This is a genomic window from Falsiruegeria mediterranea M17, from assembly GCF_900302455.1.
Lineage (GTDB): Bacteria > Pseudomonadota > Alphaproteobacteria > Rhodobacterales > Rhodobacteraceae > Falsiruegeria > Falsiruegeria mediterranea.
The window spans coordinates 226,848-338,940 of record NZ_ONZG01000004.1 but is presented as its reverse complement, the minus strand read 5'-3'; the positions used below and the strand labels follow the sequence as shown (position 1 = coordinate 338,940).

General features: G+C 59.5%; 114 protein-coding genes, 1 tRNA gene and 1 pseudogene (1 of these 116 running past the window's edge). 69 read left to right on the top strand and 47 right to left on the bottom strand.

From position 1 onward, the window contains the following. Nucleotides 1–8: 8 nt before the first annotated feature. Genes TRM7615_RS10165 through TRM7615_RS10135 form a run of 7 tightly spaced genes read left to right on the top strand, consistent with a single transcriptional unit; the run spans nt 9 to nt 6,767 of the window. Nucleotides 9–701, top strand: coding sequence for a metal-dependent hydrolase (locus tag TRM7615_RS10165; protein WP_108787056.1), 693 nt, complete (start codon nt 9–11; stop codon nt 699–701). 16 nt (nt 702–717) lie between these two features. Continuing rightward, nucleotides 718–1,689 carry an adenylate/guanylate cyclase domain-containing protein gene (locus tag TRM7615_RS10160; protein ID WP_108787054.1) on the top strand — a complete coding sequence of 324 codons (972 nt, stop codon included), beginning with the start codon at nt 718–720 and terminating at the stop codon, nt 1,687–1,689. After that, nucleotides 1,686–2,663 (top strand): adenylate/guanylate cyclase domain-containing protein, encoded by a 978-nt coding sequence (locus TRM7615_RS10155; RefSeq protein WP_108787052.1) that lies wholly within the window; start codon nt 1,686–1,688, stop codon nt 2,661–2,663. Before TRM7615_RS10160 ends, TRM7615_RS10155 begins: the two co-directional genes overlap by 4 nt. After that, on the top strand, nt 2,660–3,634 hold the full coding sequence (locus TRM7615_RS10150; protein WP_108787050.1) for an adenylate/guanylate cyclase domain-containing protein: 975 nt from the start codon (nt 2,660–2,662) through the stop codon (nt 3,632–3,634). Before TRM7615_RS10155 ends, TRM7615_RS10150 begins: the two co-directional genes overlap by 4 nt. Continuing rightward, nucleotides 3,631–4,605 (top strand): adenylate/guanylate cyclase domain-containing protein, encoded by a 975-nt coding sequence (locus TRM7615_RS10145; RefSeq protein WP_108787048.1) that lies wholly within the window; start codon nt 3,631–3,633, stop codon nt 4,603–4,605. Before TRM7615_RS10150 ends, TRM7615_RS10145 begins: the two co-directional genes overlap by 4 nt. After that, nucleotides 4,602–5,579: a nuclear transport factor 2 family protein gene (locus tag TRM7615_RS10140; RefSeq protein WP_108787046.1), complete on the top strand. Its 978-nt coding sequence runs from the start codon at nt 4,602–4,604 to the stop codon at nt 5,577–5,579. The genes TRM7615_RS10145 and TRM7615_RS10140 overlap by 4 nt, the downstream gene beginning before the upstream one ends. Nucleotides 5,580–5,594: 15 nt before the next feature. Continuing rightward, a complete protein-coding gene (locus TRM7615_RS10135; protein WP_108787045.1) occupies nt 5,595–6,767 on the top strand; it encodes a M24 family metallopeptidase in 1,173 nt (390 codons plus the stop codon). Between the two features lie 99 nt (nt 6,768–6,866). Here TRM7615_RS10135 and TRM7615_RS10130 read toward each other — a convergent pair whose 3' ends face one another. Beyond that, nucleotides 6,867–7,745: a LysR family transcriptional regulator gene (locus TRM7615_RS10130; RefSeq protein WP_108787043.1), complete on the bottom strand. Its 879-nt coding sequence runs from the start codon at nt 7,743–7,745 to the stop codon at nt 6,867–6,869. 75 nt (nt 7,746–7,820) lie between these two features. Here TRM7615_RS10130 and TRM7615_RS10125 point away from each other — a divergent pair, with 75 nt between their 5' ends. After that, the gene (locus tag TRM7615_RS10125) at nt 7,821–8,738 is read left to right on the top strand and encodes a DMT family transporter (protein WP_108787041.1); all 918 of its coding nucleotides are present in this window, start codon (nt 7,821–7,823) and stop codon (nt 8,736–8,738) included. Nucleotides 8,739–8,939: 201 nt separating this feature from the next. On the opposite strand, the gene TRM7615_RS10120 is transcribed toward TRM7615_RS10125, so the two are convergent. Next, complete coding sequence (locus tag TRM7615_RS10120) at nt 8,940–9,413, bottom strand: nucleoside deaminase (protein WP_108787039.1); 474 nt, start codon at nt 9,411–9,413, stop codon at nt 8,940–8,942. 63 nt (nt 9,414–9,476) lie between these two features. Between TRM7615_RS10120 and TRM7615_RS10115 the strand changes: the two genes are divergently transcribed. From TRM7615_RS10115 to TRM7615_RS10080, 8 genes are all read left to right on the top strand, one after another. Then, nucleotides 9,477–10,433 (top strand): pseudouridine synthase, encoded by a 957-nt coding sequence (locus TRM7615_RS10115; RefSeq protein WP_181893077.1) that lies wholly within the window; start codon nt 9,477–9,479, stop codon nt 10,431–10,433. Nucleotides 10,434–10,609: 176 nt separating this feature from the next. Further along, nucleotides 10,610–11,521, top strand: coding sequence for a 5-bromo-4-chloroindolyl phosphate hydrolysis family protein (locus TRM7615_RS10110; protein ID WP_108787035.1), 912 nt, complete (start codon nt 10,610–10,612; stop codon nt 11,519–11,521). A 41-nt stretch (nt 11,522–11,562) separates the two neighbouring features. Further along, complete coding sequence (locus TRM7615_RS10105) at nt 11,563–12,753, top strand: toxic anion resistance protein (RefSeq protein ID WP_108787033.1); 1,191 nt, start codon at nt 11,563–11,565, stop codon at nt 12,751–12,753. Between the two features lie 33 nt (nt 12,754–12,786). Then, the gene (locus TRM7615_RS10100; protein WP_108787031.1) at nt 12,787–13,719 is read left to right on the top strand and encodes a DUF2927 domain-containing protein; all 933 of its coding nucleotides are present in this window, start codon (nt 12,787–12,789) and stop codon (nt 13,717–13,719) included. 303 nt (nt 13,720–14,022) lie between these two features. After that, nucleotides 14,023–15,168, top strand: coding sequence for an SPFH domain-containing protein (locus TRM7615_RS10095; RefSeq protein ID WP_108787029.1), 1,146 nt, complete (start codon nt 14,023–14,025; stop codon nt 15,166–15,168). A 3-nt stretch (nt 15,169–15,171) separates the two neighbouring features. After that, on the top strand, nt 15,172–15,699 hold the full coding sequence (locus tag TRM7615_RS10090; RefSeq protein WP_108787027.1) for a cytochrome b: 528 nt from the start codon (nt 15,172–15,174) through the stop codon (nt 15,697–15,699). Nucleotides 15,700–15,711: 12 nt separating this feature from the next. Beyond that, nucleotides 15,712–15,954 carry a hypothetical protein gene (locus TRM7615_RS10085; RefSeq protein WP_108787025.1) on the top strand — a complete coding sequence of 81 codons (243 nt, stop codon included), beginning with the start codon at nt 15,712–15,714 and terminating at the stop codon, nt 15,952–15,954. Between the two features lie 7 nt (nt 15,955–15,961). Beyond that, on the top strand, nt 15,962–17,098 hold the full coding sequence (locus TRM7615_RS10080) for a TFIIB-type zinc ribbon-containing protein (RefSeq protein ID WP_108787023.1): 1,137 nt from the start codon (nt 15,962–15,964) through the stop codon (nt 17,096–17,098). A gap of 13 nt (nt 17,099–17,111) precedes the next feature. Here the strand turns inward: TRM7615_RS10080 and TRM7615_RS10075 are convergent, their stop codons facing one another. Further along, nucleotides 17,112–17,732, bottom strand: a complete 621-nt coding sequence (locus tag TRM7615_RS10075) for a cysteine hydrolase family protein (protein WP_108787021.1) — start codon at nt 17,730–17,732, stop codon at nt 17,112–17,114. Nucleotides 17,733–17,750: 18 nt separating this feature from the next. Then, nucleotides 17,751–18,068 carry a DMT family transporter gene (locus TRM7615_RS10070; RefSeq protein WP_108787019.1) on the bottom strand — a complete coding sequence of 106 codons (318 nt, stop codon included), beginning with the start codon at nt 18,066–18,068 and terminating at the stop codon, nt 17,751–17,753. A gap of 231 nt (nt 18,069–18,299) precedes the next feature. Here TRM7615_RS10070 and TRM7615_RS10065 point away from each other — a divergent pair, with 231 nt between their 5' ends. The 11 genes from TRM7615_RS10065 to TRM7615_RS10015 all read left to right on the top strand — a co-directional run bounded on the left by TRM7615_RS10065 (nt 18,300) and on the right by TRM7615_RS10015 (nt 30,509). Further along, entirely contained in the window at nt 18,300–18,968 is a 669-nt protein-coding gene (locus TRM7615_RS10065; protein ID WP_108787017.1) for a nitroreductase, read from the top strand. Next, nucleotides 18,956–19,858: a carbohydrate kinase family protein gene (locus TRM7615_RS10060; protein WP_108787016.1), complete on the top strand. Its 903-nt coding sequence runs from the start codon at nt 18,956–18,958 to the stop codon at nt 19,856–19,858. Before TRM7615_RS10065 ends, TRM7615_RS10060 begins: the two co-directional genes overlap by 13 nt. Then, a complete protein-coding gene (dtd, locus tag TRM7615_RS10055) occupies nt 19,855–20,295 on the top strand; it encodes a D-aminoacyl-tRNA deacylase (protein ID WP_108787014.1) in 441 nt (146 codons plus the stop codon). Before TRM7615_RS10060 ends, dtd begins: the two co-directional genes overlap by 4 nt. Beyond that, entirely contained in the window at nt 20,292–21,395 is a 1,104-nt protein-coding gene (locus TRM7615_RS10050) for a DUF4147 domain-containing protein (RefSeq protein ID WP_108787012.1), read from the top strand. Before dtd ends, TRM7615_RS10050 begins: the two co-directional genes overlap by 4 nt. 89 nt (nt 21,396–21,484) lie before the next feature. Then, nucleotides 21,485–23,479: a CocE/NonD family hydrolase gene (locus tag TRM7615_RS10045; RefSeq protein ID WP_108787010.1), complete on the top strand. Its 1,995-nt coding sequence runs from the start codon at nt 21,485–21,487 to the stop codon at nt 23,477–23,479. A 118-nt stretch (nt 23,480–23,597) separates the two neighbouring features. Beyond that, complete coding sequence (locus TRM7615_RS10040; protein ID WP_108787008.1) at nt 23,598–25,187, top strand: ABC transporter substrate-binding protein; 1,590 nt, start codon at nt 23,598–23,600, stop codon at nt 25,185–25,187. A gap of 12 nt (nt 25,188–25,199) precedes the next feature. After that, entirely contained in the window at nt 25,200–26,156 is a 957-nt protein-coding gene (locus TRM7615_RS10035; RefSeq protein WP_108787006.1) for an ABC transporter permease, read from the top strand. Next, a complete protein-coding gene (locus TRM7615_RS10030; RefSeq protein WP_108787306.1) occupies nt 26,156–26,971 on the top strand; it encodes an ABC transporter permease in 816 nt (271 codons plus the stop codon). Before TRM7615_RS10035 ends, TRM7615_RS10030 begins: the two co-directional genes overlap by 1 nt. Continuing rightward, nucleotides 26,968–28,605: an ABC transporter ATP-binding protein gene (locus TRM7615_RS10025; protein WP_108787004.1), complete on the top strand. Its 1,638-nt coding sequence runs from the start codon at nt 26,968–26,970 to the stop codon at nt 28,603–28,605. The genes TRM7615_RS10030 and TRM7615_RS10025 overlap by 4 nt, the downstream gene beginning before the upstream one ends. Nucleotides 28,606–28,720: 115 nt before the next feature. Continuing rightward, the gene (locus tag TRM7615_RS10020; RefSeq protein WP_125133667.1) at nt 28,721–29,422 is read left to right on the top strand and encodes a hypothetical protein; all 702 of its coding nucleotides are present in this window, start codon (nt 28,721–28,723) and stop codon (nt 29,420–29,422) included. Nucleotides 29,423–29,672: 250 nt separating this feature from the next. Continuing rightward, on the top strand, nt 29,673–30,509 hold the full coding sequence (locus tag TRM7615_RS10015; protein WP_108787000.1) for an alkaline phosphatase family protein: 837 nt from the start codon (nt 29,673–29,675) through the stop codon (nt 30,507–30,509). 35 nt (nt 30,510–30,544) lie between these two features. Here TRM7615_RS10015 and TRM7615_RS10010 read toward each other — a convergent pair whose 3' ends face one another. Next, nucleotides 30,545–31,552 carry a helix-turn-helix domain-containing protein gene (locus tag TRM7615_RS10010; protein WP_165821405.1) on the bottom strand — a complete coding sequence of 336 codons (1,008 nt, stop codon included), beginning with the start codon at nt 31,550–31,552 and terminating at the stop codon, nt 30,545–30,547. Between the two features lie 124 nt (nt 31,553–31,676). Between TRM7615_RS10010 and TRM7615_RS10005 the strand changes: the two genes are divergently transcribed. Further along, nucleotides 31,677–32,531 carry an alpha/beta fold hydrolase gene (locus TRM7615_RS10005; protein WP_108786998.1) on the top strand — a complete coding sequence of 285 codons (855 nt, stop codon included), beginning with the start codon at nt 31,677–31,679 and terminating at the stop codon, nt 32,529–32,531. Nucleotides 32,532–32,573: 42 nt separating this feature from the next. Here TRM7615_RS10005 and TRM7615_RS10000 read toward each other — a convergent pair whose 3' ends face one another. From TRM7615_RS10000 to TRM7615_RS09985, 4 genes are all read right to left on the bottom strand, one after another. Continuing rightward, nucleotides 32,574–33,773, bottom strand: a complete 1,200-nt coding sequence (locus TRM7615_RS10000; protein WP_108786996.1) for an NADH:flavin oxidoreductase/NADH oxidase family protein — start codon at nt 33,771–33,773, stop codon at nt 32,574–32,576. A gap of 74 nt (nt 33,774–33,847) precedes the next feature. Then, a complete protein-coding gene (locus TRM7615_RS09995; protein WP_108786994.1) occupies nt 33,848–34,771 on the bottom strand; it encodes an alpha/beta hydrolase in 924 nt (307 codons plus the stop codon). Nucleotides 34,772–34,782: 11 nt separating this feature from the next. Continuing rightward, the gene (locus tag TRM7615_RS09990; protein WP_108786992.1) at nt 34,783–36,672 is read right to left on the bottom strand and encodes an acyl-CoA synthetase; all 1,890 of its coding nucleotides are present in this window, start codon (nt 36,670–36,672) and stop codon (nt 34,783–34,785) included. 186 nt (nt 36,673–36,858) lie between these two features. Further along, nucleotides 36,859–37,206, bottom strand: coding sequence for a winged helix-turn-helix transcriptional regulator (locus TRM7615_RS09985; protein ID WP_108786990.1), 348 nt, complete (start codon nt 37,204–37,206; stop codon nt 36,859–36,861). An 86-nt stretch (nt 37,207–37,292) separates the two neighbouring features. On the opposite strand from TRM7615_RS09985, the gene TRM7615_RS09980 reads away from it, so the two are divergent. Next, complete coding sequence (locus TRM7615_RS09980; protein ID WP_108787302.1) at nt 37,293–38,384, top strand: NAD(P)/FAD-dependent oxidoreductase; 1,092 nt, start codon at nt 37,293–37,295, stop codon at nt 38,382–38,384. Nucleotides 38,385–38,422: 38 nt separating this feature from the next. On the opposite strand, the gene lysM is transcribed toward TRM7615_RS09980, so the two are convergent. From lysM to TRM7615_RS09945, 7 genes are all read right to left on the bottom strand, one after another. Further along, entirely contained in the window at nt 38,423–38,851 is a 429-nt protein-coding gene (gene lysM / locus TRM7615_RS09975; protein WP_108786989.1) for a peptidoglycan-binding protein LysM, read from the bottom strand. Nucleotides 38,852–38,923: 72 nt separating this feature from the next. Continuing rightward, nucleotides 38,924–40,741, bottom strand: coding sequence for an ABC transporter transmembrane domain-containing protein (locus TRM7615_RS09970; protein ID WP_108787300.1), 1,818 nt, complete (start codon nt 40,739–40,741; stop codon nt 38,924–38,926). Between the two features lie 214 nt (nt 40,742–40,955). Then, nucleotides 40,956–41,029, bottom strand: a tRNA-Gly gene (locus TRM7615_RS09965). 131 nt (nt 41,030–41,160) lie between these two features. After that, a complete protein-coding gene (locus TRM7615_RS09960) occupies nt 41,161–42,009 on the bottom strand; it encodes a fumarylacetoacetate hydrolase family protein (protein WP_108786987.1) in 849 nt (282 codons plus the stop codon). A 142-nt stretch (nt 42,010–42,151) separates the two neighbouring features. Continuing rightward, nucleotides 42,152–43,000 (bottom strand): MBL fold metallo-hydrolase, encoded by an 849-nt coding sequence (locus TRM7615_RS09955; protein WP_108786985.1) that lies wholly within the window; start codon nt 42,998–43,000, stop codon nt 42,152–42,154. After that, a complete protein-coding gene (locus tag TRM7615_RS09950) occupies nt 43,000–44,439 on the bottom strand; it encodes a sulfatase-like hydrolase/transferase (protein WP_108786983.1) in 1,440 nt (479 codons plus the stop codon). Before TRM7615_RS09950 ends, TRM7615_RS09955 begins: the two co-directional genes overlap by 1 nt. Beyond that, nucleotides 44,436–44,918: a MarR family winged helix-turn-helix transcriptional regulator gene (locus TRM7615_RS09945; protein WP_108786981.1), complete on the bottom strand. Its 483-nt coding sequence runs from the start codon at nt 44,916–44,918 to the stop codon at nt 44,436–44,438. The genes TRM7615_RS09950 and TRM7615_RS09945 overlap by 4 nt, the downstream gene beginning before the upstream one ends. 122 nt (nt 44,919–45,040) lie before the next feature. Between TRM7615_RS09945 and TRM7615_RS09940 the strand changes: the two genes are divergently transcribed. The 7 genes from TRM7615_RS09940 (at nt 45,041) to TRM7615_RS09905 (ending at nt 53,018) form a co-directional block, all read left to right on the top strand. Beyond that, nucleotides 45,041–45,991 (top strand): Bug family tripartite tricarboxylate transporter substrate binding protein, encoded by a 951-nt coding sequence (locus TRM7615_RS09940; RefSeq protein WP_108786979.1) that lies wholly within the window; start codon nt 45,041–45,043, stop codon nt 45,989–45,991. A 70-nt stretch (nt 45,992–46,061) separates the two neighbouring features. Then, a complete protein-coding gene (locus tag TRM7615_RS09935; protein ID WP_108786977.1) occupies nt 46,062–46,625 on the top strand; it encodes a hypothetical protein in 564 nt (187 codons plus the stop codon). Further along, nucleotides 46,626–48,215 (top strand): tripartite tricarboxylate transporter permease, encoded by a 1,590-nt coding sequence (locus TRM7615_RS09930; RefSeq protein ID WP_108786975.1) that lies wholly within the window; start codon nt 46,626–46,628, stop codon nt 48,213–48,215. Nucleotides 48,216–48,770: 555 nt separating this feature from the next. Further along, nucleotides 48,771–49,427 (top strand): paraquat-inducible protein A, encoded by a 657-nt coding sequence (locus TRM7615_RS09920; protein ID WP_108786973.1) that lies wholly within the window; start codon nt 48,771–48,773, stop codon nt 49,425–49,427. Then, nucleotides 49,424–50,035 carry a paraquat-inducible protein A gene (locus tag TRM7615_RS09915; RefSeq protein WP_108786971.1) on the top strand — a complete coding sequence of 204 codons (612 nt, stop codon included), beginning with the start codon at nt 49,424–49,426 and terminating at the stop codon, nt 50,033–50,035. The genes TRM7615_RS09920 and TRM7615_RS09915 overlap by 4 nt, the downstream gene beginning before the upstream one ends. After that, on the top strand, nt 50,032–52,446 hold the full coding sequence (locus tag TRM7615_RS09910) for an MlaD family protein (RefSeq protein WP_108786970.1): 2,415 nt from the start codon (nt 50,032–50,034) through the stop codon (nt 52,444–52,446). Before TRM7615_RS09915 ends, TRM7615_RS09910 begins: the two co-directional genes overlap by 4 nt. A gap of 2 nt (nt 52,447–52,448) precedes the next feature. Continuing rightward, nucleotides 52,449–53,018: a PqiC family protein gene (locus TRM7615_RS09905; protein WP_108786968.1), complete on the top strand. Its 570-nt coding sequence runs from the start codon at nt 52,449–52,451 to the stop codon at nt 53,016–53,018. 238 nt (nt 53,019–53,256) lie between these two features. On the opposite strand, the gene pssA is transcribed toward TRM7615_RS09905, so the two are convergent. The 7 genes and pseudogenes from pssA to TRM7615_RS26220 all read right to left on the bottom strand — a co-directional run. After that, the gene (gene pssA / locus TRM7615_RS09900) at nt 53,257–53,988 is read right to left on the bottom strand and encodes a CDP-diacylglycerol--serine O-phosphatidyltransferase (RefSeq protein ID WP_108786966.1); all 732 of its coding nucleotides are present in this window, start codon (nt 53,986–53,988) and stop codon (nt 53,257–53,259) included. Further along, a complete protein-coding gene (locus tag TRM7615_RS09895; RefSeq protein ID WP_306417726.1) occupies nt 53,985–54,695 on the bottom strand; it encodes a phosphatidylserine decarboxylase in 711 nt (236 codons plus the stop codon). Before TRM7615_RS09895 ends, pssA begins: the two co-directional genes overlap by 4 nt. 103 nt (nt 54,696–54,798) lie before the next feature. Beyond that, on the bottom strand, nt 54,799–56,220 hold the full coding sequence (locus TRM7615_RS09890; protein WP_108786961.1) for a cryptochrome/photolyase family protein: 1,422 nt from the start codon (nt 56,218–56,220) through the stop codon (nt 54,799–54,801). Nucleotides 56,221–56,322: 102 nt separating this feature from the next. Then, on the bottom strand, nt 56,323–57,093 hold the full coding sequence (locus tag TRM7615_RS09885; protein WP_108786958.1) for an enoyl-CoA hydratase-related protein: 771 nt from the start codon (nt 57,091–57,093) through the stop codon (nt 56,323–56,325). A gap of 1 nt (nt 57,094) precedes the next feature. Then, entirely contained in the window at nt 57,095–58,408 is a 1,314-nt protein-coding gene (locus TRM7615_RS09880; protein ID WP_108786956.1) for an FNR domain-containing protein, read from the bottom strand. Next, nucleotides 58,408–58,890 carry an acyl-CoA synthetase family protein gene (locus tag TRM7615_RS26225; protein ID WP_370739799.1) on the bottom strand — a complete coding sequence of 161 codons (483 nt, stop codon included), beginning with the start codon at nt 58,888–58,890 and terminating at the stop codon, nt 58,408–58,410. The genes TRM7615_RS09880 and TRM7615_RS26225 overlap by 1 nt, the downstream gene beginning before the upstream one ends. Before the next feature lie 30 nt (nt 58,891–58,920). Further along, nucleotides 58,921–59,846, bottom strand: a pseudogene (locus TRM7615_RS26220) (AMP-binding protein); the annotation flags it as partial. 339 nt (nt 59,847–60,185) lie between these two features. On the opposite strand from TRM7615_RS26220, the gene TRM7615_RS09870 reads away from it, so the two are divergent. The 6 genes from TRM7615_RS09870 to modC all read left to right on the top strand — a co-directional run bounded on the left by TRM7615_RS09870 (nt 60,186) and on the right by modC (nt 65,745). Beyond that, a complete protein-coding gene (locus TRM7615_RS09870; protein ID WP_108786954.1) occupies nt 60,186–61,001 on the top strand; it encodes a DUF6502 family protein in 816 nt (271 codons plus the stop codon). A 4-nt stretch (nt 61,002–61,005) separates the two neighbouring features. Beyond that, complete coding sequence (locus tag TRM7615_RS09865) at nt 61,006–61,881, top strand: DUF5666 domain-containing protein (protein WP_108786952.1); 876 nt, start codon at nt 61,006–61,008, stop codon at nt 61,879–61,881. Between the two features lie 299 nt (nt 61,882–62,180). Next, nucleotides 62,181–63,083: a hypothetical protein gene (locus tag TRM7615_RS09860; protein ID WP_306417725.1), complete on the top strand. Its 903-nt coding sequence runs from the start codon at nt 62,181–62,183 to the stop codon at nt 63,081–63,083. A 96-nt stretch (nt 63,084–63,179) separates the two neighbouring features. Beyond that, nucleotides 63,180–63,965 carry a molybdate ABC transporter substrate-binding protein gene (modA, locus tag TRM7615_RS09855; RefSeq protein ID WP_108786948.1) on the top strand — a complete coding sequence of 262 codons (786 nt, stop codon included), beginning with the start codon at nt 63,180–63,182 and terminating at the stop codon, nt 63,963–63,965. Continuing rightward, nucleotides 63,965–64,660, top strand: a complete 696-nt coding sequence (gene modB / locus TRM7615_RS09850; protein WP_108786946.1) for a molybdate ABC transporter permease subunit — start codon at nt 63,965–63,967, stop codon at nt 64,658–64,660. Before modA ends, modB begins: the two co-directional genes overlap by 1 nt. Beyond that, complete coding sequence (gene modC / locus TRM7615_RS09845) at nt 64,657–65,745, top strand: molybdenum ABC transporter ATP-binding protein (RefSeq protein ID WP_108786945.1); 1,089 nt, start codon at nt 64,657–64,659, stop codon at nt 65,743–65,745. The genes modB and modC overlap by 4 nt, the downstream gene beginning before the upstream one ends. 70 nt (nt 65,746–65,815) lie before the next feature. Here the strand turns inward: modC and TRM7615_RS09840 are convergent, their stop codons facing one another. From TRM7615_RS09840 to TRM7615_RS25745, 4 genes are all read right to left on the bottom strand, one after another. After that, nucleotides 65,816–67,225, bottom strand: a complete 1,410-nt coding sequence (locus TRM7615_RS09840) for an HlyD family type I secretion periplasmic adaptor subunit (RefSeq protein WP_125133666.1) — start codon at nt 67,223–67,225, stop codon at nt 65,816–65,818. Then, on the bottom strand, nt 67,134–68,888 hold the full coding sequence (locus tag TRM7615_RS09835; protein ID WP_108786941.1) for a type I secretion system permease/ATPase: 1,755 nt from the start codon (nt 68,886–68,888) through the stop codon (nt 67,134–67,136). Before TRM7615_RS09835 ends, TRM7615_RS09840 begins: the two co-directional genes overlap by 92 nt. A gap of 170 nt (nt 68,889–69,058) precedes the next feature. Then, a complete protein-coding gene (locus TRM7615_RS09830; protein WP_235824056.1) occupies nt 69,059–69,484 on the bottom strand; it encodes a TIGR02466 family protein in 426 nt (141 codons plus the stop codon). A gap of 40 nt (nt 69,485–69,524) precedes the next feature. Continuing rightward, nucleotides 69,525–69,704 (bottom strand): 2OG-Fe(II) oxygenase family protein, encoded by a 180-nt coding sequence (locus tag TRM7615_RS25745; protein WP_207775227.1) that lies wholly within the window; start codon nt 69,702–69,704, stop codon nt 69,525–69,527. A 448-nt stretch (nt 69,705–70,152) separates the two neighbouring features. On the opposite strand from TRM7615_RS25745, the gene TRM7615_RS09825 reads away from it, so the two are divergent. Together TRM7615_RS09825 and TRM7615_RS25535 are read left to right on the top strand one after the other, a co-directional pair. Beyond that, a complete protein-coding gene (locus tag TRM7615_RS09825; RefSeq protein ID WP_108786939.1) occupies nt 70,153–70,842 on the top strand; it encodes a hypothetical protein in 690 nt (229 codons plus the stop codon). A 425-nt stretch (nt 70,843–71,267) separates the two neighbouring features. Next, nucleotides 71,268–71,888 (top strand): AAA family ATPase, encoded by a 621-nt coding sequence (locus tag TRM7615_RS25535; RefSeq protein ID WP_165821404.1) that lies wholly within the window; start codon nt 71,268–71,270, stop codon nt 71,886–71,888. Nucleotides 71,889–72,504: 616 nt separating this feature from the next. On the opposite strand, the gene TRM7615_RS09810 is transcribed toward TRM7615_RS25535, so the two are convergent. After that, entirely contained in the window at nt 72,505–72,765 is a 261-nt protein-coding gene (locus TRM7615_RS09810; protein ID WP_181893047.1) for a DUF2312 domain-containing protein, read from the bottom strand. Nucleotides 72,766–72,921: 156 nt separating this feature from the next. Here TRM7615_RS09810 and TRM7615_RS09805 point away from each other — a divergent pair, with 156 nt between their 5' ends. Continuing rightward, the gene (locus tag TRM7615_RS09805) at nt 72,922–73,140 is read left to right on the top strand and encodes a hypothetical protein (protein ID WP_108786933.1); all 219 of its coding nucleotides are present in this window, start codon (nt 72,922–72,924) and stop codon (nt 73,138–73,140) included. Between the two features lie 8 nt (nt 73,141–73,148). On the opposite strand, the gene TRM7615_RS09800 is transcribed toward TRM7615_RS09805, so the two are convergent. Beyond that, on the bottom strand, nt 73,149–73,364 hold the full coding sequence (locus TRM7615_RS09800; RefSeq protein ID WP_108786931.1) for a hypothetical protein: 216 nt from the start codon (nt 73,362–73,364) through the stop codon (nt 73,149–73,151). A 264-nt stretch (nt 73,365–73,628) separates the two neighbouring features. On the opposite strand from TRM7615_RS09800, the gene TRM7615_RS09795 reads away from it, so the two are divergent. The 4 genes from TRM7615_RS09795 to TRM7615_RS09780 are packed head-to-tail and all read left to right on the top strand — an operon-like array spanning nt 73,629 to nt 75,823. After that, complete coding sequence (locus TRM7615_RS09795; RefSeq protein ID WP_108786929.1) at nt 73,629–74,492, top strand: MBL fold metallo-hydrolase; 864 nt, start codon at nt 73,629–73,631, stop codon at nt 74,490–74,492. A gap of 36 nt (nt 74,493–74,528) precedes the next feature. Then, nucleotides 74,529–74,957: a YeeE/YedE family protein gene (locus TRM7615_RS09790; RefSeq protein WP_108786927.1), complete on the top strand. Its 429-nt coding sequence runs from the start codon at nt 74,529–74,531 to the stop codon at nt 74,955–74,957. Further along, a complete protein-coding gene (locus TRM7615_RS09785) occupies nt 74,957–75,388 on the top strand; it encodes a DUF6691 family protein (protein WP_108786925.1) in 432 nt (143 codons plus the stop codon). The genes TRM7615_RS09790 and TRM7615_RS09785 overlap by 1 nt, the downstream gene beginning before the upstream one ends. A 9-nt stretch (nt 75,389–75,397) precedes the next feature. Next, nucleotides 75,398–75,823: a protein tyrosine phosphatase family protein gene (locus TRM7615_RS09780; protein ID WP_108786923.1), complete on the top strand. Its 426-nt coding sequence runs from the start codon at nt 75,398–75,400 to the stop codon at nt 75,821–75,823. A gap of 4 nt (nt 75,824–75,827) precedes the next feature. Here TRM7615_RS09780 and TRM7615_RS09775 read toward each other — a convergent pair whose 3' ends face one another. The 5 genes from TRM7615_RS09775 to TRM7615_RS09755 all read right to left on the bottom strand — a co-directional run bounded on the left by TRM7615_RS09775 (nt 75,828) and on the right by TRM7615_RS09755 (nt 81,804). Then, on the bottom strand, nt 75,828–76,967 hold the full coding sequence (locus tag TRM7615_RS09775; RefSeq protein WP_165821403.1) for a FliM/FliN family flagellar motor C-terminal domain-containing protein: 1,140 nt from the start codon (nt 76,965–76,967) through the stop codon (nt 75,828–75,830). Between the two features lie 79 nt (nt 76,968–77,046). Then, nucleotides 77,047–79,725: a sensor histidine kinase gene (locus tag TRM7615_RS09770; protein WP_108786919.1), complete on the bottom strand. Its 2,679-nt coding sequence runs from the start codon at nt 79,723–79,725 to the stop codon at nt 77,047–77,049. Further along, nucleotides 79,725–80,042, bottom strand: a complete 318-nt coding sequence (locus TRM7615_RS09765) for a hypothetical protein (protein WP_108786917.1) — start codon at nt 80,040–80,042, stop codon at nt 79,725–79,727. Before TRM7615_RS09765 ends, TRM7615_RS09770 begins: the two co-directional genes overlap by 1 nt. Beyond that, nucleotides 80,039–80,419: a response regulator transcription factor gene (locus tag TRM7615_RS09760; RefSeq protein ID WP_085794854.1), complete on the bottom strand. Its 381-nt coding sequence runs from the start codon at nt 80,417–80,419 to the stop codon at nt 80,039–80,041. The genes TRM7615_RS09765 and TRM7615_RS09760 overlap by 4 nt, the downstream gene beginning before the upstream one ends. Before the next feature lie 86 nt (nt 80,420–80,505). Continuing rightward, a complete protein-coding gene (locus TRM7615_RS09755; RefSeq protein ID WP_108786915.1) occupies nt 80,506–81,804 on the bottom strand; it encodes an XRE family transcriptional regulator in 1,299 nt (432 codons plus the stop codon). Nucleotides 81,805–82,033: 229 nt separating this feature from the next. Between TRM7615_RS09755 and TRM7615_RS09750 the strand changes: the two genes are divergently transcribed. From TRM7615_RS09750 to TRM7615_RS09725, 6 genes are all read left to right on the top strand, one after another. Further along, complete coding sequence (locus TRM7615_RS09750; protein ID WP_108786913.1) at nt 82,034–83,380, top strand: substrate-binding protein; 1,347 nt, start codon at nt 82,034–82,036, stop codon at nt 83,378–83,380. Nucleotides 83,381–83,514: 134 nt separating this feature from the next. After that, nucleotides 83,515–84,537, top strand: coding sequence for a branched-chain amino acid ABC transporter permease (locus tag TRM7615_RS09745; protein WP_108786911.1), 1,023 nt, complete (start codon nt 83,515–83,517; stop codon nt 84,535–84,537). Nucleotides 84,538–84,541: 4 nt separating this feature from the next. Further along, nucleotides 84,542–85,747 (top strand): branched-chain amino acid ABC transporter permease, encoded by a 1,206-nt coding sequence (locus TRM7615_RS09740; RefSeq protein ID WP_108786909.1) that lies wholly within the window; start codon nt 84,542–84,544, stop codon nt 85,745–85,747. Nucleotides 85,748–85,758: 11 nt separating this feature from the next. Beyond that, on the top strand, nt 85,759–86,514 hold the full coding sequence (locus TRM7615_RS09735) for an ABC transporter ATP-binding protein (RefSeq protein WP_108786907.1): 756 nt from the start codon (nt 85,759–85,761) through the stop codon (nt 86,512–86,514). Nucleotides 86,515–86,525: 11 nt separating this feature from the next. Further along, on the top strand, nt 86,526–87,281 hold the full coding sequence (locus TRM7615_RS09730) for an ABC transporter ATP-binding protein (protein WP_108786905.1): 756 nt from the start codon (nt 86,526–86,528) through the stop codon (nt 87,279–87,281). A 164-nt stretch (nt 87,282–87,445) separates the two neighbouring features. Then, complete coding sequence (locus TRM7615_RS09725) at nt 87,446–88,291, top strand: glycosyltransferase family 2 protein (protein WP_235824055.1); 846 nt, start codon at nt 87,446–87,448, stop codon at nt 88,289–88,291. Nucleotides 88,292–88,409: 118 nt separating this feature from the next. On the opposite strand, the gene TRM7615_RS09720 is transcribed toward TRM7615_RS09725, so the two are convergent. After that, on the bottom strand, nt 88,410–89,912 hold the full coding sequence (locus tag TRM7615_RS09720) for a class I adenylate-forming enzyme family protein (RefSeq protein WP_108786900.1): 1,503 nt from the start codon (nt 89,910–89,912) through the stop codon (nt 88,410–88,412). Beyond that, nucleotides 89,909–91,069, bottom strand: a complete 1,161-nt coding sequence (locus TRM7615_RS09715; protein ID WP_108787296.1) for an acetyl-CoA acetyltransferase — start codon at nt 91,067–91,069, stop codon at nt 89,909–89,911. The genes TRM7615_RS09720 and TRM7615_RS09715 overlap by 4 nt, the downstream gene beginning before the upstream one ends. A gap of 87 nt (nt 91,070–91,156) precedes the next feature. Between TRM7615_RS09715 and TRM7615_RS09710 the strand changes: the two genes are divergently transcribed. From TRM7615_RS09710 to aat, 4 genes are all read left to right on the top strand, one after another. Then, nucleotides 91,157–91,693 carry a LuxR C-terminal-related transcriptional regulator gene (locus tag TRM7615_RS09710; RefSeq protein WP_108786898.1) on the top strand — a complete coding sequence of 179 codons (537 nt, stop codon included), beginning with the start codon at nt 91,157–91,159 and terminating at the stop codon, nt 91,691–91,693. Nucleotides 91,694–91,840: 147 nt separating this feature from the next. Continuing rightward, nucleotides 91,841–92,335: an acetyl-CoA carboxylase biotin carboxyl carrier protein gene (gene accB, locus TRM7615_RS09705; RefSeq protein ID WP_108786896.1), complete on the top strand. Its 495-nt coding sequence runs from the start codon at nt 91,841–91,843 to the stop codon at nt 92,333–92,335. 10 nt (nt 92,336–92,345) lie between these two features. Beyond that, nucleotides 92,346–93,695, top strand: coding sequence for an acetyl-CoA carboxylase biotin carboxylase subunit (gene accC, locus TRM7615_RS09700; protein ID WP_108786894.1), 1,350 nt, complete (start codon nt 92,346–92,348; stop codon nt 93,693–93,695). Between the two features lie 48 nt (nt 93,696–93,743). Continuing rightward, on the top strand, nt 93,744–94,376 hold the full coding sequence (gene aat, locus TRM7615_RS09695) for a leucyl/phenylalanyl-tRNA--protein transferase (protein WP_108786891.1): 633 nt from the start codon (nt 93,744–93,746) through the stop codon (nt 94,374–94,376). Here the strand turns inward: aat and TRM7615_RS09690 are convergent. The 6 genes from TRM7615_RS09690 to TRM7615_RS09665 form a co-directional block, all read right to left on the bottom strand. Then, nucleotides 94,331–94,699 (bottom strand): DUF2155 domain-containing protein, encoded by a 369-nt coding sequence (locus TRM7615_RS09690; RefSeq protein ID WP_235824054.1) that lies wholly within the window; start codon nt 94,697–94,699, stop codon nt 94,331–94,333. The two genes, aat and TRM7615_RS09690, sit on opposite strands and share 46 nt — an antisense overlap. Beyond that, a complete protein-coding gene (mlaD, locus tag TRM7615_RS09685) occupies nt 94,696–95,151 on the bottom strand; it encodes an outer membrane lipid asymmetry maintenance protein MlaD (RefSeq protein WP_108786889.1) in 456 nt (151 codons plus the stop codon). The genes TRM7615_RS09690 and mlaD overlap by 4 nt, the downstream gene beginning before the upstream one ends. Nucleotides 95,152–95,164: 13 nt before the next feature. Further along, nucleotides 95,165–95,548, bottom strand: a complete 384-nt coding sequence (locus TRM7615_RS09680; RefSeq protein ID WP_108786887.1) for an NADH:ubiquinone oxidoreductase subunit NDUFA12 — start codon at nt 95,546–95,548, stop codon at nt 95,165–95,167. A gap of 78 nt (nt 95,549–95,626) precedes the next feature. Next, nucleotides 95,627–95,992, bottom strand: coding sequence for a RidA family protein (locus tag TRM7615_RS09675; RefSeq protein ID WP_108786885.1), 366 nt, complete (start codon nt 95,990–95,992; stop codon nt 95,627–95,629). Between the two features lie 129 nt (nt 95,993–96,121). After that, nucleotides 96,122–97,390, bottom strand: coding sequence for an ATP-dependent Clp protease ATP-binding subunit ClpX (gene clpX, locus TRM7615_RS09670; RefSeq protein WP_108786883.1), 1,269 nt, complete (start codon nt 97,388–97,390; stop codon nt 96,122–96,124). Nucleotides 97,391–97,554: 164 nt separating this feature from the next. Beyond that, entirely contained in the window at nt 97,555–98,181 is a 627-nt protein-coding gene (locus tag TRM7615_RS09665; RefSeq protein WP_108786882.1) for an ATP-dependent Clp protease proteolytic subunit, read from the bottom strand. A 265-nt stretch (nt 98,182–98,446) separates the two neighbouring features. Here TRM7615_RS09665 and TRM7615_RS09660 point away from each other — a divergent pair, with 265 nt between their 5' ends. After that, on the top strand, nt 98,447–99,451 hold the full coding sequence (locus TRM7615_RS09660) for a GlxA family transcriptional regulator (protein WP_108786880.1): 1,005 nt from the start codon (nt 98,447–98,449) through the stop codon (nt 99,449–99,451). 434 nt (nt 99,452–99,885) lie between these two features. Beyond that, a complete protein-coding gene (locus TRM7615_RS09655; RefSeq protein WP_108786878.1) occupies nt 99,886–100,221 on the top strand; it encodes an ArsR/SmtB family transcription factor in 336 nt (111 codons plus the stop codon). A 54-nt stretch (nt 100,222–100,275) separates the two neighbouring features. Here the strand turns inward: TRM7615_RS09655 and TRM7615_RS09650 are convergent, their stop codons facing one another. Continuing rightward, on the bottom strand, nt 100,276–101,481 hold the full coding sequence (locus TRM7615_RS09650; protein WP_108786876.1) for a zinc ABC transporter substrate-binding protein: 1,206 nt from the start codon (nt 101,479–101,481) through the stop codon (nt 100,276–100,278). 95 nt (nt 101,482–101,576) lie between these two features. Here TRM7615_RS09650 and TRM7615_RS09645 point away from each other — a divergent pair, with 95 nt between their 5' ends. The 3 genes from TRM7615_RS09645 to TRM7615_RS09635 are packed head-to-tail and all read left to right on the top strand — an operon-like array spanning nt 101,577 to nt 103,587. Next, a complete protein-coding gene (locus tag TRM7615_RS09645) occupies nt 101,577–102,053 on the top strand; it encodes a Fur family transcriptional regulator (RefSeq protein ID WP_108786874.1) in 477 nt (158 codons plus the stop codon). Next, the gene (locus TRM7615_RS09640) at nt 102,053–102,796 is read left to right on the top strand and encodes an ATP-binding cassette domain-containing protein (RefSeq protein WP_108786872.1); all 744 of its coding nucleotides are present in this window, start codon (nt 102,053–102,055) and stop codon (nt 102,794–102,796) included. Before TRM7615_RS09645 ends, TRM7615_RS09640 begins: the two co-directional genes overlap by 1 nt. Then, nucleotides 102,796–103,587 (top strand): metal ABC transporter permease, encoded by a 792-nt coding sequence (locus TRM7615_RS09635; RefSeq protein WP_108786870.1) that lies wholly within the window; start codon nt 102,796–102,798, stop codon nt 103,585–103,587. The genes TRM7615_RS09640 and TRM7615_RS09635 overlap by 1 nt, the downstream gene beginning before the upstream one ends. Here TRM7615_RS09635 and TRM7615_RS09630 read toward each other — a convergent pair. Together TRM7615_RS09630 and TRM7615_RS09625 are read right to left on the bottom strand one after the other, a co-directional pair. Further along, nucleotides 103,584–104,096 carry a YkgJ family cysteine cluster protein gene (locus tag TRM7615_RS09630; RefSeq protein WP_108786868.1) on the bottom strand — a complete coding sequence of 171 codons (513 nt, stop codon included), beginning with the start codon at nt 104,094–104,096 and terminating at the stop codon, nt 103,584–103,586. The two genes, TRM7615_RS09635 and TRM7615_RS09630, sit on opposite strands and share 4 nt — an antisense overlap. 547 nt (nt 104,097–104,643) lie before the next feature. Then, nucleotides 104,644–105,501: a hypothetical protein gene (locus TRM7615_RS09625; protein WP_108786866.1), complete on the bottom strand. Its 858-nt coding sequence runs from the start codon at nt 105,499–105,501 to the stop codon at nt 104,644–104,646. Between TRM7615_RS09625 and TRM7615_RS26215 the strand changes: the two genes are divergently transcribed. Further along, nucleotides 105,476–105,592: a hypothetical protein gene (locus tag TRM7615_RS26215; protein ID WP_370739791.1), complete on the top strand. Its 117-nt coding sequence runs from the start codon at nt 105,476–105,478 to the stop codon at nt 105,590–105,592. The two genes, TRM7615_RS09625 and TRM7615_RS26215, sit on opposite strands and share 26 nt — an antisense overlap. Nucleotides 105,593–105,659: 67 nt before the next feature. Here TRM7615_RS26215 and lepA read toward each other — a convergent pair whose 3' ends face one another. Continuing rightward, nucleotides 105,660–107,474 carry a translation elongation factor 4 gene (lepA, locus tag TRM7615_RS09620; RefSeq protein WP_108786864.1) on the bottom strand — a complete coding sequence of 605 codons (1,815 nt, stop codon included), beginning with the start codon at nt 107,472–107,474 and terminating at the stop codon, nt 105,660–105,662. 390 nt (nt 107,475–107,864) lie between these two features. Here lepA and TRM7615_RS09615 point away from each other — a divergent pair, with 390 nt between their 5' ends. Genes TRM7615_RS09615 through TRM7615_RS09605 form a run of 3 tightly spaced genes read left to right on the top strand, consistent with a single transcriptional unit; the run spans nt 107,865 to nt 109,946 of the window. Beyond that, nucleotides 107,865–108,914, top strand: coding sequence for a Hint domain-containing protein (locus tag TRM7615_RS09615; RefSeq protein ID WP_108786862.1), 1,050 nt, complete (start codon nt 107,865–107,867; stop codon nt 108,912–108,914). A 49-nt stretch (nt 108,915–108,963) separates the two neighbouring features. Beyond that, nucleotides 108,964–109,281, top strand: coding sequence for a hypothetical protein (locus TRM7615_RS09610; protein ID WP_108786860.1), 318 nt, complete (start codon nt 108,964–108,966; stop codon nt 109,279–109,281). A 20-nt stretch (nt 109,282–109,301) separates the two neighbouring features. After that, nucleotides 109,302–109,946, top strand: a complete 645-nt coding sequence (locus tag TRM7615_RS09605; protein WP_108787292.1) for a glutathione S-transferase family protein — start codon at nt 109,302–109,304, stop codon at nt 109,944–109,946. Here the strand turns inward: TRM7615_RS09605 and hisD are convergent. Continuing rightward, on the bottom strand, nt 109,943–111,241 hold the full coding sequence (gene hisD, locus TRM7615_RS09600; RefSeq protein ID WP_108786858.1) for a histidinol dehydrogenase: 1,299 nt from the start codon (nt 111,239–111,241) through the stop codon (nt 109,943–109,945). The two genes, TRM7615_RS09605 and hisD, sit on opposite strands and share 4 nt — an antisense overlap. 79 nt (nt 111,242–111,320) lie before the next feature. Between hisD and TRM7615_RS09595 the strand changes: the two genes are divergently transcribed. Further along, a protein-coding gene (locus TRM7615_RS09595) for a LysR family transcriptional regulator (protein WP_108787290.1) crosses the window boundary here: on the top strand, nt 111,321–112,093 show its 5' portion. The gene runs 193 nt beyond the window's last position; 773 of the gene's 966 nt are visible here — the first part of the coding sequence; it begins with the start codon at nt 111,321–111,323; its stop codon lies off the right edge, out of view.

Here is a 112,093-nt window from a genome sequence, read left to right as displayed (position 1 = left end):
ATTCATTCATGGATATTATCTGGCTGGGACACGGCAGCTTTCGCATTGAAACCGCAGGACAGGTTATATTGATCGACCCCTGGCTGACCGGCAATCCCGCCCTGCCCGAGGATCAACACGACGCCGCCGTCGCGGGCGCCACCCACATCCTGCTGACCCATGTGCATTTCGACCACGTTGTCGATGTCCTGCCACTGGCCAAGAAGCTGGGCGTACCGGTTGTGGGCCAATACGACCTGATGGGCCACTGGGGCGAGACCGAGGGCATCGAAACCGTCGGCTTCAACAAGGGCGGCACCGTGGATCTGAACGGCGTCAAAGTCTCGATGGTTCCGGCCTCGCATTCCTCGACCTTCAACACGCCCGAAGGCATCCGCACTGGCGGGACCGAGGTTGGGTTCATGATCGCGTCTGAGGGCAAGATGCTCTACGTCTCGGGCGACACCGACATCATGGCCGATATGGACTGGATGGGGGATTACTACAAACCTGACATCGGCATCCTGTCAGCGGGCGGTCATTTCACCATGGACATGAAGGGCGCAGCCTATGCCGCCAAGCGGTACTTCGCCTTCAAGACCGTGATCCCCTGCCACTATGGCACCTTTCCGATCCTGGAACAGAGCGCCGATGACCTCCGTGCAGGCCTTCCGGGCGTGGACGTGATCGAACCGCAGGTGATGCAGGCCATCACGCTTTGATGTCCTGAGCGATGCCATGAGCGACATCACCCCCTCCCCCGAGCTTGGAGCCATCGTTCGCCGCTGGCTCCGCTCTTATGCGGCGGGGGACAAAGAGGCGGTGCTCAACCTCTTCTCCGAAGACTCCTCCTTAGGCTACATCGGCTCATCCCATGACGAGATCTGGCGTGACGATACCCTGCGCCGGGGCATGGGTGGGTATATGGAGGATATCCCAAAATTCTCATGGGATAAGGACGATTTCCGCGGCTTTGAATGCGGGAAACTGGGTTGGGTAGAATGGTTCGGCGGGCGGGTATCGCTGGAAAACGGCAAGGAAATCACCTTTCGCTCGACCTTTGTACTGCATCTGGAACGGGGCGTCTGGCGCATCGTCCATGTCCACAACTCGAATCCTGTCTCAAACATGGAGGCGCTAGGCTACCAATCCCGAGGCGTCGAAGACCTGCTTAAGGCCGCCTTGGCCACGCCGGTTGATCTGGCGCACACGGGCATGGCAACGATCATGTTCACCGACATCGCGGGCAGCTCGGCGCTGGCAGAAACGCTCGGCGATGCCCGCTGGTCCGCCGCAGTGCAGGCACATATGAAGCAGGTGGGCGACGTCCTCGAGGGTCATGGCGGCACGCTGGTCAAAACTCTGGGCGATGGCACCATGTCGGCGTTCCCCTCGGCCACGGCTGCCTTGACCGCTGCCTCCGAACTCCAGCAAATCATCTCAGACAGCACCGCTGAGCCGCGCCTGCAAATCCGCATTGGCTTGCACACCGGCGATCTCGTGGAACACGACGGCGACATGTTCGGCACCGTAGTCAACAAAGCCGCCCGTATCGCGTCGATCACGGCACCGGGCCAAATCTGCCTGTCAGACGCCACTCACATCATGGTCGGCGGAGCGCCGCAGTTCCGTTTCTCTGAACCCGCCAAAATCAACCTAAAAGGGCTGGAGGGCCAACATACAACCTATCGGCTGGAGTGGCAGGGATGAGCGATATCCGCCCCTCGCCAGAAATCCTGGCCATCGCGCGGCGCTGGATCGACGCGATCCCGAACCGGCGACCCAACGACCTGAGCAACCTGATGACGGATGCGGACCACCTGCTGTTTTTCGGCACCGGCGAGGATGAGGTCTGGTCCGGCCAAGCCGTACGCGACGGCGTCGGTGCGTTCTTTGGCGTCATCCCACCGGTGACGACGCACATCGAACACTTTGCCGAGGCCTATGAGAACGGCGACACCGGCTGGGCTTGCTTCACACACGAGATCGCGTTCGAGCCCCATCCCGACCGCTCGTTCCTGGTTCGCTCCACCCTGATCCTTACGCTCGAAGACGGCGCATGGAAGATCGTCCACCGCCATGGTTCGGTCCCCACTCCAAACGAAGAGTTCACCGGCCGGGATCAGACCGCAATCGCCGATCTGGTTGCGGCTGCAAAGGATGGGTTTGCATTGGATCAAACCGAAGGCCTCGCCTCGATCATGTTCACCGACATCGTGGGGTCATCGGCGCTCGCCTCGGCCCTTGGTGACCGCGCCTGGTCGCCCATCATCGCGGCCCATTTCAACATGATCCAAGCCATCGTCGCCGAACATGACGGCCAGTTCGTCAAGTCTCTGGGCGACGGCACCATGTCCTCTTTCCCCTCTGCCCGCACCTGTTTGGAGGCAGCCAGTGCCATTCAAACCAACCTGGCCAACAACACCCAAGACCCCCACCTTTCCGTCCGCATCGGCATCCACACCGGCGAGGTTATGCAGGCCCACGACGATTTCTTCGGCACCGTCGTCAACAAGGCAGCCCGGATCGCGTCCACCGCGCAGGCGCAGGAAATCCGAGTATCCGACACGACCCGCCTGATCGTCCGAAACGCCGGGGGGTTTGTCTTTTCCGGCTCAAAAGACTTTGACCTCAAAGGGCTCGAAGGGCGGCATACCACCTACCTGTTGGAGTGGCAGACATGAGCGATCCCTTCACACTGTCACCGGAACTGGCCGCCATCGCCAAACGCTGGCTCCACGCCTATGCGGCACGCCAAACCGAACCGGTGATCAACCTGTTCTCGCACTCCGCTGCAATCACCTATGTCGGCTCCGATGACGGCGAGCTGCTGACCGAGCCCGACTTTCACAAGACCTTTGCCGCCTTCTGCGACGACCAGGCGGTTCTGGTCCCCGAAAACCTCGAAGTCACCGCATATGAGGCCGGGTCCTTTGGCTGGGCGCTTGCGACGATGACCATCATCGCGCCCGACGCCGACAAAAGCGTGGCCTTCCGCTGCTCTTTCGTCTTTGCCCTCGAAAACGCCGTCTGGCGCATCGTGCACATCCACAATTCCAACCCAAAACCCAACATGGAGGCGATGGGATACACCTCGCGCAGCATCGAGGAACTGACCGCCTCGCTGCAGTCCGAGGCGCTGGATCTTGGCCACACCGGCATCGCATCCGTGATGTTCACCGACATCGTCGACAGCACTGCCTTGGCGGCCGCAACCGGGGACGCAGCCTGGAGCAATATCGTCCAATCCCACATGACCGACATTGCCGGCGCGGTCGAAACCCATGGCGGCACGCTGGTCAAATCGCTTGGCGACGGCACCTTGTCATCCTTTGCCTCGGCCTCTGCCGCGCTGAATGCCGCCACCCGCATTCAGCAAGGGATGCAAGGCCAAACCCAGGAACCGATCCTCAGGATCCGGGTCGGCATCCACACCGGCGACGTTGTTGAGAAAGATGGCGATTACATCGGCACCGTGGTCAACACCGCCGCTCGCGTGGCCGCAGCCGCCGCCCCCGAAGAAATCCGCGTCTCGGACCCCACCCGCGCCATGGTCGGTGGCAATGCGGACTTCGCCTTTGGCGACCCCGTATCGGTTCAACTGAAAGGCCTCGCAGGCGAACACCTGATCCATCAGCTGGACTGGCGCACATGAGCGACCCCTTCACCCCCTCGCCCGAACTCGAAGCCGTGGCCCGGCGCTTCTTTCGTGCGGTCCGCCAACGCGATGGCAAGGCGATGCGCAACCTGTTGTCGCGCTCGGCCAAATTGCGGTTCATCGGCACAGCCCCGAACGAGCGGTGGAGCGGCAATTCCCTGCGCGACGGGCTTGAGGCACATTTCAACGAAGCCCCTGCCTTTCTGGTGGACGAGGAAACCCACGGTGAAGCCTTCGAGGCGGGCGACATCGGCTGGGCCATATTCGAACGCAGCATCGAGTTGCAAGGCAATCCCATCCCCGTCGATTTTCGCTTCACCCTGATCTTCACGATGGAAGACGGCGCCTGGAAAATCCTCCACCGCCATGCCTCGGTCGGCAAACCTAACGCCGACACGCATGGCGTTGAACACCGGGCGCTGGATGAATTAGCCGCCTTGGCTTCGACCTCGGACCTGCCGGAAACCCACACCGATATCGTCACGGTCCTGTTCACCGACATCACCGATTCAACCACCCTTGCCGCGACACTGGGCGACCGCCGCTGGACAGAGATTGTTCAACGCCATTTGACCATGATCGAGGGTTGCGTCACCAAGCACAGCGGCCAGCTTGTCAAATCTCTGGGCGACGGTACGATGTCGGTCTTCCCATCAGCCACCGAGGCTTTGCAGGCCGCAATGTCGATCCAGCAAACACTTGCCCGGGGTCATCAAGAACCTCGACTGAGCGTCCGCATCGGCGTGCATACAGGTGATGTTGTTCATTCCGGCAAGGATTTCTTTGGCACCGTTGTCAACAAAACTGCCAGAGTGGCCGCGATCAGCGGCCCGGATGAAATCCGTGTCTCTCACGCCACCCGCACCATGGTGGGAACTGCCAAATTCACCTTTACCGAGCCCCTTTCAGTTCCCCTCAAAGGGCTGGATGGCGAACACATGATCCACAAGTTGGAGTGGCAGACATGATCCGCCCCTCTCAAGAAGTGCTCGCCGTTGTCCGCAGGTGGAACGATGCGGTTCATCGCAAGGATGGGGCCACATTGACCAACATGCTCTCGCGATCCGAACACCTTCGCTATCAGGGCTCGGCCGAAGGAGAAAGCTGGTCGGGGCAGTTGTTTCGGCAGGGTTTTGGCGAGCATGTGCGGGAAATTCCCGACTATGATTGGGAGGAGCACGCGCTGGAAGCGTTCGAATGCGGCGACGTGGCCTGGGCGCATTGTCTGGCAACCTTGACGTTTCCCAACACCGCCAGCCAATTCCTGCATCGCTTCACCTTTGTCCTACATCTGGAGGAAGGCAATTGGCGCATGGTGCAACTGCATGTCTCGAACCCGCTGCCCAACATGGACAAGATGGGCGCCGACCATCACGCGCTGGACGATCTGATCGAAGCCGCCCGCGCCGATAACGTGATGCAGGGCCAAAGCGGCGTCGCCACGGTCATGTTCACCGATATCGTGGGCTCATCGGTGATTGCCCAAGCCGTGGGAGACGTCACATGGAGCCGATGCGTGGGCGAGCACATCGAGGCGGTCAAAGCCTGCGTCGAAGCCAACGGTGGCCGCATGATCAAATCCCTCGGCGATGGCACCATGTGCACCTTCACCTCGGCCCGCGCTGCCATGGTCTGCGCGCAAGAGCTGCAACGCGGCATGCAAAAGACGTCTACTGAACCCCGCATCCAGATCCGCGTCGGCCTGCACACCGGCGAGGTCATCGACACCGGCGAGGATTTCTTTGGCACCGTCGTGAACAAGGCCGCCCGCGTCGCGGCTCTGGCCGGTCCGGACGAGATCCGTATTTCCGACGCCACCCGTTTGATGATCGGAACCGACCCCGAATTTTCGTTTTCAGACCAGACAGCAGGCCCCCTGCGGGGGTTTTCTGGAACCCATACGACGCATCTTTTGACCTGGCGGTCTGCCCCGCCTGACTGAGAAGAAAGGACAACCGTGCCCGCCACAGATTTCTCGCAATCCGAGTACGACGCCCGCCTGACCAAGACCCGCTCCGCAATGGCCACGCAGGGGATTGAAACACTGATCGTTGCCGATCCGTCGAACATGGCCTGGCTGACGGGCTATGACGGGTGGAGCTTCTACGTGCCCCAAGTGGTCATCGTCCCGAGCTCAGGCACCCCGCTCTGGTGGGGCCGCACGCAGGACAAGGCAGGTGCGGCGCAGACCACCTGGATCGGGGACGACAACCTCTTTGATTGGCCCGAAGAGCACGTCCAGCACCCCGACCACCACCCGTATGATGCGTTGATCACACTCCTGCGTGAACGCGGCTGGACCCGCGCGCTTGGGGTCGAGATGGACAACTACTACTATTCCGCCGCGTCCCACCGCATCCTGGAAACTGCCTTTGGGCGCGACGCCATCGCCGATGTCACCGGGTTGGTGAACTGGCAGCGCGCGGTCAAAAGCGAGGCGGAACTGGCGATGATGCGCAAAGCGGGCCAGTTGACCGCGCACATGCACGCCACCCTGCGCGAGGGGTTCCGCGAGGGGCGGCCCAAGAATGAGCTGGTGGCTGAGGTGCAGGCGGCCGGCGTCGCCGGTCTGCCGGGACTGGCGGGTGACTACCCCGCCATTGCCCCAATCGCGCCCTCGGGCCTCGAGGCCTCGGCCTCACACATCACCTGGAATGACCGCCCCTTGGTGCGCGGCGAGGCCACCTATTTCGAGGTATCGGGCTGCTACCACCGCTACCACTGCCCCGCCAGCCGGACGCTGTTCCTGGGCGAGGTGCCGTCCGACATCCGCCGCGCGGAAGAGGCGGTGCTGCAAGCCATCGAAGACACCTTTGCCGCCGCCCGCCCCGGCGTGGCCTGCGAAGAGGTCGCGGCTTGCGTCTATGACAGCTTTGCCCGCGCCGGTTACGTCAAAGCCAACCGCACCGGATACCCGATCGGCCTAAGCTACCCGCCCGACTGGGGCGAACGCACCATGAGCCTGCGCCCTGGTGACACCACGCCGTTACAGGAGAACATGACCTTCCACCTGATGCCCGGCCTCTGGACCCCGGATTGGGGCGTCGCCATCACCGAGAGCTTTGTGGTCACCCCAGACGGTGCCCAGCCCCTCGCTGACATTCCCCGTGCCCTTGTGGTGAAAAGCTGACGGGGGTGCTCCCGCCCGTCGGGCACGCATCAAAGATGCACACCCTCCCGTTGGGCCCAGCCTCGCTGCGCTCGGCGGGTGGCCTTAAAAAAGATGCCATCAGAACGCCGGTCTCGTCTTTTCCACGACACCGACGAAAGCCGCTGCTGCAGGCGACGGGTTGGCCTGCGAATGCATGGCCAACCCAATCTTTCTCGTCCTGACCGGGTCCAGCGGCTTGCTCACCCACCCCTCACCCCCGTTTACCTTTGGCAACGCCATCTCGGCCACAACGGAAACGCCCTGGTTGCGTGACACCATCGTCAACGTGCTGAGAATCTGCGACGTGCGATAGCGCACGTTTGGGCTGAGGCGGGACTGCGTGAACAGCCGCCGGATAATCCCTGCGGACCCGGATTCGGGCATGATGAATGGCCGCTCGCACAGTTGCTCCAGCCGGACCGAGGGCTGATCCGCCAATGCGCTGTCAGCCGCCACCAGCGCCACAAACTGATCCTGTGCGATGGGCCATGTCCGAAAGCGGTCATCCGGCAAGACAACAAACCCCAGGTCGATGCGCCGATCCTCGATCCACCGGATGATCTCATCGTCGGGGGCCTCTTCAACCATCACTTCGATACCCGGGTGTTCTTTATGAAACCTCTCCAAAAGACGCGGAAGCAATTGCAGCGAAGAGGTGGCCCCGAATGACCCGATGCGCAGCCTGCCGGACTGTACGCCGCGATACTCAAGAGCTTCCTGATGAATGGCGTCAGCCAACCCCAGTATTTCGCGAGCGCGCGCCAACAGACGCTCTCCTACGGGCGTCAATTCGATTGGGGAAACCGTGCGGTCGAAAAGAGCCACGCCAAGCTCGGTTTCAAGGGTCTTGAGAGCATGGGACACCGCGGGCTGACTGACCCCCAAACGCAAGGCAGCCGCCGTAAACCCACGGGTTTCAGCAAGCGTGGCAAAGATTTCAAGTTGACCAAAAGTCATAAGCAAACTCTCATTTGACTATAACTCAATATAACTGAAATTCGATGTGGGCAAACTGAACTTTTAGGTGCCCCAATGCCTCATGTCGCGCCGCGTCTCGTCCCCTCACAAAACATCCGGCTCTATGCCTCTCTGTCGATGATGGCCTTTCTTTGGGGCGGCACTTTTGTCGCTGGCCGCCTGGTGTCGGCCGAAATGCCCCCCCTTGTCGCCGCAATGGCCCGGTTCGGCCTGGCCGCGCTTCTCCTCCTTTGGCTCGTGAGGAAAGAAGAAGGCGGTCTGCCACGCCTCACCTGGCGGCAAAGCGGCCTGATGGCACTGCTCGGCCTGTCTGGCGTTTGCCTCTACAACCTGTTTTTCTTTGCCGCTTTGGCCGAGATGCCTGCGTCGCGCACAGCCCTTTTTGTGGCCTTCAACCCGATAGCGGTCGCGCTGATCGGGGCTCTGACAGCACAACGGTTGCTTCCAATCGATCAGACCGCCGGGATTTGCGTGGCTCTGATTGGGGCCGTGATCGTGATCAGCGGGGGCGACATTGCCGGGCTGTTGATTGACGTTGGGGCCGGATTTGGGCGCGGCGAGCTGTTCATGCTCGCCGCTGTCGGCAGCTGGGTCGGCTACACGCTTCTCGGTCGCACAGCACTTGGCAGCATATCGCCCTTGGCCGCAACAACATGGGCGGCGCTGTTCGGATTTGTATTTCTGGCAATGGGATTGCTGATCGCCGGGCCGACACAGCCCCTGCAACTGCCCACTCTCACCTGCACCCTGGCCATCCTGTATCTGGCCATCGGAGGAACAGTGGTGCCATTCGTCTGGTTCTATCTTGGCGTGCGCGAGCTTGGGCCCGAACGGACAGCGGTGTTCACCAATCTTGTGCCAGTCTTTGGGGTTGGGCTCGGGGCAGCCATTCTGCACGAACCTTTGGAGGCCGCGATGCTGGCGGGGGGTGCTCTGGTGATCGCCGGTGTTTTTTTGACCAACCGAAAATGAAGCCTGGCCCTGATGTTTGGCGACGAGCAAAAGCCATCAGATGATGGCCGCGCGGCTCGACCCAAACGTAACACGGTCAGAACTTCATTCACTGTTCCGAAAGGTGTCTTACCAAATTCCATATTCACGTGCCGCACCACAGCAGCACACAGCGGTGCACGCTTGGTGCACGCATAGTGCACGGATATCATAGGCTGAAATCTAGCTCTCGCCGCTTTTAGTTGCGCCGCGTCGCAGCGCGAAGAATTCTTTTAACACCTGCTCACATTCCTGCGCCGCAATACCGTCATAGACCTCAGGCCGATGATGCGCCTGGGGATGGGAAAACACCCGCGCGCCATGGGCCACGCCGCCCGATTTCGGGTCGGACGCGCCATAGTAGATCCGCCCAATCCGCGCGGCGGCCAGGGCGGCGGCACACATCGCACAGGGCTCCAGCGTGACGTAAAGGTCATAGCCCACCAGCCGTTCCGTCCCCGCCTCGGCACAGGCCGCACGCAGGGCGACGATCTCGGCGTGCGCAGTAGGGTCATTCCATTCCCGTGTGCGATTTCCGGCCGCGGCCACAACGTCACCCTGAGGCGAGACGATGACGGCACCCACGGGCACCTCGCCGCGGTCTGCGGCGGCGCGGGCCTCGGCAAGTGCCTGATTCATATGGGATTTGAATGTCATACCATAAACTGCCCAAGAATGGGTGCTTTCGCAAGCGACCGGAATGGGCTAAAGCCCCAATCCATGAGCAAAACCCCAACTTCCGAGACGCCAAAAGGCGACCGTATCGCCAAGGTTCTGGCCCGCGCAGGCGTCGCCTCGCGCAGGGACTCCGAACGGCTGATCCAGGCCGGGCTGGTCACGGTGAATGGCAAGACCATCACCTCTCCGGCGTTGAACGTCACCGACAATGACAAGATCACGGTCGAAGGCAAGCCGATCAAGGCGCCCGAACCGGCGCGCCTGTGGCTTTACCACAAACCCACGGGCCTGGTGACCACGGACCGCGATGAAAAGGGGCGCGCCACGATCTATGACGAACTGCCCGAGGACATGCCCCGCGTGATGAGCGTTGGTCGGCTCGACCTGAACTCCGAAGGCCTCTTGCTGCTGACCAATGACGGCGGCGTCAAACGCAAGCTCGAGCTGCCTTCGACGGGATGGGTGCGCAAGTACCGTGTCCGGGTGAACGGCCGCCCGAAAGAGGAAGATTTTGCCCCACTGCGCAAGGGGTTGGTGATCGATGGGGAACGGTTCCAGCCGATGACCGTCTCGCTGGACAGGCAACAGGGGGCAAACGCCTGGCTGACGGTGGCGATCCGCGAAGGCAAGAACCGCGAAATCCGCCGCGCGATGGAAGAGATCGGCCTGTCGGTGAACCGCCTGCTGCGTGTCTCTTATGGCCCGTTTCAGTTGGGCCAGCTCAAGGCCGGTGAAGTCGAAGAGATCCGCCGCCGCGTTCTGCGCGACCAACTTGGCTTGGATGCCGAAGGCAATCCGCAGGACGAGGACACCAAAGCCCCCGCACGCCCGCAGCGCCGACGTGGCCCCGCTGGAAAACCCGGCGTAAGCGATCCAAGCAAAAGTCAGCGTCGCCCCGGCAAGCCTGCGGGCAAATCAGGACCTAAACCGACAGGCAAACCCGGCCCACGTGCCGGAGGCCCCAAAGGCAAGCCCCCGGCGAAAAAGCGCCGGGACTGAGCGATTTAGCGCAGACTTCCCCCTAGCAAGGCGGCGCGCCATCGCCTAGTTTCATGGGCAACGGCTCATCGAGGGGGGCGGCATGTCTCAGACCGGAGTTCAGAAACTGGCCTATGGGGCCCTTATCGTCCTGCTGTTTGGTGTCTGCACCGGATGGCTGGGGGGGCTCTGAACCCATGGCGCAACGATATGGCGGAAAATACAGCCCCGACGGCAACTCAGACGAGGCCGCCAAGCCCCGCGGCACTTTTGACGGCGCACGGGTAGAACCCGCAGGCGCAAGGGCAAATGTGATGTTTGTCCCGGCGATCCCGTTGGTGTTCATGTCCATCAATGACGGCGCCATTGGCATGTCTCTGGGGCTGGTCGCGGCAGGCCTGCTGACCGGTGCAGCCCTGCTGCTGCGCGAAGGACTGCGCGCCGAAGCGGCGTTCAATGCTCGCAAAGTGGCGCGCCGCCCAGCCTTTCCACGCAAAATGGCGGCCAGCCTGCTGACAGGCATCGGTGTCGGTATTGCGGCGTTTCGCAATGATTACCTGGACGCCGAGGTCGCCGGTCAGGTCAGCCTGATCGCACCTGTACTGTTCGGTGCTGCCGGAACAGCCTTGCACGCGCTTGCCTTTGGCATCGACCCGATGTCGAACAAAGGGATGGAAGGTGTCGACACCTTTCAACAGGATCGCGTCGCCCGCGTGGTGGACGAGGCCGAAGCCTATCTGGATGCCATGACCGAAGCCGTCAAACGCGCCAAGAACCGCCAAGTCGAGGCGCGTGTCGAGCGGTTTCAAACCACCGCCCGCGACCTCTTTCGTACGGTCGAAGAAGACCCCCGCGACCTGAGCGGCGCGCGCAAGTATCTGACCGTTTACTTGCGCGGTGCACGCGACGCGACGGTGAAATTTGCCGACTTCTACAGCCGCAGCCGCGATGAAAAGGCGCTCGCGGATTATGTCGCCCTTCTGGACGACCTGGAACAGAACTTTGCTGCCCGAACCCAAAAGATGCTGCTGGACGACCGCAGCGACCTGACCGTGGAAATCGACGTGCTGCGCGACCGTTTGCAGCGCGAAGGTGTCCGGTTGGATTGACCGCCCATTAACGTGGCCCAAACGTAACGAGGAACCCCAAAATGTCCGACACAGTTCGTCAAAAGGCCGCTGAGGCCACAACCGCGGTTGAGGAAGTAACAGCCGTTGTTCTGCCCGAACCGCAGGCCGAGGTGGTATCAATGCAAGAGGCCGATGAACCGGTGGGCGCCGAGATCCGCAAGCGTATGAACGAGATCGACATGGGTAACACCAACTCGATCGTGGCGTTCGGCTCGGGTGCGCAGGCGGAATTGCAAGAGATCAGCCAAGCGATGTTGGCCGATGTGCGCAACAAGGATGTAGGACCAGCGGGCGACAGCCTGCGCAATATCGTCACCACCATTCGCGGCTTTTCGGTCAGCGAGTTGGATGTGCGTCGCGAGCGTAGCTGGTGGGAGAAACTGCTGGGCAAAGCTGCACCCTTTGCCAAGTTCACCGCGCAGTACGAGCAGGTCCAAGGCCAGATCGATCGGATCACAGATGATCTGTTGGGGCATGAACACACCCTGCTCAAGGACATCAAATCCCTCGACCTGCTCTATGACAAGACGCTGAATTTCTACGACGAACTGGCGCTATACATCGCGGCGGGCGAGGAAAAGCTGACCGAACTCGACAGCACCGTGATCCCTGCCAAAGAAGCCGAAGTTCAGGCTGCACCCGAAGATGAACAGGTGATGGAGGCGCAGGAGCTGCGCGACCTGCGGGCCGCGCGGGACGATCTGGAACGCCGGGTGCATGACCTGAAACTGACCCGCCAAGTGACCATGCAATCCCTGCCCTCGATCCGCCTGGTGCAGGAAAACGACAAGTCGCTGGTGACCAAGATCAACTCGACGCTCGTCAACACCGTACCGCTGTGGGAGACGCAGCTGGCGCAGGCCGTCACCATCCAACGCTCGGCCGAAGCTGCGGCGGCAGTGCGTGACGCCAATGACCTGACCAACGAACTGTTGACGTCGAATGCGGCGAACCTGCGCGAGAGCAACAAGATGATCCGACAGGAAATGGAGCGTGGCGTCTTTGACATCGAAGCGGTAAAACAGGCCAATGCAGATCTGATCGGCACCATTCAGGAAAGCCTGCAGATCGCGGATGAAGGCAAGGCCAAACGGGCCGCAGCCGAGGAAGACCTCAAGAAAATGGAGGCCGAATTGCGCGATACCCTGGCGGCTGCCAAAGCGCGCAAGGATGGGATCGGCGACAACTCTGGCACAGCCGTGCCGAACTGATCGGTGCGGTTCACGGGTCGCATAGGCGGGCGTATGGGGGCGGCATTGGCCGCCCTTGCGGCGTTGTCGGCCTGTGACCCGACACCGCGCACGACCCCCTTCCCCCAGAACAGACCAGCCGGGCTGGCCCCTGTCGGGGACGAGGTGACGCCCCAATCGGCGGCAAGCCAGGATCTGGCCCGCTACTATGAGAAAGTTCAGAACGATCTGCTGACGCGCGGCCTGCTGCGCACCGATGGCGGCGGGCCGGACACGCCCTATGACGCAAACGATCTGGCCAGGAACTTTGAAACAATCGCATTCTTTGACGAATACCGTCCTGGCGGGCTGACCTCTTCGGGTCGCGGATCAAGCGGCCAGCTCAGCCGATGGAGCGGGCCAGTCCGGGTGAACACCGAATTCGGCGCCTCTGTTCCGCTGGACCAGCGCGCTACGGACCGGGCCAGCGTGGATGGCTATGTGGCGCGACTGGCCCGGATTACGGGGCATCCGATCAGCACGACATCAAAGAACGCGAATTTTCATGTCTTTGTCGCCGGAGAAGACGACAGCGATTTCCTGCAAGCGCGGCTGAAACAGCTGATCCCCTCGATCAGCCGCGAAGAGCTGGCGATCTTCCGCGATCTGCCGCAGTCGTTCTATTGCCTGGTGGTGGCGGTTTCAGGCAACGGCACGCCCTACAACTACACCCGCGCAGTGGCGCTGATCCGGGCCGAGCATCCGGACCTGGTGCGTCTGTCCTGCGTGCATGAGGAAATCGCCCAAGGTCTGGGCCTACCCAATGATAGCCCCCGCGCGCGGCCCTCGATCTTCAACGACGACGATGAGTTTGCGCTGCTGACCAGCCATGACGAGAAGCTGTTGATGATGCTCTACGATCCTCGGCTGAAACAGGGCATCACCGCGGAAGAGGCCCGCCCGGTGGTGAACATTCTGGCACGCGAAGCGATGGGGCAGTCGCTCTAGGTCGTTTTGTTCAAGCGGTAAGGCCTTCTCCTTCCGGTGTTGGACAGAAGCATAGGGTTGCGTCTGTCAGTGCTGCGCCGAGCCGCAGGCGAGGCGCGCGGCCCAACGGAGCAAGGGCCCGTCAGGGCATGATGCGAGGGCGGGAGCCCTCCGAGCTGATTTTCACCGACCTGAAACAACATCGACTTCTGCCTACGGGGATGATTTCAGGTGCTTTCTCCCTTTCGACGGACACCAGTCTTGCATAGATTTGCCCGGCGGAACCGGTATAGTTCCGCTCAATTGACATGGGAGCTGCAGATCATGGGTATTTTCGATTTTCTCTCGGGACAGTTCATCGACGTCATTCATTGGGTCGATGATACGCGGGACACGATGGTCTGGCGGTTCGAGCGTGAAGGGCATGAGATCAAGTACGGAGCCAAGCTGACTGTGCGCGAAGGGCAAGCGGCGGTTTTTGTACATGAGGGGCAGCTGGCGGACGTGTTCACGCCCGGTCTCTACATGCTCGAAACCAACAACATGCCGATCATGACGACGCTGCAGCATTGGGATCACGGGTTCAAATCGCCTTTCAAGTCCGAGATCTACTTCGTCAACACCACGCGATTCAATGATCTCAAATGGGGCACCAAGAACCCGATCATGCTGCGCGACCCCGAGTTCGGCCCCACCCGCATCCGTGCCTTTGGCACCTACACCGTGCGTGTCAAGGACCCAGCCCGTTTCCTGATCGAGATCGTGGGCACGGACGGTGAATTCACCATGGACGAAATCTCGTTCCAGGTGCGCAATATCATCGTGCAGGAGTTTTCCCGCATCATTGCCGGTTCGGGCATCCCGGTTCTGGACATGGCCGCCAACACCGCCGATCTGGGCAAGCTGATTGCAGCCGAAGTCTCGCCCGTGCTGGAAGGATATGGGTTGGAGATGCCGGAGTTTTACATCGAAAACATCTCACTGCCCCCTGCCGTCGAGGCGGCACTGGACAAGCGCACCTCGATGGGACTGGCAGGAGATCTGGGCAAGTTCACGCAGTATTCGGCAGCCGAAGCAATGACCGCCGCCGCCAGCACCCCCAACAGCGGTATGGGCGCGGGCCTTGGCATGGGAATGGGCATGGCAATGGCCCAGCAAATGGGACAGATGGCAGCGGGTCAACCCTCTGGTCCATGGGGCACCCGCCCCGCCCCCGCTGCGCCGCATGGGGCATCGCCTGTTGCACCGCCGCCGCCACCGCCGGTCGAGCATGTCTGGCATATCGCGGTGGATGGGGTCACATCCGGTCCCTTCTCGAAAGCCAAGTTGGGGCGCATGGCCACAGGCGGAGAGATCACACGCGAAACCTATGTCTGGACTGCCGGGCAAGACGGATGGAAACGCGCCGAAGACGTGCAGGAACTGGCGCAGCTTTTCACCATTCTGCCGCCACCGCCGCCTGGTGCGTAACCGATGAATCGACGTTCTGTTCTGAAATGGATGCACTGGCTGTCCGCCGGGCTGATCGGATATTTCTTTCTGGTCGAACCCGATGAAGTACCCGCTGATCCCGGCGCTGGCCTCAGCACCCATGCAGGCATGGGGCTTTTGCTGGCCATCGTTGTCGGCATTTGGACCCTGATCTATCTGCGAAAAGGATTGGCAGGCCGTCCTGGCCCAAAATTGCCGGGCGTTACCAAGCGCCTTCATCCGCTGTCCCACAAGGCCCTGCAATGGGGCATGCCGATTGTTGTCGCCACTGGTGCCATGGCCGGCCTTGCCGCGCCTTTTGCCATTCGCGCCTTTGGTTGGCTCCAGATCAACCCGGGCTTCGGCAGCAAAACCATCCATGACCTGGCGCAAGACGTTCACGAGCTTGCCTTTGACGCGCTCATCCTTGTGGTGGTTGCCCATATCGGCTTTCACCTGTGGCGGCACCTCTGGCTAAAGGACAACGCCCTGCGTATCATGGTTCCGCGAATTCGGCACAAATACCTTTGACGGAGCGATTGGATGACCCTGCCTGTGGACAAGCCCCGAACGGGTGGCCCGGACAATTGGGCTTCGTCCGAACACAGCCCTCCGCCGCGCCGACAACACATGACGCCCAGGCAACGTCCCTATGCGCGCAACCTGCCTCTGCGCCACGCACGTCCCAGTTTTCACCGCATCGGAGCCTGCGTGGCCGCGATGATGAAAAACGTTCTGGCGACGGACAAACGTTCTGCCTTCTGCCATCTGCAACGCGACGAGTGAGCCACCGATGACACCTGTGCCCCCGCCCCCTCCATCTGACATCGTCCCGCAGAAACAGGCAAAGGACGAACATCGCTTTCCCTGCGACAATTGTGGTGCAGACTATCGGTTCAATCCAACTGACGGCACGCTGAGCTGTGACCATTGCGGTCATTCCCGCGAGATCAAGGCAGGCCCGTGGAAAGGTGCAACGCTGCGTGAGCTGGATTTCGACGCCGCCATGGCACAAGACCTGCCCGAGGCCGAGATCGAGGAAACCCGCGTCCTGAGCTGCCCAAACTGCGCCGCTCAAGTCGAGTTCGATCCCGACACCCACGCTGCCGAATGCCCGTTTTGCGCAACGCCCGTTGTCACGGGCACCGGAGTCAATCGACACATAAAACCACGCGGAGTGCTGCCGTTTGCCTTGGACGAACGCTCAGCCCATGGGGCTATGAGCGATTGGCTGGGTGCGCTGTGGTTCGCGCCGAATGGCCTGAAGGAATACGCCCGCAAGGGCCGCAAGATGCAGGGCATCTATGTCCCCTACTGGACCTTTGATGCCGACACCAAATCCAGCTATCGCGGCGAGCGCGGCACCGTTTATTATGAGACGCGCACCGTCATGCGCGACGGCAAGCAGGTTACCGAACAGGTACCCAAGATCCGTTGGTCACCCAAATCCGGCCGTGTCGCCCGGTTCTTTGACGATGTGCTGGTTTTGGCCTCGACCAGCCTTCCAAAGTCCTACACCGACGCGTTGGAACCTTGGGACTTGCCCGCGCTAGAGCCCTATCAGCCGCAATACTTGGCCGGGTTCCGGGCCGAGGCTTATACCGTCGAGCTGAAAGACGGCTACACCGAGGCGCGCGGCCACATGGCTCGCGTGATCGAGCGTGATGTGCGCTTTGACATCGGTGGGGATCAACAGCGTATCCATGACATCGACACCACGATCTCGGATGTGACGTTCAAGCATATTCTGCTGCCGGTCTGGCTGGCCGCGTATAAGTATCGCGGCAAAACCTATCGCTTTGTTGTCAATGGACGTACGGGCCGGGTGCAAGGCGAACGCCCCTGGTCAGCGATCAAGATCACTATCGCCGTGACCCTGGGTCTGCTAGCAGCCGCGGGCCTAGGCTATTTGGTGGCCACGAACCAGTGACACGCATTCGGGCCTAGGCAGCCGACATGGCCTGGATCACCGTCGCACGCGATTGCACCGCCCCGGTCTGCAGGTATTCCATTGCCCTTAGCGCGGCCTCATGCGCTTGGATCGAGGACCCGCCAACGCAGTCTTCGACCACGCGGCAGAAGTAGTCGGATTGGTGCCCGTCAACAAATGTGTAGTGCACGCAGACGTCCGTCAGGCCACCGCACAGGATCAGCGTGTCGGCCTTCAGCCCCCTGAGCAAGATCTCGAAATCCGTGCCAAAAAAGGCCGAGTATCGTCGTTTCGGAATCACATAGTCGCCGGGCCGAAATCCCATCTCTTCCTTGGCCACTTCGGTGCGCGGGTCCCCTTCGAGGCAATGCACGTCCTCATCCCCGTCCAGCTCGCGCCCGAAATCGATCAGATCGGGGCGGTGAACCTCTTGGATGAAGATCACCGGGATATCATTGTCATGGGCTGCATCGACCAGATCCCGCGCCGCGATCATCCGATCCTTGTAGCCGGGCATGTTGTCGATGGAGCGCACTTCACTGTCATCGATGAACGTGCTTTTCTGAATGTCGATGACGATCAGGGCGGGCTTGCCCTCGATCAGGTTGCGGGCCTGTTTCGCTTTGCTGGTCATTTTTAAGCTCCTTTGTTCTCAATGCGCGTCCGCGCCCAATATCAGCATCCCGACAAGCAAGAAGGCCACGCCGAGAAGGGTGGTTGCGGTTAAGGGTTGGCCAAAAGCCAGGACGCCAAGGGCAACCGCCCCGACCGAGCCAATGCCCGTCCAGATCGGATAGGCAATACCCAAAGGAAGCCGCGACATCGCCGCATAAAGCGCAATCAGGCTTGCAATCATGGCGACAACTGTCACCACGCCAAGCGTCCACGAAAAACCCGATGCAAGCTTCTTGAGCCCTGTTGCCCAAGCAACCTCCAACGCGCCTGCTGTCAGTAGAAAAATCCACGCCATGTTGACCACCGAATTTGGCAGGTCGTCCTGACATTAGCCCGGGAAAGGCCGGGTCGTCCCGGCAGGCGGATGAGGGTTTGATATTGATGTGGCTGCAGCCTGTCAATTCCATGCTTATCCCGCGTATGACCACGTATCGGCAAATTCCGATCGCCCGCGCCGGTTTCACATCTCGGGGCTTGAACCTGCCGGGTTGCCCCGCCAAGGTGCGGCCCAAGAGGAGAACCGCCCATGTCCTATGACGCCTTGAACGATCTGCTGAGCAGCCGCCACTCTTGCCGCGCGTTCCGCCCCGATCCGGTGCCACGTGCCGTGATCGAGCAGATCCTGACAGCGGCGCAACGCGTGCCAAGCTGGTGCAACGCGCAGCCTTGGCAGGTTCTGATCACCAGCGGCGCCGAGACCGACAGTTTTCGCGAAGCTTTGCAGAACGAGGTGGCAACTGGTGCCCCCAAGCCCGACTTGCCGTTCCCGTCCGCCTACACCGGCGTCTATCAAGATCGACGCCGCACCTGTGGCTGGGCACTGTATGAAGCGGTCGGGGTCGAAAAAGGGGACCGCGCGGGATCCGCGCAACAGATGATGCAGAACTTTGCCCTGTTTGGCGCGCCGCACTGCGCCATCTTGCACAGCCCTGCGGATCTGGGCCCATATGGGGCGATGGACACCGGCGGTTATGTGGCGGCCTTTACTTTGGCGGCCCAAGCGCTTGGCGTTGCAACGATCCCGCAGGCGGCTGTTGCCTCATACGGGCCGTTCCTGCACCGCTATTTCGACATCCCCGAAGATCGGCTGATCCTCTGCGCCATTTCCTTTGGGTATTCTGATACGGACCACCCGGCCAATGGGTTCAGAACCCAACGGGCAAGCCTGGATGAAACGGTGACATGGCAGGGATGAACCCCGCCCATATCTTATGTTGTGGCGAGGCTGTGATGGATCTCGTCCCGCAGGCCGACACCTCGGATGCTCTGCTTCCTGTCGTGGGGGGCGCGGCGGTCAATTGCGCAGTTGCCTTGTCGCGCCTTGAGGTGCCAGTGGGCTTTGTTGGGGTTTTATCCACGGATGCCATGGGCCAGCGCATGTCCGAGCATTTGCGGCGCGAGGGGGTCGATGTCTCGCTGGCCCGCCGCAGCGACAGACCTTCGTCTTTGGCAATTGCTCAGGTAAAGCCGGGTGGCATCCACTTTGATCTTTATGATGAAAACAGCGCCGGACGGTCCCTGACGCCAGACCAGTTGCCCGTACTTTCAGAAACGGTAAAGGCCCTGATTTTTGGCGGTATCAGCCTGGTGCATGCGCCCGCAGCCGATGCGTTTGAGCGGCTGATGGCGTGCGCCAAGGATCGATTGACGTGGCTGGACCTGAACATTCGCCCATCCGTGATCCGCGACGCAGAAAGCTATCGCGCGCGTCTGGGGCGGCTGATCCGCCGGGCTTCGATCATCAAGGTCTCGGACGAAGATCTGGCGTGGTTCGGCCCCCTGCCCGATCTGCGCCCCGATCAGCTGATGTTGCACACACGCGGCGCAGATGGGGTCGAGGCGCGGATGGGGAATTGGCGGCACAGGACCCCTGCCCCCAAGGTCACGGTGCAGGACACCGTTGGCGCAGGTGACACATTCAATGCCGGAGTTCTCGCATCACTGGCCCATGCAGATATGCTAGGACCCATTGCAGAGATCGACAAACCCACATTGGCCCAGGCCATCGCCTATGGCGTCCGCGCGGCATCGTACAGCGTCAGTTACCCCGGGGCACATGCCCCCACTCGGAAAGACATCGAATGAGAGCTTTGATACAACGTGTTTCGCGCGCCTCGGTCACGGTTGAGGGCGAGGTTATCGGCGAGATCGGCCAAGGTCTGCTGATCCTGATCTGCGCCATGCAGGGCGATACCCAAGCGCAGTCCGAGCAACTGACCAACAAAATCTCGAAACTGCGGATCTTCAAAGATGAGGCGGGCAAGATGAACCGTTCGCTCAAAGATATCGACGGCTCGGCCCTGATCGTCAGCCAATTCACGTTGGCGGCTGATACCTCACGCGGGAATCGGCCCGGTTTTTCAACGGCTGCGCGACCCGATGAGGGAGAGCGTCTGTATCTCGACTTTGCCGACCGCCTCGCAGGTCTGGGCATCCCGCTGGCCACCGGCAAGTTCGGCGCGGACATGGCGGTGGATTTGCTCAACGATGGTCCCGTCACGATCTGGATGGACACCGAATGACCCCGCAGGACCAAGCTCGCGCGATCTGGCAGGCAGGTGTGGATGCCGTTGGCGGCTACGCGGCAACCGAACTGGCGCTAAGGGACAGCGCGCGCCCTGATCGCATTCTGGCCGTGGGAAAAGCCGCAGCCGCGATGGCGCGGGCCGCAATGGATCGATTTCCCGGCACGCCCTGTCTGGTGGTGACCAAGGACGGCCACGGTGATGGCCTACCCGAAGATATAGAACTGATCGAAGCCGCCCACCCTGTGCCCGACGCCCGCAGCCTGGCCGGTGGGCGCGCGTTGTGTCAAGCGATTGAAACGATGTCCAAGGACAGTTCGCTTTTGTTGCTGGTGTCTGGTGGTGCCTCGTCCCTGGCCGAGGATCTGGTCGATGGTCATGACCTGGACGACCTGACCGCACTGAACACGCGCCTGTTGGCCGAAGGGTTGGACATCACAGCCATGAACGCGGAACGGCGCAAGATTTCGCACGTGAAGGGCGGCAATCTGCTGGCAGGTTTCAAAGGCGCACATGTTGACGTTTTGGCGATTTCTGATGTGCCGGGGGATGACCTGATGGTTATTGGCTCAGGCATTGGGGCCTTGCCGGACCACCATGATTTTCAGGCACAGGCGCGCATCATTGCCAGCAACGCACATGCCCGCGCATCCGCGGCTAACAAGGCCGCGGAGCTGGGATTGGACATCGTAGCCAATTCAGAAGCGCTTCATCAAGACTTGCCCACATTAGCAACACAGGTGGGGGCGCAGCTCCGCAATATGCCGCGCGGTGTGTTGATTCTGGGTGGGGAGCCGACCGTCGTTCTGCCTGAGAACCCCGGCCAAGGTGGCCGCAACCAGGCGCTGGCTCTGGCACTGGCCAAAGAGATCGATGGCGAGGCCGAACTTACCGTTCTGGTCGGCGGAACCGATGGCACCGACGGGCCGACAGATGCCGCCGGTGGCATCGTCGATGGGACGACCTGGACCATCGCAGCAGAGTCGTTTTTGACCGCTGCCGACAGCGGGTCTTTTCTGGCGCAGAAGAACGCTTTGCTGATGACAGGCCCCACCGGCACCAATGTCATGGACCTACTTGTCGCCATCCGCACTTAAGCCGTCGCACGTTCTACTGTCGTGAATGGCATTTTGCCGGTCGCTTCCAGTGCTTGACGTGTCGCTTGTCGCCCGGGACAGTCAGGGGCATGAAAAGCCCGAATACCCTGCTGGACATCGAAGAGCTTCCCGACGTCGGAATCACCCTGTCAGACGGCTGCCGCCTGTCGGCCCGCATCTGGCGCCCCAAGAACGCTGGCACTGCACCCGTGCCAGCCATCCTTGAATACCTGCCCTATCGCAAACGCGACGGCACTTGCGCCCGCGATGCGCTGACCCACCCGTACATGGCCAAACGCGGGTATGCCTGTGTCCGGGTCGACATCCGGGGCAATGGCGACAGCCAGGGGCTGATGGAGGATGAATACACTCAGCAAGAGCTCGACGATGCGGTCGACGTGATCAACTGGCTGGCCGCGCAGGACTGGTGCAGCGGGTCCATCGGTATGATGGGGATCAGCTGGGGCGGGTTCAACGCGCTACAGGTGGCGGCGATGCAGCCAGAACCGCTCAAGGCGGTTGTATCGCTGTGTTCAACAGCGGATCGCTACGCCGACGACATCCACTACAAGGGCGGTTGCCTGCTGAACGAGAACCTGGGCTGGGGCGCGACCATGTGGTCGTTTTCCTCTCGGGCACCTGACCCGGCGCTGGTGGGCGAAGCCTGGCGCGACATGTGGATGGAACGGCTGGAGAACGAACCATTCCTGCCGACGGTGTGGCTGCGTCATCAGACTCGTGACGCCTATTGGCAGCACGGCTCGATCTGCGAGGACTATTCGGCCATCCGCACGCCGGTGCTGACCTTCAGCGGCTGGGGCGACAGTTACATGAACACGGTCCCCCTGCTGGTGGAAAACCTGTCGGTGCCAACCAAAGGCATCAACGGACCGTGGATCCACAAGTACCCTCATTTCGCCATCCCTGGCCCGCGCATCGGCTTCTTGCAAGAGGCGCTGCGCTGGTGGGATCGCTGGCTGAAAGGCATCGAGAACGGGGCCGAGGATGATCCGGATTACCGCGCCTATGTGATGGACGGAATAGTCCCGGAACGCCGGTCCGAACACCGCGACGGACGCTGGATCGCCGAAGCCGAAGGGGCGACATCTCATCTGCCCATCGAAACCTGGCACCTGAGTGATCACGGGCTGGGGGCAGAAGGGCCGCTGGACAGGCAAATCAACACCCCGCTGCATTGCGGGATGGAATGCGGTGAATACGGAAGCTTCTGGGCCGGACCAGAGCTGCCTGGCGATCAGCGCATGGATGACGCCTTGTCGTGCTGCCTTGACAGTGACCCCCTGGATGCAGATCTGGATATCGTTGGCGCGCCGCGCATCCGGCTGTCGCTCACCTCGGACAAGCCGCAGGCTCAGATTGCGGTGCGGCTGAACCACGTGCTGCCCGATGGCACCTCGGCTCGGATCACCTATGGCGTTCTGAACCTGACCCATCGCAACAGCCACAGCGATCCCACGCCGCTGAAACCCGGCGAAAGCTATGACATCACACTCGACCTGGATCACATCGCATACCGCGTGCCAAGGGGTCACCGTTTGCGGATTGCGGTCTCGACCAGCTACTGGCCGATGATCTGGCCTTCGCCCGAGCGGCCCACACTGACGCTTACCCAAGGCCAGATTGATCTGCCGATGCGCCCCGCCGGCTCCAAAGACGAATGGACCTTTCCTCTGGCAGACGCGGACGAGCCGTGGAAGATAACGGTTCTGAAAGACGGCTCCAACACGCGTCGCACCGAGATCGATGAGGCCACCGGCGACGTGCGCTTGATCATCGAAGACGACAACGGACGAACCATAGACGACGACCACGGTTTGATGACCGCCAGTGTCGCGCGCGAGACATGGGTGATTCACCCCGATGACCCGCTTTCTGCACGCGGAACCTGCCATTGGACCGATGAAATGGGACGAGGCGACTGGAATATTCGAACCGAAACGCATTGTGAAATGTGGGCCGATCACGCGGATTTCCACCTCAAAGCCAGCTTGTTTGCCTATGAAAGCGACACCCTTGTGTACAAACGCGACCTGAGTGATAAAATTCCAAGAACCGAAATGTAACTTCGGTCCGGGCAAACCCCTGCATTGAGGCTTGCCCGATGGGGGGAAATACGCAAACCTTGACTCACCAATCAACAAAAACAGCGCAAACCGCGCGACCACTCAACGGGAGTAATCAATGAAAGATCAACTCGACTATATGGCTCAGAACGTGACGGCCGGGAAAATGACCCGTCGCGAGTTCATGGGCAAAGCTGCGGCACTGGGCGTTTCAGCTGCTGTCGCCAGCTCGATGTTTGCCGACGCCGCCAAGGCGGCCAGCCCGGTCAAGGGCGGTGTTCTGAAGATGGGTGTTCAGGGCGGTGAATCCACCAACTCGCAAGACCCCGCACTCTGGGCATCGGATGTTCCGATCGCAGGCGGCCGCAACTGGGCCGAAACCCTGGTCGAGGTCGGCCCCGACGGCAGCCTCGAAGGTCTGGTCGCGGAAAGCTGGGAAGGCTCAGCCGACGCCAAGACCTGGCGCTTCAAGATCCGTCAGGGCATCGAATTCTCGAACGGCAAATCTGTAACCGCCGAAGATGTGATGCGCACGATGGAGCGTCACACCAACGAAGATTCGCAGTCGGGTGCCCTGGGCATCGTCAAAGGCATCGAGTCGATGCGTGCAGACGGCGACGTCTTCGAACTGAAACTGGGCGTCGGCAATGCTGACATGCCGTACCTGATCGGTGACTATCACCTGGCAATCCAGCCCAACGGCGGTTTCGACAACCCGACCGAAGCGGTTTCTACCGGCCCTTACACGCTGGAAAGCGATGAGCCGGGCGTGCGCATGACGTTCAAGCGCAACCCGAACTACTGGGGCGGCGACGCTGTCGCGCACTATGACGGTGTTGAAGTCATCACTCTGAACGACGCGACCGCGCGGACCGCGGCGTTGCAGTCGGGTCAGGTCGACATCATCAACCGCGTTGAACCCAAGATCGCTCAGCTGCTCGATCGCGCGCCGAACCTGGCGGTTCGCAACGTGTCGGGTCGCGGCCACTATGTGTTCATCATGCACGTGGACACGGCACCGTTCGACGTCAACGAGCTGCGCCTGGCGCTGAAATATGCCGTGAACCGCGAAGAGATGGTCGAAAAGATCCTGCGCGGCTATGGCGGTGTTGGCAACGACATGCCGATCAACGCGGCCTACCCGCTGTTCGACGAAACGATCCCGCAGCGTGAGCACGATCTGGCAAAAGCCAAAGAGCACTATGAGAAGTCGGGCCACGACGGTTCACCGATCATCCTGCGCACCGCAGACGGCGCCTTCCCGGGTGCTGTGGACGCGGCCGCTCTGTTCCAGCAGTCGGCGCAAGCCGCTGGCATTCCGCTGGAAATCAAGCGTGAGCCTAACGATGGCTACTGGTCGGAAGTCTGGAACAAGCAGCCCTTCTGCTGCTCGTACTGGGGTGGTCGTCCGGTGCAGGACCAGATGTATTCGACAGCCTATCTGTCGAGCGCAGATTGGAACGACACCCGTTGGAAGGTCCCGGCCTTTGACGAGATGCTCCTGTCCGCACGTGCCGAGCTGGATGAAGCCAAGCGCAAAGAGACCTACTCGCAAATGGGTCAGATGCTGCGCAACGAAGGCGGCCTGATCCTGCCGATGTTCAATGACTTCATCGACGCGGTTTCGAATTCGGTTCAAGGTTATGAGCCCGATCCGAACGGCCCGGTCATGAACTGGTATGCGTCCAAGAAGACCTGGAAAGCCTAAGGTCCAGAACGGATGCATCCGATTGTAAAACTGGTCGCTCAACGCTTAGCGTTGGGCGCCCTACTGCTCCTCGCCGCTTCGGCCTTGATCTTTGGATTGACCGAAGCCCTTCCCGGAGATGCAGCGCAAGCCATCCTGGGACAAGCCGCAACCGCTGAATCCCTTGCCAACCTGCGCGAGGAGATGGGTCTGAACCGACCCGCACTGACCCGCTATTTCGAATGGCTGGGTGGAATTTTGACTGGCGACATGGGTGTCGCTCTTACCAATAAACTGGATATCGCAACCAGTGTTGCTTCGCGTATGTCGAACACACTGTTCCTGGCCTTCTGGGCTGCGTTGATCTCGGTGCCGCTGGCCATTCTCCTTGGGCTGATTGCCGTACGCTATCAGAACCGCTGGCCGGACAAGGCGATTTCGGGTGTCACGCTCGCCTCGATCTCGCTGCCGGAATTCATGATCGCCTATATCCTGATCTTCTTCTTCGCCGTGAAGCTGTTCTGGGCGCCGTCATTTGCGAATATCTCGCCGTCGATGGACCTGCTGGACAAGCTGCACGCGATTGCTCTGCCCGTGGCCGTTCTGGTGATGGTGGTTCTCGCGCACATGATGCGCATGACCCGCGCCGCGATCCTGAACGTGATGCAGTCGGCCTATATCGAGACCGCTGAGCTCAAGGGTTTGACCGGCTTCCAGGTCATCGCGCGTCACGCCTTCCCGAACGCCATTGCTCCGATCGTCAACGTTGTGATGATCAACATGGCCTATCTGGTTGTGGGCGTCGTCGTGGTTGAGGTGGTGTTCGCCTATCCCGGCATGGGACAGTATCTGGTGGACGCAGTGGTGAAACGTGATGTGCCGGTTGTTCTGGCGTGCGGTGTGATCTTTGCCGCGGTCTACATCCTGCTCAACATCTTTGCCGATGTCGTGTCCATTCTCACCAACCCAAGGCTGAGGCATCCAAAATGATGAAGAATATCCCTCTCTCAGCCCTGATCGGATTGGTGATCACGGCAACCTATTTCATCGCTGCCGCCCTGGCCCCCGTCATTGCCCCCTATGGCATGGCCGAGGTTGTGGGCGACGTTTGGGAACCCTCGTCAGCGGAGCACCTGCTGGGCACCGACCAGATTGGTCGCGACCTGCTGAGCCGCATGATCTACGGCGGGCGCACCACCATCTGGATCGCGACCCTGGCGACGATCTTGAGCTTTGCGACCGGGTCCACCTTGGGCTTCTTTGCGGCCGTCATGGGCGGTTGGGTCGACATGGCGCTGTCGCGTCTGGTTGACCTGTTCATGTCGATCCCGTCGCTGATCCTGGCGCTGGTTATCCTGTCATCGATCGAGGCCACGGTTGTGACCCTGATCGTGCTCATGGGCCTGCTCGACTCGACTCGTGTTTATCGCTTGGCCCGTGCGGTCGCCGTAGACATCTCGGTCATGGACTATGTCGAAGCCGCGCGTCTGCGGGGTGAAAAGCTCAAGTGGATCATCTTCCGTGAGATCCTGCCGAACGCCCTGTCGCCGCTGGTGGCAGAACTGGGCCTGCGGTTCATCTTCATGGTTCTGTTCATCTCGACCCTGTCATTCCTGGGTGTTGGCGTTCAGCCGCCGCTCGCAGATTGGGGTGGCATTGTGAAAGAGAACAAGGAAGGTATCAACTTTGGTATCGGTGCGGCGCTCTACCCTGCCGTGGCCATCGCCACGCTGGCGATCTCGGTCAACCTGGTGGCTGACTGGGTTCTGAACCGGACCACATCTCTGAAAGGAGGCCGCGGATGAGCGACACTCTGCTGAAAGTACGCGGCCTCAAGATCGGTGCGACGGTCTATCCGCCGGGCGAAAAGCCTCATGACATCGACATCGTGCACGGGGTCGACTTCGACCTCGAGCGCGGCAAGGTGCTGGGTCTGATCGGGGAATCCGGGGCTGGTAAATCCACCATCGGTCTGGCCTCGATGGCTTATGGCCGGGGCGGTGTGAAGATCACCGGAGGCGAGGTTTGGGTCAATGGCCGTGACATCCTGAAAACCGGGATCAAGGACATCCGCAAGCTGCGCGGCGCCGAAGTGACATACGTGTCGCAGTCGGCGGCGGCCTCGTTCAACCCTGCCAAGAAGATCATGGATCAGGTGATTGAAGCGGCAGTAGAACAGAAGAAGTTCAGCCGCAAGGACGCCGAACAGCGTGCACGCACGCTTTTTGCCAAGCTGGGTCTGCCCGATCCGGACAACATCGGAGAGCGGTATCCGCACCAGGTATCCGGTGGTCAGTTGCAACGTTGCATGACCGCTCTTGCGCTCTGCCCCGAGCCTGATCTGGTGGTGTTTGACGAGCCGACAACGGCTCTGGACGTGACCACGCAAATCGACGTTCTGATGGCGATCAAAGAGGCCATCGCAGACACCGGTGTTGCCGCGCTCTACATCACCCACGACCTGGCGGTTGTGGCGCAGGTAAGCGACGACATCATGGTTCTGCGAATGGGCAACACCATCGAATACGGGGACACCGACCAGATCATCAACCGCCCGCAGGATGAATACACGCAGGCGCTGGTCTCAGTTCGGTCGATCGAGCACGAGGAGAAGGCCCCGACCCCGGAACCGGTGCTGAGCGTCAAGAATATCACTGCACGCTACAAAGGGACCAACTTTGACGTTCTGCACAACGTCAACGTCGATTTGCACCCCGGTCAGACCCTAGCCGTGGTGGGCGAATCCGGGTCAGGCAAATCGACACTTGCCCGCGTCATCACCGGCCTGTTGCCACCGCGCGACGGGCAGATCGACTTTGCCGGGCGCACGCTCAGTAATGATCTGGCTGGCCGTTCGCTGGAAGATCTGCGTGAATTGCAGATGATCTATCAGATGGCGGACACGGCGATGAACCCGCGCCAGACGGTTGGCACCATCATCGGGCGTCCGCTGGAGTTCTACTTCGGCCTGCGGGGAGAAGAAAAGCGCAAGCGGCTTATTGATCTTCTGGACGAGATCGAACTGGGCGAAAAGTTCATGGATCGCTATCCGGCGGAGCTGTCAGGAGGGCAGAAACAGCGTGTCTGTATCGCGCGCTCATTGGCGGCCAAGCCCAAGATGATCATTTGTGACGAGGTGACATCGGCGCTCGACCCGCTGGTGGCGGACGGCATTCTCAAGCTGCTGCTGGATTTGCAGAAGATCGAGAATGTGGCCTATCTGTTCATCACTCACGATCTGGCGACGGTCCGCGCGATCAGCGACAGCATCGCGGTGATGTATCAGGGCCGTGTTGCGCGCTATGGGTCAAAGTCCGAGGTGCTCAGCCCGCCGTTCGACGACTACACCGACCTCCTGCTCAGCTCGGTTCCCGAGATGCGCCTGGGCTGGCTGGAAGAGGTGGTCGCCAACCGCAAGATGGAGAGTGCCGGCAACTGATCCAGAGCCGATACCCCCAAATTGGGAAAGTGCACTGAAATTGGCGCATTTTGCTTGAATACAAAATGCGCCAATATTATTTTAAAGTGTATTGCGAATGTAATGGATCCTACAGTTGTTTTTCCGAATTATCTTGTGCGCCACACTCGCACTCTCAGCTGCTCCCACCCTTGCGCAACAGCTGAACACTCTGGCCAAGAACTCTGAATTCATTGAAGAGTATCTCTCGTACATGAAGAGCAAGAACGTGAAGAGCGTCTACGCGAGCACAAAACCCTACTGCCCCTCCTTGTTTTGGTGGAGCTCGCGGCCAAGTGCGAACAAGGATGCCAAACGCGCGTTTCGCAATGATCTAGCTCGCCGGATGCAGGCTGTCGGGTTCACCAACGCCGAAGTGGAACACTGTGTAGAGAACAGTGGATTCGTCATGGAAAACAGAGCTCTAACGGATCATCCAAAAAACGCGGCCTACAATAACCGGGTGCAGGCGGCGTTCATGATGGTTCGTGATCTGTCTACCGGCTCGATTTCCGAAGCTCCAGCGCTCATCGAAACCAACTCCTACGATGACAGATCTTGGGATGTCTTCGACAGACGTTTCACAAAGCAGTGTAGCTTTGGCACCACCCCAAGCCAGAAGTCCGTCGACATGACGTGCAAGAACTTTGGCAAGCTAAAAGGGTATTACCAAAATGAAGGTAACGACAGATTTACACTTGTTGTGCATAACGCGCGGTATCAAATCGTCTATTTGACCCGCCGCACCCCGTCCTATGCCCGAAGCAAGTTTGAAAAACTGGTTGAGCGAAACAACTAAAACACGAGGATCAAGAAGAGCAAGCAAGCAACTTGGCCGCCTTGATTTCCAGCAGTCCAAAAACCTGAACCAATCTATACCTGTCCGTTTTTTTGCTGGTATTCCGTGACACTTCGATGAAGATTTGAAATCCCGGCGTTTTGCACCTTGGCAGGCGTCGGGATTTTACTATTGGGGGCGTGAATGGACCTGCACGGCCCAACAGGCCCCCTAAGGTCGACAAAACCCGTGACGCGAAAAGGAGATCGCGATGGACCGGAAAGTTCTTTTGATCATTCTCGACGGTGTGCCCTGGCGCAACTTCCGCCGTTTGTTCGGCAACCTCGAAGGGTGGGTCGACAGCGGAGACGCCCGCGTGTGGAAGCTGCGCGCCGTGCTACCGTCGATCTCGGCCAGCTGCTATGCCTCGATCCACACGGGCGTGGCCCCTGCCGAGCACAGCTGCACCGGAAACGGCAACGTGTTCCGGCTGAGCCACAAGGACATCTTTAGCCAGGTGCGCGAAGGTGGCGGCGTGACGGGTGCTGTGACCCACAGCTTCTGGTCGCAGTTTTTCAACCGCCACCCGTTCGATTATGTCCGCGACATCGAATATGACGAGCCCGAGAGCAAGACGATCAACCACGGCCGCTTTCATTCGATGACAGGCTATGGCCACGACAACCAGATGACCCCGTCGGATGTGGATCTGTTTGGAACGCTCACCAATCTGGCCCTGCGGTTCGGGCTGGACTATGGCATCCTGCACACCTGCACACTCGACAGCATGGGGCACCGCTTTTTCCACGACTGCCAGCAGATGGACCACGCTTGTTTTGTGATGGACGAAATGCTGGCCCCCTTCATACCGCGTTGGCGGCAGTTGGGTTATGACGTGATCGTCACAGCCGATCATGGTCAGGACGAACGTGGCCACCACGGCGGACGCGGGCCCCTGCAGCAGGAAACGGCGCTGTATTACTTCGGCGAAGCCGAAGGCCCGGCCGAGGACTATGTGATCGACCAGCTGCAACTGGCCCCGACGATCCTGTCGATGATGGGCGCCCCGGTGGCCGACACGATGAAGGCTGAACCCTTCCTCAAGTAAGTCACTTCAGGGGAGTGCCAAACGGCCCTCCCCTTTCAATTCACAGCCCGCGTTTGTGACGGCACCTCGCCGAAATGACTGCGGTAATGCTGGGTGAACTGGCTCCAGTTCCAGAACCCGAACCGCGCGGCGATATCGCCGATGCTGTCGCTTTGAAAGGTCTCATCTAACAACGCCCGGCGCACCAGATGCAGCCGGATGATCCGATGATAGGTCAGCGGCCCGGCCGAGACATGCGAGGTAAACGCCTGCTGAAGCGATCGCCGCTTGATACCTGTCTGATCCGTCAACGCGTCCAGATCATGCACCTGTTCCCAGCCCCTCAGGATCGTGTCCCGACAGGCCATGAACCGATCATAAGACTGCCGGATCTGCCCGTGATCGCCCCCTGGCAGGGCGCATAGGTCGATGGACAGTTTCGCAAACAGGCCTGTCAGCAAGGCGTGCCCGATGCGCGCGGCCTCTTGTTGGGAACAGTCCACGCGGTTGCACCCTTCTATGGCCTGCACCACATCCTCGCGAATGCGGCGGGCCAATTGGGGATTGCGCAGAATGCGGACCTCGGGCGTCTCATGCAGGTAGGTCCGCAAGGGGTCCGAAAGGTCGGCATACGATGCAAGGCAGCTGTCCTGCACCGTGATCGCCAAGACCGCCCCGTTCACTGGGCTGAGCAGATGCAGATCGCTGCCGGGTGGAATGAAGAGAATGTCGTCAGGCGACAACCCTTCACCATTGGCGAGAAAGCTCTGCCGCCCTTGGATGGCCACCCCAATCGACAGAGCTGTCGAGTGTCCCGACAACTGCTGTTCCAACGCTTGATTGCAATGTTCGATGTGAATGGCGATATCCGGCCCTAGGGTGCAGGACAGAAAACGCCCCTCAAAGGTTCCGGGCGACAGCTGGACATAGCTTTGGTCGTGCCCGACGAGCCGCTGCGACTGTGCGTCGAAATCGCTATAGCGCGCGTCCCATATCAACCCAGGGTTCGCGCTAAGCACGTAGCCCGGCATGCAGGCATTTGATAATGCAGCGGTATTTTTCAAATGCTCCCTCCCAACCTCCTGCACAGGCGCGATAACGCGCGGGCCCGATCCCCGCGTAACATAGGGGAATGTAGCACCAGTTTCGGTGCCAAGATCAACATCAGAGCGTTTCGGGAGGACCATCATGCTCAAGACACTCGCCTTTGCCGCCGTGACAACCATCCTTGGGACGGCGCAGCTCGCCGTTGCAGAAGAGGTGTGGAAAACCATCCCCACGCCCCCTGCCATGCCCGAGGCAACCGACAGCGGAACCGCATCCGTGAACGGGATAGACATGTATTTTGCCAGCTACGGCGATGGAGACGGGGCACCGATCCTGATGATCCACGGCGGGTTGGCGCATGGTGACATCTGGGCGTCGCAGGTCGCGGAGCTGTCGCAGGATCACCGGGTGATCGTGGCCGACACCCGAGGACATGGGCGCACCACCAACGACGGTAGCACCTATTCCATCAGCCTCCTGGCGCAGGACTATCTGGCCCTCCTGGACTCGCTGAACGTGGAGCAGGTGCATTTGGTGGGCTGGTCGGATGGCGCCAACATCGGTTACGAAATTTCCAAAACTGCGCCCGATCGCTTGGCCAGCCATTTCGCACACGCAGGCAATGTCACTCTGGCAGGTGTCGATCCATCGGTCCAAACCAATGAGGTGTTCGGCGGCTACGTTGGCATGATGGCAGGAGATTACGCCAAGATGTCACCTACCCCAGACGGGTTCGAAGGCTTCGTGGCAGGTGTGTCCGAGATGTGGTTTGCCGACAAGGCGGACGGGTTGGAAACGATCAAATCGATCACCGTCCCAACCTTGGTGGTTCACAGCGAACATGACCAGGCGATCCTGCACGCGCATTCAGCGGCCATCGCCAGGAATATTCCGGACGCTAAACTTTTAGTCTTGGACGGGACCAGCCATTTTTCGATGTTTCAGAAACCCGAGATGTATTCAGAGGCCATCAAGGATTGGCTGGCGTCTCTCTGACATTTGTAAACTGGAAAGGCAAAGGAACGCTTTGGGATCGATTCACCTGATTCCAAAGTGCTCCTTCCAGATCGCGTGCCTTTTACGATCCCGAACTTCGTAGACCTCGATCACATCGCGCAATTCATCAGCTCGCAACTGCGCGCCGCCACTCGCGATCTGCGTGATCTGCATCGTGTACCAGGCGGTCACCCCACCTTCCGGCGGGGCGCTGAACCGGGGAAACAACGGGTGTTTGTCCCGGCCTTCTTGCCACTTGGTGGGAAGGTCAGGATCAACAACCAATGCACGGGCAAGACCGACAATATCTGCTTGGCCCTCTGACACAGCGGCCTCGGCCTGATCAAAGGTCTTGAACCCGCCCGTTACCATCAACGGGATTTTTGTCTTGGTCCGCGCGCGTTGTGCAAATTCCACAAAATACGGGCCCGTTCCCGCCCGGTCAGACGAGGACGGCGCGCCAGGAAAATAGGTCCCGCCGCTTATGTCGATCAGGTCAATCGCTTTGTCGTCCAGCGCCGCGATCACTTTCAGGGCCTCGTCTTGCTGAAAGCCCCCTTCCAACTGATCAGTGGCGTTCAGTTTGATCCCCACCGGGTACTGCGGGCCAACGGCTTCTCTGACCGCATCCACGACCTCAAGCAGCAGGCGCATTCGGTTCTCCAAAGACCCGCCATACGCATCGGTTCGCTTGTTGAACAACGGCGATAAGAACTGGTTGAGCAAGAACCCATGCGCGGCGTGGATTTCTACTCCGCCAAACCCAACCTCTTTTGCCAGCACTGCGGTGCGCGCGAATTCCGCAGGGATCGCAAGTATCTCGTCAAGCGTTAGCTCCGCACATTTCAACCCCGGCAGGTCCAATGCACTAGGCCCTTTGGGAGAGCTAATCGGCCCATCCGCCATCGCGCCCGCATGGCCAAGTTGTATCCAAAGGTTTGCATTGTCGGCTCTGCCCGCTACCGCAAGGGCGCGAAAACCTTCAAGATCGGCAGAAGAGTTCAGAACCAGATTGCCAGGTTTTTCGGCAAAATGGGGTGAGCCCTGCACCTCTCCAATGATCGACAAAGCCAGACCACCTTGCGCCCAACGTTTATACAGGCTGACTTGGACGTCGGTCGGGTTGCCACATCCATCGCCGAGGGAGTCCGACATGGCGGACTTTGCGATCCTGTTTTTTAAGACGACGCCGCATGGCAATGTGAGAGGTTCGAAGAGAACGGAAGATTTAGGGTCGGTCATGATTTTGAAGATAGTCAGTCAAGACCGGATTGTCTGCAGCATCGCGACCCCACAGCCGCGATGCACGACGCTTTTCAATCGTAGGCCCAGATCCCCTGCCCCAAGGCCTCGATTGCGATCGAGATACGTTCAAAGCTGTCTCGGGCGCGGCCGACGGTGGTGCGGGCGCGCAGGTAGCCGTGGATCAGGCCGTCTTCGTTGATCCAATGCGCTTTGACACCCGCCTCTTGCAGGCGGTCACGGTAATCGCGGCCATCGTCGCGCAGTGGGTCACAGTCGGCGGTAAAGACCACGGTAGGCGGCAGGCCCGAGAAATCAGTGTCATGCAGGGGCGCGTAGGTCGGATCGCCCACCGGTTCGTCGCCGTGGAAGCGCACCGTCTGATAGAACTTGATCTCGTCCAATGTCAGCAGCGGCGCCTTGTCGTGCTCCAGATATGAGCCCTTGGTCATATCCCCGCCCAGGCCTGGATAGATCAACACTTGCCCCAGAACATTGTCCAGACGTCCGCGTGAATGATGCGCCACGCAAGCAGCCAGATTTCCGCCTGCGCTGTCACCGGCCAAGATCAGTGGATCGCCAAACTCTGACGCCGCCCATTCGGTCGCGGCCCAGCTGTCCTGGAACTGCACCGGATGACGGAATTCGGGGCACAGGCGGTAATCCACCGCTACCACGCGATACCCCGTCTGGACGCAGATTTCGGCGCAGACGTCGTCGTGGCTTTCCAAGCCTCCAACAACAAACCCGCCGCCATGGTAGTAGACCACGGTGCGGGTGGGTTGACCGGCAGTGTAGACACGAACCGGGACGCCATTGGCCTGAACATCCGTCGCTTCGACCCCATCGGGATACCCCTGATGAAAGACGCGGCACATGTCATCATAGACCTGCCGCTGTCCTTCAATGGACAGCTCGACGGCGTCTTCAGGGTAACTTTCTATGGTCTGGGCGATGAACGCCCAGGTCTCTTCGTCGATCAGACTGTTGTAGTCCATTGGCCCTCCGCTCAGGCTGCCCACTCCCATGGTCGGGTGTGACCACCCAAGACCTTGGCGACATCGTCGTCCGAGCTGCCGTTCGCGTCAAGCTGCGCAACAAGGCCGCGCTTTTTGTCGTCGATGACCGAGACCACGCGGGCGGCAATGCCGGCCTCTTCCAACTCACTGTTGTAAACGCGAGTGATGGCGTTTTTGCGCAGGTCAGGTTTGAACACCTTGCCGACTGCGGTCTTGGGCAGTTCGTCCAGAATAGTCATGTGCTTGGGCTGCGCGGCGCGTTCATGCACGTGGACCTTGCAGTATTCCATCAGCTCTTCGGGTGTGACAGAGGCACCTTCGACCAGTTCGACAAAGGCACAAGGCACCTCGCCGGAATGCGCGTCTGGCTGACCAATCGCCCCGGCAAAGGCCACCGCCTCATGCCCCAGCAGGGCTTCCTCGATCTCGGCGGGGTCGATGTTGTGACCGCCGCGAATGATCAGGTCCTTGGCGCGGCCAGTGATCCACAGATACCCATCGCCATCCACGCGACCCAAGTCACCGGTGCGCAGGTACTTGTCGAAATGGTAGAGATCGACGTTCTTTTCGGCCTCGGTATAGGTGTTGCCCGCGTAGATGCCGGGGTTCGAGATGCAGATCTCGCCGATCTCATCCACTCCTGCCTCAACCGGACCGTCGGGTGTGTTGTTGAAGATCCTGACGTCCGTGTAGGGGAATGTGATCCCGATCGAGCCGATTTTCTTTTCACCATCGACGGGATTACAGGACACCAGACAGGTCGCCTCGGTCAGGCCATAGCCTTCGATGATCTTGATATTGGTGGCTTCCTCAAAGCGGCGGAACAGCTCGATCGGCAGCGGGGCCGACCCCGAGAAGGCGGTTTTCACAGTCGAAATATCCGCATCCACCGGGCGCTGCATCTTGGCCGAAATTGCGGTGGGAACTGTGATGATGAACGTCACTTTCCAACGTTCGATCAGCTTCCAGAAATTGTCGAACACACCATCGCCGCGATACCCCTGCGGCGTGGGGAACACCACATGCGCACCGGATGCCACAGCCGCCATGACGATCACGTGGCAGGCAAAGACGTGGAACAGGGGCAGCGGGCACATGATCACGTCCTGCTCGGTGTAAAGCAGTTCAGAGGCGAGCCAGGCGTTGTAGATCAGGCCCGAATACTTGTGCTGCGCCACCTTGGGCATGCCGGTGGTGCCACCAGTATGGAAATAGCAGGCGACCCGGTCTTTGGTGCTGTCGGCAAAGGCCAGCGTCCTGGGCTGTTTGCTCAGCTCTTTGTTGAAGTTCTTGTAGTCCGCATGCGCAACCTGATCCTTGTTCTCCAGCTTGGGTCGGATCAGCGGTACGATCCACGACTTGGGCGGTGTCAGATAGCGGTTCAGATCGACCTCGAGCACGGTGTTCACACCGGGCGCGTGGCGCACGGCCTCGGCCACTTTCTGGGCCACATCAGTCTTGGGGAAAGGCTTCAGCGTGACAACAACCTTGGCACCGGTCTCGCGTAGGATCGAGGCGATTTGCTCTGGTTCCAGCAGCGGATTGATCGGGTTGACGATACCCGCTACCGCGCCGCCCAGGAACGTCAGTAGCGTTTCGTTACAATTGGGCAGGATATACGCAACGACATCGTTTTCGCCGACACCCAGAGACCGGAACAAGTTCGCAGCCTGGTTGGTCTTTTCCAGCAGCTCTTGCCAGCTGAGCGTCTCGGCCTTGTCAGTGGGGCCCGACAGCAGTTGATAGCTCATGGCGGGGCGGGACGGAAAATTTCCGGCCGTGCGCGACAGCATCTGGTGCAGGGTAACGGGAACGTCCCGTTCTTCCCAGCTCATTTCATTTTCCATGCGCGTACGATCAGCGACGGTTGCAAATGTCATCCGTATTCCTCCCAACGTCTGCCCGTTCCCCGGGCAAAGTTCATCCTTAAGCACAAGATGCGGCCTCTCCCACACTTGTGCAAGCAAGCGCTTAACCGGTGATCAAAAAATCAACATGAGTGACGTCACGCAACCCGAGGTTTGACGCTACGGCGAAAGGCAAATGGGGGGGCCAGAAGCCTGCCTCTATTTTGGAAAACCGCTGGGGGGCGGCAGCTTGTCCGCATTCTGCGCCGCCCAGTCATGCATTTCTCGCAACAGCGGGATCAGGCTTTGGCCCAGTTCGGTCAGACTGTATTCGACATGCGGGGGTATGGATTTGAAGTCCTTGCGCAAGACAAATCCAGCCTCTTGCAGCTCGGTCAATTGGCGCGTCAATGTGCGGTGCGTGATGCGCCCCAGATTGCGCTGAAGCTGATTGAACCGGCAGCTTCCTTGCGCAAGCCAATAGATGATCAACAGTTTCCACCGCCCCGAGATGGCGGTGATCAGCGCCTCGATCTGGCAATGATGTTCCAGCTCTTCATGTTTCACGACAGTATCCAAAATGATCGTACTTGTTCAGTTGATCCCACAAAACTACCTAGCTCCCAGAACGTCGTGCCGCAATGGGGGACCAGATGGCCAAAAAGAAAATCGTAATTGTTGGTGGCGGGTATGTCGGGTTCGAAGTGGCCCAGGCACTGGATGAATTGGCGGATGTCACGTTGATCGAACAACGAGAGGCCTTTGTAATGCCGCCTGCCGCCATCCGGGCGCTGGTTGACCCCACACTGCTGGACCAGATTACCCTGCCCTATGATAAGCTCTTGAAATCTGGTCAGGTCGTTCGGGGCCGCGCCGTTTCGGTCTCGCAATCATCCGTCACGCTGGACACCGGTGACGCCTACCCGGCGGATTTTATCGTTGTGGCGACCGGTTCATCTTATGCGGCGCCTTTCAAACCCTCGGGCGATAGTATTGCTGAATTTCGCCAGGCCTCGGCAGATGTCAGTGCCCAACTGGCCAAGGCACGCTCTGTTGCGATTGTCGGTGCGGGTGCCGTGGGGACGGAACTGGCAGGCGAGATCGCGGCGGCTCAACCCGGCAAATCCATCACCTTGATTTCTTCGGATGATAGGCTGTTTCCCATGTACCCTGCCAAGTTGGGCGCGCAGCTCAAACGCAAGTTGGAAGGCGTCGGTGTGAACGTGGTTCTGGGTCAGCGCGCGCAAGACTTGCGCCATATGGATCAGCCCTATCAGGGGGCCGTGACCTTGACCGATGGAACCGTGATCGAGGCTGATCTGATCTTTCCGGTTATCGGATCAAAGCCGCAATCGTCCCTGCTGCAAAACGTGCCAGGTGTTACGGTCGGGTCATCCGGCCGCCTAAAGGCCGATGCGTGGTTGCGCCCGTCTGATTATCCCAACCTCTTCATTGCTGGTGACCTTGCCGACGTTGGCGACGGGATGACCATCGTCGCCACAACCCGGCAGAACCCCTGGCTCATCAAGACATTGAAAAAGGTTCTCGCAGGCCAACCAGTTGAACGTCAAAAGCCCTATAGCCCATGGAAGAAGGCCCCCATCCTGATTCCGCTTGGCCCCGTCATCGGCAACAGTTGGCTGTTTGCCACCGTTGGGAATTGGATCACCCGCACGATGAAAGGCAAAGATCTTTTCATTCCCAAGTATCGCAAGGCTTTTGGCCTGACGAGCGAAAGGGGCTAGAGCCCCCCTCGCCTGCAATGTCATGCCCGGTCAAGGCATCAGGCCTGTGGGATGCGCAGCATCTGGCCTGGATAGATCTTGTCCGGGTGGCTAAGCATCGGTTTGTTGGCCTCAAAGATCTCTTGGTACTTGGCGCCGTGGCCCAGGGTTTTTTCGGCAACCGCCCACAGGGTGTCGCCTTTTTCGACAGTATGGAACACCGGCGCGCCACCTTCGGCAGCAACTTCTTCCTCGACCGCAGAGACGCCTTCGACGTTGCCAACGGCCAGGATGAGCTTTTCCTTGATCTCGTCGCTGGCGGCTGCCCCCGTCAGCTTAACGGTGTCACCTTCAACTGTGATATCCACACCCGTCGCGTCCAGACCCAGATCAGCGATCTCCTGCTCCAGCGCCTCTTTTGTCGGTTCGGCGTCATCGCCACCAAAGATAGATTTGCCGCTGTCCTTGATGAAATTCCACAGGCCCATGTCACTACTCCGTTTTCTGCGTGTCAGGTTCGCAGCAGGGGTAGCAGCCTGTCCCGGATCAGGCAGGGGGAATTATTCGGCCTCCAAACCATCGGTGAATTGCAGCCGGGCCAGACGGGAATACAGGCCTTCACTGGCCACCAATTCGTCATGGGTGCCCTGATCAACGATCCGCCCATCTTCCATCACAACGATCCGGTCCGCCTTTTTCACGGTCGCCAGACGGTGTGCCACAATCAGCGTCGTGCGCCCTTCGCTCAGCTCATCCACGGCCTGTTGCACCGCACGTTCGCTTTCCGCATCAAGCGCCGAGGTCGCTTCGTCGAGCAGCAGCACGGGCGCATCCCGCAGGATGGCGCGGGCAATGGCGATGCGCTGTTTCTGGCCGCCCGACAGCATCACGCCACGTTCGCCCACAAAACTGTCATAGCCTTCAGGCAGCGCCGAGATGAATTCATGCGCCGCCGCTGCGCGTGCGGCCTGCTCGACCTCGGCATCCGTGGCACCGGGTCGGCCAAATCGAATATTCTCGCGGGCCGAGGCGGCAAAGATCACCGGGTCTTGCGGCACCATGGCGATGGCACGACGGAAGCTGTCGCGGCGCATGTCGGTCAGCGCGACGCCGTCCAGGGTGATCTGCCCCTGATCGGGGTCATAGAACCGCTGGATCATCTGGATCACGGTGGTCTTGCCCGCGCCCGATGGGCCAACAAAGGCCACGGTTTCACCCGGCTTTACCGTCAAAGACATGCCGTCCAACGCCAGCGTCTCGGGCCGCGCGGGGTAGCGAAAAGTGACGTCGTTGAACTGGATCTCGCCCGTCACAGGGTCCGGCACAGCAACAGGACCCTCGGGGTCCAGCACCGTATCTTGGGCGTTGAGCAATTCAACCAGCCGTTCGGTGGCACCGGCGGCACGCTGCAACTCGCTCCAAATCTCGGACAGGGCTGCGACAGAGCCTGCCATGATGATGGAATAGATCACAAACTGGATCAGGGTGCCTTCGGTCATCTCTCCCTGACGCACGTCATTGGCGCCCATCCACAAGACGCCGACGATGCCGGTGAAGACCAGGAAAATCACGATCACGGTCAGAACAGCGCGGGTCTGGATGCGTTTCTTTGAGACGACATAAGACGTTTCGGTCATATCCGCGAACCGCTCGCGGCTGGCGTTTTCGTTGGTGAACGACTGCACCGTCTGTACCGCGCCAAGCGCCTCACCCGCGTTGCCGGATGAAGCAGCGATCCAGTCCTGGTTCTCGCGGCTGATCACCCGAAGACGACGCCCCAGCACCAGGATCGGCACTACCACGGCAGGCACGATCAACAGCACCATGCCTGTCAGCTTGGCCGAGGTCAGCAGCATCAGCACCATACCGCCCGCAAAAAGCAGCATGTTGCGCAGCGCAATCGATACGGACGAGCCCAGAACCGATTGGATCAGAGTCGTGTCCGTAGTGATCCGGCTGAGCACCTCGCCAGTCATGATCTTTTCATAGAACTCGGGGCTCATCCCGATCACGCGGTCAAAGACGGCGATGCGGATGTCGGCCACCACGCGCTCTCCCAACCGGGTTACCAGCGCATATCGAACCCCCGTCCCAACGGCCAGAACGGCGGCAATCCCCATGGCGGCCATGAAATACAGGTTCAGCACCTCGGCCTCGCCGATCCGGAAATTGTCGACAACCCGGCGCACTGCCAAAGGCAGCGTCAACGACATCGCGGCGGTCAGGACCAATGCAATCGTTGCCCCGATCATCAGCCCTTTGTACGGCAACATGAACGGCCACAAAGCCTGCAAAACACCGATCTTCTTGGAGGCTTCGCGCTCTTCGCTTCCTCCGGGGGCAGCGGTGGTCGATGGGTGCGCTGGTTGTCTTGCCATGATGGGCCTTTGGTTCTGTGTGATCCCCTGACCTGGCCCTTTGGGCCAAGCGTCGTTCCGTTTCATGGCTGGCAGAGGCGCAAGGGTCAAGCGGTCAACACTTGACAGATCGTCCGCGGGACCCTTTGCCGCGTCCCCAGGCAGACACGAACATGGGCCATCCATGCCCGAATTTCATCGGGTTTCAGGCAATCGTACTGGGCTGGGATATTCTTGGAGCGGGTAGCGGGAATCGAACCCGCACCTTAAGCTTGGAAGGCTCTTATGATACCATTTCACCATACCCGCCAAGAATTTTTGCTTGGTAAAACAGCCGGTCTGGGACGTCAATAGCGATCCGGGCAGAACTGGCCTTAACGTCGCAAAAACTCGACCACAGAATTGATGTTGCTCGGAAAAATTCAGAGCAACACCTTTCCTTAAATGTCGGCGCGCACCACTTGGCGTTGCCGCCCCAGACCGTCGATGCCCAATTCCATCACGTCATCTGCTTTCAGATAGATCGGCTCGGGCTTGATGCCCATGCCAACGCCCGGTGGTGTGCCCGTCGAAATGACGTCGCCGGGGTGCAGTGTGAACAACTGGCTGAGGTGCGAGATGATCTGTGCCACGGAAAAAATCATGGTGCCGGTATTCCCGGTCTGCATCCGCTGGCCGTTGACGTCCAGATACATCGACAGGGCCTGTGGGTCCGGCACCTCGTCGCGAGTAACAAGCCAGGGGCCGGTCGGGCCAAAGGTGTCGCAGGATTTGCCCTTGGTCCATTGGCCCGTCAGATGCAATTGAAAATCACGTTCTGACACATCATTGGCGATGCAATAGCCCGCCACATGGTTCAGCGCGTCCGCTTCGCTGACGTATTTGGCTCTGGTCCCGATCACGACGCCCAGTTCAATCTCCCAATCGGTCTTGGTGGACCCCCTCGGCATCACCACAGCATCATTCGGGCCAGAAATGGCAGAATTGGCCTTCATGAACAGGATCGGGTGCTCGGGGATGGGCAACCCGGATTCGGTGGCGTGATCAGAATAATTCAGCCCGATACACATGTACTTGCCGATTGAGCCGACACAGGGGCCAAGGCGCGGATTGCCCTCGACCACGGGCAGGCTGTCCGGGTCAACGGCACGCAACTGCTCAAGCCCCGCGTCCGACAAGGCCGCGCCCGAGATATCGGCCACATGACCTGACAAATCGCGCAAGGTTCCATCCAAAGCCAGCAACCCCGGCTTTTCGGCTCCGGCCTCTCCAAACCGCAACAGTTTCATGATTGTGCTTCCCTCATTCCATCTTTGGCATGACGGCATAATCACCGCTAAAGCCCCGAGGTCAATCACCTGCCCCCGGCACAAGAAACAGGAGCCGACCGCGCGCCGAGGGGAGAGAGGCGTGCGGTCGGCTCCGTGTCGATCAGATCTCGTAAACGTCCAGATCGTCGACAATCGTTGCCGGGCCTGCAAAGTGCTCTTTCAACTCTGCCTTGGCGCTGATGTGCCCCTCTTCGCTGTCCATGTGGATGCGGAAGTGTGTGATCAACAGCTCTTTGACGCCTGCAGACTGGGCCATCTTGGCGATGTGTTCCGGCGTCGGCGAAAACTCGGCAATTGCGGGGTGGATGTCATCGGTGGACAGGCGGTAACACCAGTGGATCAACAGATCGGCATCCGCCGTCAATTCGGTCAGCGCATCACAGATGCCTGCATCACCGGAATAGACGAACTTCTTGCCGCCCGCCTCGACCGAAAAGGCCATACAGTCGAACGCTGGCTGCGCATGCGGCACTTCACAGCTTTTCAACTCCCACCCATTGCCCTGGAAGGAAAAACCCGGCTTGATCTCGGTCACTTCGGGCGCGGGCCAAGCACGTGGCAGGGTGCCGCCACGGGCGACCCAGACCTGCTGACTGGGGGCCAGTTCGGTGCGGGCGTACAGGTCGGGTGACAATACGCCATCGCGGCCAAAGTAGCCTTCGGTCATGCGCGCAATCGGGCGGGGTCCCCAGACCTTGAGCGGCGGCGCGCCCTCGTCCCAGGCGGCATGCACGAGGCGGGCGTAATCCATCATGTGGTCGGTGTGCAGATGGGTGAAAAACAGATGCGTGATGTCACTGGGCAAACGGCCAGACCGCACGAGGTTGTCGAACACCCCGCCACCGCAGTCGAACAGGATCTTGTCATCGCCGATCTCCAGCAAATAACCGGTGGATGCACGGCGGGCGTATGCTTCGGGAGAGCCCGAGCCGAGAATGGTCAGTTTCATTACTTTACTTCCATCATTGGGGGGGGCGTCGCACCGGGCGCGCCAAGTTTCAGGGCAGCCTCGCGGCCCCCGTGTTTGGCGATCAGAGCCGCCTGATCATCGAAAGCTTGTTGATTGACCGCATCCGGGTCGCAGATCTCACGCAGCGCTGCCTCCATCCGGGCCAACGTGTCGGCGTGGGTCGGATCATTGGCCAGGTTCCGGGTCTCTTCCGGGTCGGCTTCCAGGTCGAACAGCTCGGGCGCGAACCCCACATAATGGTGGTATTTCCACCGACCAATCCGCAGCATGAAGGCCCCCGACACAGCACCTGCTGCGTGATACTCCGAGAACACCGGGCGCTCCGGCTCCGGCGCGCCCGAGGCAATGTCATAGAGCGATCGCACCCCGTCCGAGGCCTTGAGCGGCGCTCCAAAGTGATCCGAAATGGTGGCCGAGACATCCAACAGACTGACGGGCGTTTCGCAGGTCCCCTGCCCCACACCCGGACCGGTCATGATCATCGGGACGGCAGCGCTTTCCTGATACAGGTTGGATTTCCCCCAAAGCCCTCTCGCGCCGACGTTGTCGCCATGATCCGAGGTGTAGATGACCGTGGTGTCGTCGCCAAAGCCCGCGTATTCCAGACCAGCCACGATCTGACCGACGTTGTGGTCCAGCCAACTGCATAGGCCATAGTATGCAGCGATTGCCGTCAGGCGTTCCTCTTCGTTCTTGAACTTGGCTTCGCTGTCCATAAAGGCGTTCTGCTTTTCGACCCAAGGATGACGCTTGTATCCGTCACGCGGGTTAAGCTTTGGCTCGGGCAGTTGGTCGTGTGGATAGAGGTCATAGAACTCTTGCGGGGCCACCAAGGGGAAATGCGGAGCCACCAGCCCAACATATAGACACCATGGACGCTTGTCGTGGCTCGCGGCTCGGTCCTGCAACCAGTCCAAGGTGCGCGCCGTTACAGCTGCATCGTAGTCTGTGTATTTGCTGTCGCCCGGCCCGATGTAATCGCCCAGCATCCGCCCTTTGCCCATGATCCGCTCGTCTTCCTTTCGGATCGAGGCCCAGACCATGCCAACGCCCCCGGCCACCATCATCGGTATGTGCTCAGTATCAAATCCGGCCGGATCCTCTTCGGCGCGATAATGCAGCTTGCCGATGCTATCGACCGGAACGCCCTTGTCCTGCAACGCATGCCCCCAGCCCGGGATCGACCCGTCGTAAGGCATGGCATTGTCCCACAAACGCGTCTCATGCGCATAGCGCCCGGTGGCAAAGCTGGCGCGCGCAGGCACGCAGATGGGCGACGGTGTATAGGCATTGGTGAACCGCGTCCCACGCGCAGCCAAAGCGTCCAGATGCGGCGTTTGTGCAATCGGATGCCCGGCACAGCCCATGGCCCGCGCCTGATGCTCGTCCGAAATGATGACCAACAGATTGCCAGTCATGCCCGGCTCTCTTCTTCGATTTGTTCCATTGCCAGCTCCAGCTTGTCCATCGCAGTGAACATCACCTGGCGCTCATTGGCCGTCAGGCTGCCCAACAGAGCAGTCTGACGTGTACGCATGGCTGGGCGCGCCTGCTGAAACAGCCCATAGCCTTTGTCGGTAAATTCCAAAGTGTGGCTGCGCTGATCCGATTCGCTGCCTTCAACCACGATCAGCCCTTCTTTCAACATGCCTTTGACGGTCCGGCTGACCTGCCCCTTATCGAAATCAGTGCGCTTGACAATCTGGGCAGGCGTGATCTTGCCGTGGGTTTCGATCATCACGAAAATGCGCCACTGCGACAACGAGATGCCTGCAGTTTCCTTAAGGATTCTAGCGGCTTGCGCGTTGAGTTTTGCGTGTATCCGGCTCAGGCGGAATGTCACCATCTGCTGCAGTGGAATGTCGAATTCGGTGTCCGTGACCTGATCCGCTGACATGCGAAACCTCCCTTATCTCATCCTCAACGTGGCACCATTTAGTTGATCCGTCAACTTTTTTGTTGACCAGTCAACCATTCCTGGCGCAGGCTTGTGAAAACAGCGCGTTCAGGGAGGAACACATGAAACGCACACTGAAAGCCGCAATTGCCGCAATTGGCCTGACCGTCACTGCAACCGTGGGCATGGCCGCCGACTGGACGCCCCCCGGGCCCATCAAGCTGATGATCGCCTTCCGCGCAGGCGGTGGCGCTGACACACAGGCCCGCCTGATCGCCGAAGCGCTTGAAGAAAAAATGGGGTGGAAGTTCATCCCTGAGCAGGTCACCGGCAAGGGCGGGTTGAACATGGCCAACACGCTGAAGGGCCAGCCCAACGACGGCACCGCCATCGGCCTGGCCGTGACAGAGACCTTTGGCTACAACATGGCCGCCGCCAATGCAGGCATGTCGCCTGAGGATTTCACCGGCCTGACCACCACTGCGGGTTTTCAGATGGGCATCGTGGCCCCGTCGGGCAAAGGCTGGGCCAGCTTTGACGACATGATCGCAGCGGCCAAGGGTGGACAGGACATTCGCTTTGGCGTCATGAGCCCCAAATTGGCCGATCTGGCATACCTGTTGGGCAAGGCGCAGGGCGTCGAATTCAACATTGTTCAAGTCAAGGGCGGCAAGGCCGTCATGAACGGCGTGACCGCTGGTGATCTGGATGTGGGCTTCATGGCTGGCATCCAGGCCAAAGGCGTGGCTGCAGGTGATCTGGTCAACTTGGCCTCGGGCCTGTCACAGCCGCTGGTGCAAACCCCAGAGGCGCCGACCATGGCCGACCTGGGTGTCGACTTCAATTCGGATGGGTATTTCGTCTTTGTTGGACCTGCTGGCATGCCCGATGACGCGCGCAAGTCCCTGTCCGAAGCCATCGCAGCCGTGGCCAACGACGAAAGCTCGAAAGCGGGAGGTCTGATCAAGAAGGCCTTTGGCGGCGCAGCAACCATCATGGGCGACGACCTGACCCAACTGATGGCAAGCGACTATGCCAACGCGGGCGCGCTTCTGGACGCGGCCTCGGAATAACTCTCCCCTAAACTCGCGGGACTTGCCCTTTGGCAGTCCCGCCTTTTTCACCTGACGTCAGGGGACAGCCATGCGCCATTCCAACGGCAACCTGATCCTGGGCGGTGTGACCCTTGCATTTGCCATATTGGTCATCTTCGTCTGGATCCCGCTCGACACCCAAACCGGCCTGATCGAAAAAGTGCGCAGACAAGTCACCATCGGTGACGCGCTTGCTCCAACCATCGCTGCCAGTTTCCTGGCCATTGGCGGGCTCATGCTGGTGCTGTTCGAACGTAACGCCGACGACCAACCCAGGGTCTCGTCCCAGGATGTACTGTTCGGCCTGGCGCTGGTTGCCTCCGTCATCCTTTCGGTTCTGGTCATGCGCTATTCGGGCCCGGCAACGATCAGCATTTGGAACCTTTTGAGCGGCGGCGAGGCCGAGTATCGCCTGCTGCGGGACACCGCCCCATGGAAATACATCGGTTTTCTGCTGGGCGGTACGATGATGATCACACTGCTGGTCTCATTGGTCGAGGGACGTGTACGCGCCAGGACGCTGCTGATCGCCTTTGTCTCGGTCAGCGTCATGGCGGCGATTTACGATCTGCCGTTCGACGATCTTTTGCTTCCGCCGAACGGAGACGTGTAAATGGGAACACTTGACTACATCTGGTTGGGTATTCTGGCCGTCTTTCAAGGGCCGGAACTGTTTTCCATCTTTGGCTTGCCAGTCTCCGTCACCCTGGTGATGATCCTCATTGGCTTTCTGACCGGGATTGCAGTTGGTGCCACGCCCGGGCTGGCAGGGCCGATTGCCATGGCGATCGCACTGCCCATCCTGATTTCGATCTTCGGCTACACGCCCGACGCCTTGTTGCCCGTGATGGGTTTTCTGATCGGCGTGATGAAAGGCGCCACGATTGGCGGGGCGGTTCCTGCCATCCTGTTCAACACCCCCGGCACGCCAGATGCCTACATGACCACGCTCGACGGCTATCCGATGACGCAAAAGGGCCAGGCCCGCAAGGCGTTGCGCGTGGCGCATTTCTCGTCAGCGTCGGGCGATACGTTCTCGGATATCGTGCTGATCATCTGCGCGCCGTTTCTGGCCCTTCTGGTCGAAGCCTATCTGGATTTCCCGGAAAAGACCGCCCTGCTGATCCTCTCGCTCAGCTTCATCGGCGCCGTCATCGGCGGCTCGCCTGCCAAGGGGGTGCTGTCCACGGGGCTTGGCCTGTTGGCGGTTTACATCGGCACGGGAGAAGATTTCTATCCGCGCATGTCGATGGGCAGCGATCACCTGAGCCAAGGCTTTCCAATTGCCACCTCTGTCCTGGGCGTTCTGATCATCGGCGCGGTTTTCAAGGAAATGACCGATCTGTGGCACCAGCAACGCAAGAGCGGCACGCCACCGCAATTCACTGACGAAGGCAATCAGCGGCTGACCCGCGCGGAAATTTGCCGGCTGCTGCCCTTTGTCGGACGTTCGGCCCTGATCGGAACCGCAATCGGCGCCCTGCCCGGCATCGGATCAACCCTGGCCGCGACCTTGGGTTACACGGTCGGCCGCGCACGCCACGCCCGGACCAAGTCTGCCAACGTCCCTGACTTTGGCGAGGGCGCGTCCGAGGGAATTGCCGCGACCGAGGCTGCAAATTCCTCGGTCTCTGGTGCCAACCTAATCCCGGTTCTGAGCCTGGGCATTCCCGGCAACGCGGCGGCGGTGTTCCTGATCCTTGCAGCGGAAAGCATTGGCGGCTTCAACCCCGGTCCGTCGGTGTTCCGCTTTACCCAGGACGTGGTGAACCCCGAGTTGGTGATCGCTTTTGGCCTGTTCACCGCGATGTTCATCGCCAATGCCCTGAACTGGACCATCGGCGGCCTCTTCATGCGCTCGATGGGCGTTATGGTGCGCATTCCAAAGCATATCCTGCTGCCCACTGTCCTGTTGCTGACCTTGACTGCAATCTATGTTCAGGAAACTCGGATCGAGGCGATCTGGTTCGCGCTTGGCTTTGGCGCACTGGGTTATGTGATGCGCCTGCTGGCGATATCGCCCCTGCCCTTTGTGATCGCCTTTATCCTGGGCGGCAAACTGGAAGAGAGCGCGCGCCAGGCGTTCGCCGCTACGGGCGGAGATGCCTGGTTCCTGTTCAGCTCGCCCATTTCCATCGGTTTCATCGCAGCCTCAATCGGGATCATCCTGTTTTCTGCAGGTAAGAAGAAGCACGCCGCATGACATAGCTTGCCTGCGACCAGATCCCCATTTCCGACCGCGCAGTCCAACCCCAGCGTTCGGGTCTGACGATGGTGAGCGGATGGGGCATCCCCTTGGCGGAACGGGCCGATAATATCGCCAGGCTGGGCGATCTGGTAGGCTAGGCCAAGATCGTAGGCGGCACGCCCCGATTCATGCCGCGTGAGCCGTGGGTGCAAAGACCGGCGGTGTACAAAGCAGGGTATTCACCGTACTGGCGCCGACTTAGGGCGCGCTGCAGGCGCCTGCCGGTCGGCCAACGTAGGCGCCTGATACCCCCTGGACCACGCAATCTCCAAACACTCCCGCCCGTCGTCAACGTCCCTGGCGGGACGCCTCCTCCCGTTGGGCCAGGCTCAGGCGGGCTTTGCCCGCCTGAGCCTGGCCCCCCTGCCGTCCGCAGGACGCAAGGCCAAAGGCCGCGCAGATTGGCCCACCGGTCCAAAGTGGATGACTCCGTCTTCCCAACCGTTTATCTCTCAATAGGGTCGGTCTCGGCTTTGGCAGGTGTTATTCTAAGGGTTCTTCCGGCGCGACATGACAGATCATGACAAAAACACCTACCAGGCGCTGTTCGACCACAACCCCGATGCCCTGATTGCCTGCCCGGCCTGTGACACGCTGCACAAGGCGGTTCCGGTTCGTGCCGGTCACATCGCGCGCTGCACGCGGTGCCATTTCAAGCTGATGGATCCCAAACCCGACACGCTGACACGGACGGTCGCCCTGTCGATCACCGCCTCGATCCTGATGGTCACCATGCTTTGCTTCCCGTTCCTGACCATTTCTCAGGCGGGCCTTACGGGCGAGGTGTCGATGCTCGAAATCATCTTTGACCTGTCGCATGGCTGGTACAACATCCTGGCCGTGATGGTCGCGGCCTTTGTTCTGGCCCTGCCCATCGTGCGCATGATCGCGCTGATTTATGTGATGTGGCCCCTGCATCAGGGACGCCCGCCCCCGCCGGCTGCGCAGCAGATCTTTCTCTTTGCCGAAAAGCTCAATCCCTGGGCCATGACCGAGATCTTCATCGTCGGCACCGTCGTGGCCCTGATCAAGATGATGGGACTGGCGACCATCGGCTTTGGCACCGCCTTTTGGCTGTTTTGCGGGTTGGTCGTTGTCGTTGCACTCAAGAACGCGGCCGTCTGTCGTTGGACCGTCTGGTCCCTGATCCGAAAGTCGCCTTCATGACCCGCGCCATCGACATGGGATGGATCGGGTGCCACACCTGCGGCACCGTGCACGAGGGGGATCAGACCCATTGCCGCACCTGTTCCGCGACGCTGCACAGTCGCCTGCCCAATTCGCTGCAACAGACCTGGGCCTGGCTGATCACCGGGGCGCTGTTCCTGATCCCCGCCAACATGCTGCCGCTCTTGTCGAACCTGGTTCTGGGCCACAACGAGGGTCACACCATCGCCGAAGGCATCGCCATCTTCTTTCAGACCGGCGACTATTTCGTGGCCATCGTGATCCTGATCGCCAGCCTCTTGATCCCTTTCAGCAAGATCTTTGTCATCGGCATCCTGCTTCTGAGCATTCAGTTCCGCTGGCAACTCGACAACAAGACCCGGCTGCTGCTGTATGAGTTTGTCGAATTCATTGGCCGCTGGTCGATGATCGATGTTTTCGTGGTGGCCCTTCTGGCCGGGTTGGTCAAACTGGGCGCCGTCATCTCGATCCTGCCGGGCACCGGTGCGATCTGCTTTGCACTGTCGGTGATTTTCACCATGATTGCCGCGTTGCGCATCGATTCCAAACTAATCTGGGATGCGCCCGCCAAGGACACCGTTGAATGACCGAACAAACTGAAATCCCGGAACCCGAGATGCACCAACGCAAATCCCGCCTGTTCGGGGGGATATCTCTGGTCTGGACAGTACCGATTGCGGCGATGATTGGCGCCTTGGGGTTGGCATTTAACGCCTACAACGAGCGGGACGTCGAGGTCGAAATTCAGTTTGCCGAGGCGGATGGGATCGAACCCGGCAAGACCCAGATCAAATTCCGCAACCTGGTGGTGGGCACCGTCGCCGACATGCGGTTTTCCGATGATCTGCAGAACGTCATTGTCGAGGCCGACATTCACCGAAACATGGAACGCTACTTGGATGCCGACTCTCGGTTTTGGTTGGTCACGGCCAAAGTCACGGCCTCAGGCGTCACTGGCCTGAGCACCTTGTTGTCCGGAGCCTATATCAACGTGGATTGGGACGCGACACAGGGTGAAAAGGCCCGCAGTTTTGTGGCCCTGAAACAAGCACCCGTCATCCAACCCGGTGCCAAGGGGACCGAGGTGATCCTGAGCAGCCCCAAGACCGGCTCTGTCTCGGTCGGGGCGCCAGTTCTGCACAAAGGGGTCACCATGGGCACGGTCGAGGCAGTCGAATACGACGAGTCCTCGGATAGTGTACGCATCACCTTATTTATCAACGCACCGCATGATCGGCTGATCAACACAGGCACGCGGTTCTGGAACGCATCCGGCATCAATGTCGAGTTGAACGACAAGGGCTTGCAACTGAACGTCGGCAGTCTGGCGTCCGTTCTGCAAGGCGGGGTGGAATTTGACACAACCCGATCGGGGGGACAGCCTATCAAACAAAAAGCGGTGTTCGACCTTTATGCCACTAAGGCGTTGGCCGAAGACAGCCGCCTGGACGATAATTTGCGCTCGACGGTGACGCTGTCATCGTCTTTCGAGGGATCGCTCAAAGGGTTGTCCGAAGGGTCCGAGGTGCTGTTTCGCGGCCTCAAGGTCGGCCTCGTGACGAACTTGTCGGCCCTCACCGAAATCAACGACGAAGGCGCGCCCGAAATCCGCATTCTGGCTTCCTACACGGTGCAGCCCAACCGGTTGGGACTGGACGATATCCAGGATTCGGAAGAGACGCTCAGCCTCATCGCCGCAATGGTCGATGCGTCGGGCTTGCGGGCGCGGCTGATGCCGAATTCCTTCCTCTCGGGGGGGCTGCATATCGAATTGTTCGAAGACCCCGATGCGACAACGGCGACACTGGATATCGACGCCACACCCAACCCGATCCTGCCCTCGATCCCCACCCCGCCCGACACATTGTCGGTTGCAGCCGAGGGTGTACTGGACCGGGTGGCGCAACTGCCCATCGAAGAGTTGATGGATCGCATCATACACCTGGTGGGCGACGTGAATGAAATTCTGTCTGACGAGAACACAAAGGCGATCCCTGCGGACGTTCGTGCACTGTTGGAGAACGTGAACACGGTGGCCGCATCCGAAGGCATCCAAACGCTGCCGGATGAGTTGAGCAGCACTGTCGCCTCGGTGCGCGATATTCTAAAACGCTTTGACGAGGCTCAGGGCGTCGACAACATGGTCGGTGCGCTCAAGGATCTGCGCACAGCCGTTGCCAATATCTCGACCGCGTCAGAAACGCTGCCCGAACTGCTTACGGATATTGATCAATTCGTAGACAAGGCCAATGGATTGCCGCTGAATGATCTGGTCACATCCGCTGACGATGTCTTGAAGTCCGCCGATCATTTCATCAGCAACGAAGATATGGACAAGATCCCCGGTGCCTTGTCCGGTGCATTGGATCAGGCAAAGCTGACACTGGAGGACTTGCGCGGAACGGTCACACGGGTCGACAGCATCCTGACCGACATCGACGAGTCTGATGCGGTGGCCAATGTCGTATCCGCCCTTGAGGATGTCAAAACCGCAGCCGCCAATGTCTCGACCGCAAGTGACGGCTTGCCAAAGCTGGTTGATGATATCGACGGGTTGGTGAACAAGGCGAACGACCTGCCCCTGGACAGCCTTGTGACCTCGACTGATAAGGTGCTTCAGTCAGCGGACGATCTGCTCAACAACGAAGACATGGACAAGGTGCCAGGGGCATTGGCCGGGGCCTTGGATGCGGCGCAGGCGACGTTGAACGAATTGCGCGAAGGCGGCGCGGCCGAGAATCTGAACCGGACGCTGCAGTCGGCCAGCACGGCGGCCGACAACATTTCCGCGGCGGTCAAGGACCTGCCCAAGTTGGCCGATCAGCTGGAGCAATTGGCAAACACGGCAGAGGCCACGATTGGCGCCTATGGCCCCAATTCCCCTGTCAACCGCGAGGTGCAGGCCGCCATTGCCGATCTGAGGAAAACGGTCAATTCTCTGAACTCGCTGGTGCAAGCCATCCGCCGCAAACCGAACTCTCTACTGGTAGGACGTTGAACATGAACCGCCTGATCCGCCCCCTTTTTGTTGCGACGCTTGTTTTGGCGGGATGCAGCGGCCCGGTCGAACGCTACCTGCTGCCCGAGATCACCGGCGTGAACACCTATCGCACAGGTGTGCGCACGGTCGAGGTCAGCACGCTGGACCTGCCTGCCTATGCCGAAGACACCGAGATTTCATTGCAGGGCGAAGACGGCGTGCTGCGCCCGACCAAAAGCGGGTTCTGGGCCGATGAACCGGACCGCGCCTTGACCGAGTTGCTGGCGACTGGCCTGGATCAAGCGTTGTCGTCAAACGTGGCAGCCGAGCCCTGGCCATTCGAGACGCCCCCTGATGTGCAAGTGACGGTGAAGGTGGGCAAGCTGTCCGGGATACCCGGCCAGGACCTTCGGTTCACCGGGCAGTATTTCCTGACGTCACCTGCACATGGCCACTTGGAGAAAGCCTATCGCTTTGCCTATTCGGTACCGATGGCCGACGACAGCGTGTCCTCGGTGGCCTCGGCGCAGAGCAACGCGATGAAACAGCTGGTCAACGACATCGCCAAACGGATCGCAACAGGCCGCTGACGCGGCGCCTTGTTGGACGGGGCACTCCCGCCCGTCGATCAGGCATCAAAGATGCCTTCCTCCCGTTGGGCCGGGCGCCTCGCCTTTGGCTCGGCGCGGTCGCGTCCAGACGCTACCGCCGAGCGTAGCGAGGCGCCCGGCCCAAGGCCGTTAGCGGTGCTGACGCAGTCAGGATCGCTCGGGTGCGGGAGCGCCCCCTTTTCCCCGAATACGCAAACAGGTTTACATCGAAGACAGCTTATCGAAAGTGCCGCGCCAAGAATGGGATCGACAACAGATAGACGGCCGCCAACAGAACAAAGGCATACCAAGTCACCGACATCATCAAGAGCAACGCCACCAGGCCCAACACCGCGATCACGCGGGAACCGGCGGTCTGAATCGAGACCATCTTGGGTGAAAAGGTCGGGATCCGGCTTACCGCCAGATAGCTGACACCCGCAAGGTAGAACACAAAGATGTAGTGAAAGAACTGGGTCGCGGTGAAACCGCATTGCAGCAAGTAGATCGGCATCAGTGCAAGAAAAGCAATCGCGGGCGCTGGAACACCGGTAAACACTGGCTGTCCAGAGTCTGCAAGCTCAGCTCCCGACACGTTGAACCGCGCCAAACGCAGCATACAGCACACAACAAGCAGCATACAGGCCACCCAACCGAGGCCGCTCATGTCGGTGCCATGAAACATGAAAGTGTAGACCAGCATCCCCGGCGCGATGCCGAAACACAGGAAATCAGCCAGCGAATCCAGCTCGGCCCCGAAATGGCTTTCGGCGTTCAAATGCCGTGCTGCCCGGCCATCCAGACCATCCAGCACAATTGCGATCAGGATAAAATAGATCGCAGGCTCCACCCGGTCGGTCAGCGTCATCCGCAGCGACGTCAGCCCCGAACACAGCGACAAGATCGTCAATGCATTGGGGATGTTGCGCTTGAACGGACCGCCTTGCGGCCAGGGTGAGCGTGCATTCATACCATATTTCCCGATCGTCTCGTCTGCTCTCCGCCCAGCTCGGCCAGAATGGTCTCGCCCGCGGTTGTTGTCTGCCCCAAGGTGACCAGAGGTTGTACTCCGGGCGGCAGGTAGATGTCCAGTCGGCTGCCAAAGCGGATCAGACCGAACCGTCCACCTGTGGTAACACGCTCGTCCTCTTTCACGAAGCACACAATGCGTCGCGCGACCAACCCAGCAATCTGAACCACGGCAATATCGGTGCCATCGTCACGGCGAATGGCCAACACGTTGCGCTCGTTGTGCTCGCTGGCCTTGTCCAGCGAGGCATTCACGAACTTGCCGTGGTGATAGACGATCTTGCTTACGGTGCCCGAAAACGGCGCACGGTTCACGTGGCAATTGAACACGTTCATAAAGACCGATACGCGCACGCGGGGTTCATCCCCCATTTCCAGCTCGGGCGGGGCCACGGTCTCGGTGATCAGGGACACAACCCCATCGGCCGGAGACACAAGCAACCTGTCATCCACCGGAACCGAGCGCACAGGGTCGCGGAAGAAATAGTAACACCAGACCGTCAAGCCGAGGCCGATCCAAAAGAGCGGCGCAAAGAGCAATCCCGCTGCAACGCTGATAGCAGCAAATGTTGCCACGAATTTGCGGCCTTCGGGGTGCATGGGCACCGCCACGATCTTGAGCATGTTCATCGAGGAACCTTTGCCAATTTTGAGGTGTCAGTCGTCTCTGTCATCAAGACAAATCGTGCCAATGGCAACAGGAAGATGACGGTTTTTTGACAATACCCTCACGTTGTTCGCCCTTACAGGCTCATTCACGAGCCGCATAGGCCTCAAGCGCACGCGCTCGACCCACGGCCAGGTTCACGACAGGGGCAGGATACGGATCATCTGGTGTCAGAGCCCAGGATCGAGGGCACGCCTGATAGAACGCAAGTGCTCTGTCTGACGGGCTGGGGGACAATTCCCCAACGTAGTCGTTGATGTACGTGCGGCCTGCATCGAATTTGTCGGCCTGGGTGACAGGGTTGAACACCCTGAAGTATGGCGCGGCATCGGGACCGGATCCTGCCACCCATTGCCAGCCCATGGCATTTGCGGCCGGGTCCCAGTCGATCAGACAATCCTCGAACCAGTTCAACCCGATCCGCCAATGGGTCATCATGTGCTTCGTCAGATAGGATCCAACGATCATACGACCCCGGTTGTGCATGGTTCCGGTGACATAAAGCTCGCGCATGGCAGCATCGACCAGCGGGATACCCGTACGCCCCTGTTTCCAACGCAGAACATCACCATCCTCTGTCTCGGACCACGGGAAACTGTCCCATTCAGGTCGCCAATTTTTTGCGGTGATATGAGGTGTGTGAAAAATCAGGTGATAGGCAAATTCGCGCCAGACCACCTCTTTCAGGAATTTTTCAGCCCCCGGTCGCCCCTCTTGCAGGACGCGTTGCCCGGCATGCCAGATCGTGCGGGGGCCGATCTCTCCCCAAGCCAGGTTTTCCGACAGGCGCGAGGTCGCATCAATCGCGGGGAAATCCCGGTTCTTGGCGTAGTCATCCACGCGGGCCTCTAGGAATGTGGTCAGCCGGTCATGTGCGCTCTCCTCTCCGATACAGGCGAATTGGGCCAAAACCCCGGCACCTCGGTTCATCGCAGCCTCAAGCGCCCAATCTTGCTGGTCATCGCTGGTGGGCCAGTCAGCAGGCGGCATCAGGCCGCGTGGCGCGGGATCAGGCAGAGGTATGTCCAAGCCTCGAACAGCCCGCCACATGGGCGAGTAAACCTTGAAAAAGCCCCCCGCCTTTGTGGTCACTGTCCAGGGCTCGAACAGGACATGCCCAGAAAAGCTGCGGGCATCAATACCGGACTGCCGCAATGTCGATTTGACGTCGGTGTCACGCGCAATGGCCTCCGGATCATAGGCGCGGGTCCACCAGACATCGCTTGCCCCGGTTTCTTTCGCCAACTTTTGCAGCACGTCCAGCGCCCGCCCTCGACGCAGGATCAGCCGGGAGCCTATTGCCTCCAACGATTTTGAAAACTGCGCGACCGCCTCGCCCCACCGCCATTTTGGCGCCGCACCGTAACCTTCAACCACCTCGTCCAAGATGCAGACCGGAATGACGGGGCGCCCCTGCCGCGCGGCCTCGGCCAGGGCGGGGTGATCAGACAGGCGAAAATCCCGGCGAAACCACAAAAGGATGGGGGGTGCGTCGCTTGCCTGCATGATCTGGAGTTCCTCATTTGACCGGTTTGGGGCCGTTTGGAACCAGATAGAGTAGTGCCGAGAAAACGCCAGCCCCAAGTCGGAACTGGCGCTGGCTCGAGGTTACTCGGCGTTGAACACCGGATCGCGTTTTTCCAGGAATGCGGCCATGCCTTCGCGCTGTGACGGCAGGCCGTATAGAGCATGGTACATCTGCCGCTCGTAACGCACGCCAGTTTCCAACGTGGATTGCTCGGCCATGTTCACACAGGCCCGCGCCATCAGAGCAATATCGCGCGGGTAACCCGCGATGGTTTCGGCCACCTCGCCCGCCACTTGCATCAAGTCATCCGCGGACACCACACGGCTGACCAACCCTATGTCCAAGGCTTCGTCCGCGTCGATCATCCGTCCGGTCAGGATCATGTCCATCGCCCGCGCCCGCCCGATCAGACGGGTCAGGCGTTGGGTGCCGCCGATGCCGGGAATGCAGCCGATCTTGATCTCGGGCTGGCCGAACCTGGCCTTTTCCGAGGCGATCAGGATGTCACACATCATCGCAACCTCGCACCCGCCCCCCAGGGCATAGCCCCCGATGGCGGCGACCTTGGGCAGGCGAAGCGCGGCAAAGCGATCCCACCCGGCAAAGAAATCGCTGGCCTGCATGCTGGTGTAGTCCTGCACTGCCAACTCGCCAATGTCGGCTCCGGCGGCAAAGGCGCGCCCCTTGCCCGCCAGGATCAGGCAGCCTATGCCAGGGTCCGCGTCAAAGCTGGTGGCGGCCTCCAACACCTCCTCCATCACTTGGGTGTTCAGCGCATTTAACTGGTCGGGCCGGTTGAAGCGGATCGTTGCAACCCGGCCCTGTGTTTCGGTTTCGATTGTCTCAAACATCTCAGCTGTCCCAGATTGCGCCATAGGCAGGGATGCCCAGGCTTTCCATGTCATGCACCACCTTGCGGGTAAGTTTCCGGTTCGAGATCACGATGACCGCCTCGGCCCCGCTGTCCTGCACCGCCTTGAGCGCCAGGGCAGTCAGGTTCGGCTTGCCGCGCTCATCGGTGTCCCAGATCAGCGGATCCTCAGTGTGGCTCTCGATCTCATCCACCAGCGAGTCGCCATAGGTCTTGCGAGGACTGCGGGTAGACCAGATCAGTTTGTTCGGCACTTCGCCCGCCAGCTGGTGCGGCAAGATTGGTCCGATGCCCGAGCCGGTGCCAACGTAGACCACCTTTTTGAACAGCACTTCGATCCGGGCGACGCCGCTGGTGGTGATGCCCTTGACCCAGACCTTGCCGGGCGGATTGTCAATGAACGCCCCGGTCCAGTCCCCTGCCCGACTGATGGCAAGCCTGTAACCGGGCTCGTTCGGCGCGGGGATGTTGGCAAAGCTGTGGTATTCGCCAAAAGGCGTGTGACTGATCGCGTTTGAACTACCCGGGAACGGCGTATCGCCATAGTTGAACCGGGCAATCACGGCATGGTTCGACGGCTTCACGATCTCGACGTCAACCCGTTTCAGCGTCAGCCAGGGCGACAGGATAGAGAGCGTGATCAAACACAGCATCCAGAACGCTGGTGTTTCCGTCAGCACCGCACCGCGGTCGTGGGTGATCGACACGGTTTGCGCCCAAAACAGGCCCAGGACAGTCCAGCCGGCAAATCGGTGGATCTTTTCGAACGCATTGTGAAATTTTGCCCGGATCGGCCCAATGGCCGAGATCACCATCAGCATCAGCAGCGCGACCATCGCCGCACTTAACCCAAGTGTCAGATCAGAGGGCAACTCTGCCCCCTGCGCCCGGTTCCAGACCATGCCGCCAAGAAGGGCCGCAAACCAGATCGTGCCTGCAACGGTTCCGCCCGAGTGCAGACCGCCGAAATGAAACACCTTGCCCGCGCCCCAGCGGATCCAGAGCGGCCAACTGACCGGCACGCGGGTGGCCAGCCAAAAGAGCGCGTTCACCACCCGCTGCTGGCGGATCAGGATGCCAAGGCTCAGATTGATCAGCGCCATGTCGGCTATCGCCGCCAAAGCGATGCCATTTCCGTCGAACCACCGCCCGTCTTGCAGGCCCACACCCAAAACGGCCAGGTTCACGACGGCAACCAGGACTGCCAGACGGCGATACTCCATCAACGCGGGATGGCGGGTCACGCGGCGCCAGTTGGGGGACGCCGTTTCCAGGTTTGTTGTCTGTGTTGTCATCAGTTCAACTCCACACCGGCGGTTTCGATGTGCTGAGCAGCCATTTTAAGCAACAGGCGCTTGTCCAACTTGCCACGCGGGGTGCGGGGCAGGCCGTCGAGCGGCATGACAAATGTGGGGCTGCAATAATACGGCAGACGTTCCGACACCGATGCGGCGGCGCGTTTTGGACAGGCCCAGATCGGAGAGATGAAGCTGACCAGATTGCGGCTGTCGAATTTCAGCGTCACCGCCTGCTCGCAGCACTCTGACGCCTCTAAAGCACCGGACACGCTATCCAGTTCCACACGGAAACCGCGCACCTTGACCAGATCGTCAACGCGGCCGAAGTGCTCCAACGCGCCGGTTTCGGTCCAGCGGCCCAGGTCGCGGGTGCGGAACATCACGTGACCGGGGCGGAAAGGATCGGGGCGATAGCGATCTGCCGTCAGCTCGGGATTGGCCAAGTATCCGGTGGTGACACAATCGCCGCCAGCCCACATCTCTCCCTTGTGACCGATGGGGAGCGGGCGCAGCTGATCGTCCAGAATGTAGACGGTGTTGTTGGGTGTTGGCGTCCGATGGACAGCACCGGCTTGTCGGGCGCGTGCGGCTCGGCGGTGTTGATGATCGTCGTCTCGGTCGGCCCACATGAGTTGTAGAAAGTGCAGAAGGACGACCATGTATCAGCCAGTGGGCGCGGACAGGGCTCACCTGCAACTGCGGCAACCTTGACCTGTTGGCACCGGCTCGCGTCCAGCGAATTCAGGATCGAAGGCGTGGCGATGAGCACGTCGACCGTCTCGGCCGTCTCTTGGATGGATTTGCCCCTGATCACCAAAGTTGCACCGTTGGACAGGGCCCCCAGCGTTTCCCACGCGGCCATGTCAAAAGCGATGGACAGGATCTGCCCCACCCGCATCTCCGGCGCCATGCCCAAATCGCCCGGAGCCGTCAGCAGGATGTTGGCCAGATTGCCATGCGTCACCTGAAGGCCGTTGGGCACGCCCGTGGTGCCAGAGGTGAACAGGATCATCGCCAGGTCCTGCGGCGTGGCCCGGTACCGGGACAGTTCCGGGCCGGGCGCGTCCAGCATCGGATCGAACATGACCGTGTCGATGGTGATCAGGGTCTGATGCGGCTCGACCGGGATCTGATCGGCCAACGGGGTCAGGCTCAAGATCACCTTGGCACCGGTGACATCTGCGATGTGGCGCAGCATTTCTGCCGGAGCCACGCCGACATGCTGGGGCACATAGGCGGCACCCAGCTTCATCGCCGCCACAATGCCCACCACCATTTCAACCGATCGGTGAAGGTACAGACAAACCGCGTCCCCACGTCCGACCCCATGGGCCGCAAGCACAGCGGCCAACCGGTTCGACGCGTCGTCAAGGGCCCGGTAGGTCAAGGCATGCCCAGCGCATTCTACCGCCACCAGATCCGCGTTTGCCTGCATCTGATGACGCATCGCATCGGCGATTGTGGCATGGCGCGGGGCAACCATCGCCCCCCAACCGAAGGAAAGGAACCGGGCCTGGTCCTGTGGACTTAGCCGTGACAGGCCGGTCAACTGCCCCGGCCCGGTGTCTGGTTGGCCGAGCGGTTCGAACTCTTTCAAATAATCAATCGCAACATCTTGCATGACGCTCTCCCTTTGGTTGACGGATCACGTCCAATTGATAATGGGTATTTTTCCCATTAATATTCACAAAACCTCACAGCTGCGTCACGAAACCGTTGAATGTGTAAACAGAATATTAATGATAGGACGATCCGAACCCCGTAGAGCGAGCCGATGCCGACGCCAGATCCCAAAGCCCCCTTCGAAGCTGCTCTGGCCGCCTTGCTTGAACCTTTGGCGCGGGCCATGCTGGCCAATGGCGTTACCGTTGCCGCAGCGACCGAAGCGCTCAAGCAAGCCCTTCTGACGGCTGCGGAAACTGATGCTGACGCGCCACTGAGCGACAGTCGGGTCAGCCTGCTGACAGGCCTGCACCGCAAGGATGTCAAAAGGCTTAGGTCGGCCCCGCTCGAGATGCCCCAAAAGCGGCGCTCCGGCGCTGCGGCACAGGTTATCAGCCACTGGGCGACCTCACCGGAATATCAGGACGCCAGCGGCGCGCCCCGCGACCTGGCGCGAAAACCCGAGGGCGATCACCCTGGTTTTGACGACCTGATCCGACGCGCCCACATCGACATGGCTCCGGGTACCGTGCTGAGCACTCTTCTCGACCAAGGGATCGTCGCCGAAACGCCAGACGGCAAGTTTCGCCTGCTGACCCATGCTTTTTTGCCCGCTGCCGGGTCGCAAGAACAGGTTGCCGCCTATCAGGCGACCCTGTCAGCCCATCTTGAGGCGGCAACGCAAAACCTGATCGCGCGCGAAGGCGACGCGCGCAATTTTGATCGCGCCGTACGCTACTCTCATCTTTCCGAGGCCTCGGTCATCAAGTTGGAAGCTCTGGCGAGTGCGAAGGCTCAGAAAGTCCTTCAGGATATCAATGCCGAAGCGCGCGCTTTGCAGGAATCCGACCGCGAGGCGGATGCCGAAAACCGCTTTGTCTTGGGCAGTTACATCCTGGTCTCCCCTCGCCCCGACAAAGAGGACTGATTCCGTGATCCTGCGCGCACTTCTGTTTGGTCTGCTGCTGGCCGCCTCATCCCAGGTCTTGGCCAAGGACGAGGATGATCGCGAAGGTGGGATTATCGGAACGGGTATCGTCGGCACCATCACTGAGCTTGGCAGCATCGTCGTGAACGGACACCGGATCACGTTGGACGACGATATGCCCGTCGCGGGATCGGCTCCTGATATTGAGGCAAAGGATCTGATCCCGGGCCTGACTGTCGCCGTTGTCGTCACCCAAGGCGACGAGGCGTGGCAGGCGCTTCATGTTCGACAGGTATTGCCACTGATTGGCCCGGTGACTGCAATTGAATCCGACCACGTCATTGTTTTGGGCACCCGTGTCAGAATCGGCCAACTGGGTATCAAGGTGCGGTTGGGTGATTGGATCGCGGTCAGCGGGTTGTGGCGCGGCGACCACGTCGAGGCGTCGCATATCGCGCAACTGCCAAGCGCCGAGCAAAAAGCCCAGATCAGCGGGACCTATCTGGGAACGGATGCTCAGGGCCATCCTGTTGTCGGCAACACAATCATCACCGGGATTGTGCCGCAGCATCTTTCCGTGGGCGATGTCGTCAGGGTCGACGGTGAGGCGATTGCGGGTGGCATTCAGGCGTCACAACTGGAAAAGGGACTGTTTGATAATCCGGTCAGCATCGTTCAAATCGAAGGCTACCATTCTCCGCCGCAACCCGATGGGCTTTACACGGTTTTGGGCAGCGGGTTGGTGGCTTACACCCAGACGCCGGGCATGATCTTACAATCCGAGCGCGTGATCGCTTGTGGTTCAAATGGATTGCTTGGGTCTTCCAACCTGTCGACACCTGATTCCGAAATCAGCGGCAGGTTAGGGTGCAGTCCCTGACGTTACCCTCTCGTGTAAACTCTCGGACTGCACCATCAGGCAAAGCCGAAATCACGTCTACCGCGGACGAATTGATCGCGTTGCTTGCGTATGTTGAAGGCCAAACGCGCGTGTCGTCAACTGCAGATCGTTCATGGCGGCAATGTCGCTTGGAAGGCCGCCCGCCGCCCCAAAATTGTCGGCCCAAGGAACAGGAACTGCTGTGCCTCGGGGTCGGCGGGCTCATTTGCCGCGCGCCTTGTGACGAGCAACCCGTTTGACTGTCATCAGGCAACGCGGTAACTCATGAGTATCCTTAGATGTTTTCAGAGGTAGATCAGACAACGATGCAGATCATCTTTCACACCGGCGCACATGCAACGGATGATGAACGCCTGCTGAAATGCATGTTGTACAACAAGGAAGCCTTTGGAAAGCGCGGCATAGCCGTTCCAGGTCCTGGAAAGTACCGCAGCCTGTTCAAAGACGCCTTTGCCGCCATGGAAACGGTCGCCCCATCCGAAGATGCACGCGATGTCTTGATCGATGCCATTCTGGATGACGAGGTGGCAGACCGACTTTTGTTGTCGAACGCCCATTTCTTCGGCTCGCAGCGCTTTGTGCTGGACGGGGACACGTTGTACCCACTGGCCGATGTTCGGGTTCGACAATTGCGCGAACTGTTCAAGTTCGACCAACTTGAAATCTACATGGCAATCCGCAACCCGGCGACATTTGTTCCAGCAGCTCTGAGTACAGCTGCTCCGTCGCGGATCCGAGAGATTACGGCTTCCATCAATCCACTCAATCTTCGTTGGTCGGAGGTGTTTCAGCGGATGCGCACTGCCGCCCCGGATGTGCCGATCACCGTCTGGTGCAACGAGGACACGCCGTTGCTTTGGGGCCAGATCATGCGAGAGTTCGCGGGCCTTGAACATGGAACCAAAATGACCGGCGGCTTTTCTCTGCTGTCGGACATCATGAGCAACGAAGGCATGACCCGCTTTCGCACCTATCTGCACCAGCACCCAGAACTGACCGAGATGCAAAAGCGTCGTGTCATAGCGGCGTTTCTGGACAAATACGCCATCGACGACGAGGTCGAAGAAGAACTGGACCTGCCAGGTTGGACGGCTGAGTTGGTGGACGAGTTGACCGACATTTATGACGAGGATGTCTTTGCCATTCAGCGCATCCCCGGCGTAACCCTGATTGCCCCCTGATTGCCGGGTCTCGTTGTGTTGCGCCCTGCCCTTGAATCCATTTGGAGACGCTTGCCATATTTGAAGTGGCAACCCGGCAAAGGAGCAGAACGGACGATGACCGCCCCACGACGGAACATACTGGGCCTCATACTGGCCGGTGCTGCTTTCGTTGGGGTACCCGATCACGCAAGTGCCGAGACCGTCACCGTCTTTGCGGCCGCCAGCCTCAAACCCGCTCTGGACGAGATCGCCAAAACCTATGAGGCCGAGAGCGGACAGCAGATTAATCTGTCTTATGCCGGCAGCTCGGCTCTGGCGCGTCAAATACAACATGGCGCACCGGCGCAGTTGTTTCTGTCGGCCAATACCGCCTGGATGGACGCCCTAGAGGCCGATGGTCTCATAGCAGAAGACAGCCGCCATAATCTGATAACCAATCGGCTGGCTTTGATTTCTTCCGTGGACAACCCTGTGTCCCTTGCCTTGGAACCCGGCGCCCCACTTTCAGAGGCCTTGGGGGATGGCCGATTGGCGATCGCCTTGGTGCGGGCAGTGCCTGCCGGGATTTATGGCAGACAAGCGCTGGAGCATTTGGGACTGTGGGCCGAGGTGCAAACCCGATTGGCGCAGACCGACAACGTGACGGCTGCGCTGCGTCTGGTTGGCATCGGAGAGGCCCCCATGGGTGTTGTCTATGTCACGGATGCTGCAGCCAGCGACTGGGTAAGGCTCGTAGGTCTTTTTCCGCAAGAATCGCATACCCCAATTGTCTACCCCGTGGCCCTGATGCGCGAAGGGGACACGTCCGAAGCACGCGCGTTTCTGGATCATCTAAGCTCACAACAAGCTGATTCCGTCTTTCAAGCACATGGGTTTGGCCTGGCCGAGGATGCGCCATAATGGACTGGTTTGGCCAAGAGGAATGGCAGGCCGTCATACTGTCGCTGAAGGTGTCGGTTTGGGCCGTTCTACTCAGTCTGCCTCTTGGCATCCTTACGGCCTATGCCCTTGCGCGATGGCAGTTTCGCGGCCATCAACTCCTTAACGGTTTGGTCCATCTGCCGTTGATCCTTCCACCGGTTGTCACCGGCTATTTGCTGTTGCTGACCTTCGGGCGGCGTGGGTTGGCTGGTGCATGGTTGGAAGAGACCTTTGGCTTGGTTCTTGCTTTTCGGTGGACTGGCGCCGTTCTTGCAGCTGCGATCATGGCCTTTCCATTGATGGTGCGGGCCATCAGATTGGCGATCGAGGCCGTGGATCCCAAGCTTGAACAGGCGGCCTCGACCTTGGGCGCCTCGCGCTTTGCGGTTTTTACCACCGTCACCCTGCCCCTTATTTTGCCTGGTGTGATCACCGGCGTCGTGCTGGCTTTTGCCAAAGCGATGGGAGAGTTCGGCGCAACCATCACATTTGTCTCGAACATTCCCGGACAGACACAGACGTTGCCGTCAGCGATTTACACGTTCTTGCAGGTTCCCGGTGGCGAGGGGCCCGCCCTTCGGTTGGTTATCGTGTCGATCATCGTCGCCATGGGGGCGCTTGTGGCGTCAGAACTGCTGGCACGCCGAGCCAGGAAACGGGTGTCCGGCGTATGAGCTTGTGTGTCGCGATCCAGCATCAACTGGCGGATTTCACGCTGGACGTGAGTTTCGAGGCCCCCCGTGGCATCACCGCCCTGTTCGGCGCGTCTGGAACAGGCAAGACCAGCATCATCAACGCTGTCTCCGGGCTTTTGCGTCCCGATCAGGGGCGCATCATTTTGGATGGCGAGCCGATCTTTGACACCGCAATGAAGATCGACATCCCCCCACACAAACGCCGACTGGGCTATGTTTTTCAGGATGGCCGCCTGTTTCCGCATCTCTCGGTTCGCCGTAACCTGCTCTATGGAGCGCGCTACGCTCACCCCGAGGCCCAAGGTCCCGGCTTTGACGAAGTTGTCGCACTTCTCGGTATCGCCCCCCTGCTCGACCGCAATCCCGGACTGTTGTCAGGCGGCGAAAAGCAGCGCGTAGCCATAGGCCGGGCCCTTTTGTCACGTCCCCGAATGCTGTTGATGGACGAACCCCTGGCCGCGCTGGACAGCGCACGAAAAGAAGAGATCCTGCCGTTTCTGGAACAGCTGCGCGAGCACACGGATATCCCGACACTCTACGTCAGTCATTCGGTCGCCGAGGTGGCTCGTCTGGCCACATCCGTGGTGATGCTTGACAACGGTAAGGTGACCCGGGCGGGCCCGGCAGAACAGGTTCTGTCTGACCCGGCAACGGCACGGCAATTTGGCCTGCGCGAGGCCGGTTCGATTCTGCCAGCGACCGTTCAGACCCATCACCCGGATGGGTTGACGGAACTTAGTGTGTCGGGCGGACGCCTGTTTTTGCCAAAGATCGACCAGCCTAAAGGCAGTTCAACCCGCGTGCGCATCCTTGCACATGACATCATGATCTCGCGAAACTACCCCAAAGATATCTCGGCTTTGAACATTTTGCCGGGCGAGATCACTTCGATCCGGCAAGGCACCGGTCCGGGCATGATCCTTCAAATCAAAAGCGGGGATGACTTTCTGCTTGCACGCATCACGCGCCGCTCAGCCGAAGCCATGTCACTGAAACCCGGCGCGCATGTGCACGCCGTCATCAAGGCCGTGGCTGTGGCACGTGTCGATGTCGCCACGCGCTAGTTGCGGATCAATTGCCCACGCCCCCTGTCGCGGAACAGCTAACAGAATGGAGATAGATAGCCGTGAACGCTCAAGTGTCGCGGAAGGCCCTGTCGAAATAATTTTGAATAGGACGAAGCACGTAATTGAGCGGCGTGCGGCTTTCGGTGGACATGTAAGCTTCGACTGGCATGCCGGGCAGCAACTCTTTGTCGCCCAGTTTTTGCACCTCGTCGTCCAACAAACGAACCTTGACTTCATAGTAGTGTTTCTTCGTAAGCGGATCCGCAATTACATCGGCAGATATGCTGCCAACTTCGCCCAGAATGACAGGCGTCTCGCGGCGATTGAACGATTTGAACTTTAGTGATGCGGGCTGACCGACATAAATCTGGTCAATATCGGCGGCGATGACCCTGACCCCGATCCTGACAGGGTCATCGTCAGGCACGATCATCATCAGCGGCTTTGCCGCAACCACAACGGAACGACGCCCCTGAACCTGAGAATCGTGGATTTTTCCATTGATTGGCGCGCGGATCTCGAGCCTGGAAAGGTCGGCCATCAGGCTGAACCGTTTTTCGATGAATCGTGTCCGCAGTGGGCGCAGCTTGCTGAGAGCTTCTTCAGCTTTTTCATAGGCCGTCGGGATAATCGCCAAGCGCTTCAGATGGAGCTCGGATACCTTCCCCTTCAGTCCGGCAATCTGAGCGGTAAATCGCCCGACATCTCCGCGCACGGAAACATCCAGGCGCTGCAGTCGAAACAGCTCGGACAGCTTTATCAGTTTCCGTTCAGCCAGTTCCTGAGCATTCTGAATTTCGCGGTTCAGAAACTCCTGTTCGTCAATCTTGGCGGCAAGCTGTGCTTCGACCCCTGCAATTTCCGACTGCACCTGCACGATCTGCTCGTCCAAAAGTTCGATCCCCGCATCAAGGGCTTGAAAATACGCCGTCAGCTGCTTTTGTTGCCGGTCCAACATCATTTGAACCTCAGGCCGCTCCGCCAGTTCATCTGTCAGCAATGCCGGAGGCGTCAATTCGCGATTGCCGTCAAGAATGGCCTCAAGTCGGGCTATGCTTGCCAGGACCTCGAACAGTTCGATTTCTGTCACATTGAGATCGGATTCGATCTGTCGGCTGTCCAGTTTGACCAATAGATCACCCGCCTGCACCTGATCGCCATTTTGGGCTTCGATCGCCTCGACAACCCCGCCGATCGGATGTTGAACTGCCGTCATCGATGTTGAGACCTCGACCACGCCGGATCCGACTACCGCACCGGTAATGTCGACCCTTGTCGACCAGACCATGACCCCGAGAACAAGTACGACGAAAGACATAACCGCAATCAACAACGGGCGTCCCGTACTCCAAGTGCTTCGATTTCGATCTGTACCCTTCATGTTCTCACCGCTGCACCGTCTTGTCCGTTCGCACCTCGGGTGCACTCTTGTCGCTGACCACCGAGATCTTGGCTTTCTTGTTTTGATCCCCGGCAACAGCGGCCGAGCCCATCGACGAGACCTTCACATTCTGCGACTGGCTCTTCACCGAGACCGACTTCACCTCGGTCAAACGTCCATCCTCAAGGTTATATCGACGGTTGGTATACGGCAGATCCAGCGATTGGCGGGACAGGAGGATGATTGTGACATTGTCACGCTTCATCAAGGTCGAGAACGTGGCCTGTAGTTTCCTTGGGATGCGGATCAGCATCTCGGCATCCAGGCTGTCGATAATAAGGATGCGCGGCGAGTGATAGAAGGCCCGGGCCAGAGCAAGCTGATTGCGCTCAAACGTTGACAGGCAACTGGCCTGTGCATCGATCATCGTGTTGTATCCGTCAGGCAACGCGCAAATGGCGGCGTGCATGCGTGCCCTGCGGGCAGCCAGCCCGACCTGATCAGGGTTGGGATCCGGATCGAGGCCGCCAATGTTTTCTTCCAGCGTTCCGGCCACGAATGTCGGGGCTTCCGGCACGTATCCTAGAAGCTTTCCAGCTTCGTCATCTGTCAGTCTTGATGCATGCCGCCCATCAATCAGTATTGTGCCCGCCGAAGGGGACCACATTCCCAATATCGTCTCGGCCAGCACTGTCTTGCCCTGGCTCGATGCGCCGGTGATCTCGATGAACTCTCCGGCACTTGCGGAAAGTGATACGGATCGCAGGATCAGGTTTCCGGTAAGCGGCGATCTGACGGAAACATTGTCCAGTATCAACCGCTTGGGTGAGGCCGCCTGCTCGGCGTAGTTGTCAGACATCTCCGCAGCCCGCTTGAGCAGGATCTGTTGCAGCCGTCGCCATTGATCCCGTGCTTGGAACATATTCGGAAGATTGCCGAAGAACCTGTCCACAGGGCCCAGAACGCGCGTCACCATGAAGGTCGCCGCCACCATGGCGCCAACGGTCAATTCACCTTGCAAGGTCAGGTATGCGCCCGTCGCCAGCACGGAATAGCGGATGACCATCACCACAATCTTGGACATGCTGGTAAACCAGGCGGTCCAATCCTTGAGCTGGATGGCGTTATCACGCGACGTATCCCGAGCCGATTTCCAGCGGTTCTTGAACCCCGGTCCCATATTCTGCGACCGGACTGTGGCCCGCGACGCGATCAGAATATTCTTGAGCCCGGTAATCTGCCCCGACGCTGCCTGGGCACGTTCTCTGCGGCCGCCAACAAAAGCCTGTTGGACCAATACCAGCAAAATGATCACACCGATGCCCGACACACACACCCAACCCAACGTCGGATGCAGCACAAAGACAACCGCCAGAAACATCGGTGTCCAGATGAAATCAAAAATGGAGATCAGGGTGCCAGAGTGAAAGAAAGATCGCAGTCCATCGACTTCGTCCAGACCAAGGCTCGGTTTGGCCCGGTTATGCCGGAACAGCTGGTGGCGGCTGGAATGTTCCAGCAGGGTGTCTTCCATCTGTTCCTGAAACTGTGCCCCAAATCTGGCCAGCATGCGTTTGCGGGCGTAGTCGAGCGTCCCGAGCGCCGCCAGAAGCACCAGAACCAGACCAAACAGCGCCACCAACGTCTCGACCGACCTGGATGTCAGAACGCGATCATAGATCAAAAGCATGAACATTGGCCCGGCCAGCCGGAGCACGTTCACGGCAAAACTGATCACGAACGCGGAGCTGAGAACCATCCACCACGTCTGACAGCCTTGCGTGCTGCGCCTTCAAGGGCCTTAGCAGATTTCATCGTGTCACTCCCAGCCCGTGCTGACAGTGTGCCACATCTGCGAAACAATTCAAAATGACGAGATCGCCATATGGGCCTCGCACATGTGAACACACCTTGGTTTGCCAGCCCTGGTTACTTTGCTTTGACCTGATTTAGGTTGAAGCTGATGATGATCCGGTTGGCCGCCTCGCCGCTTTCTTCGGTCATGTTCGTGTCGACGGAATGGTACAGCCAACTGGGGAATATGATCATGCGACCTGGCACCGGTTTGAAACGAACCTTGGTCCAACACTCCTTGGGGCGTTTCTTGTTGGGCTGATACTTGGCCTGATTCATCAAGTGAACCGTGCGCGGCTCGACAAATTCGATGTTGCCGCATTTCTCAGGTGCCTGAATATAATACACACCACTCCACAAGCACCCGGGATGTACGTGCGCCTTGTTTGCGCTGCGCGGCGGGTTGATGATTGACCACATCGTGCCAATCCGCAGATTGTGAGTTTCGGCATAACCCAGATTTTCCGAAAGCTTGTCCGTGGCATTGTTAATCAAGCCCACCAGTTCTGCATAATCCTCGGATTTGTGCAGATTGTTGTGGCTATGCCCCCCCCAATGCCGGAATGTTCGACCGGCTAATCCACTTTTGGTCGCGTTCGCGCTCGCCGTGGATATTGTTGAGTAGCGTCTCGTTCAGCTTTTCCGGGTTCGGCAAGTCGATCTGAAAGATCATTGTCGGAAAATACGCGCGCCGTACGAAACTAAAGTCTTCGTCCTTCATATCACTACAGTCCGTTCAAATAGCATTAGTTTGACTTCAAAAAAAAACCATCTTGTGCCCCTCGCGGCACATGGAACATACCATATACCAAGAATAATGCATGCATCCGAGTGTCTCTTCAAGTCTCGCGCATAGGATTGGACACCTCAAACAGCGCTGAAAGCACATGATAGACAGCCTGTATCCCTCTTGGCAAAGCACCAGTTTCACTTCAGGTTGTTGATATGGCACGTGACACGTATTCAAAGATGATTGGCAAGATGACCCCTGCCTTCTTGAATCACCTGGTGCGCTTGCGGCCAGCCGATCCCGAAGCAACGCTCGCAGCTGTTCCAAACCAGATCGCGCGCATCCAACACCCCCAGCCGCCCTGCAGTCCTCTACAAATGCAAACCAGCCCGCCAAGGGGCTGTGCCTCAAGCCTTTGACCGCAACTGGTCAGTCAACGATGGCCGACTGGCTGGAACTTCACGGTCTGACCGCAGACGGTTGCGTCAAGCTCTTGGCCGATCAATGTCCCGGCCCCGCCATCCGCGCCATGCAGCCAACTGCGATCTCTTTCACGGGCGCCGAGCTTTGGGACATGATCGCTCGGGTGCTCGCTGCGGACCTCCCCGAACTCGCTCCCGCCATAGAGAAAGTGCGCGCTACGACCGTTTCGGAGTTCGCGCCGGACAAGGCAAAATTCCTCAGGCCCTTTACCATTCACGACATCGGTGGCGGCCGCATCTACGTTTCTTGCCCCTGCGACGGGACAACAGCGGATATTCTGCGGCTCGCACATGAGTATGGCCATGCAATCCAGATAACGGCATCGAAAATGCACAGCATGTTGCCGGTTCTGCGCGAGCTTTGCGCGTATGTTCGCGAGAGCCTGATCGCCCAAAGCGCGGCCTGGGAAACAAGGCACCGTACCCGCCCGCAGATGGATCTGATCCGTTCAAGCATCTATCGCGATCTCGGACCGCTTTCCGCCAAGTTAAAAGAGAGTTTGGCAGACAACGATGTCCAGTATGACTATGACTGGAATTATCCAATTGCCCGGCGCCTGGCATTGAACCTCTTGGCCACACGCCAACAAAACACGCTTGCTGCTCAGTTTCTTGGTGAGGTCCCCCTATCGGCCCTGACCACTTGAGCTTCCAACATACGGCGGGTCCGGCACCGTATCCACCGGTGAAATGTATACTGTCGCATCCCGAACTTCCTCCATTGATAGCACCCACATAGAACCCTTGGCTGCATTCAGGATCGATGGAAGCGCCCTAAGGTTGGCGTCGGCTCTGTGTTACCGTCAAATCACCGGATTCCTTGTTGACAGAGTGGCAGTCAGTGCGGACCATGATAACCATATTTTTTCCAGCTTCGGATCGTGGCGCCAAATGGCATCACTTTGATCCTCTACAAAAAACCACGGGACCATTACGGTCGCACATTTTCAGATACTGCAATGCGCGCACATTTTCGGCGTGCTCTGCCGGTTGGTCGGCCTCCCGTGAACAACGCAATCCCTTTGTCCGCACCTGTGTGTGCGCTCGAGACAAGTTGACTTGGAGATACCAAATGACTGCCATTAACACATCCGCCATCCCGACCGCCGAAGACCTGCAAACCCTGATCGATGACTTGCTTCAATCGCAAGCCCTCATGGCACCTGTCAGCTTCTCCAATGACTTTGTCGATGGGGATGAAGGCAACGAGGATGATGAAGGCAACGAAGGCAACGAAAACGACGAGGACGACGAGGGCGACGAATTCGACGAAAACAACGAGGGCGACGAGGACGACGAAGGTAACGAAGGCAACGAGTCCGACGAGGACGATGAAGAAGATGAAGACAACGAAGGCAACGAAGGCAACGAAGGTGACGAAGGCGGCGTAGACGACGAAGACAACGAAGGCGACGAAGACGACGAAGCCGACGAAGACAACGAAGGCGACGAAGGCGACGAAGGCGACGAAGACGACGAAGGTGACGAAGAGAACGAAGGTGACGAAAACAACGAAGCCGACGAAAACAACGAAAACGACGAAGACAACGAAGACGACGAAGGTGACGAAGCCGACGAAAACGACGAAGGCAACGAAGGCAACGAAGGCGACCCTGACGACGGTGACGAAGGCGACGAAGAAGACGAAAACGACGAAGGCGACGAAGACGACGAGGGTGACGAAGCGCTCTGATCGTTTCCTGGACGACCTCGTCCCAATATGATTTAACGCCGCCCCCAATTCTTGAATTTGAATTGGGGGCGGTGTTGTATTTTAAGAGAGATGGTTGTCGGTTTTCTGATGACGCCGCCCGCAGGCCAAGCAAGTCCTACAGCTTGGAACAGGCTACATTTCGGTTTTTGTCAAATTGCTGGTGTTGAGCGCGCTATTCGCTGGCTCTTGGCAACCAGATCCAGTCAGGACCAGACAAGATCCTTGGCGATCCGCATCGCATCAACGCTGTGTCGATCCTGGCCGTTGAGAAGAAAAAGCCCAAGCGTTCAACGCCTCAGATTAATCAAGCCAGCCAGAAACGAAGGTTGGAATGTGGCAACCCGTTCACAAACGGAACGTGCCAGCCGACTGTCATTCTTTGGGAACTTGGTTCTTTCAAGTGGCCGTTGGGGGGCGACGGCCACTCATTTGGACAAACCTGTGGTGCGAGATCGGGCGGTTGCGTGGTCAGCCGGGGCATCGCTGTCACTGACCGCGCCCCAACCAACCATCTATTTCCAAGCAGAGCCCAAGCGCGTAGACTCGGTGCGCGTTTGTCCTGCCGCAATCCGCTTGAACAGGTGATGACCCGTATTCAGGTCATGCCCAGCGCTTCTTTGTACATCTCCAGCACCGCTTCTTCTTCGGCGATGTCGTCCTTGTCACGCTTGCGCAGCGCGATGACCTTGCGCATCACCTTGGTGTCGTAGCCACGAGCCTTGGCTTCGGCCATCACCTCTTTCTGCTGCTCGGCAATGTCCTTTTTCTCGGCCTCCAACCGCTCCATCCGCTCGACGAACTGGCGCAATTCTCCTGCGGTCACGCGATAATTGGCTTCGGCCTGGGACTCTTCCATGTTCACTTCTCCGTCGATGTGCAATTTGAGGCGTCACGCGGGATACATCGCCCCCGGCCCTGCCGCAAGCACACATTGCCCCTGTCGCGGTCTGGGTTGCGCAAAAGGCGCCAATCCGCTAACCGCAACGCCGAAACTGACAACGATAGGTGCACCATGTTCGAATTGATTGTCTGGGGCGGCGCAGCTCTTTCGCTGGCCGGGCTTGTCGGCCTGATCTGGTGCATTCTGCGCGTGAACAAGGCGCGCAAAGCGGGCCTGAGCGATGATGAATTGCGCGCCGCTGTTCAAAGCGTGCTGCCATGGAACCTGGGCTCGCTGTTTCTGTCGGTTCTGGGCCTCATGATGGTGATCATGGGCATTTCGCTGGGCTGACGCGCCCCTTAGATCGGCATGTTGTCGAAACGGGCCTCGATCGCTTCGTCACACAGCGCCGCATCCAACTGCTTGAGCCGGGCCGGGACATGCGTCCCATTGGCGCGCAGGTTTGCGATCACCTTGCTCAGCTTGGGTTGCAGTTCCAGCCGCAAGGATTGATTGGCCCCGTCCAAACGCGCCTCTATCGTTTCGGCTTGTTGCAGAAGTTCTTGATCTGACATTTTCGTCCTCCCCTATAAGTTGAATAGACCAGATTCGGGTAACAGAAATGCAAAACCGGCCAAATTTTGACCATGCATGCCCGTTTGCCCAATTCCACAGCACGCCCAGGTGATTTGGCCCGCTTATGTGGCAATGCTAACATCCCCTCAATCCAGCCACCTTGACCCACCTCAAGTGAAGCTGCGCAAGGATGCGGCAAAACCCTATTGAAACACATTCCACAACCAATATATGATAACTGTAGAAATCGCGGGGAGAGATCAATGACACCATTCGTGAAGGCCTTTTTCGACCAGGCGACATTCACCGTGTCCTACCTGGTGCGCGAGCCCGAAGGGCGGGCCTGTGCCATCATCGACAGCGTGCTCGACTATGATCAGGCCGCAGGGCGGACGGACACGTCGTCGGCGGATGAAATCATTCGCTATGTGCGTGACAATGACCTCAAGACGGAATGGTTGCTGGAAAGCCATGTGCACGCCGACCACCTGTCTGCCGCGCCCTATTTGCAGGAACAGCTGGGCGGTAAGATCGGCATCAGTCGCAACATCACGGTCGTGCAGGACACATTCGGCAAAGTGTTCAACGAAGGCACCGAGTTTCAGCGCGACGGCAGCCAGTTCGACAAGCTGTTTACCCAAGGCGACAGTTTCCACATCGGCCAGATGCGCGGCGACGTGTTGGAAACGCCCGGACACACACCCGCGTGCCTGACCTATGTGATCGAGGATGCAGCATTTGTCGGTGATACGCTGTTCATGCCCGACTTCGGCACCGCGCGATGCGATTTCCCGGGCGGGTCATCCGAAACGCTCTACCAGTCGATCCAAAAGATCCTGACATTGCCCGACGACACGCGGATCTTTGTGGGTCATGACTACAAGGCACCGGGCCGCGATGAATTTGCCTGGGAAACCACGGTGGGCGAGCAGAAGGCCCTGAACATCCACATCGGTCAAGGTCGACCAATCGAAGAGTTTGTGGAAATGCGCGACGCCCGCGATGCGACGCTGGCGATGCCGCGTCTGATCCTGCCGTCGCTGCAAGTTAATATGCGCGGCGGTCGGATGCCCGAGCCAGATGAGCAGGGGGACGTCTTCCTCAAGGTGCCGATCAACAAACTTTGATCGATCACGAAACGCGCGAACACTAGGGAGATGACAATGCCAATGGATTGGATATGGGGGCTGATCGGCGGGCTGCTGATCGGTACCGGCGGTGCGGTTCTGTTGCTGGGCAACGGCCGTGTCATGGGAGCGAGTGGAATTCTGGGCGGCCTTGTGGACCGTTCCGGCTGGGGCACAGCCGCTGAACGGGCCGCTTTTGTGATTGGTGTGATTGCGACACCCCTGCTTATGCTCCAGATCCTGGGGCTTGAGGCGGACACGCACCTGACCTCAAACTGGTTTGCGGTGATCGCCGCCGGCCTGCTGGTGGGCGCGGGCACCCGAATCGCCAATGGCTGCACCTCGGGTCACGGGGTCTGTGGCATTTCGCGCTTTTCGTTGCGAGGTATCGTTGCGACGGTGTTCTATATCCTGGCAGGCGGGCTAACGCTGGTTCTGTTCCGTCACATTCTGGGGGTGATCTGATGCGAATTCTGATTTCCCTTTTGTCAGGGTCTCTCTTCGGCGCTGGTCTCTTGCTGTCGGGCATGACCGATACAACCAAGGTCCAAGGCTGGCTTGATGTGTTTGGAGCATGGGATCCTACACTGGCCTTTGTCATGGGTGGCGCGATCCTGCCAATGCTTGTGGCCTGGCAGCTGACCACACGTGGCGCACCTTTGACCGGGGGGGCCTTTCCCGATTTGCCGCGCCCGGAATTGGATCATCGCCTGATCACAGGCTCTGTTCTTTTTGGCATGGGCTGGGGACTCGCGGGCCTTTGCCCCGGCCCTGCGATGGCCTCTTTGACGTTTGGCGGCACGGGCGGCCTGATCTTTCTGCTTTCGATGCTGGCCGGTATGAGTTTTGCACCAAAACTCGGCTCGCAACTGGACAGACTCGCTGCTGCCACCTAAGGAATAGCCATGGATATTCGACCGATCACCGACCGCTATTCCGTCTCGCCGCAAATCTCGGTTGAGGACGTCCCAGCCATTGCCGAGGCAGGCTATACCAAAGTCATCTGTAACCGTCCGAATGCCGAAGTGCCGCCAAGCCATCAGGCGGATGCCATCGAACAGGCCGTGCGTGCAGCCGGGATGGAATTCGAAGTTCTGGAACTGACCCACCAGACCATGTCTCAGGACAACGTGGCCCGTCAGCGCGAGATGGCTGAATGCGGTTCGGGTAAGGTACTGGCCTATTGCGCGTCCGGCACACGCTGTTCCGTGGTTTGGGCCTTGGGCCAATGCCAGGACCTGGCCCCGGACGAAATCTTGTCCAAAACTTCGGCCGCGGGCTACCAGCTTGACGGGTTACGTCCAACGCTTGAGCAGCTGCGCAAGGGCTGAGGCTTTACCCGGCCGGATCCAATTCGTCTGATCCCGCAGGCAAACCTGCAAGCTCCGAGATTTCGGCAACGGCCTGCTCGGGGCTGAGATGGGCAAAGTTCTGTTCGACTTCAGCGACCGGCGGAACAGCTCTAGCCGAACCGCTGTCCAATGTATCGGCCGCAATCTCTACACTCGATGTGTGCTCGATGATGTCTGGATCAACCAAAGTCAGAGCGGTCGCGTCCGGTGTCCCGTGCTCGGAGAACCCGGCATCCGGGTTGGGTGGCTCAAGTTCCGGCAAGCGTTCGTTCAGGCGCAAGGCGCGCATGCCACGGCACTGCCCCAACCGAGCAACGGCAATTCGCTGACCTTCGATCGTCAGCACCTCGGTCTTGTCCAGTTTGTCGCCGATCAAGGGCAGCAGATCCCCGGGCTGCATCCCCGCAAAGGCCGCAAGCGGCAGTTGCACGCGCGAGATGACCGCCGTGAGCTCGGCCCGCATGACACCAAAGCTCTTTTCCAGCCCCGACATTTCGCCAAGACCATCCGGGGCCGCCTCCTTGGGCTCGGGTTGATCGGGCAGGATCAGGGTGATCTGCCCTTGTGCCACGCCACCGCCGATCTCGACCGTCAGGTCGAACAGGCGGAAACTTTCATATTCCATCGAAAGGATCAGGTTGCGCCGATCATCCGTCCGCGCCGCAAATTGGTACCCATCCAGACACAGGCGATCCACAGGGGCTTCGCTCAGGTCCTTTGCCCGGGGTAAAAACGCATCGACAAGCGGGGCAATCATGGCCGCATCGGTTCCGGTGAACGGGCGCTCGTTGCCCGAAACGGCAAAAACCGTGCCCATCGTCTGTTGCTGTATGACCGAGGTCACGCAGACCCGGTCGAAACAGGCCCCGCCCAGCAAACCATCTGGTCCGGACAACAGGACATACAGGCGATCTTGCGGCACCGTATCCTGCAACCCATCCTGCGAGCGCCTGCATTGCGTTGCCCCAATCACCGTCATGGACAAGTCCAGCGTGTCCGCTGCGGCGCGCGCCAGCCCCAACCGCATTGCGCGCAGGATCGACCGAGGAGCGCCCTGCCCTTCGTCACGCGCCACTGCCAGTTTGCGCTGAATTACTGAATCTGTGTCCGCCTCTGGTGGCATAAGCCCTGACCTGCCTTGTCGGTCCATTCGTCCCCTAACGGTCTAACCGGCAGGTGGTTACGAATGTCTTTACGCCCCCTCATTGAGCCGCAAGTTGATACCCCGAGGGAAAGCTGACCCGGAACGCCGCGCCCTGATGGCCGTTCAGATAAATGATGTCACCGCCAAGGCGTTGCATGATCTCGCGACAGATGGCCAGCCCCAGCCCCGCCCCGCCGGCCCGCTCGGCGCTGACGCGGGCGAATTTCTCGAACACCAGCTTGCGGGAATCACGTGGGATGCCGCTGCCGTTGTCGATCATATCGACAACCACCTTGCCGCCGACCTCGTGCACGCGGATCGACAGTTCCGGCGCGGTCGCGTCACAGTATTTGCGCGCGTTGGCGATCAGGTTGATGAACACCTGGGTCAGTCGGTCCAGATCCGAATGCACCGGAATGCGTTCGTTTGTTTCATTCCGCAGGATGCGCATCTCGCGCGATGCCCCGGTCATGGCCGTGGACACAGCCCGGTCCAAAACCTCGGCCAGCATTCCCTCGCCCATGTTCAGGTTCACCTGCCCGTTTTCAAGCACGCTGAGATCCAGCAGGTCGTCCAAAAGTCGCGTCAGCCGCAGCGCCTCGTCATGAATGATCGTGGCATATCGGGTCTGCTCGTCGGGCTGCAGCCCTTCGGTGTCGCGCAGAATTTCCGAGAACGCCCGGATCGAGGTCATAGGCGTGCGCAATTCATGGCTCACCTGGCTCAGGAAATTATCCTTTTGCAGCGAGATCTGTGTCAGCTTCTCGTTGGCTTCGCGCAGCTGGTGCGCGGTGCGGCTGAGCTCATCCGACTTCGCCTCAAGCTGGCTGGAGTATTCCAGCAACTGCGCCGATTCATCGGCCACGGCCAGCAGATCCTCGACCGAGACGGACGAGCCACCCACGATCTGACCGATCATCGCATGCGCCGTGGCGGCCCCTACAGACCCCGCCAACTCGCGTTCAAGCCGCTGCAAGAACATCGGCGTGGGTTCGGGCAAATGCCCGCGCCCACCCTGGCGCTGTGCCTCGGCATGAAAGAACACCTGCGCCTCGCGCGCGCCCAGGATGCGCTGCGACATGATCATCAGATCCTCGCTTTGGGCCACGGATCCGACCCAGCCACGCGGACCGGCAGAATGTTCAAACACATTGACGAATTGCGCCGCCTGCAACCGCTCGATTGGGCTGGGAAAGCCAAAGAGTGATACGACACAAAAAGCAGCAGCGTTAAGCGACAGGCTCCACATCACCGAATGCACCATCGGGTCCAACCCGTCGATGCCAAAAAGCGCCTGCGGCTTGAGCCAGCTCAAACCAAAGAGGCCGTTTTCCATCACCACAGCAGGCATCACCTCGCCCCCGATGCCAGGCAACAGCAGGGTATAAAGCCACAAGACAAAGCCAACCGTCAGCCCGGCCAAGGCACCGGTGCGCGTGGCCCCGCGCCAGAACAATCCGCCCACCAGAGCCGGCAGGATCTGAGCGATCCCGGCAAAGGCGATCAGGCCGATGGCCGCCAAAGCCGCACCACCACCCGACAAGCGATAATAGAAATAGCCAAGCGCCATGATCACGGCGATGGACACGCGGCGCGCCAGCAAAACGACGGACCGCACGTCACCCGACACCGACGCCCCCGAGCCCCGCGAACTGAGCCAGATCGGCATCACGATGTGGTTCGACACCATGGTCGACAGGGCCATGGCCGCCACAATCACCATCGACGTGGCCGAAGAAAACCCACCCAGAAACGACAGCATCGCCAGGCCCTGCTGTCCCTGAGACAGCGGTACAGTCAAAACGAACAGGTCCGGGTTCGCCCCTTCGGGCATCAGATCGAGCCCCACGACTGCGATGGGAATCACAAAGAGGCTCATAAGAAGCAGATAGAGGGGGAAAGCCCAAGCGGCGGTGCGCAGGTGCCGCTCGTCATCGTTTTCGACCACCATCACCTGAAACATGCGCGGCAGGCAGACAAAGGCTGCTGCCGCCAGAAAGGTGATCGTTGCCCACCGACCTCGGTCGATGTTCCATTGCCCGATCTCGGACGCGTCGATGCGGGCCATGGTGTCGGTGACACCACCAGCAACGCCCCAGACCACAAAGATCCCCACGGCCAACAGGGCGATCAGCTTGACCACCGCCTCGATCGCCACAGCCGTGACAACGCCGTGGTGGCGTTCGTTGGCGTCCAGGTTGCGGGTGCCGAACAGAATGGCAAAAACCGCTAGCCCCGCCGCAACCCAGAACACGCTGGCAATTTCGTTGTAGGAATTGTTGGGGTCAGCCTCGGCAAAAATCGAAAACGACAGCGTGATCGACTGCAATTGCAGCGCTATGTAGGGCGTCACGCTGATGACGGCGAGAATGGTCACGCAAATCGCCAGCGTGTTCGACTTGCCATAGCGCGACGAAATCAGGTCCGCGATCGAGGTGACGCGCTGACTGCGCCCGACTCGCACCAACTTTCGCAGGCCCCACCACCACCCGATCATCACCAGGGTCGGGCCGACATAGATGGTCACAAACTCCAGCCCCGACCGCGCGGCGTACCCGACAGCGCCATAAAACGTCCAAGCTGTACAATAGATCGAAAGCGACAGCGTATAGATCAACGGCGAACGCAACCAGGTGCTGCGCCCCGTGGCCGCCAGTCTGTCAGCGGCAAAGGCCACGAGAAACAGCAGGGCCACATAGCCCAGGCACACCAACACAAGTACATTGAGCGAGGCCATCAGTCGGGCTCCGGTCCTGGCACATCCGAGCTGCGGCCCAAACGGCGGGCGCCGTATCCGAACAGGGCGGCCAGAACGATCAGTCCGGCCCAGACCCCAAAGATATAGATGATGGCGGACGACAGGCTATAGGGCGCTTCGGTCTCTGATGTGCCCGACCACAAGAGCGGAACGGCAAACAGCCCTGCCCCGATCAGCGGCAGTAATCGTGCCGCATCCATCAGACGGCGTCTGCGATAGCCCTGGCGTTCCAAAAACACCGGTGGATGAGAGACCTGACCGGGGTCGCCGGGGTCGATCTCCGGCTCGGCGCTCATGTCTGTGTGGCCTGAGCGTGCAGATCCCGCACGGCTGTCAGCACTTCGGAGTTGGAAAACGGCTTGGTCATGAAGCGGCTGACGCCCGCCTTTTCAGCCAAATCCCGGTCGCGGGATTGACCACGCGCAGTCAGCATCAACACCGGCAACCCCTGCAAATCGTCACGCGCGCGCAGTTCCGTCAGGATCTCCATCCCGCTTTTGCCCGGTAACATCACATCCAGAATGACCAGATCCGGCTTGGCAGAACTGATCACCTCGACCGCGTCTGTGCCGTCGGCGTGGGTTTCGACTTCCCACCCGTCGCGGATCAACAGAAAACGGATTGCTTCGGTGATGTTCGGTTCATCCTCGACCAACATTACGCGTCGGCTCATGCTTGCCCTTCCTCCCCAAAAAAGGCTCGGGGGATTGCCCCCGTCGCTGCGGCTTTGTTCAACTTAGCGCCGCCGTCACGGAACTGTCAAAACCCTTGTGACAGAATAGAGGGTTCGCGGCGCGCGCCACAGGCGTCACGGGGACACACACGGCAGCTGCTGCCAACAGGTTGCGCGTCCTCGCCCCCGGTCTGCGCCGTCGGCACTGGCAGGATCAACATGATCGAGCGGTACACCGGATCGCGGTCAAAGCCCGGCATCTCTTGCGGCCAGGACACTGCAAGGCAGTCGAACTCGCCCGCCGTGCGCCCCAATTGCGACACCCGCCTGCGGATCGGCACCAACGGTCGGTTCAGCGCGGTGAAGAGCGGCCACAGCGGGCAGCTCTCGCCATAGCGCGGCAACGCAAATCCGGGGATCGACTTGCGAAACAGAATGCTGCCGGACGCATCACAGACCACCAGCCCCACGTCCTGAGGCAGCGCCCCCTGCGGCAGGCTGGCAAGGCGACGGAACACGGCTGGCATGTCCACGTGAAATTCGCGCGACAGGGTCAGCGGGTCGATCCCGTGCCGTTCCACAGCTGCCATGAAATCGGCCAAGGGCATGGCGCGTGCATCAGCCAGATAGATGCCCAGCATCTCGCGCGCGATGGTTTGTGCGGCCGAGGACGACAACCCGCTCAGCTTCTGATCCCCAACGGCGCCTCCGGCCTCGAGCGCGGGGAAGTGATGGCCTTGTGCCGCGATAAAGGCCTCGGCCTCTTCCAGCGGGACGCCGCGCCGCTCTTCGCTGCTGTCGCTTTCATCCAGATAGGTCACCAGCGCCTTGGAGCTTTCAGCCAGACGCTCGGCATCCTGATTGATGTTGCGGTGAAACCGGTCGCGCCACTCCGGCTCCAGCTCTCCGGTTTCGGCAAGGATCGACGCCGTGGAACGGATCGCGGCAGCAGTTGACAGAACTTCGTGCAACGAGGCCGCAAGATGCGGGTCGTGTGTCAGGCGGTCCGACAGTGTTTCAACCGTCCGCTCCAGCCCTCCGGCGCGGCGATGCTCTTGCGCCAGAACCTCTGCCCAACCCGGAAAACGGCCTGCGAACTCTTCGGCCCGGTCCACCTCGGCGGCGACGGCACCGGCATCTGCTGCCGCCTCTTTAAGCGTGGCAATCAACGCCGCCTCGGCCCCTTCGGTCAGCATCGAGGGTTCGACACCCAGTTCTGTGGCGATATCCACCAGCAACTTGCCGCCGATTCTGCGTCTGTTGTGCTCGATGAGGTTGAGATATGAGGCCGAAATCCCCACTTGTCGTGCAAGATCGGCCTGCCGCAGACCCGCAATCATCCTGCGTTCGCGTATGCGGCTGCCAGTCAGGGTGTCACGCACCATGTTCGCCCCCAAGATATTATGTTGCCTTATCAACGGCTTTCTGCGGTGCGTCGTAATGTTATTTACACAAAGCGCCACATTCCTGTGTATGAATTTACAGAATTATTGCGCAAAATAAAGGGCTTATTGCGCAATTTTCCAACCCCGCCCCATAATTGATTTGCACAGATGTGCCTGCGCCATGCGGAAGAGGAGCCGCCCGGTGCAAATCACGAAATGGGAGGAATGAATGACCAAATCTGATGTCACACGTCGTGGCGTGCTGAAATCCGGTGCCGTTGCGGGCGCTGGTGTTGCACTACCGACGATCTTTACCGCCTCGTCTGCGGCTGCTTACACCAACGAACCCACAGGCGGTTCTGTCACCCTGGGCTTCAACGTGCCGCAAACCGGTCCTTATGCGGACGAAGGCAATGATGAATTGCTGGCGCAGCAGCTCGCGGTCGAGCACCTGAACGGCGAAGGCGACAGCGGCTGCCTGAACACCTTCACCTCGAAGGCGCTCAAGGGCAACGGCATCCTGGGCAAGAAAGTCGAGTTCGTCACCGGCGACACCCAGACTAAATCGGACGCAGCCCGCGCATCGGCCAAGTCGATGATCGAAAAAGACGGCGCTATCATGATCAACGGCGGCTCGTCCTCGGGCGTGGCTGTTGCGGTTCAGGGTCTGTGCCAAGAAGCTGGTGTCATCTTCATGGCGGGTCTCACACACGCCAACGACACCACCGGCAAAGACAAGAAGGCCAACGGCTTCCGCCACTTCTTCAACGCCTACATGTCGGGTGCCGCACTGGCACCGGTGCTGGCAGCAGAAATGGGCAAGGAGCGCCGCGCCTATCACCTGACCGCCGACTACAACTGGGGCTGGACCCAGGAAGAGTCGATTGTGGCCTCGACCGAAGCCATGGGCTGGGAGACCGTCAACACGGTGAAAACCCCGCTGGCCTCGACCGACTTCTCGTCCTACATCGCGCCGGTTCTGAACTCGGGAGCGGACGTGCTGGTTCTGAACCACTACGGCGGCAACATGGTCAACTCGCTGACCAACGCGATCCAGTTCGGCCTGCTCGACAAGGTCGTGAACAACAAGGACTTCAAGATCGTTGTTCCGCTCTATTCGGAACTGATGGCCGCTGGTGCGGGTGAAAACATCAAAGGCGTTCTGGGCTCGATGAACTGGAACTGGCAGCTGCAGGACGAAGGCACCAAAGCATTCGTCAAGTCGTTCGGCGAGAAATACGGCAAGCCGCCGTCAAACTCGGCTCAGACCTGCTATGCACAGGTTCTGCTTTATGCTGACGCATGTGAGCGTGCGGGCACCTTCAACCCCTGTGGTGTTGCCGAAGCTCTGGAAGGCTTTGAGTTCGATGGTTTGGGCAACGGCAAGACGCTGTATCGTGCCGACGACCACCAGTGCTTCAAGGATGTGCTGGTTGTGCGCGGGGCCCTGAACCCGACCAACGCCTATGACACGCTGGAAATCGTCGAAGTGACGCCGGTTGAGCAGGTTACCTATGCGCCTGATCACCCGATGTTCGCCGGTGGCGACTTGGGCAAGTGCAATCCGGGCGCATAAGGTTCGCATGTGCGCCTGACGGTAGAACCCTGCCCCCTGAGCAGGGTTCCGCCACCCCCGGACCGAGGAAGGGGAGAGCCCCGGTCCGGGGGAAAATACATAAGCCATAACCGGCCAACCCAAAGGTGGGGACAATGGACGCCATCCTGCTTCAAATTCTAAACGGGCTCGACAAGGGCTCGGCCTATGCGCTGATTGCGCTCGGGCTGACACTCATCTTCGGTACGCTTGGCGTGGTGAACTTTGCCCACGGGGCGCTGTTCATGATCGGCGCTTTCTGTGCCGTCACCCTACAACGCGTGCTGAACCTGTCGTTCGAGACCATCGATGAGACACAAAAGGACTTTCTGGGCAATCCGCTGAAGGTCAAGACGCCTTATGTCGAGGCCTGGTTCGGGCCCGAGGCCGGGGCCTGGATCATCGACTGGGCGGTTCCGCTAGCCTTGGTCATTGCCATTCCGATCATGCTGCTCGTCGGCTATGTGATGGAACGCGGCCTGATCAAGCATTTCTACAAGCGTCCCCACGCCGACCAGATCCTGGTGACCTTTGGTCTGGCCATCGTCATGCAGGAAATCGTCAAGTATTTCTTCGGTGCCAACCCGATCCAAACCCCGCCGCCCGACGCCCTGAATGGCGTGGCCAATGTCGGGATGCTGATTGGGATGGACATCGTCTATCCGGTCTGGCGCATCGTCTACTTCTGCTTTGCGACCCTGATCATCGGCGGTATCTTTGCCTTCCTCCAGTTCACCACCTTTGGGATGGTTGTCCGGGCAGGCATGGCCGACCGCGAGACCGTGGGTCTGTTGGGCATCAACATCGACCGCCGCTTTACCATCATGTTTGGCATCGCCGCCGCCGTCGCGGGCCTTGCCGGAGTGATGTACGGGCCGATCAATCCGCCGAACTATCACATGGGCATGGACTTCCTGGTGCTCAGCTTTGTTGTGGTTGTTGTGGGCGGCATGGGCTCGTTGCCCGGAGCTGTTCTGGCAGGCTTCCTGCTGGGCATCCTGGAAAGCTTTGCCTCGACCACCTGGGCCACCACCACCATCCCCGGCATCAACCAGATCATTATCTATCTCGTCGCCATCATCGTCCTGCTCACCCGTCCCCGCGGGTTGATGGGTCGCAAAGGCGTGATGGAGGAGTAAGCACATGTTTGGTCTAGACAAAAAAGACAAATCTCTACTGGCCATCGTGGCAATCCTGACGCTGCTCGCGCCCTTCATCCTCAACCCGTTCCCGACTGACAGCGCCATGGCGCAGTTCAACGCGGGCTATCCTGACCTGATGCAGCGGTTCGTGATCTTCGGTATCTTCGCCGTGGGCTTCAACATCCTGTTTGGTCTGACTGGCTATCTGTCCTTTGGGCATGCTGCGTTCCTGGGTGTCGGATCCTACTCGGCCGTGTGGATGTTCAAACTGCTCAGCTACAACATCATCCCGGCCATCATCCTGGCGGTGATCATCGCGGGCCTTTTCTCGCTGCTCATTGGCTTTGTCAGCCTGCGCCGCTCGGGCATCTACTTTTCGATCCTGACGCTGGCCTTTGCCCAGATGTCATTTGCGCTGGCCTATTCGGTGCTGTCGAACCCCAAGTTCAACCTGACCAACGGGGAAACCGGCCTGCAAGTCTATAACGATGACCCGCAGATCCTTCAGGGCGCAAACGCACCTGATCTGCCGCATCTATTTGGCTTGTCGATGCGCTCGACCTACACGATGGAAATCGGCCCTTGGGCGTTTGACTTCAATGCGGGCTACTACGTGTGTGCCGTGATCATGATGGTGGCTTTCTACCTGGCGATCCGCATCTTCCGCTCGCCGTTCGGCATGATGCTGCGTGCGGTGAAATCGAACCAACAGCGGATGAACTACACCGGGCTCAACACCCGCCCCTACACTCTGGCGGCCTTTGTGATCTCGGGCATGTATGCTGGTCTGGCCGGTGGCCTGATGGCTGCGATGGATCCGCTGGCAGGTGCCGAGCGCATGCAGTGGACCGCATCGGGCGAGGTCGTCCTGATGACCATCCTGGGCGGCGCTGGCACGCTGATCGGACCGGTACTGGGCGCGGGCTTCATCAAGTACTTCGAGAACATCTTCTCGAAGATCAACGACAACGTCCTGCACGGTTGGTTCGCCTTCCTGCCGGATGGCCTGGAGGACTTTGTCGTCACCATCATCCACCCCTTTGTGGGCAAGGGTTGGCATCTGACACTGGGCCTGATGTTCATGATGGTTGTGATCTTCCTGCCGGGTGGTCTGGTCGAAGGAGGCCAACGTCTTGCAGCCTGGGTGCGCGGTAAGCGCAACAAAGGCAAAGACAAAACCACCGGCAAAACCGAACCTGCGGAATAAGGAGACGCATCATGGGCATTCTTGAAGTCAAAGGCGTCAACAAGCGGTTCGGTGGCCTGCAGGCCCTGGGAGACGTGAACCTGAGCGTGGCCGAAAACACAGTCCACGCCATCATCGGCCCCAACGGGGCGGGCAAATCCACCCTGCTCAACTGCCTGGTGGGCAAGCTCATCCCCGACACCGGTTCGGTCATGTTCGACGGTCAATCGGTGTTGGGCCGCGCGCCATATGAGATCAACCAGATGGGCATTTCCCGCGTGTTCCAGACGCCCGAGATCTTTGGCGATCTGACGGTGATGGAAAACATGATGATCCCCTGCTTTGCCAAACGGGACGGGGCGTTCGAACTGAACGCCATGCCCTCGGTCGGTAGTCAGAAGGACATCATCGAACGCGCCGAAAGCGTGCTTGAAGACATGAACATGGCCGATAAGCGGCACATGCATTCTGCCTCGCTATCACGCGGCGATAAACGACGACTTGAGATCGGTATGTGCCTGTCTCAGGAACCACGCCTGTTGCTGCTGGATGAACCCACAGCGGGCATGGCCCGCGCGGATACCAACAACACCATCGACCTGCTCAAGCAGATCAAGGACGAGCGCGACATCACCATCGCCATCATCGAACATGACATGCATGTGGTGTTCTCTCTGGCCGAGCGCATCACCGTTCTCGCCCAGGGCACGCCACTGGTCGAAGATACGCCGGAAAACATCAAAGGCCATCCCAAGGTGCGCGAAGCGTATCTGGGCGAGAGCGCTTAAGGAGAAGACAGATGAACGTCAAACCGGACTTTTCCAAAAACGCCAATCAGGCCACGACTGCTCCGGCCTTTCTGTCGGTTTGGGACATGCACTCGTACTATGGCGAAAGCTATATCGTGCAGGGCATTTCCTTTAACGTCCACGAGGGTGAGATTCTGGCCCTGCTGGGGCGCAACGGCGCTGGCAAAACCTCCACCCTGCGCTCGATCGCACGGCTTGGCGATCCCGAGGTGCGCCAGGGCGAGATCTGGCTCGACCACCAACCCTTGCACAACATGGCAAGTTATGAGGCCGCCTCGGTCGGCTTGGGCCTGGTGCCCGAAGATCGCCGTATCATCCCCGGACTGACGGTCGAGGAGAACCTTCAACTGGCCCAGATTGCCCCGCCGATCGGCTGGTCGCTGGATCGTCTGTATGACCTCTTCCCGCGCTTGGGCGAACGCCGCAAGCAAGAGGGCGTGACCCTTTCGGGTGGCGAACAGCAGATGCTGGCCATCGCGCGCGCCTTGGCGCGGGACATCAAGGTGCTGCTGCTGGATGAACCCTACGAAGGTCTGGCGCCTGTGATCGTGGACGAGATCGAAAAGACCCTTATCCACATCAAGGAACAAGGCATGACAACGATTATCGTCGAACAAAATGCGGTGCGCGCGCTTGAATTGGCCGACCGCGCCGTGATCCTGGATACGGGCGGCATCGTCTTTGACGGCTTGGCTTCCGAAGTTCTGGAAAACGAAGAACTGCGCGCCGAATATCTGGCGATCTAAAGAACACTCCCCGTCGCACGGAACATTTCGTGTGGACACCTGTCTCGGCCGGCCCCTTCCAAGGGTCGGCCACTTTTTTGGGTGCCAGCAATTTCAGGGAACGAGCTGTTCCCAAATCATTCCAAAGTGCGTTAAATGCGGGCATGAAGATTTGCGCGATCACAATGGTTTACCGTGATTACTGGGCGCTGTCGCAATGGTATGCCCATTACGGCAGGCATCTGGGGCACGAAAATCTCTACGTTGTTTCACACGGACCAGACCCCGAGGTTGCCCGGCTATGCCCGCAGGCCAGCGTGATCACCATACCGCGTGACGGTTTTGCCCATTTTGATGCGATGCGAAACCGGTTGCTCAATGACTTTCAACGCGGTCTGATCGAAGTGTATGACTGGGTCATCCGCACCGATGCTGACGAACTGATCTGCGTGTCACCCGAGCACCACTCCGGCTTTCACGATCTGCTGTCTCAACAAGAGGCAAACGCAGTGTTTGCCCTGGGGTTGAACGTCGCCGAGCACCCTGGCGATCCAGAGTTGATAGACGGAGAGTTGGCTTTGACCAAACGACGCAGTGCGATGTTCTCCGGCCACTACAGCAAGGCATGGGCGGTGCGCAAGCGGGTCGGATTGATGCGCCACGGGATCGAAGTTCGCCCCCGCTTTGCAGCCAGGCATCCCTTTGTCATGCCGCGCGGGGTCTATCTGGCGCATCTGAAGTTCGCCAATACACAGGCCCTGTCCGCAGCCAATCGAATACGTCGCGAGATTGCCAATTCGACAGGACCAGGCTTGCCCGGAGCTGCCTGGCAAGATCCTGGATCCGAAAACCGCAAGTTCTTTGACATGATGGACGCGCTGCCCCATCAGGATTGGTCCCAAGCAGAACCGGCGGCCTATGAGCTTCTCAGCCAGGACCCCGTACGCGACACAAACAAAGGATTGATCCGCGCCCGAAGCATCAAGGGTCAGGTCAAAACAACATTGCCACAGTGGTTTGCCTCGGCCTGACTGTCAGCTTGGGCATGCATAGTCACGACTTGCGCAACCGCGCCTCGCGCAAGCGAGGCGCCCGGCCCAACCCCGTCAGGTCCCGTCAGGGCATGCAGCGGGGGCGGGAGCATTCCCCTCAACCACTCAAACGCCTGCGCAATTCGGTTTTCAGCACTTTCCCATAGTTGTTCTTGGGCAGCTCAGTTAAGCAAATGTAATCCTTGGGGCGTTTGAACCGAGCAATACTGTCGATGCACAGTTCGTCCAGTTCGCCAGCATCCGCCTCACCCACCACAAAGGCCACGACTTCCTCTCCCCAGTCGGGATGTGGCCGACCCACGACCGAGACCTCTTGCACCTTCGGGTGGGTCAGCAACACCTCTTCGACCTCCCGCGGATAAACGTTCGAACCGCCCGTGATGATCAGATCCTTGGACCGGTCCTGCAGTGTCACATAGCCATCGGCATCCATGAACCCCATGTCCCCGGTCATCAGCCAACCATCCAAAAGGGTCTTGGCGTTGGCCTCGTCGTTTTGCCAATAGCCCGGCATGACCACGTCGCCCCGCACCATGATCTCACCCACATCTCCCAGCGGCAGCGGGTTGCCCTGTGCATCGCCCACGCGAACCTCGACCGTGGATTGGGCGCGACCCACACTGGCCAGTCTTTCGCGCCAACGAGGATGGCTGCGATCGGCCACATCGTGACGCGGCAGGGCCGTGATGCCCATCGGACATTCGCCCTGGCCATAGATCTGCACAAATATAGGCCCGAAATGCTCCACAGCTGCCGTGATGTCAGCGACATACATCGGGCCGCCTGCATAAACCACAGTCCGCAGACCCCGCCCGCTCTCTCCTGTCGCCCGCGCCACATCGGTCATGCGCTTGACCATCGTCGGGGCGGCAAACATCTGCACCCGATCAAACAGGCGCGCCAATTCGAAAATCTCACGCTCGTCGAACCCGCCCGACACCGGACAAACATGGCGCGCGCCCACCAGCACATGCAACATCGCATAAAGCCCGGCACCATGGCTCATCGGCGCGGCATACAAGATGCTGTCGTCCTTCGAGGCTGTATCGACGTCCGTAAAATACGCGAGCGAGACGCCGATCAACATGCGATGCGTGATCATGACGCCCTTGGGCTTGCCCGTGGTTCCGGACGTATAGAACAGCCAGGCCAGATCATCCGGGGCGCGGATCGCGGGTTGCGGAAGCGGATCAACCTTCAACGCTTCTGCAAAGATGGGCGAAGTGACGTCGATCAAACGCGCCTTGGTCCCGGCCTCACCTAAACCTTCCGTCAAGCCCGGAGAGGTAAAGGCCAACCCTGCTTCAGCATTGTCGATGACGAACGCCGCCTCACGCCCGTGCAGCTTGGCGTTGATCGGCACGGCAGCAGCCCCCGCATACCAAATCGCAAAAAGCGTGATCAGATAGTCCGGGCAATTCTTCATGAACAGCGCCACACGATCGCCAGGGCTTACGCCTTGCGCCAGCAGCCATCCAGCCAACCGGGCGGCGCTGTTGTGAAACCCGGCATAGGTCGCGACCTGCTCTGACCCCAGAAACAGCGCAGGCCGGTCACCTCCGACCTGTGCCTGCCGGTGCAACCAGTGGCCGATGTTCATGCCTTTACGCCTTCGAGCACCGAGGCGTAATTCGCGACACCCGAGCCGCCCATGTTGAATACCAAACCCAGCTCGGCACCCGGATGTTGCATCGCATCTGCCTGACCAAGCACCTGTCGTGCGATCAGTGTGTGCATCGACACGCCCGTGGCACCCACCGGATGTCCCTTGGCCTTGAGCCCGCCAGACAGGTTCACCGGCAGCTTGCCACCTGCATGGACCACCCCGCCCTCCAGAACATTCACGGCATACCCATGCGCCGCCAACCCCATTGCCTCATAGATCAGCAATTCGGCAATGGTGAAACAGTCGTGCACCTCGGCCACATCCAGATCGTTCACGGTGATGCCCGCCCGGTCATAGGCCTGATGGATGGCACGGCGCGGACCCTCGAATGCCAGCACGTCGCGCTGTGACATCGGCATGATATCATTCACTTGTGCAGTCGCACGCATCCGCACCGCTTTGCGGGCATCGCCCAGCAGATCATCCGCCACCAACACCATTGCCGCAGCCCCGTCCGAAACCAGCGAGCAATCGGTCTTTTTCAGCGGAGCTGCAATGATCGGGTTGCGGTCCGACACTTCGGCGCAAAACGCCTCGTCCATCGGCTTTTGCAACTGCGCCAGCGGGTTGTTGACCGAATTGCCATGGTTCTTGGCCGCAATCTTGGCCAAGGCCTGCGTGTGATCGCCGTATTTGTCGAAATAAGCCTGTGCGAACATGGCAAAGACGCCTGGAAACGACAGACCCGCCTCTTCCTTTTGATACGCCGCATGGCCAAGGGCCGCAGCCACTTCGGGCGTGGGCAAGTGGGTCATCTTTTCGACGCCAATCACCAACGCCGCCTTGCACTCGCCCGACAAGATCGCCTGGCGCGCTGCAAAGACTGCGGCCGAACCAGATGCACAGGCATTCTCCAACCGCGTTGCTGGTTTGAACCTTAAAGCCGGGTCAATCGACATTGCCAGCGACGACGGAAACCCATCAGCCACCAGCCCCGCGTTGAAGTGCCCGACCCAGATCCCGTCGATGACGTCCGCGCCAAGGCCCGCGTCCTGAATCGCCTCGCGCCCGGCGGCTGTGATCATGTCCTCAAGTGACATGTCCGTCAGCTTTCCGAACTTGGTGTGACCCCATCCCACAATGTTTACCATCATTCCTCTCCCCAATCTGTTATGGTAACTTTAGGAAAGAGTGAGCACTCCGTTCAATTCCGTAGAAATACCCGGCATTAATTACCCATGAGCGATCCAGCCTTCGAATATGCACCCATCGGCCTTGTCGAGCTAGAGAACCGGATAATCCGGCGCTGTAACCTGCAGTTTTCGGTGATGTTCGGTGGCAACGAAGAAGATTACCGCGACATGCCACTCTTGCACCTTTATCCCAGCCACGAGGATTTTGAACGCATTGGAGCGCGTGGTCTGCAAGCGATGCAAGAGACGGGGTATTACAGCGATGAACGCATCATGCGGCGGCGCAGCGGTGATCTTTTCTGGTGCCGAGCCAGGGGCAAATCGCTGACCCCGGATGATCCATTCAGACATGGTATCTGGAGTTTCTCGGACATTTCTGAAGACCGACCGGTGATCGAACTGACACCGCGCGAGCGCGATGTTGCGATCATGACGTGCCGTGGACTGTCGGCGAAAGAGGTCGGGCTGGAACTGGGCCTGTCTTATCGCACGATCGAGGCACATCGCGCCCGCCTGCTGGAAAAATTCGGGGCGCGCAAATTGCCAGAGCTGGTGGCAAAACTGTCAGGCATGCCCTTGTAACGCCACGCCCCTCGCAATTTTTGCCGCAACCCCCATCTTTCCCCTTTGTAACGGCGCTTTTCATGGCTGATGTCATGGCCTATAACGCCGGGTAATCTACGCAGCCCGCGCATCAGACGGGCACCAAGGGAACCTTCGAGGACACTCATGAGCGAAACCAAACACGAAGCGGATGTGGCATTCATCAAGGCGCTGGCCGAGCTGCTGCGCGAGAACGATCTGACCGAGCTGGAAGTCATGCGCGAATACAGCGACGATGACAGCCTGAACGTCCGCGTCAGCCGAGCCGCACCTGCCCCGATCGTGGCAGCCGCCCCCACACAGGTTGCTGTACCTACTGCGGCTCCGGTTGCTGCCGCTCCGGCAGCCGAAGCACCCGCCTCTGCCGAAGCTGACCCGGCCAGCCACCCCGGCGCCGTGACCTCGCCCATGGTGGGCACCGTGTACATGCAGGCCGAACCTGGCGCACCATCGTTCATCAGCGTGGGTGCGCAAGTCAGCGAAGGCGACACGCTGCTGATCGTGGAAGCCATGAAAACCATGAACCACATCCACGCGCCCAAGTCGGGTACTGTGAAACGCATCCTTGTCGATGACGGCGCAGCCGTCGAATTCGGGACACCCCTGGTCATCATCGAGTAAGGCGGTCCGCATGTTTGACAAAATCCTGATTGCCAACCGGGGCGAGATTGCCCTGCGCGTCATCCGCGCCGCGCGTGAGATGGGGATTGCCACGGTTGCCGTGCATTCCACCGCCGACAGCGACGCGATGCATGTGCGCATGGCAGACGAATCGGTCTGTATCGGACCTCCTCCCAGCCCGCAAAGCTATCTGTCGATCCCTGCCATCATCTCGGCCTGCGAGATCACCGGTGCGCAGGCGATCCACCCCGGTTACGGCTTTTTGTCGGAAAACGCTGGCTTCGTACAGATCGTCGAAGATCATGGGCTTTCCTTCATCGGCCCCACCGCCGAACACATCCGGGTCATGGGTGACAAGATCACCGCCAAGGACACCATGAAAGAATTGGGCGTGCCTTGTGTGCCCGGCTCGGACGGTGGCGTCCCCACACTCGAAGATGCCAAGCGCATCGGCGAAGAGTTTGGTTACCCTGTCATCATCAAGGCCACCGCTGGTGGCGGCGGACGCGGCATGAAGGTCGCGCACAGCGCGGACGAGATGGAAAGCGCCTTTATGACAGCGCGAGCAGAGGGCAAAGCCGCCTTTGGCAATGACGAAGTCTATATCGAGAAGTACCTCACCACACCCCGCCACATCGAGATCCAGGTCTTTGGTGATGGCAAAGGCAACGCGGTCCACCTTGGTGAACGTGACTGCTCGCTGCAGCGCCGCCACCAGAAAGTGTTCGAAGAGGCCCCCGGCCCCTGCATCACACCTGAAGAGCGCGCCAAGATCGGCAAGATATGTGCGGATGCGGTTGCACGCATCAACTATATCGGCGCCGGCACCATCGAGTTCCTCTATGAAAACGGCGAGTTCTACTTCATCGAGATGAACACCCGTCTGCAGGTGGAACACCCGGTGACCGAAGGCATCTTTGACGTCGATCTGGTGCGCGAACAAATTCGGGTCGCTGCCGGCCTACCGATGTCGTTTGGTCAGGACGACTTGGAGATCAACGGCCACGCGATCGAGGTCCGCATCAACGCCGAGCGTCTGCCGAACTTTGCCCCCTGCCCGGGCAAGATCTCGGCCTATCACGCGCCTGGTGGCTTGGGCGTGCGAATGGATTCGGCGCTGTACAATGGCTATTCGATCCCGCCCTACTACGATTCACTCATCGGCAAACTGATCGTGCATGGCCGCGACCGGGACGAGGCCTTGGCCCGCCTCGACCGCGCGTTGGGAGAGCTGATCGTCGATGGCATCGACACCACCGTGCCTCTGTTCCACGCCCTGCTGCAAGAGCCCGACATCCACAGCGGTGACTACAACATCCACTGGCTGGAGCGTTGGCTTGAGGCAAACATGGGCGAATAACCCCTGTCGCCGGGCAGGCACGCCCTGCCCGGCAGTCAAGATTTGCGCATGACCCTGTCCCCAGAACTGTTGTTGCACGCATATTCCATCGGGATTTTCCCGATGGCCGAACATCGTGCTGATCCGGACGTGTTCTGGGTCGATCCCAAATTGCGCGGTATCATCCCTCTCAACCGCTTCCACATCTCGCGCTCACTGACCCGACGCATTCGGCGAATGCCCTACACCATCTCGATCAACCGCGACTTTGAAGGCGTCGTGGATGGCTGTGCCGACCGCGCCGAGACCTGGATCAACGCCGAAATTCGCGCCCATTACCTGACCCTGCATGAACGCGGTTTTGCCCATTCGCTGGAGGTGCGCGATGGTGATGACCTGATCGGCGGAGTTTACGGCGTCACCCTGGGGGCCGGGTTCTTTGGCGAGAGCATGTTCTCGCGCCGCACCGATGCGTCAAAAATTGCGCTCGCCTATCTGGTGGACCGTTTGACCCAGACCGGCTTTTCCCTCTTTGACACGCAGTTCCTGACTGCGCATCTGGCGTCGTTAGGCGCGATTGAAATCCCGCGTGCGCGGTACCATCAGTTGTTGGAAGCGGCCGTGACCCAAAGCGCCGATTTCACAGCGCCGATCCGTCAATCCGCAGAGGGCGTGATACAGCGGATCACCCAGACATCGTAGCGGTTGTGGTCCAGCGCGTTCAGCGCCGGGGCCGTCGCGATCATCCAACCATCAAACAACGCCTGCTGCTTGCCCTGTTCCCAAATCGTCAAAAAGGCAAAGGCATCGCCCGTGGGGTTGTCTGCAGGATAGCGACAATCGCCCAAGGCGACATCAAGGCCAAATACCTCGGCCGTCTCACCATTGCCCAGCTCGACATCGAAAGTCTGCCCGTTCACCTTGTCCAAGCCACGCAGCATAGCACCAGATGCCGAGACCACCGTATCCTGCGCCGACGCGCTGCTCGCTGCCAAAACGGCAATCAGGACCAGCGCGCGAATCACTCGCTGCTCCCGTCACCGGCAACAAATTTCACCAACAGGGAAATCAGGCTCACCGCGCCTTGAGTGTCCTCGATCTCGTCCCCTGCCTCGAAATAGAAAAGCGAGCCACCTGGCATCACCTCGACAAAGTTGCCGCCCAGCAGTCCCTCGGAGGAGATCACAACAGCGCTGTCATCAGGGATCTGAATGCCGTTGGCCACGCTGAACGTGGTGTCCGCGCGGTAGCTTTCGGGGTTCAGGTCAACGCCCGTGACGGTGCCGATCTTGACGCCCGCCAGGCGCACGTCGGTGCCAACAGTCACACCCTCGAGCGAGCGGAACGATGCGCCCAGCTCATAGCCCGCGCTGCTTTGCGACAGGCCAGTGGCTTGGGTGGCGAAGACGCCAAACCCGATGGCAGCGGCCAAGACCACGCCCCCGACAAGAACTTCGGCGGTGCTGTGTGTGGACATAACGGTCCTCTTTTTACTCTGGGCTCCAGGCCTCGTAATCGCGACGTTCCACAGGCTGGGCCTGACGCAGAGAACCCGCAGGCGCATATGCCAGCGCGCTGCCGGTCAGGTTCTCCTGATGCGGCTTTTCCCAATCCTTGTGAACCAGCGGCTTGTCGGTCGGTGGCTCATCCCATGTGCGATGCAGCCAGCCATGCCAGTTCGGATCAACGCGGCTGGCTTCGGCCTCGCCATTGAAGATGACCCAGCGTTTGCTGTCGTCAGCCGTGCGATAGAACACATTGCCCTGATCGTCTTCACCCACCTTGACCCCTTTGCGCGAGGTATAGATGCGGGTGTTCAGCGTCGATCCGTTCCACCAGGTCACGGCGCTCAGCAGGGTGTTGAGAATGCCCATCGGCTACTCCTTGATCCGTTGGTCGAAGTTATGGCGAATTCACCGCCCAAGGTCCAGACCCCTGCGGTGAATGGTCCCTTACGCTTGGGGCGCCAGGGCCGTTACTTCGATCTCGATGCGGAATTTCGGGTCGATCAGGTTGCATTCGATCATCGTGGCTGCCGGCGGATTGTCGCCAAAAGCCTCGCGCAGGATCGGGAAACAAGGTTCGAACTCGTGTCGGTCTGGCAGCATGTATGTCACCCGCACCACATCCGCAAAGGATGCACCAACTTTTTCCAACGCGCCGCCAATCACCTCCAACGCCGATTTGCACTGGCTGACCACATCGTCACCCTGCCCCACGGTGCCCGCCACATGCACGAACCCACCGGCCACAACCGCACGGCAATAGCCGACCTTGGCTTCGAACTCTCCACCAGTCGAAATACGCGTGATGCTCATGTTCTTCCTCTTGCAAAAAACGTCATGGGTTTTGTCGCGCAGCGACGGGGCAAAGCCCACTATCCCCAAACTCCCAACAAAAAACGGCGCGATTAGTTTCGCGCCGTTATTATTTCAGTCTCCGAAGTATCAACCCGCCGAGGCCGGCTCTTTTTCCGCGTCCGCGTGGATCATCAGCGGTTGCGCGTCCGAGGTCACAGCCTCTTCGTTCACGACAACCTTGGTCACGCTGTCCAGACCCGGCAGCTCGAACATGGTATCGAGCAGGATGTCTTCGAGGATCGAGCGCAGGCCACGTGCACCGGTCTTGCGTTCGATGGCACGCTTGGCGATCGATTTCAGCGCATCGTCGGTAAAGTCCAACTCGGTCTCTTCCAGTTCAAAGAGGCGCTGATACTGCTTGACCAGAGCGTTCTTGGGCTGGGTCAGAATGGTCACCAGCGCGTCCTCGTCCAGATCCTCGAGCGTTGCCAAAACGGGCAGACGGCCGACGAATTCCGGAATCAGGCCGAATTTCAGCAGATCTTCGGGTTCCAGATCGGTAAAGATCTCGCCTATGCCACGCGCGTCGTCGTCGCGAACGTCAGCGCCGAAGCCCATGGCCGAGCCCTTGCCCCGCTGCGCGATGATTTTGTCCAGACCTGCAAAGGCACCGCCACAGATGAACAGGATGTTGGTGGTGTCCACCTGCAGGAATTCCTGCTGCGGGTGCTTGCGGCCGCCTTGCGGCGGAACAGAGGCAACCGTGCCTTCCATAAGCTTGAGCAGCGCCTGCTGCACACCCTCACCCGATACGTCGCGGGTGATCGAGGGATTTTCCGACTTGCGGGTGATCTTGTCGACTTCGTCAATATAGACGATGCCGCGCTGTGCACGTTCGACGTTATACTCCGACGACTGCAGCAGCTTGAGAATGATGTTCTCGACGTCTTCACCCACATAACCGGCCTCGGTCAGCGTTGTGGCATCCGCCATGGTGAACGGCACATCCAGAATGCGCGCCAGCGTCTGCGCCAACAGCGTCTTACCGCAACCGGTGGGACCGATCAGCAAGATGTTCGACTTGGCCAGTTCAATGTCACCACCCGCTTTCTGGGCGTGATTGAGGCGTTTGTAGTGGTTGTGGACGGCAACCGACAGCACGCGCTTGGCCATGGCCTGGCCAATCACATAGTCGTCCAGAACCTCGCAGATGTCCTTGGGCGTGGGCACACCGTCAGATGCCTTGAGGCCGCTGGCCTTGGTTTCCTCACGGATGATGTCCATGCACAATTCGACGCATTCATCGCAGATGAACACTGTCGGGCCCGCGATCAGCTTGCGCACCTCATGCTGGCTCTTGCCGCAAAAGCTGCAGTAGAGGGTATTCTTGCTGTCACCGCCGGAATTTGTCGCCATGGTCTACCTTTCGGTCTCCGTCTATGCCGTCTGTCGTATCATCTCCGTATTCGGAGACTCTGCTGCCACGTGTCACGGCAGCTTAGGCCAGTGCCGTGACCTCTACAATCGCAAAACGCACCCCCGAGACTCACGACCCGGGGAGGCGCCCGTCAACGCACTATTTAAGCGTCTTCACCTTTGGGACGGCTTTCCACGATCTCGTCGATGTGGCCCCAATCCTTGGCCTCTTCGGGACTCATGAAGTTGTCCCGATCCAAGGCCTTTTCAACGGCTTTCTTCGACTGGCCAGTGTGTTTGACATAAATGTCATACAGCCGGTCCTTGAGTTTCTGGGTTTCGGCCGCGTGGATCATGATATCACTGGCCTGGCCCTGATAGCCACCCGAAGGCTGATGCACCATGATACGACTGTTGGGCAACGAAAAGCGCATGCCTGTCTCGCCACCAGCCAACAGCACGGACCCCATCGATGCCGCCTGACCGATGACCAGGGTCGAGCATTTGGGTTTGATGTATTGCATGGTGTCATAGATCGACAGGCCGCTGGTCACCACGCCGCCGGGGCTGTTGATGTAGATCGAGATTTCTTTCGAGGGGTTTTCCGCCTCGAGGTGCAGCAACTGCGCCACGATCAGATGGCTCATGCCATCGTGGATCGGACCGTTGATGAAAATGATCCGCTCCTTCAGCAGGCGTGAGAAAATATCGTAGGCACGTTCGCCCCGGCTGGTCTGCTCGACGACCATGGGGACAAGCGTGTTCATGTAGGTATCAACTGGATCGAACATATGGGACCTGCCTGCTCATTTGCGGTTGCTCGGGACGCTACCCGACTAAGGTTACCTGAGTCTTAGTATCGCCGCTGGGGGGCTGCAAGGGCTGGAGGTTGAATTCATGCCTTGGGCACGCACACTGTCGCAATGGTGTTCCCGAGTGCCGCACGGTTGACCCTGGGGCGCGCTGCCCGCAAGGTATACCCCATCCAACCCGCCCATCCGCCCCACAAAGGAGTATGCCGCCGCCGGTTTCCCGTTCCGCCGCTGGTCATGACCCATGTCCCGAGATCCGTTTGTCCAAAAAGGCGCCTCCGCCAATTTGCCCCTGCATTTCGACGGGCCGCCGCAAAAGTTCTGTTTTGTGCTGTTGCCCAAGGTCACGATGCTGGCGCTGGCGGCGGCCATTGAACCGCTCAGGATCGCCAATCAGCTGACCAAACGGCAGCTCTATACTTGGCAAACGATGACCGAAGACGGCCAGCCGATCACCTGCTCCAACGGCTTGCGGATCACCCCGGACGAGGCCTTGGCCCCCCTTGATGCCGACACAGTCGGATTTGTCTGCGCGGGCGTGGAACCCGAGAAATCGAGCTCGCCGGGCGTACTGAACTGGCTGCGGCGCGAGCATCGCTTTGGTCGGTCTTTGGGCGGTATTTGCACCGGGGCCTTTGCCCTGGCCCATGCGGGCCTGCTGAAAGATCGCAAATTCACCCTGCATTGGGAAAATCAGCCGGGCTTTACCGAGGCGTTCCCGATGCTGGAGCCCTCGCCAAACATTTTTGAGACTGACGGGCGCATCACCACCTGCGGGGGCGGAAATACCTCGATCGACATGATGCTGGCCCTGATCGAGCAACGCCACGGGCCGGAACTGGCGATCATGGTGGCTGATATGTGCATTCACATGCGATCGGGTACGAAATCTCCGCAACGCTCGGCCCATTCGGTCGCCATTGGCAGCCGAAACCCGGCACTGCTGCGCGCCATCTCGTTGATGGAACAAGCGCTTGAAGAGCCGCTGTCCAGTTCGGATCTGTGCGACCGGCTGAACATCTCGCGTCGACAATTGGAACGCTTGTTCAAGAAATACCTGGGCCAGGGTCCCATGGCCTATTACCTGGACTTGCGGATTTCGCGCGCGTTCACCTATCTGAACGAAACCAACATGACCGTGGCCGAGATCGCAGCCGCCACCGGATTTGCCAACACAAGCCACCTGTCGCGACAGTTTCGGTCAAAGTATGGCGACTCTCCCCATTCTTTCCGCAAAGCATGGTCTTGAAGATCCCCGTTTTGCGGTGTCAGCTCGGGCAATGAACCCGACTCACTTGGCGGGATGACCGCCAAGGTGACCTTAGGTCAATGTTTCCCCCTTGCCAGGGAATTCAAGCAACAAATCTCGCCATGGTTGAGAAACTCTCTATTTGAAATTCACTCGTTGGTGAACAAATTCCCACATTCAAAAACAACAAACTAGTCGCGGAACAGACTGTCTGAATTGTGCTAATGAGGCATCGGTCAGACCGCAAACAGTGTTCGAACAAGGGCCCTTTGTTGCACGCTAAAGTAGTTCATACACGGGAACTTGTACGATCATATTGGACGATAATGTAGATTTGATTGAACAAATGCTGTAAGCGACCGCACCTATCGAAGCGAAACAAGGAATGGATCGCGAACACGCCCCGGACATGCCGGGTACGAAGGACTGAAAAAATGGCTCTCCCACAATTTTCCAGCCAAATGGACGAACAAGAACTCGACAGCATGGTCGAGAATGCAACAAAAGCGTCGAATTTTCTGAAAGCGATCAGCCACGAAGGCCGGCTTATGATCCTATGTCACCTGGTGACCGGAGAGAAATCGGTGACTGAGCTCGAGACCCTGCTATCCGCACGTCAGGCCGCGGTGTCTCAGCAGCTGTCGCGCTTGCGTCTCGAAGGGTTGGTAACCCCCCGCCGCGAAGGCAAGGCGATTTACTACAGTCTGGCTGACGAACGGCCACGACGAATTTTGGAAGTGGTCTACGACCTGTTCTGCAGTTCCAAATGAAACGCGGGCAGACCTGGCCGACCGACAGCCAGTCTGCCCGCGCCTGACTTTTTGTTACTTGACGCAGGCGGCAAATTCGTCCGCCATGGCTGCAACCAACTGGCCGTACAAAGCTGCACCGGTGTCCAGCTTGCTGCCCAGAGGGTCAATCACGCGGATCTCCACTTCGCCGGTTTCAGTCGCAGCCTCGAGCAGCCGCGGATCGAACTGTGGCTCGGCGAAGGCGCAGGTGACACCCAGATCAACAATCTGGTCCCGCAGGGCCGCAACGCGCGCCGGGCTGGGATCGCTTGCATCGCCCACAGCAACCGTGCCCGCGATTTTCAGGTCAAAGCGGTTCTCAAAGTACTGATAGGCATCGTGGAAGGCCACGTAAGGCTGGTCGTATAGCCCTTTGAGCTGCTCGGTCAATGCAGCTTCCTGAGCCTTGAGCTCTTCGACCGCAGCTTTCGCATTCATCAGGTAAACTTCGGCGTTTTCAGCATCCAATTTGGCCAGCTGCTCGGCAATTGCCAACACCCAAACCTGGGCGTTCTGCAGATCGAGCCATGCGTGCGGATCCACGCCGTCATGGTCGTGATGGTCATGATCGTCGTGACCCGCGTGATCATCGTGATCGTCATGACCTTCATCTGCGTGATCATCGTGATCGTCGTGGCCTTCGGCAGCCTTGTGGTCATCGTGATCGTCGTGGTCATCGCCATGCTTGTCGTGATCGTCATGGTCAGCGTGATCGTCGCCGTGATCGGCATGATCATCATCATGTTTGTCGTGATCATCGTGGTCGGCATGATCATCGTCATGCTTGTCATGATCGTCGTGGTCGGCATGATCATCGTCATGTTTGTCATGATCGTCGTGATCAGCATGATCGTCGTGATCAGCATGATCGTCGTGATCATCTTCTCCGAGTTCACGATACTGCAGTTGCAACGTGCCCGGAACGTCAAGAAGCTCCAACTTCACCGCGTTCTTGGACAAAGACGACAGCGGCTTTTCGAACCACGGTGTCAGCTCCGGACCAACCCAGACAACCAGGTCCGCGTTCTGAAGCGCGCGCGCCTCGGATGGACGCATCGAATACCCGTGCGGCGATGCCCCCTGGCGAACAATCAGCGACGGCTTGCCCACTGTGTTCATGACCTGAGCGACCAGACTGTGGATGGGTGCAATATCTGTGGCCACCTTCGGCGGTTCGGCGTAAGCCGCAACCGAGGCGACGGACAGGGTGACGGCGGAAAGCGCGAAACTGCGTAGCATGGAACCCTCGAACGTTATGATGTAACATTGATTGCGCTTGTTAGGCTGGACGTTATAACATATCAAGCAGCAAAACTTCCGTTAGGACAAAAATTATGGGTACCATCGGGTTTTCTGAGCATGATCACGGGCGCTGTATCGACACCGCAATGACACAGGCGGAAACCTATTGCGCGACGAACAAGCTCCATTTCACCCCAGTCCGCCGTCGTGTGCTGGAAATCCTGCTGAACAAGCACCAGGCCATGGGCGCCTATGACATCCTGGCCGTTCTGGCAGAGGAAGGAATGGGCTCGCAGCCGCCTGTCGCGTACCGTGCACTCGACTTTCTTGTGCAGAACGGGTTCGTCCACCGGATCGAACGTCTGAACGCTTACACGGCTTGCGCGCATCCCAACCATGACCACATCCCCGCCTTTCTGATCTGCCGCGAATGTAAGGCCGTGGCGGAAGCGGATTCAGAGGTATCACACGGGGATCTAAGCCATGCCGCCCAAAGCTCGGGCTTTACCATAGAAAAGATCGTGGTCGAGGCCGAAGGAATCTGCCCGGCCTGCACGGGGACTGCCTGATGACTGCCCCCCTGATTTCGACCGAGAACCTGAGCGTTCGCCTGGGCGGGCGCACGGTTCTGCATGACGTCAGCGTCCAGATCTCGCCCAAAGAGATCGTGACCATTGTTGGCCCCAATGGGTCGGGCAAGTCGACCTTTCTGCGGACGCTGATCGGCGCGCAGGTGCCGTCGTCGGGCCGGGTTACGCGCGCTGATGGGCTGCGGATCGGCTATGTGCCGCAAAAACTCGCCATCGACGCCTCGCTGCCCATGACCGTGCAGCGATTCCTGGGCCTGCCCAAACGTATCTCAGGTGCCAAGGCGCGTGACGTGCTGGACAGTGCCGGAGCACCGGGGTTGGAAAACCGGCAGATGTCGCAGTTGTCCGGCGGACAGTTTCAACGCGTCCTGCTGGCGCGCGCCCTATTGGAGCAACCCGACCTCCTGTTGCTGGATGAGGCGACCCAAGGCCTCGACCAACCCGGTTCTGCCGCGTTCTATCGCCAGATCGAAGATGTCCGCCACACGCTTGGCTGCGCCGTCGTGATGGTCAGCCACGATCTGCATGTGGTGATGGCCGCGTCCGACCGGGTGCTGTGCATGAATGGGCACGTCTGTTGCCAGGGCGCGCCCGAGGTGGTGGCCGAGGCACCGGAATACCGTGCGCTGTTCGGTTCCGGCACCCAAGGCGCGCTGGCGCTTTATCGCCACCAGCACACGCATTCTCACGACCACTCACACGAACACGGGCACAAACACTGATGCTTGACGATTTCATGGTCCGCGCTGCGCTGGCTGGCGTTGGTGTGGCTTTGGCCGCCGCCCCCATGGGCTGTTTCGTGGTCTGGCGACGGATGGCCTATTTTGGCGAGGCCACGGCCCATGCCGCCGTGCTGGGTGTCGCACTGGCGCTGGCCTTCTCACTGCCGATCCTGCCTGCGGTCATTGTCGCCGCGCTTGCCATGTCCTCGGCCGTCACTGCCCTGCGGGGCAGAGGCTATGCCATGGACACGCTGCTTGGCGTGATGGCCCACTCCGCGCTGGCGGTTGGGCTGGTGGCCGTGGCGATGCTGTCGAACGTGCGGCTTGACCTGATGGCCTTCCTGTTTGGCGACATCCTGGCGGTGAACCGCATGGACCTGGCGACCATCTGGCTGGGGGGGCTTGGCGTAGCCGGTCTGATCCTCTGGCGTTGGTCGGCGCTGATCCTGTCGACACTCAACCCCGACCTGGCCCGTGCATCCGGCATTGATCCCCGACGAGAGGAGGTCTGGCTGACGCTGGCGCTGGCCCTGATGGTGGCCGTTGCGATCAAGGTGGTGGGCGTTCTGCTGATTGCGGCGATGCTGGTGATCCCAGCTGCCGCCGCACGGCCCCTTGTCAGAACCCCCGAAGCCATGGCCGTCACCGCCGCCATCATCGGCGCGCTGTCAGCACTCGGAGGGCTCTATGGCGCCTATTGGTTCGACACCCCAGCAGGCCCCAGCATCGTCTGCTGCGCCTCATTGGCCTTTGCAGCGACCACGGTGATCAGCGGGCTGATCCGCCGCTAATCCCAATACCCCGACTGGATGTGGAACTTGACCAGATCGACATAGAAATTGCGGTGGAGCTTGGCCCGCCGCGCCGTATAGGCGTCCACCGCAACGTTCGGATCCTTGATCTTGGCGTTCAGCACCTTGAACACCTCAAAGATCGTCATGCCCTTGAACGCGTCAGGCCCCTGCCCCATGGCCCGCGCCGCCAACACAATCGACCGCGCCTGCGCTGCCTTGATCTCTTGCGTGATCTCCACTGCCGACCGCTCGTCGATCTCGCCCTCGTTGTGCCGTTTCGAGAGCTTGCAGTTATACGTCCGGCAGGTGTCCGGGCGCACGTCATAGCAGGTACAGGCCCCGTCATCACCCAGCCGAGGACAAGGCAGCCGCATCCGCAACGCGCCGTCACGGGCAAAGACCTGCACCTCTTTCGGCAGCCGGGGCCGCTCTTCTTCGGTGATCGGCACCCGCGCAAAAATCGAGCCGTTGCAACACAGGTTGCAGGACACACACAGCCCGCTCATGAACCCCGTCCGGTCATGATGATCTCCCCTCACGTTCCCGTGAAGAGAGTATCAGAGCACCCCCGTCCCCCCAACGGGAAGAAGGGGCTGCGCCGTGAAACACAGTTTTTCAAAACGATTGCAGGCCGCCATCATTGGCCTTGCCCGACTGTCGTGGTCAGCTTGCACACCATTGGCTGGCCGTCGGAATTTGGAGGGCTTTATGGCGCCTATTGGTTCGACACGCGCGCAGGCCACAACATCGTCTGCCGCGCCTCATTGGCCTTTGCAGTGACCACGGCGATCAGCGGGCTGATCCGCCGCCAATCCTCTCCTTATCACAACTTCCCGAACCGGTTCTGGAAACTCATAAAGTCGAGCAAAAAATTGAGATTTGGTCTGCCCCAATTCCCCGAAACAAGATGCAAGAATGTTCAGAGCTTGTGGCTATTTCGTGTTGGTTTACCTAACGCCCCTCCTCGAGCGCGCCAAAATTAGCATACCTTATACAAGACAAAGAAATTTGGCCTCGCAAATTTCAAAAGAGCATATTCGAAGATGCAAACATTCAGAACATCATTTTCACATAGGTTTCGCGCCCAATTTCCGAGAACATCAAAACGAAGAACCCTGTCCAAACCACTACGGAAAAGACAGTGATAAAATCATTGAAGACCCGATCATAATGAGGTCGCCACCTCATCGAGATGCGAAATTTTTTTACCGACACGGCGACAGGATATGCACGTCGTATTATCCGATGTCCGGCAAAAAATATATAGTAAGAAACAAAGCCAGAACAAACGTACAGGACTAAAGGTAGGATCCTCTTAAACCCGTCCGCGAACTGGAACTCCAACAAAAAGGCCTCACAACCTTGCTGGGGAGGATCTTGAGGAAGTGGTATCCCCTCTTTGCAATATTCCAACACAGATTCGTAAACTTGAACGTACTCCTGCAAAGGGATCACGTTAAGCCCCATGCCGCATATCAGATAAACAGCGACAAACAGGGTGAAAATAGGAAGCGAGTAAAACAAGACAATCGTGATATTCAGCCTCACACCTGCGATCGGCTTTCTCTTCCGATTAAAAATGGCACGAGCGCTATATCGACGATGAACTTTTTCTATGAAACGAATATTGGATACACAGTCTTCTATGAAATCCTGATGTAAGAAATCTAGGAACGCCGCGATCGTCGCAGCCGCGAGTGTAGCTGACACAAGGAGGCAAACGACCAATGCGTAAGCATCGGGGTAGCGAAGAAATGAAGCATTTTCAGCGACCCCTGATACGAAAGACAGAGCTGTAAAGAACGCGCCCAGAATCGCTGCATAGAAAACTCGATACCCTAAAAGGGTTCTGTTGAGTTCCGCTATCCGAGAAATTGCACACTCAATGACAAACCTGTCATCCTCAGACATGGCGCGAACAGAAGTTTTCGCAACCGCTCGTTCATCAGACATCGATGCACCCGAGACAATCTTTAATCAGCACAAAGAGTGCAAAAGTTGAGTTCGAAACTCAACAAAAAAGCTGTCAGGGACTCAAAACACTGCGTCGATACCCTTAACGTCCAACCTCAGCTATCCATCTTCAGCGCAGAGATAAACGCCTCTTGTGGGATGTCTACCTTGCCGAACTGGCGCATCTTTTTCTTACCCGCTTTCTGCTTCTCCAGCAGTTTCTTCTTCCGCGTCGCGTCGCCGCCATAGCATTTCGCCGTCACGTCCTTGCGCAGCGCAGAGAGGGTCTCGCGCGCGATGACCTTGCCTCCGATGGCTGCCTGGATCGGGATTTTGAACATGTGGCGCGGGATCAGGTCCTTGAGCTTTTCGCACATCGCCCGGCCCCGCATCTCGGCGCGGTCGCGGTGAACCATCATCGACAACGCGTCCACCGGCTCGTCATTCACCAGCACCGACATCTTGACCAGATTGTCCTCGCGGTAGCCGGTCATCTGATAGTCGAACGAGGCATAGCCCTTGGTCACCGATTTCAGGCGGTCGTAGAAGTCGAACACCACCTCGTTCAGCGGCAGGTCATAGACCACCATCGCGCGGCTGCCCGCGTAGGTCAGATCCTCTTGGATGCCGCGGCGGTCCTGGCAGAGTTTCAGCACGTCGCCCAAATATTCGTCCGGCACCAGGATGGTCGCCTTGATGCGCGGTTCCTGGATGTGGTCGACTTTTGAGGGGTCGGGCATGTCGGCGGGGTTATGCAGCTCGATCATCTCGCCGGGTTCGCCGTCTTTGCCCTTCATGAAGACGTTGTAGACAACGCTTGGGGCGGTGGTGATCAGCTCGATGTTGTATTCGCGTTCGATCCGGTCGCGGATGACCTCGAGGTGCAAGAGGCCCAGGAAGCCGCAGCGGAAGCCAAAGCCCAGCGCGGCCGAGGTTTCCATTTCAAAGCTGAAGGAGGCATCGTTGAGCGCCAGTTTCTCGATGGCGTCGCGCAGATCCTCGAACTCGGCACTGTCGACCGGGAATAGACCACAGAAAACCACCGGCTGCGCGGGCTTGAAACCGTCAAGCGCCGTGTCGGTGCCGTTGCGGTCATTGGTGATTGTGTCGCCCACACGTGTGTCGCGCACCTGTTTGATGGATGCGGTCAGGAAGCCGATCTCACCGGGCCCCAACTGATCAATCATCTCCATCTCAGGACGGAACACGCCGATGCGGTCGACGTGGTGCAGGGTGCCGTTCGACATGAACTTGACCCGCATGCCCTTTTTCAGGGTGCCGTCCATGATACGGACCAGGACGATCACGCCGAGGTAGGCGTCGTACCATGAATCGACCAGCATCGCCTTGAGCGGCGCGTCCACAGTGCCCTGCGGTGCGGGAAGTTGGGTGACAATCGCCTCGAGTGTTTCGTGGATGCCCACGCCGGTCTTGGCGCTGACCTGGATGGCGTCGGTCGCGTCGATGCCGATCACATCCTCGATCTGTTCCGCCACGCGGTCACAATCGGACGCGGGCAGGTCGATCTTGTTGAGAACCGGCACGATCTCGTGATCCGCATCGATGGCCTGATAGACATTCGCCAGCGTCTGCGCCTCGACCCCTTGGGTGCTGTCGACAACCAGCAGCGAGCCTTCGACCGCACGCATGGAGCGAGAGACCTCATAGGCAAAGTCGACGTGACCGGGGGTGTCGATCAGGTTCAGGACATAAGCCTCGCCATTGTCGGCGGTGTAATCGATACGGACCGTGTTGGCCTTGATCGTGATACCCCGCTCGCGCTCGATGTCCATGGCGTCGAGCAGCTGCTCTTTCATGTCGCGATCCTTGACGGTGCCGGTCTCCTGGATGAGCCGGTCAGCAAGGGTGGATTTGCCATGGTCGATATGCGCGACGATGGAGAAATTGCGGATATGAGCGAGGTCTGTCATGGCTTGGGGATATGGTTGGGAATCGCGGGCTGGTCAAGGTCGATCAAGTCAAGCGGAAGAATACGATGGAACGAAATGAACGATTTCATCGACTGGGTGCGCGATGAAGCTGACCGACCGAGCAAGAAACTCCTTTCAGTTCGCCATGCGCTTAGACGTCTACCTCTGATTTTTTCGGCTCGCGACCAAGGGGTAGCCCAAAAAAACTTACGCAGAACATTGACTGCGAACATCCTGCTAGACGTACAAAGTTCCTTGCAAGCCTGCGAGAGAATACTCAAGCAACCAACAATGAGCCTCTGCATCTGACCTTAATATTGCCAAAAAGAACGGGTAACATCCTGCCCCGTACGAGTCGCGAATTTCATCGCGGACGGTTTGAGGCAGAGCATGGCAAATTATTCGATTTTCACCCTGGGTGAATCGCAGATGACGATTTCCGGTGGCGGGCAGCTGGATGGAGTCACGCAAGGCGACGGCTCGCATTTGGTGGGGCTTACGATCACGCTCAATTCCAACGCCTGGCAAGAGGTGCAGATCCGCGACGGTGGCTCGGACACGGATTTTCGCGACAATGATGGCAACCAGCGCCTTGACGGTAATCAGACCATTGATGGGGTCAACTACTCGGACGGTCAGCGGATCGAGGCCGAGTATGGCCTGACGCTCACCGACGGCGTGAATATCTATCAGGTCGTGGGCGTCAACGTGAACAACTCCAACCCGTCCTTTGGCACCATCGAAGGGCTTGCCTTTGTCGGCGGCCCTGGCGGATTTCCCCCGGTTGGCGTGCCGCTCACGGTGGTCAGTGCTCAGGAAGGGCCGAACTTCGAAAGCACGGAATACGCCACGCCGATTTGTTTTGTGCGGGGCACGCTGATCGACACGCCCTCGGGCCCGCGACCGATCGAAAGCATGAAGGCAGGCGACCGTGTTTGGACAGATACCGACCAATTGAGCCGCGTGAAATGGGCCGGGGGACGCGCAGCCATTGCCGCCGGTCGCTTTGCTCCGGTTGAAATCCCGGCTGGAACTCTGGGCGCCATCCGCCCTTTGCGCGTGTCGCAGCAACACCGCGTCCTGATTACGCATCCGGTTGCCGAAATTTTGTTTGGATCGGTCAAGGTCTGGATCCCCGCCACCCATCTGATCAGCGCAGGCCTGGCACATTTGGCTCCGGGCAGCGGTGTCGAGTACTTTCATCTGCTTTTGGACGCTCACCGGGCGGTCCGCGCCAATGGGGTCGAGACCGAAAGCCTTCACATCCCAAATTCGGTAAGCGACACAGAAGAAGCCGTGCATTTCTTCCCTGAATTAGCGGCCGTGGACCCTGCACCCTACCGTTTGTCTTACCCAAGCCTTAAGCGACACGAAGCCGACATACTGTTTCGTGAGATCGCCAAGATTGATCCAAACCCAAGCTTGCGCCATAGTGCGTAAAAATTCTGATCGGGGCGCAAGACCCCGCACGAACGACCGAGGCAATGACATGAAGTACTATCTGACTGCCCTGCTGTGTGCAGGGACATTGGCCGTCACGGCCCCAACCGCGTCACTGGCCGCAAATGGCGTCATCAAGCGCGCCTGCGTAGCCTCCGACAGAGCCGCGGCCACACCTGCTCGCTGCGGCTGCATACAACGGGTTGCCAACGACGCACTAAGCCGCAGCGACCGCCGAACCGTTGCCAAGTGGTTTGCAGATCCGCACGAGGCACAGGAACTCAAGATGTCACAAACTGCCAGTGACGATGCTCTTTGGGAACGTTATCAAGCGTTTGGTCAGTTGGTTCAGGCCGTCTGCAAGTGAGCAGCGGGGGCTCTGCCAATGTGCACGAAGCCCCTCTTACGCTGATTGGGTATCGCTACTCGGTCTACAACTGGATCGTCCGCGGGGTGCTGCATCACACAGGCACCCCCTACCGGTTCGAAGATTTCGATCCATTCTCCCAAGACCTGGACGCACATCCGCACCCTTTTGGGCGCGTGCCGGTACTTAGGCATGGCGAGGTCACCTTGTATGAAACTGCCGCAATTTGCAGTTATGTCGACGCGATACAGAACGCGTCACCCTTGATGCCAACCGGCGCTTTGGCCCGGGCCCGTGTCTTGCAAGTCACGTCGATTATCGACACCTACGGGTACTGGCCGATGATCCGGCAAGTTTTTGCTCAACGAGTGGTTCGCCCATTCGAAGACCAGGAACCAGACGAAAACGAGATCGCAGAAGGCTTGCAATCGTCTGCCCGTGTTCTTGCAGCCTTGGAAGAGATCGCCAAAGAGCGGGTGGTTCTATCCGGTGACGAACTGACGCTGGCAAATTGCCACTTAGGACCAATGATGAGCTACTTTTGCCGCGCCCCCGAGGGGGCATCGGCATTGCAAGATTACCCGGCACTATCACGGTGGTGGTCGCAGATCTTGAACCGGCAATTCCTGCGCGACACTGATCCTTTGTCAAACGGCCCAGCTTAACCGTTGCCAACCGCCCGAATTGGGGAGTGCATCCGCTCCAGCCGGATGTCGGCGGTGCGCGCGTGTCCCTCCATCCCTTCGGCTCGTGAAATGGCGGCTGTGGCGCGGGCAAGCGCGGGCAGCGCCTCATCCTCGACACGCTGCCAGGTCACCGTCTTGAGGTATTTGTGCACGCTCAGGCCACCGGTGTAACGCGCCGCACCAGAGGTCGGCAGCACGTGGTTCGGCCCGCTGGCTTTGTCGCCAAAGGCAACTGTCGTGTTTGCCCCCAAGAACAAGGACCCATAGGCGTTCAAACGCATGCGCCACCAATCAAGATCGACCGCCTGCACATGCAGATGCTCGGGCGCGTAACGGTCCGCGACTTGCGCCATCTCCTCGCGGTCGGCACATAGGATCACCTCGCCCAAGGCGTCCCAAGCGGCTTGCGCGCTGGAGCGGTTGGGCTCGGGCAACTCAGCGATGCAGCCGGGGATGTGGGCTAGAACTTGGGCTGCCAAATCCGCGTCATCCAGCACCAGCCAAACAGGTGAGTTGTAGCCATGCTCGGCCTGCCCCACCAAATCCCAGGCCACCGTCAGCGCATCCGCTGTTGTGTCAGCAATCACAAGCGAATCCGTGGGCCCGGCAAACATATCGATCCCGACAGGCCCAAAAAGCTGCCGCTTGGCCTCGGCCACGAACTGATTGCCGGGGCCAACCAGGATATCTGCCTCAGGGGCTCCGAACAGGCCAAAGGCCATCGCCGCCACGCCCTGCACACCACCGACCGCAAGAATGCGGTCAGCGCCAGCAAGCGACATGGCATACAGGATCGCGGGGTGCACGCCCTGCCCCGGACGCGGCGGGGAGCAGGCGGTGATATTGGGCACGCCCGCCGCCCGCGCCGTGGTGATCGTCATCAGGGCCGACGCGATATGCGCATACCGCCCCCCCGGTACGTAACAGCCCGCCGCATTCAGCGGGATCTGCCGCTGACCGGCAATCAGGCCTGGGCGCAGCTCGGTTTCAAAGTCCATCGCAGACGCCCGCTGCGCCTCGGCAAAGCGGCGGATGTTGTCGTGCGCATAGCAGATCTCTGCCTTGAGCGGATCGGGCACGCGCAGCGATGCCTGCTCTACCTGATCGGGGGTGACAACGATGTCGCCGTCCCACCCGTCCAGCTTGGCAGCATAGTCGCGCACGGCCTGCTCGCCACCTTCCTTCAGACGCGCCAACATGATCTGGACGGTGTCTGCTGTATCGCCCGCAGAATGAGGAGCAAGGCCGGGTGCGGATTTCAGATATTCAACCATGTTAGGTGTCCTGTCACTTCAATACTTGACCATTGGGTCGCAGAGTTTCACAAAAGGCAAAACTATGGGGGTCTGCCAGATGCTGATGAAAGGGGTGACGTTGCGCGGTCTCGAGGTGTTCGAGGCGCTCGCAAAAACGGGATCGGTGGCGCAAGCCTCGGATCTGACGGGCCTGAGTCAACCTGCCGTCAGCCAACAGCTGCGCAACTTGGAAAAGGCGCTTGGGACCGATCTGGTGGATCACGGTAAGCGCCCGATGGTGGTGACGCCCGCGGGCCGGTCGTTTCTGGCTCGAACCGAGGCGGTGTTGTCCGAACTGCGGCTGGCGCAGAGCGAACTGACGGTGATGGACCTGACCCACCTGAGCACGCTGTCGATCGGGTTGATCGACGACTTCGACAATGACCTGACACCCCGCCTGGTGACGATCCTGGCCGACAGCCTGACCAAATGCCGGTTCAAACTGATCACCGCGCCCAGCCATGAAATCAGCGAAGCGATGCAACAGCAGCGGCTGCACATCGCCGTCGCGGCCACGACCGGAGAGATGCTGGATGGAGTGGTCGAATACCCGTTGGTTCGCGACCCGTTTTTGTTGGTGGCCCCCAAGGGCCATGTGCCCGAGGGCGCGGATATCATGGCAGCGCTGCAAGGTTTGCCGCTGCTGCGCTATGCCCGCGAACAGCTCATCAGCCGCCAGATCGAGGCGCATCTGGCGCGCCAAAAGCTGGTGTTCGAAGAACGGTTCGAGATCGGCTCGCATCTGGCGCTGATCGCCATGGTGGCCCGCCGGGTGGGCTGGTCGGTGACGACCCCGTTGGGCTACATGCGGGCGGCGCGGTTCCATGACCA

Bases quoted from the DNA above. Each gene is read 5' to 3' on its own strand.
- TRM7615_RS10165 (WP_108787056.1), top strand. From the start codon at position 9: ATGGATATTATCTGGCTGGGACACGGCAGCTTTCGCATTGAAACCGCA.
- TRM7615_RS10160 (WP_108787054.1), top strand. From the start codon at position 718: ATGAGCGACATCACCCCCTCCCCCGAGCTTGGAGCCATCGTTCGCCGC.
- TRM7615_RS10155 (WP_108787052.1), top strand. From the start codon at position 1,686: ATGAGCGATATCCGCCCCTCGCCAGAAATCCTGGCCATCGCGCGGCGC.
- TRM7615_RS10150 (WP_108787050.1), top strand. From the start codon at position 2,660: ATGAGCGATCCCTTCACACTGTCACCGGAACTGGCCGCCATCGCCAAA.
- TRM7615_RS10145 (WP_108787048.1), top strand. From the start codon at position 3,631: ATGAGCGACCCCTTCACCCCCTCGCCCGAACTCGAAGCCGTGGCCCGG.
- TRM7615_RS10140 (WP_108787046.1), top strand. From the start codon at position 4,602: ATGATCCGCCCCTCTCAAGAAGTGCTCGCCGTTGTCCGCAGGTGGAAC.
- TRM7615_RS10130 (WP_108787043.1), bottom strand. From the start codon at position 7,745: ATGACTTTTGGTCAACTTGAAATCTTTGCCACGCTTGCTGAAACCCGT.
- TRM7615_RS10125 (WP_108787041.1), top strand. From the start codon at position 7,821: ATGCCTCATGTCGCGCCGCGTCTCGTCCCCTCACAAAACATCCGGCTC.
- TRM7615_RS10120 (WP_108787039.1), bottom strand. From the start codon at position 9,413: ATGACATTCAAATCCCATATGAATCAGGCACTTGCCGAGGCCCGCGCC.
- TRM7615_RS10115 (WP_181893077.1), top strand. From the start codon at position 9,477: ATGAGCAAAACCCCAACTTCCGAGACGCCAAAAGGCGACCGTATCGCC.
- TRM7615_RS10110 (WP_108787035.1), top strand. From the start codon at position 10,610: ATGGCGCAACGATATGGCGGAAAATACAGCCCCGACGGCAACTCAGAC.
- TRM7615_RS10105 (WP_108787033.1), top strand. From the start codon at position 11,563: ATGTCCGACACAGTTCGTCAAAAGGCCGCTGAGGCCACAACCGCGGTT.
- TRM7615_RS10100 (WP_108787031.1), top strand. From the start codon at position 12,787: ATGGGGGCGGCATTGGCCGCCCTTGCGGCGTTGTCGGCCTGTGACCCG.
- TRM7615_RS10095 (WP_108787029.1), top strand. From the start codon at position 14,023: ATGGGTATTTTCGATTTTCTCTCGGGACAGTTCATCGACGTCATTCAT.
- TRM7615_RS10090 (WP_108787027.1), top strand. From the start codon at position 15,172: ATGAATCGACGTTCTGTTCTGAAATGGATGCACTGGCTGTCCGCCGGG.
- TRM7615_RS10085 (WP_108787025.1), top strand. From the start codon at position 15,712: ATGACCCTGCCTGTGGACAAGCCCCGAACGGGTGGCCCGGACAATTGG.
- TRM7615_RS10080 (WP_108787023.1), top strand. From the start codon at position 15,962: ATGACACCTGTGCCCCCGCCCCCTCCATCTGACATCGTCCCGCAGAAA.
- TRM7615_RS10075 (WP_108787021.1), bottom strand. From the start codon at position 17,732: ATGACCAGCAAAGCGAAACAGGCCCGCAACCTGATCGAGGGCAAGCCC.
- TRM7615_RS10070 (WP_108787019.1), bottom strand. From the start codon at position 18,068: ATGGCGTGGATTTTTCTACTGACAGCAGGCGCGTTGGAGGTTGCTTGG.
- TRM7615_RS10065 (WP_108787017.1), top strand. From the start codon at position 18,300: ATGTCCTATGACGCCTTGAACGATCTGCTGAGCAGCCGCCACTCTTGC.
- TRM7615_RS10060 (WP_108787016.1), top strand. From the start codon at position 18,956: ATGGCAGGGATGAACCCCGCCCATATCTTATGTTGTGGCGAGGCTGTG.
- dtd (WP_108787014.1), top strand. From the start codon at position 19,855: ATGAGAGCTTTGATACAACGTGTTTCGCGCGCCTCGGTCACGGTTGAG.
- TRM7615_RS10050 (WP_108787012.1), top strand. From the start codon at position 20,292: ATGACCCCGCAGGACCAAGCTCGCGCGATCTGGCAGGCAGGTGTGGAT.
- TRM7615_RS10045 (WP_108787010.1), top strand. From the start codon at position 21,485: ATGAAAAGCCCGAATACCCTGCTGGACATCGAAGAGCTTCCCGACGTC.
- TRM7615_RS10040 (WP_108787008.1), top strand. From the start codon at position 23,598: ATGAAAGATCAACTCGACTATATGGCTCAGAACGTGACGGCCGGGAAA.
- TRM7615_RS10035 (WP_108787006.1), top strand. From the start codon at position 25,200: ATGCATCCGATTGTAAAACTGGTCGCTCAACGCTTAGCGTTGGGCGCC.
- TRM7615_RS10030 (WP_108787306.1), top strand. From the start codon at position 26,156: ATGAAGAATATCCCTCTCTCAGCCCTGATCGGATTGGTGATCACGGCA.
- TRM7615_RS10025 (WP_108787004.1), top strand. From the start codon at position 26,968: ATGAGCGACACTCTGCTGAAAGTACGCGGCCTCAAGATCGGTGCGACG.
- TRM7615_RS10015 (WP_108787000.1), top strand. From the start codon at position 29,673: ATGGACCGGAAAGTTCTTTTGATCATTCTCGACGGTGTGCCCTGGCGC.
- TRM7615_RS10005 (WP_108786998.1), top strand. From the start codon at position 31,677: ATGCTCAAGACACTCGCCTTTGCCGCCGTGACAACCATCCTTGGGACG.
- TRM7615_RS10000 (WP_108786996.1), bottom strand. From the start codon at position 33,773: ATGACCGACCCTAAATCTTCCGTTCTCTTCGAACCTCTCACATTGCCA.
- TRM7615_RS09995 (WP_108786994.1), bottom strand. From the start codon at position 34,771: ATGGACTACAACAGTCTGATCGACGAAGAGACCTGGGCGTTCATCGCC.
- TRM7615_RS09990 (WP_108786992.1), bottom strand. From the start codon at position 36,672: ATGACATTTGCAACCGTCGCTGATCGTACGCGCATGGAAAATGAAATG.
- TRM7615_RS09980 (WP_108787302.1), top strand. From the start codon at position 37,293: ATGGCCAAAAAGAAAATCGTAATTGTTGGTGGCGGGTATGTCGGGTTC.
- lysM (WP_108786989.1), bottom strand. From the start codon at position 38,851: ATGGGCCTGTGGAATTTCATCAAGGACAGCGGCAAATCTATCTTTGGT.
- TRM7615_RS09970 (WP_108787300.1), bottom strand. From the start codon at position 40,741: ATGGCAAGACAACCAGCGCACCCATCGACCACCGCTGCCCCCGGAGGA.
- TRM7615_RS09960 (WP_108786987.1), bottom strand. From the start codon at position 42,009: ATGAAACTGTTGCGGTTTGGAGAGGCCGGAGCCGAAAAGCCGGGGTTG.
- TRM7615_RS09955 (WP_108786985.1), bottom strand. From the start codon at position 43,000: ATGAAACTGACCATTCTCGGCTCGGGCTCTCCCGAAGCATACGCCCGC.
- TRM7615_RS09950 (WP_108786983.1), bottom strand. From the start codon at position 44,439: ATGACTGGCAATCTGTTGGTCATCATTTCGGACGAGCATCAGGCGCGG.
- TRM7615_RS09945 (WP_108786981.1), bottom strand. From the start codon at position 44,918: ATGTCAGCGGATCAGGTCACGGACACCGAATTCGACATTCCACTGCAG.
- TRM7615_RS09940 (WP_108786979.1), top strand. From the start codon at position 45,041: ATGAAACGCACACTGAAAGCCGCAATTGCCGCAATTGGCCTGACCGTC.
- TRM7615_RS09935 (WP_108786977.1), top strand. From the start codon at position 46,062: ATGCGCCATTCCAACGGCAACCTGATCCTGGGCGGTGTGACCCTTGCA.
- TRM7615_RS09930 (WP_108786975.1), top strand. From the start codon at position 46,626: ATGGGAACACTTGACTACATCTGGTTGGGTATTCTGGCCGTCTTTCAA.
- TRM7615_RS09920 (WP_108786973.1), top strand. From the start codon at position 48,771: ATGACAGATCATGACAAAAACACCTACCAGGCGCTGTTCGACCACAAC.
- TRM7615_RS09915 (WP_108786971.1), top strand. From the start codon at position 49,424: ATGACCCGCGCCATCGACATGGGATGGATCGGGTGCCACACCTGCGGC.
- TRM7615_RS09910 (WP_108786970.1), top strand. From the start codon at position 50,032: ATGACCGAACAAACTGAAATCCCGGAACCCGAGATGCACCAACGCAAA.
- TRM7615_RS09905 (WP_108786968.1), top strand. From the start codon at position 52,449: ATGAACCGCCTGATCCGCCCCCTTTTTGTTGCGACGCTTGTTTTGGCG.
- pssA (WP_108786966.1), bottom strand. From the start codon at position 53,988: ATGAATGCACGCTCACCCTGGCCGCAAGGCGGTCCGTTCAAGCGCAAC.
- TRM7615_RS09890 (WP_108786961.1), bottom strand. From the start codon at position 56,220: ATGCAGGCAAGCGACGCACCCCCCATCCTTTTGTGGTTTCGCCGGGAT.
- TRM7615_RS09885 (WP_108786958.1), bottom strand. From the start codon at position 57,093: ATGTTTGAGACAATCGAAACCGAAACACAGGGCCGGGTTGCAACGATC.
- TRM7615_RS09880 (WP_108786956.1), bottom strand. From the start codon at position 58,408: ATGACAACACAGACAACAAACCTGGAAACGGCGTCCCCCAACTGGCGC.
- TRM7615_RS26225 (WP_370739799.1), bottom strand. From the start codon at position 58,890: ATGTGGGCTGGCGGCGATTGTGTCACCACCGGATACTTGGCCAATCCC.
- TRM7615_RS09870 (WP_108786954.1), top strand. From the start codon at position 60,186: ATGCCGACGCCAGATCCCAAAGCCCCCTTCGAAGCTGCTCTGGCCGCC.
- TRM7615_RS09860 (WP_306417725.1), top strand. From the start codon at position 62,181: ATGTTTTCAGAGGTAGATCAGACAACGATGCAGATCATCTTTCACACC.
- modA (WP_108786948.1), top strand. From the start codon at position 63,180: ATGACCGCCCCACGACGGAACATACTGGGCCTCATACTGGCCGGTGCT.
- modB (WP_108786946.1), top strand. From the start codon at position 63,965: ATGGACTGGTTTGGCCAAGAGGAATGGCAGGCCGTCATACTGTCGCTG.
- modC (WP_108786945.1), top strand. From the start codon at position 64,657: ATGAGCTTGTGTGTCGCGATCCAGCATCAACTGGCGGATTTCACGCTG.
- TRM7615_RS09835 (WP_108786941.1), bottom strand. From the start codon at position 68,888: ATGGTTCTCAGCTCCGCGTTCGTGATCAGTTTTGCCGTGAACGTGCTC.
- TRM7615_RS25745 (WP_207775227.1), bottom strand. From the start codon at position 69,704: ATGAAGGACGAAGACTTTAGTTTCGTACGGCGCGCGTATTTTCCGACA.
- TRM7615_RS09825 (WP_108786939.1), top strand. From the start codon at position 70,153: ATGGCCGACTGGCTGGAACTTCACGGTCTGACCGCAGACGGTTGCGTC.
- TRM7615_RS25535 (WP_165821404.1), top strand. From the start codon at position 71,268: ATGACTGCCATTAACACATCCGCCATCCCGACCGCCGAAGACCTGCAA.
- TRM7615_RS09810 (WP_181893047.1), bottom strand. From the start codon at position 72,765: ATGGAAGAGTCCCAGGCCGAAGCCAATTATCGCGTGACCGCAGGAGAA.
- TRM7615_RS09805 (WP_108786933.1), top strand. From the start codon at position 72,922: ATGTTCGAATTGATTGTCTGGGGCGGCGCAGCTCTTTCGCTGGCCGGG.
- TRM7615_RS09800 (WP_108786931.1), bottom strand. From the start codon at position 73,364: ATGTCAGATCAAGAACTTCTGCAACAAGCCGAAACGATAGAGGCGCGT.
- TRM7615_RS09795 (WP_108786929.1), top strand. From the start codon at position 73,629: ATGACACCATTCGTGAAGGCCTTTTTCGACCAGGCGACATTCACCGTG.
- TRM7615_RS09790 (WP_108786927.1), top strand. From the start codon at position 74,529: ATGCCAATGGATTGGATATGGGGGCTGATCGGCGGGCTGCTGATCGGT.
- TRM7615_RS09785 (WP_108786925.1), top strand. From the start codon at position 74,957: ATGCGAATTCTGATTTCCCTTTTGTCAGGGTCTCTCTTCGGCGCTGGT.
- TRM7615_RS09780 (WP_108786923.1), top strand. From the start codon at position 75,398: ATGGATATTCGACCGATCACCGACCGCTATTCCGTCTCGCCGCAAATC.
- TRM7615_RS09775 (WP_165821403.1), bottom strand. From the start codon at position 76,967: ATGCCACCAGAGGCGGACACAGATTCAGTAATTCAGCGCAAACTGGCA.
- TRM7615_RS09770 (WP_108786919.1), bottom strand. From the start codon at position 79,725: ATGGCCTCGCTCAATGTACTTGTGTTGGTGTGCCTGGGCTATGTGGCC.
- TRM7615_RS09765 (WP_108786917.1), bottom strand. From the start codon at position 80,042: ATGAGCGCCGAGCCGGAGATCGACCCCGGCGACCCCGGTCAGGTCTCT.
- TRM7615_RS09760 (WP_085794854.1), bottom strand. From the start codon at position 80,419: ATGAGCCGACGCGTAATGTTGGTCGAGGATGAACCGAACATCACCGAA.
- TRM7615_RS09755 (WP_108786915.1), bottom strand. From the start codon at position 81,804: ATGGTGCGTGACACCCTGACTGGCAGCCGCATACGCGAACGCAGGATG.
- TRM7615_RS09750 (WP_108786913.1), top strand. From the start codon at position 82,034: ATGACCAAATCTGATGTCACACGTCGTGGCGTGCTGAAATCCGGTGCC.
- TRM7615_RS09745 (WP_108786911.1), top strand. From the start codon at position 83,515: ATGGACGCCATCCTGCTTCAAATTCTAAACGGGCTCGACAAGGGCTCG.
- TRM7615_RS09740 (WP_108786909.1), top strand. From the start codon at position 84,542: ATGTTTGGTCTAGACAAAAAAGACAAATCTCTACTGGCCATCGTGGCA.
- TRM7615_RS09735 (WP_108786907.1), top strand. From the start codon at position 85,759: ATGGGCATTCTTGAAGTCAAAGGCGTCAACAAGCGGTTCGGTGGCCTG.
- TRM7615_RS09730 (WP_108786905.1), top strand. From the start codon at position 86,526: ATGAACGTCAAACCGGACTTTTCCAAAAACGCCAATCAGGCCACGACT.
- TRM7615_RS09725 (WP_235824055.1), top strand. From the start codon at position 87,446: ATGGTTTACCGTGATTACTGGGCGCTGTCGCAATGGTATGCCCATTAC.
- TRM7615_RS09720 (WP_108786900.1), bottom strand. From the start codon at position 89,912: ATGAACATCGGCCACTGGTTGCACCGGCAGGCACAGGTCGGAGGTGAC.
- TRM7615_RS09715 (WP_108787296.1), bottom strand. From the start codon at position 91,069: ATGGTAAACATTGTGGGATGGGGTCACACCAAGTTCGGAAAGCTGACG.
- TRM7615_RS09710 (WP_108786898.1), top strand. From the start codon at position 91,157: ATGAGCGATCCAGCCTTCGAATATGCACCCATCGGCCTTGTCGAGCTA.
- accB (WP_108786896.1), top strand. From the start codon at position 91,841: ATGAGCGAAACCAAACACGAAGCGGATGTGGCATTCATCAAGGCGCTG.
- accC (WP_108786894.1), top strand. From the start codon at position 92,346: ATGTTTGACAAAATCCTGATTGCCAACCGGGGCGAGATTGCCCTGCGC.
- aat (WP_108786891.1), top strand. From the start codon at position 93,744: ATGACCCTGTCCCCAGAACTGTTGTTGCACGCATATTCCATCGGGATT.
- mlaD (WP_108786889.1), bottom strand. From the start codon at position 95,151: ATGTCCACACACAGCACCGCCGAAGTTCTTGTCGGGGGCGTGGTCTTG.
- TRM7615_RS09680 (WP_108786887.1), bottom strand. From the start codon at position 95,548: ATGGGCATTCTCAACACCCTGCTGAGCGCCGTGACCTGGTGGAACGGA.
- TRM7615_RS09675 (WP_108786885.1), bottom strand. From the start codon at position 95,992: ATGAGCATCACGCGTATTTCGACTGGTGGAGAGTTCGAAGCCAAGGTC.
- clpX (WP_108786883.1), bottom strand. From the start codon at position 97,390: ATGGCGACAAATTCCGGCGGTGACAGCAAGAATACCCTCTACTGCAGC.
- TRM7615_RS09665 (WP_108786882.1), bottom strand. From the start codon at position 98,181: ATGTTCGATCCAGTTGATACCTACATGAACACGCTTGTCCCCATGGTC.
- TRM7615_RS09660 (WP_108786880.1), top strand. From the start codon at position 98,447: ATGTCCCGAGATCCGTTTGTCCAAAAAGGCGCCTCCGCCAATTTGCCC.
- TRM7615_RS09655 (WP_108786878.1), top strand. From the start codon at position 99,886: ATGGCTCTCCCACAATTTTCCAGCCAAATGGACGAACAAGAACTCGAC.
- TRM7615_RS09650 (WP_108786876.1), bottom strand. From the start codon at position 101,481: ATGCTACGCAGTTTCGCGCTTTCCGCCGTCACCCTGTCCGTCGCCTCG.
- TRM7615_RS09645 (WP_108786874.1), top strand. From the start codon at position 101,577: ATGGGTACCATCGGGTTTTCTGAGCATGATCACGGGCGCTGTATCGAC.
- TRM7615_RS09640 (WP_108786872.1), top strand. From the start codon at position 102,053: ATGACTGCCCCCCTGATTTCGACCGAGAACCTGAGCGTTCGCCTGGGC.
- TRM7615_RS09635 (WP_108786870.1), top strand. From the start codon at position 102,796: ATGCTTGACGATTTCATGGTCCGCGCTGCGCTGGCTGGCGTTGGTGTG.
- TRM7615_RS09630 (WP_108786868.1), bottom strand. From the start codon at position 104,096: ATGAGCGGGCTGTGTGTGTCCTGCAACCTGTGTTGCAACGGCTCGATT.
- TRM7615_RS26215 (WP_370739791.1), top strand. From the start codon at position 105,476: ATGACAAACCTGTCATCCTCAGACATGGCGCGAACAGAAGTTTTCGCA.
- TRM7615_RS09625 (WP_108786866.1), bottom strand. From the start codon at position 105,501: ATGTCTGAGGATGACAGGTTTGTCATTGAGTGTGCAATTTCTCGGATA.
- lepA (WP_108786864.1), bottom strand. From the start codon at position 107,474: ATGACAGACCTCGCTCATATCCGCAATTTCTCCATCGTCGCGCATATC.
- TRM7615_RS09615 (WP_108786862.1), top strand. From the start codon at position 107,865: ATGGCAAATTATTCGATTTTCACCCTGGGTGAATCGCAGATGACGATT.
- TRM7615_RS09610 (WP_108786860.1), top strand. From the start codon at position 108,964: ATGAAGTACTATCTGACTGCCCTGCTGTGTGCAGGGACATTGGCCGTC.
- hisD (WP_108786858.1), bottom strand. From the start codon at position 111,241: ATGGTTGAATATCTGAAATCCGCACCCGGCCTTGCTCCTCATTCTGCG.